This window comes from Actinoplanes hulinensis, from assembly GCF_019429605.1.
Classification (GTDB): Bacteria; Actinomycetota; Actinomycetes; order Mycobacteriales; family Micromonosporaceae; genus Actinoplanes; species Actinoplanes campanulatus.
In genome coordinates this window covers 1-113,629 of the sequence record NZ_JAHXZI010000017.1, presented here as the reverse complement: position 1 = coordinate 113,629, position 113,629 = coordinate 1, and the positions used below count along the sequence as shown (strand labels likewise).

General features: G+C 71.8%; 106 protein-coding genes, 3 tRNA genes and 2 pseudogenes (1 of these 111 cut by a window edge). 36 read left to right on the top strand and 75 right to left on the bottom strand.

Annotation, left to right across the window (positions count from 1 at the left end):
• The 5 genes and pseudogenes from KZ829_RS29755 to rpsB form a co-directional block, all read right to left on the bottom strand.
• Nucleotides 1–797, bottom strand: a pseudogene (locus tag KZ829_RS29755) (phosphatidate cytidylyltransferase) (its annotated part extends 136 nt beyond the left edge of the window); the annotation flags it as partial.
• Nucleotides 798–988: 191 nt separating this feature from the next.
• The gene (gene frr, locus KZ829_RS29750; protein ID WP_183216470.1) at nt 989–1,546 is read right to left on the bottom strand and encodes a ribosome recycling factor; all 558 of its coding nucleotides are present in this window, start codon (nt 1,544–1,546) and stop codon (nt 989–991) included.
• Nucleotides 1,547–1,604: 58 nt separating this feature from the next.
• The gene (gene pyrH / locus KZ829_RS29745) at nt 1,605–2,360 is read right to left on the bottom strand and encodes a UMP kinase (protein WP_220147290.1); all 756 of its coding nucleotides are present in this window, start codon (nt 2,358–2,360) and stop codon (nt 1,605–1,607) included.
• A gap of 107 nt (nt 2,361–2,467) precedes the next feature.
• Nucleotides 2,468–3,298 carry a translation elongation factor Ts gene (gene tsf / locus KZ829_RS29740; protein ID WP_220147204.1) on the bottom strand — a complete coding sequence of 277 codons (831 nt, stop codon included), beginning with the start codon at nt 3,296–3,298 and terminating at the stop codon, nt 2,468–2,470.
• A gap of 29 nt (nt 3,299–3,327) precedes the next feature.
• Nucleotides 3,328–4,245, bottom strand: a complete 918-nt coding sequence (gene rpsB / locus KZ829_RS29735) for a 30S ribosomal protein S2 (RefSeq protein ID WP_220147203.1) — start codon at nt 4,243–4,245, stop codon at nt 3,328–3,330.
• Between the two features lie 348 nt (nt 4,246–4,593).
• Here rpsB and KZ829_RS29730 point away from each other — a divergent pair, with 348 nt between their 5' ends.
• From KZ829_RS29730 to KZ829_RS29720, 3 genes are all read left to right on the top strand, one after another.
• Nucleotides 4,594–4,956, top strand: coding sequence for a YraN family protein (locus KZ829_RS29730; RefSeq protein ID WP_220147202.1), 363 nt, complete (start codon nt 4,594–4,596; stop codon nt 4,954–4,956).
• Nucleotides 4,957–5,029: 73 nt separating this feature from the next.
• Nucleotides 5,030–6,565, top strand: a complete 1,536-nt coding sequence (locus KZ829_RS29725; RefSeq protein WP_220147201.1) for a YifB family Mg chelatase-like AAA ATPase — start codon at nt 5,030–5,032, stop codon at nt 6,563–6,565.
• Between the two features lie 173 nt (nt 6,566–6,738).
• Nucleotides 6,739–7,944 (top strand): DNA-processing protein DprA, encoded by a 1,206-nt coding sequence (locus tag KZ829_RS29720; RefSeq protein WP_246636481.1) that lies wholly within the window; start codon nt 6,739–6,741, stop codon nt 7,942–7,944.
• Nucleotides 7,945–8,152: 208 nt separating this feature from the next.
• On the opposite strand, the gene KZ829_RS29715 is transcribed toward KZ829_RS29720, so the two are convergent.
• On the bottom strand, nt 8,153–8,338 hold the full coding sequence (locus KZ829_RS29715) for a regulator (RefSeq protein ID WP_067698744.1): 186 nt from the start codon (nt 8,336–8,338) through the stop codon (nt 8,153–8,155).
• 618 nt (nt 8,339–8,956) lie between these two features.
• Here KZ829_RS29715 and KZ829_RS29710 point away from each other — a divergent pair.
• The 3 genes from KZ829_RS29710 (at nt 8,957) to KZ829_RS29700 (ending at nt 11,540) form a co-directional block, all read left to right on the top strand.
• Nucleotides 8,957–9,205 carry a hypothetical protein gene (locus KZ829_RS29710; protein WP_220147199.1) on the top strand — a complete coding sequence of 83 codons (249 nt, stop codon included), beginning with the start codon at nt 8,957–8,959 and terminating at the stop codon, nt 9,203–9,205.
• A gap of 139 nt (nt 9,206–9,344) precedes the next feature.
• A complete protein-coding gene (locus KZ829_RS29705; protein WP_220147198.1) occupies nt 9,345–10,331 on the top strand; it encodes a tyrosine recombinase XerC in 987 nt (328 codons plus the stop codon).
• Nucleotides 10,332–10,349: 18 nt separating this feature from the next.
• Complete coding sequence (locus tag KZ829_RS29700) at nt 10,350–11,540, top strand: aminotransferase class V-fold PLP-dependent enzyme (protein WP_220147197.1); 1,191 nt, start codon at nt 10,350–10,352, stop codon at nt 11,538–11,540.
• Here the strand turns inward: KZ829_RS29700 and KZ829_RS29695 are convergent.
• The 13 genes from KZ829_RS29695 to proS form a co-directional block, all read right to left on the bottom strand.
• Nucleotides 11,521–11,988, bottom strand: a complete 468-nt coding sequence (locus KZ829_RS29695; RefSeq protein WP_220147196.1) for a murein hydrolase activator EnvC family protein — start codon at nt 11,986–11,988, stop codon at nt 11,521–11,523. The genes KZ829_RS29700 and KZ829_RS29695 overlap by 20 nt on opposite strands.
• A gap of 73 nt (nt 11,989–12,061) precedes the next feature.
• A complete protein-coding gene (locus tag KZ829_RS29690; RefSeq protein ID WP_014447123.1) occupies nt 12,062–12,385 on the bottom strand; it encodes a DUF2469 domain-containing protein in 324 nt (107 codons plus the stop codon).
• Nucleotides 12,382–13,221, bottom strand: a complete 840-nt coding sequence (locus KZ829_RS29685) for a ribonuclease HII (RefSeq protein WP_188119453.1) — start codon at nt 13,219–13,221, stop codon at nt 12,382–12,384. The genes KZ829_RS29690 and KZ829_RS29685 overlap by 4 nt, the downstream gene beginning before the upstream one ends.
• The gene (locus KZ829_RS29680; protein WP_239140170.1) at nt 13,222–13,698 is read right to left on the bottom strand and encodes an NUDIX hydrolase; all 477 of its coding nucleotides are present in this window, start codon (nt 13,696–13,698) and stop codon (nt 13,222–13,224) included.
• Nucleotides 13,699–13,722: 24 nt separating this feature from the next.
• On the bottom strand, nt 13,723–14,382 hold the full coding sequence (lepB, locus tag KZ829_RS29675) for a signal peptidase I (RefSeq protein ID WP_220147195.1): 660 nt from the start codon (nt 14,380–14,382) through the stop codon (nt 13,723–13,725).
• Nucleotides 14,379–15,272 carry a signal peptidase I gene (gene lepB, locus KZ829_RS29670; RefSeq protein WP_220147194.1) on the bottom strand — a complete coding sequence of 298 codons (894 nt, stop codon included), beginning with the start codon at nt 15,270–15,272 and terminating at the stop codon, nt 14,379–14,381. Before lepB (KZ829_RS29670) ends, lepB (KZ829_RS29675) begins: the two co-directional genes overlap by 4 nt.
• A 166-nt stretch (nt 15,273–15,438) precedes the next feature.
• On the bottom strand, nt 15,439–15,795 hold the full coding sequence (gene rplS / locus KZ829_RS29665; RefSeq protein ID WP_183217210.1) for a 50S ribosomal protein L19: 357 nt from the start codon (nt 15,793–15,795) through the stop codon (nt 15,439–15,441).
• Between the two features lie 126 nt (nt 15,796–15,921).
• The gene (trmD, locus tag KZ829_RS29660; RefSeq protein WP_220147193.1) at nt 15,922–16,686 is read right to left on the bottom strand and encodes a tRNA (guanosine(37)-N1)-methyltransferase TrmD; all 765 of its coding nucleotides are present in this window, start codon (nt 16,684–16,686) and stop codon (nt 15,922–15,924) included.
• A 40-nt stretch (nt 16,687–16,726) separates the two neighbouring features.
• Nucleotides 16,727–17,293, bottom strand: a complete 567-nt coding sequence (gene rimM, locus KZ829_RS29655; protein WP_220147289.1) for a ribosome maturation factor RimM — start codon at nt 17,291–17,293, stop codon at nt 16,727–16,729.
• Nucleotides 17,294–17,299: 6 nt separating this feature from the next.
• Complete coding sequence (locus KZ829_RS29650; protein WP_014447131.1) at nt 17,300–17,557, bottom strand: RNA-binding protein; 258 nt, start codon at nt 17,555–17,557, stop codon at nt 17,300–17,302.
• Entirely contained in the window at nt 17,535–17,999 is a 465-nt protein-coding gene (gene rpsP / locus KZ829_RS29645) for a 30S ribosomal protein S16 (RefSeq protein WP_183216495.1), read from the bottom strand. The genes KZ829_RS29650 and rpsP overlap by 23 nt, the downstream gene beginning before the upstream one ends.
• A gap of 177 nt (nt 18,000–18,176) precedes the next feature.
• Nucleotides 18,177–18,830 (bottom strand): ribonuclease FAU-1 family protein, encoded by a 654-nt coding sequence (locus KZ829_RS29640; protein WP_220147192.1) that lies wholly within the window; start codon nt 18,828–18,830, stop codon nt 18,177–18,179.
• 8 nt (nt 18,831–18,838) lie between these two features.
• On the bottom strand, nt 18,839–20,245 hold the full coding sequence (proS, locus tag KZ829_RS29635; RefSeq protein ID WP_220147191.1) for a proline--tRNA ligase: 1,407 nt from the start codon (nt 20,243–20,245) through the stop codon (nt 18,839–18,841).
• An 83-nt stretch (nt 20,246–20,328) separates the two neighbouring features.
• On the opposite strand from proS, the gene KZ829_RS29630 reads away from it, so the two are divergent.
• The gene (locus KZ829_RS29630) at nt 20,329–20,832 is read left to right on the top strand and encodes a SigE family RNA polymerase sigma factor (protein ID WP_220147190.1); all 504 of its coding nucleotides are present in this window, start codon (nt 20,329–20,331) and stop codon (nt 20,830–20,832) included.
• Nucleotides 20,822–22,309, top strand: a complete 1,488-nt coding sequence (locus KZ829_RS29625) for an outer membrane protein assembly factor BamB family protein (RefSeq protein ID WP_220147189.1) — start codon at nt 20,822–20,824, stop codon at nt 22,307–22,309. The genes KZ829_RS29630 and KZ829_RS29625 overlap by 11 nt, the downstream gene beginning before the upstream one ends.
• Here the strand turns inward: KZ829_RS29625 and KZ829_RS29620 are convergent, their stop codons facing one another.
• From KZ829_RS29620 to KZ829_RS29605, 4 genes are all read right to left on the bottom strand, one after another.
• Nucleotides 22,310–23,386 (bottom strand): amidohydrolase family protein, encoded by a 1,077-nt coding sequence (locus tag KZ829_RS29620; protein WP_220147188.1) that lies wholly within the window; start codon nt 23,384–23,386, stop codon nt 22,310–22,312.
• Between the two features lie 17 nt (nt 23,387–23,403).
• Nucleotides 23,404–23,997, bottom strand: a complete 594-nt coding sequence (locus KZ829_RS29615; RefSeq protein ID WP_220147187.1) for a Uma2 family endonuclease — start codon at nt 23,995–23,997, stop codon at nt 23,404–23,406.
• Nucleotides 23,998–24,062: 65 nt separating this feature from the next.
• Nucleotides 24,063–25,622, bottom strand: a complete 1,560-nt coding sequence (gene ffh / locus KZ829_RS29610) for a signal recognition particle protein (RefSeq protein ID WP_220147186.1) — start codon at nt 25,620–25,622, stop codon at nt 24,063–24,065.
• Nucleotides 25,623–25,684: 62 nt separating this feature from the next.
• The gene (locus KZ829_RS29605; protein WP_183216512.1) at nt 25,685–25,915 is read right to left on the bottom strand and encodes a hypothetical protein; all 231 of its coding nucleotides are present in this window, start codon (nt 25,913–25,915) and stop codon (nt 25,685–25,687) included.
• Between the two features lie 238 nt (nt 25,916–26,153).
• Between KZ829_RS29605 and KZ829_RS29600 the strand changes: the two genes are divergently transcribed.
• Both KZ829_RS29600 and KZ829_RS29595 read left to right on the top strand, forming a co-directional pair.
• A complete protein-coding gene (locus KZ829_RS29600) occupies nt 26,154–27,905 on the top strand; it encodes a stealth family protein (RefSeq protein ID WP_308285715.1) in 1,752 nt (583 codons plus the stop codon).
• Nucleotides 27,906–27,928: 23 nt separating this feature from the next.
• A complete protein-coding gene (locus tag KZ829_RS29595) occupies nt 27,929–29,191 on the top strand; it encodes a nucleotide sugar dehydrogenase (protein ID WP_220147184.1) in 1,263 nt (420 codons plus the stop codon).
• Nucleotides 29,192–29,523: 332 nt separating this feature from the next.
• Here KZ829_RS29595 and KZ829_RS29590 read toward each other — a convergent pair whose 3' ends face one another.
• The 5 genes from KZ829_RS29590 to KZ829_RS29570 are packed head-to-tail and all read right to left on the bottom strand — an operon-like array spanning nt 29,524 to nt 35,248.
• A complete protein-coding gene (locus KZ829_RS29590) occupies nt 29,524–29,895 on the bottom strand; it encodes a GtrA family protein (RefSeq protein WP_220147183.1) in 372 nt (123 codons plus the stop codon).
• Nucleotides 29,882–30,850 (bottom strand): glycosyltransferase family 2 protein, encoded by a 969-nt coding sequence (locus tag KZ829_RS29585; protein ID WP_220147182.1) that lies wholly within the window; start codon nt 30,848–30,850, stop codon nt 29,882–29,884. Before KZ829_RS29585 ends, KZ829_RS29590 begins: the two co-directional genes overlap by 14 nt.
• Nucleotides 30,847–32,415, bottom strand: coding sequence for a hypothetical protein (locus tag KZ829_RS29580; RefSeq protein ID WP_220147181.1), 1,569 nt, complete (start codon nt 32,413–32,415; stop codon nt 30,847–30,849). Before KZ829_RS29580 ends, KZ829_RS29585 begins: the two co-directional genes overlap by 4 nt.
• Complete coding sequence (locus tag KZ829_RS29575; RefSeq protein WP_308285714.1) at nt 32,412–33,068, bottom strand: hypothetical protein; 657 nt, start codon at nt 33,066–33,068, stop codon at nt 32,412–32,414. The genes KZ829_RS29580 and KZ829_RS29575 overlap by 4 nt, the downstream gene beginning before the upstream one ends.
• Complete coding sequence (locus KZ829_RS29570; RefSeq protein WP_220147179.1) at nt 33,065–35,248, bottom strand: glycosyltransferase; 2,184 nt, start codon at nt 35,246–35,248, stop codon at nt 33,065–33,067. The genes KZ829_RS29575 and KZ829_RS29570 overlap by 4 nt, the downstream gene beginning before the upstream one ends.
• An 83-nt stretch (nt 35,249–35,331) precedes the next feature.
• On the opposite strand from KZ829_RS29570, the gene KZ829_RS29565 reads away from it, so the two are divergent.
• Complete coding sequence (locus KZ829_RS29565) at nt 35,332–37,716, top strand: glycosyltransferase family A protein (RefSeq protein ID WP_220147178.1); 2,385 nt, start codon at nt 35,332–35,334, stop codon at nt 37,714–37,716.
• Nucleotides 37,717–37,893: 177 nt separating this feature from the next.
• Here KZ829_RS29565 and KZ829_RS29560 read toward each other — a convergent pair whose 3' ends face one another.
• The 8 genes from KZ829_RS29560 to ftsY form a co-directional block, all read right to left on the bottom strand.
• Nucleotides 37,894–39,876: an acyltransferase family protein gene (locus KZ829_RS29560; RefSeq protein WP_220147177.1), complete on the bottom strand. Its 1,983-nt coding sequence runs from the start codon at nt 39,874–39,876 to the stop codon at nt 37,894–37,896.
• A gap of 2 nt (nt 39,877–39,878) precedes the next feature.
• Nucleotides 39,879–40,913 (bottom strand): O-methyltransferase, encoded by a 1,035-nt coding sequence (locus tag KZ829_RS29555; RefSeq protein WP_220147176.1) that lies wholly within the window; start codon nt 40,911–40,913, stop codon nt 39,879–39,881.
• Nucleotides 40,910–43,372: a glycosyltransferase family A protein gene (locus KZ829_RS29550; protein WP_220147175.1), complete on the bottom strand. Its 2,463-nt coding sequence runs from the start codon at nt 43,370–43,372 to the stop codon at nt 40,910–40,912. Before KZ829_RS29550 ends, KZ829_RS29555 begins: the two co-directional genes overlap by 4 nt.
• 66 nt (nt 43,373–43,438) lie before the next feature.
• Entirely contained in the window at nt 43,439–45,706 is a 2,268-nt protein-coding gene (locus KZ829_RS29545) for a [protein-PII] uridylyltransferase (RefSeq protein WP_220147174.1), read from the bottom strand.
• Between the two features lie 4 nt (nt 45,707–45,710).
• Entirely contained in the window at nt 45,711–46,049 is a 339-nt protein-coding gene (locus KZ829_RS29540; protein WP_183216535.1) for a P-II family nitrogen regulator, read from the bottom strand.
• A gap of 36 nt (nt 46,050–46,085) precedes the next feature.
• On the bottom strand, nt 46,086–47,471 hold the full coding sequence (locus KZ829_RS29535) for an ammonium transporter (RefSeq protein ID WP_308285713.1): 1,386 nt from the start codon (nt 47,469–47,471) through the stop codon (nt 46,086–46,088).
• A gap of 238 nt (nt 47,472–47,709) precedes the next feature.
• Nucleotides 47,710–48,507: an aminoglycoside phosphotransferase family protein gene (locus KZ829_RS29530; RefSeq protein ID WP_183216539.1), complete on the bottom strand. Its 798-nt coding sequence runs from the start codon at nt 48,505–48,507 to the stop codon at nt 47,710–47,712.
• Between the two features lie 84 nt (nt 48,508–48,591).
• Nucleotides 48,592–49,785 (bottom strand): signal recognition particle-docking protein FtsY, encoded by a 1,194-nt coding sequence (ftsY, locus tag KZ829_RS29525; RefSeq protein ID WP_220147173.1) that lies wholly within the window; start codon nt 49,783–49,785, stop codon nt 48,592–48,594.
• Nucleotides 49,786–49,924: 139 nt separating this feature from the next.
• Here ftsY and KZ829_RS29520 point away from each other — a divergent pair, with 139 nt between their 5' ends.
• Nucleotides 49,925–51,604: an alkaline phosphatase D family protein gene (locus KZ829_RS29520; RefSeq protein ID WP_220147172.1), complete on the top strand. Its 1,680-nt coding sequence runs from the start codon at nt 49,925–49,927 to the stop codon at nt 51,602–51,604.
• Nucleotides 51,605–51,611: 7 nt separating this feature from the next.
• Here KZ829_RS29520 and KZ829_RS29515 read toward each other — a convergent pair whose 3' ends face one another.
• The 3 genes from KZ829_RS29515 to KZ829_RS29505 all read right to left on the bottom strand — a co-directional run bounded on the left by KZ829_RS29515 (nt 51,612) and on the right by KZ829_RS29505 (nt 56,215).
• Entirely contained in the window at nt 51,612–52,226 is a 615-nt protein-coding gene (locus KZ829_RS29515; protein WP_220147171.1) for an HAD family hydrolase, read from the bottom strand.
• An 8-nt stretch (nt 52,227–52,234) separates the two neighbouring features.
• Nucleotides 52,235–55,816 (bottom strand): chromosome segregation protein SMC, encoded by a 3,582-nt coding sequence (gene smc / locus KZ829_RS29510; RefSeq protein ID WP_220147170.1) that lies wholly within the window; start codon nt 55,814–55,816, stop codon nt 52,235–52,237.
• Nucleotides 55,817–56,020: 204 nt separating this feature from the next.
• The gene (locus KZ829_RS29505; protein WP_183216550.1) at nt 56,021–56,215 is read right to left on the bottom strand and encodes a hypothetical protein; all 195 of its coding nucleotides are present in this window, start codon (nt 56,213–56,215) and stop codon (nt 56,021–56,023) included.
• 652 nt (nt 56,216–56,867) lie between these two features.
• On the opposite strand from KZ829_RS29505, the gene KZ829_RS29500 reads away from it, so the two are divergent.
• The 3 genes from KZ829_RS29500 to KZ829_RS29490 are packed head-to-tail and all read left to right on the top strand — an operon-like array spanning nt 56,868 to nt 60,942.
• Nucleotides 56,868–58,403 (top strand): DUF3492 domain-containing protein, encoded by a 1,536-nt coding sequence (locus KZ829_RS29500; protein WP_220147169.1) that lies wholly within the window; start codon nt 56,868–56,870, stop codon nt 58,401–58,403.
• Nucleotides 58,400–60,394, top strand: coding sequence for a hypothetical protein (locus KZ829_RS43380; RefSeq protein ID WP_246636480.1), 1,995 nt, complete (start codon nt 58,400–58,402; stop codon nt 60,392–60,394). The genes KZ829_RS29500 and KZ829_RS43380 overlap by 4 nt, the downstream gene beginning before the upstream one ends.
• A complete protein-coding gene (locus tag KZ829_RS29490) occupies nt 60,391–60,942 on the top strand; it encodes a spherulation-specific family 4 protein (RefSeq protein WP_220147168.1) in 552 nt (183 codons plus the stop codon). Before KZ829_RS43380 ends, KZ829_RS29490 begins: the two co-directional genes overlap by 4 nt.
• A gap of 193 nt (nt 60,943–61,135) precedes the next feature.
• Here the strand turns inward: KZ829_RS29490 and mutM are convergent, their stop codons facing one another.
• The 9 genes from mutM to rsmD all read right to left on the bottom strand — a co-directional run bounded on the left by mutM (nt 61,136) and on the right by rsmD (nt 67,309).
• Nucleotides 61,136–61,987, bottom strand: coding sequence for a bifunctional DNA-formamidopyrimidine glycosylase/DNA-(apurinic or apyrimidinic site) lyase (gene mutM, locus KZ829_RS29485; RefSeq protein ID WP_183216555.1), 852 nt, complete (start codon nt 61,985–61,987; stop codon nt 61,136–61,138).
• Between the two features lie 12 nt (nt 61,988–61,999).
• Entirely contained in the window at nt 62,000–63,163 is a 1,164-nt protein-coding gene (locus KZ829_RS29480) for a mannosyltransferase family protein (protein ID WP_220147167.1), read from the bottom strand.
• Nucleotides 63,160–63,885, bottom strand: coding sequence for a ribonuclease III (gene rnc / locus KZ829_RS29475; RefSeq protein ID WP_183216560.1), 726 nt, complete (start codon nt 63,883–63,885; stop codon nt 63,160–63,162). Before rnc ends, KZ829_RS29480 begins: the two co-directional genes overlap by 4 nt.
• Entirely contained in the window at nt 63,878–64,843 is a 966-nt protein-coding gene (locus KZ829_RS29470) for a phosphate acyltransferase PlsX (protein ID WP_308285722.1), read from the bottom strand. Before KZ829_RS29470 ends, rnc begins: the two co-directional genes overlap by 8 nt.
• Before the next feature lie 35 nt (nt 64,844–64,878).
• Nucleotides 64,879–65,052: a 50S ribosomal protein L32 gene (gene rpmF, locus KZ829_RS29465; RefSeq protein WP_043527495.1), complete on the bottom strand. Its 174-nt coding sequence runs from the start codon at nt 65,050–65,052 to the stop codon at nt 64,879–64,881.
• 5 nt (nt 65,053–65,057) lie between these two features.
• Nucleotides 65,058–65,621, bottom strand: a complete 564-nt coding sequence (locus KZ829_RS29460; RefSeq protein ID WP_220147165.1) for a YceD family protein — start codon at nt 65,619–65,621, stop codon at nt 65,058–65,060.
• A gap of 86 nt (nt 65,622–65,707) precedes the next feature.
• Nucleotides 65,708–66,205, bottom strand: coding sequence for an ATP synthase subunit B family protein (locus tag KZ829_RS29455; protein ID WP_183216565.1), 498 nt, complete (start codon nt 66,203–66,205; stop codon nt 65,708–65,710).
• Between the two features lie 64 nt (nt 66,206–66,269).
• Nucleotides 66,270–66,749 carry a pantetheine-phosphate adenylyltransferase gene (gene coaD / locus KZ829_RS29450; protein ID WP_188119493.1) on the bottom strand — a complete coding sequence of 160 codons (480 nt, stop codon included), beginning with the start codon at nt 66,747–66,749 and terminating at the stop codon, nt 66,270–66,272.
• Nucleotides 66,746–67,309, bottom strand: a complete 564-nt coding sequence (rsmD, locus tag KZ829_RS29445; RefSeq protein WP_220147164.1) for a 16S rRNA (guanine(966)-N(2))-methyltransferase RsmD — start codon at nt 67,307–67,309, stop codon at nt 66,746–66,748. Before rsmD ends, coaD begins: the two co-directional genes overlap by 4 nt.
• Before the next feature lie 279 nt (nt 67,310–67,588).
• Between rsmD and KZ829_RS29440 the strand changes: the two genes are divergently transcribed.
• On the top strand, nt 67,589–68,527 hold the full coding sequence (locus KZ829_RS29440; RefSeq protein WP_220147163.1) for an LPXTG cell wall anchor domain-containing protein: 939 nt from the start codon (nt 67,589–67,591) through the stop codon (nt 68,525–68,527).
• An 82-nt stretch (nt 68,528–68,609) separates the two neighbouring features.
• Nucleotides 68,610–69,899, top strand: coding sequence for an LPXTG cell wall anchor domain-containing protein (locus KZ829_RS29435; protein WP_220147162.1), 1,290 nt, complete (start codon nt 68,610–68,612; stop codon nt 69,897–69,899).
• Here KZ829_RS29435 and KZ829_RS29430 read toward each other — a convergent pair.
• Genes KZ829_RS29430 through KZ829_RS43375 form a run of 3 tightly spaced genes read right to left on the bottom strand, consistent with a single transcriptional unit; the run spans nt 69,889 to nt 74,446 of the window.
• Nucleotides 69,889–70,224, bottom strand: coding sequence for a DUF952 domain-containing protein (locus tag KZ829_RS29430; protein WP_220147161.1), 336 nt, complete (start codon nt 70,222–70,224; stop codon nt 69,889–69,891). The two genes, KZ829_RS29435 and KZ829_RS29430, sit on opposite strands and share 11 nt — an antisense overlap.
• A complete protein-coding gene (gene recG / locus KZ829_RS29425; RefSeq protein WP_220147160.1) occupies nt 70,221–72,401 on the bottom strand; it encodes an ATP-dependent DNA helicase RecG in 2,181 nt (726 codons plus the stop codon). The genes KZ829_RS29430 and recG overlap by 4 nt, the downstream gene beginning before the upstream one ends.
• The gene (locus KZ829_RS43375; RefSeq protein WP_308285712.1) at nt 72,398–74,446 is read right to left on the bottom strand and encodes a DAK2 domain-containing protein; all 2,049 of its coding nucleotides are present in this window, start codon (nt 74,444–74,446) and stop codon (nt 72,398–72,400) included. Before KZ829_RS43375 ends, recG begins: the two co-directional genes overlap by 4 nt.
• Before the next feature lie 200 nt (nt 74,447–74,646).
• On the opposite strand from KZ829_RS43375, the gene rpmB reads away from it, so the two are divergent.
• Nucleotides 74,647–74,838, top strand: a complete 192-nt coding sequence (gene rpmB / locus KZ829_RS29410; RefSeq protein WP_026207002.1) for a 50S ribosomal protein L28 — start codon at nt 74,647–74,649, stop codon at nt 74,836–74,838.
• A gap of 447 nt (nt 74,839–75,285) precedes the next feature.
• Nucleotides 75,286–76,254: a type IV toxin-antitoxin system AbiEi family antitoxin domain-containing protein gene (locus tag KZ829_RS29405; protein WP_220147159.1), complete on the top strand. Its 969-nt coding sequence runs from the start codon at nt 75,286–75,288 to the stop codon at nt 76,252–76,254.
• 433 nt (nt 76,255–76,687) lie between these two features.
• Here the strand turns inward: KZ829_RS29405 and KZ829_RS29400 are convergent, their stop codons facing one another.
• Together KZ829_RS29400 and KZ829_RS29395 are read right to left on the bottom strand one after the other, a co-directional pair.
• A complete protein-coding gene (locus tag KZ829_RS29400; RefSeq protein WP_220147158.1) occupies nt 76,688–77,146 on the bottom strand; it encodes a GNAT family N-acetyltransferase in 459 nt (152 codons plus the stop codon).
• A gap of 20 nt (nt 77,147–77,166) precedes the next feature.
• A complete protein-coding gene (locus tag KZ829_RS29395) occupies nt 77,167–78,105 on the bottom strand; it encodes a thiamine-phosphate kinase (protein WP_220147157.1) in 939 nt (312 codons plus the stop codon).
• 98 nt (nt 78,106–78,203) lie between these two features.
• Between KZ829_RS29395 and KZ829_RS29390 the strand changes: the two genes are divergently transcribed.
• Together KZ829_RS29390 and KZ829_RS29385 are read left to right on the top strand one after the other, a co-directional pair.
• On the top strand, nt 78,204–78,437 hold the full coding sequence (locus KZ829_RS29390) for an Lrp/AsnC ligand binding domain-containing protein (RefSeq protein ID WP_014447186.1): 234 nt from the start codon (nt 78,204–78,206) through the stop codon (nt 78,435–78,437).
• A gap of 1 nt (nt 78,438) precedes the next feature.
• On the top strand, nt 78,439–79,065 hold the full coding sequence (locus KZ829_RS29385) for a DUF3515 domain-containing protein (RefSeq protein ID WP_220147156.1): 627 nt from the start codon (nt 78,439–78,441) through the stop codon (nt 79,063–79,065).
• Nucleotides 79,066–79,068: 3 nt separating this feature from the next.
• On the opposite strand, the gene KZ829_RS29380 is transcribed toward KZ829_RS29385, so the two are convergent.
• On the bottom strand, nt 79,069–80,163 hold the full coding sequence (locus KZ829_RS29380; protein ID WP_308285711.1) for a D-alanine--D-alanine ligase family protein: 1,095 nt from the start codon (nt 80,161–80,163) through the stop codon (nt 79,069–79,071).
• A 119-nt stretch (nt 80,164–80,282) separates the two neighbouring features.
• Between KZ829_RS29380 and KZ829_RS29375 the strand changes: the two genes are divergently transcribed.
• Nucleotides 80,283–80,723, top strand: coding sequence for a hypothetical protein (locus KZ829_RS29375; protein WP_183216590.1), 441 nt, complete (start codon nt 80,283–80,285; stop codon nt 80,721–80,723).
• 504 nt (nt 80,724–81,227) lie between these two features.
• Here the strand turns inward: KZ829_RS29375 and KZ829_RS29370 are convergent.
• The 4 genes from KZ829_RS29370 to KZ829_RS29355 form a co-directional block, all read right to left on the bottom strand.
• Nucleotides 81,228–81,590 carry a hypothetical protein gene (locus KZ829_RS29370; protein ID WP_220147154.1) on the bottom strand — a complete coding sequence of 121 codons (363 nt, stop codon included), beginning with the start codon at nt 81,588–81,590 and terminating at the stop codon, nt 81,228–81,230.
• 127 nt (nt 81,591–81,717) lie between these two features.
• Nucleotides 81,718–82,839, bottom strand: a complete 1,122-nt coding sequence (locus KZ829_RS29365) for a cystathionine gamma-lyase (RefSeq protein WP_220147153.1) — start codon at nt 82,837–82,839, stop codon at nt 81,718–81,720.
• A complete protein-coding gene (locus tag KZ829_RS29360; protein ID WP_183216596.1) occupies nt 82,836–83,828 on the bottom strand; it encodes an NAD(P)H-dependent glycerol-3-phosphate dehydrogenase in 993 nt (330 codons plus the stop codon). The genes KZ829_RS29365 and KZ829_RS29360 overlap by 4 nt, the downstream gene beginning before the upstream one ends.
• Nucleotides 83,825–84,550: a lysophospholipid acyltransferase family protein gene (locus KZ829_RS29355; protein WP_220147152.1), complete on the bottom strand. Its 726-nt coding sequence runs from the start codon at nt 84,548–84,550 to the stop codon at nt 83,825–83,827. Before KZ829_RS29355 ends, KZ829_RS29360 begins: the two co-directional genes overlap by 4 nt.
• A 181-nt stretch (nt 84,551–84,731) precedes the next feature.
• Here KZ829_RS29355 and cofC point away from each other — a divergent pair, with 181 nt between their 5' ends.
• From cofC to KZ829_RS29335, 4 genes are read left to right on the top strand one after another with little or no spacing between them, the layout of a single operon-like run.
• The gene (cofC, locus tag KZ829_RS29350; RefSeq protein WP_220147286.1) at nt 84,732–85,373 is read left to right on the top strand and encodes a 2-phospho-L-lactate guanylyltransferase; all 642 of its coding nucleotides are present in this window, start codon (nt 84,732–84,734) and stop codon (nt 85,371–85,373) included.
• A gap of 20 nt (nt 85,374–85,393) precedes the next feature.
• On the top strand, nt 85,394–85,591 hold the full coding sequence (locus KZ829_RS29345) for a cold-shock protein (protein ID WP_183216600.1): 198 nt from the start codon (nt 85,394–85,396) through the stop codon (nt 85,589–85,591).
• Nucleotides 85,592–85,646: 55 nt separating this feature from the next.
• Nucleotides 85,647–88,019 carry an RNA degradosome polyphosphate kinase gene (locus KZ829_RS29340; protein WP_220147151.1) on the top strand — a complete coding sequence of 791 codons (2,373 nt, stop codon included), beginning with the start codon at nt 85,647–85,649 and terminating at the stop codon, nt 88,017–88,019.
• Entirely contained in the window at nt 88,019–88,912 is an 894-nt protein-coding gene (locus tag KZ829_RS29335) for an NUDIX hydrolase (RefSeq protein ID WP_220147150.1), read from the top strand. The genes KZ829_RS29340 and KZ829_RS29335 overlap by 1 nt, the downstream gene beginning before the upstream one ends.
• Here the strand turns inward: KZ829_RS29335 and KZ829_RS29330 are convergent.
• The 4 genes from KZ829_RS29330 to leuC all read right to left on the bottom strand — a co-directional run bounded on the left by KZ829_RS29330 (nt 88,839) and on the right by leuC (nt 92,415).
• Nucleotides 88,839–89,294, bottom strand: a complete 456-nt coding sequence (locus tag KZ829_RS29330; protein WP_220147149.1) for a hypothetical protein — start codon at nt 89,292–89,294, stop codon at nt 88,839–88,841. The genes KZ829_RS29335 and KZ829_RS29330 overlap by 74 nt on opposite strands.
• 88 nt (nt 89,295–89,382) lie before the next feature.
• The gene (locus KZ829_RS29325; RefSeq protein ID WP_220147148.1) at nt 89,383–90,183 is read right to left on the bottom strand and encodes an HU family DNA-binding protein; all 801 of its coding nucleotides are present in this window, start codon (nt 90,181–90,183) and stop codon (nt 89,383–89,385) included.
• Between the two features lie 166 nt (nt 90,184–90,349).
• Nucleotides 90,350–90,940 (bottom strand): 3-isopropylmalate dehydratase small subunit, encoded by a 591-nt coding sequence (gene leuD / locus KZ829_RS29320; protein ID WP_188119514.1) that lies wholly within the window; start codon nt 90,938–90,940, stop codon nt 90,350–90,352.
• A 20-nt stretch (nt 90,941–90,960) separates the two neighbouring features.
• A complete protein-coding gene (gene leuC, locus KZ829_RS29315) occupies nt 90,961–92,415 on the bottom strand; it encodes a 3-isopropylmalate dehydratase large subunit (protein ID WP_220147147.1) in 1,455 nt (484 codons plus the stop codon).
• A gap of 49 nt (nt 92,416–92,464) precedes the next feature.
• On the opposite strand from leuC, the gene KZ829_RS29310 reads away from it, so the two are divergent.
• The 4 genes from KZ829_RS29310 to KZ829_RS29295 all read left to right on the top strand — a co-directional run bounded on the left by KZ829_RS29310 (nt 92,465) and on the right by KZ829_RS29295 (nt 97,604).
• Complete coding sequence (locus KZ829_RS29310) at nt 92,465–93,151, top strand: IclR family transcriptional regulator (RefSeq protein WP_014447202.1); 687 nt, start codon at nt 92,465–92,467, stop codon at nt 93,149–93,151.
• A gap of 98 nt (nt 93,152–93,249) precedes the next feature.
• Nucleotides 93,250–96,015: a helix-turn-helix transcriptional regulator gene (locus tag KZ829_RS44670; RefSeq protein WP_220147146.1), complete on the top strand. Its 2,766-nt coding sequence runs from the start codon at nt 93,250–93,252 to the stop codon at nt 96,013–96,015.
• 54 nt (nt 96,016–96,069) lie between these two features.
• A complete protein-coding gene (locus tag KZ829_RS29300; RefSeq protein WP_220147145.1) occupies nt 96,070–96,858 on the top strand; it encodes an alpha/beta hydrolase in 789 nt (262 codons plus the stop codon).
• Complete coding sequence (locus KZ829_RS29295) at nt 96,855–97,604, top strand: MBL fold metallo-hydrolase (RefSeq protein WP_220147144.1); 750 nt, start codon at nt 96,855–96,857, stop codon at nt 97,602–97,604. The genes KZ829_RS29300 and KZ829_RS29295 overlap by 4 nt, the downstream gene beginning before the upstream one ends.
• Before the next feature lie 44 nt (nt 97,605–97,648).
• Here KZ829_RS29295 and KZ829_RS29290 read toward each other — a convergent pair.
• The 4 genes from KZ829_RS29290 to KZ829_RS29275 all read right to left on the bottom strand — a co-directional run bounded on the left by KZ829_RS29290 (nt 97,649) and on the right by KZ829_RS29275 (nt 98,984).
• Nucleotides 97,649–97,721, bottom strand: a tRNA-Glu gene (locus KZ829_RS29290).
• Nucleotides 97,722–97,920: 199 nt separating this feature from the next.
• A tRNA-Glu gene (locus KZ829_RS29285) sits at nt 97,921–97,993 on the bottom strand.
• Nucleotides 97,994–98,045: 52 nt separating this feature from the next.
• Nucleotides 98,046–98,117: transfer RNA gene (locus KZ829_RS29280), tRNA-Gln, on the bottom strand.
• Nucleotides 98,118–98,180: 63 nt separating this feature from the next.
• Nucleotides 98,181–98,984 carry an NAD(P)H-binding protein gene (locus KZ829_RS29275; protein ID WP_220147143.1) on the bottom strand — a complete coding sequence of 268 codons (804 nt, stop codon included), beginning with the start codon at nt 98,982–98,984 and terminating at the stop codon, nt 98,181–98,183.
• A gap of 46 nt (nt 98,985–99,030) precedes the next feature.
• On the opposite strand from KZ829_RS29275, the gene KZ829_RS29270 reads away from it, so the two are divergent.
• Entirely contained in the window at nt 99,031–99,735 is a 705-nt protein-coding gene (locus tag KZ829_RS29270; protein WP_220147142.1) for a TetR/AcrR family transcriptional regulator, read from the top strand.
• Here the strand turns inward: KZ829_RS29270 and KZ829_RS29265 are convergent.
• The 4 genes from KZ829_RS29265 to KZ829_RS29250 all read right to left on the bottom strand — a co-directional run bounded on the left by KZ829_RS29265 (nt 99,724) and on the right by KZ829_RS29250 (nt 102,649).
• Nucleotides 99,724–100,518 (bottom strand): fumarylacetoacetate hydrolase family protein, encoded by a 795-nt coding sequence (locus tag KZ829_RS29265; protein WP_183216623.1) that lies wholly within the window; start codon nt 100,516–100,518, stop codon nt 99,724–99,726. The genes KZ829_RS29270 and KZ829_RS29265 overlap by 12 nt on opposite strands.
• Before the next feature lie 102 nt (nt 100,519–100,620).
• Complete coding sequence (locus KZ829_RS29260) at nt 100,621–100,863, bottom strand: helix-turn-helix transcriptional regulator (RefSeq protein ID WP_183216626.1); 243 nt, start codon at nt 100,861–100,863, stop codon at nt 100,621–100,623.
• A gap of 17 nt (nt 100,864–100,880) precedes the next feature.
• Nucleotides 100,881–101,723, bottom strand: coding sequence for an ABC transporter permease (locus tag KZ829_RS29255; RefSeq protein WP_220147141.1), 843 nt, complete (start codon nt 101,721–101,723; stop codon nt 100,881–100,883).
• Nucleotides 101,720–102,649: an ABC transporter ATP-binding protein gene (locus KZ829_RS29250; RefSeq protein WP_220147140.1), complete on the bottom strand. Its 930-nt coding sequence runs from the start codon at nt 102,647–102,649 to the stop codon at nt 101,720–101,722. The genes KZ829_RS29255 and KZ829_RS29250 overlap by 4 nt, the downstream gene beginning before the upstream one ends.
• A gap of 133 nt (nt 102,650–102,782) precedes the next feature.
• On the opposite strand from KZ829_RS29250, the gene KZ829_RS29245 reads away from it, so the two are divergent.
• A complete protein-coding gene (locus tag KZ829_RS29245; protein ID WP_220147139.1) occupies nt 102,783–103,724 on the top strand; it encodes a 3-methyladenine DNA glycosylase in 942 nt (313 codons plus the stop codon).
• A 224-nt stretch (nt 103,725–103,948) separates the two neighbouring features.
• On the opposite strand, the gene KZ829_RS29240 is transcribed toward KZ829_RS29245, so the two are convergent.
• Nucleotides 103,949–104,701 carry a tyrosine-protein phosphatase gene (locus tag KZ829_RS29240; protein ID WP_220147138.1) on the bottom strand — a complete coding sequence of 251 codons (753 nt, stop codon included), beginning with the start codon at nt 104,699–104,701 and terminating at the stop codon, nt 103,949–103,951.
• A 256-nt stretch (nt 104,702–104,957) separates the two neighbouring features.
• On the opposite strand from KZ829_RS29240, the gene cimA reads away from it, so the two are divergent.
• A complete protein-coding gene (gene cimA, locus KZ829_RS29235; protein ID WP_220147137.1) occupies nt 104,958–106,562 on the top strand; it encodes a citramalate synthase in 1,605 nt (534 codons plus the stop codon).
• 38 nt (nt 106,563–106,600) lie between these two features.
• Here the strand turns inward: cimA and thrS are convergent, their stop codons facing one another.
• From thrS to KZ829_RS29215, 4 genes are all read right to left on the bottom strand, one after another.
• Complete coding sequence (thrS, locus tag KZ829_RS29230; protein ID WP_220147136.1) at nt 106,601–107,806, bottom strand: threonine--tRNA ligase; 1,206 nt, start codon at nt 107,804–107,806, stop codon at nt 106,601–106,603.
• A 194-nt stretch (nt 107,807–108,000) separates the two neighbouring features.
• A complete protein-coding gene (locus KZ829_RS29225; protein ID WP_220147135.1) occupies nt 108,001–108,996 on the bottom strand; it encodes an endonuclease/exonuclease/phosphatase family protein in 996 nt (331 codons plus the stop codon).
• Nucleotides 108,997–109,138: 142 nt separating this feature from the next.
• Nucleotides 109,139–110,479 (bottom strand): M16 family metallopeptidase, encoded by a 1,341-nt coding sequence (locus KZ829_RS29220; protein WP_220147134.1) that lies wholly within the window; start codon nt 110,477–110,479, stop codon nt 109,139–109,141.
• Nucleotides 110,476–111,789, bottom strand: a complete 1,314-nt coding sequence (locus KZ829_RS29215; protein WP_220147133.1) for a M16 family metallopeptidase — start codon at nt 111,787–111,789, stop codon at nt 110,476–110,478. Before KZ829_RS29215 ends, KZ829_RS29220 begins: the two co-directional genes overlap by 4 nt.
• A 126-nt stretch (nt 111,790–111,915) precedes the next feature.
• Here KZ829_RS29215 and arfB point away from each other — a divergent pair, with 126 nt between their 5' ends.
• From arfB to KZ829_RS29200, 3 genes and pseudogenes are all read left to right on the top strand, one after another.
• Nucleotides 111,916–112,338, top strand: coding sequence for an alternative ribosome rescue aminoacyl-tRNA hydrolase ArfB (gene arfB, locus KZ829_RS29210; protein ID WP_220147132.1), 423 nt, complete (start codon nt 111,916–111,918; stop codon nt 112,336–112,338).
• 191 nt (nt 112,339–112,529) lie between these two features.
• Nucleotides 112,530–112,697 (top strand): annotated as a pseudogene (locus tag KZ829_RS29205) (cation acetate symporter); the annotation flags it as partial.
• 64 nt (nt 112,698–112,761) lie between these two features.
• Nucleotides 112,762–113,629, top strand: an 868-nt coding sequence (locus KZ829_RS29200; protein ID WP_220147131.1) for a hypothetical protein, incomplete at its 3' end; no start/stop codon positions are given.

Here is a 113,629-nt window from a genome sequence, read left to right as displayed (position 1 = left end):
ATGGACTCGGCCAGGTCGCCGAGCACCGCCACCACCGAGATGACCGCGCCGAACAGCAGGCCCCCGTAGACAGGCACGTCGAGCAGGAAGAAGAGCAGCGCGCCGCTGCCGATGGCGGCCGCCGTGACGGAACCGGCGAAGCCCTCCCACGATTTCTTCGGGCTGATCTTCGGAGCCATCGGGTGCTTACCGAGGAACACCCCGGCGGCGTACCCACCTGTGTCCGAGAGCACCACGGCGACCAGGGTGCAGATCACCCGCAGCGGGCCGTCGTCCATCTGCACCAGCACGGCCGCGAAGCTCAGCAGGAACGGGCCGTAGACGGCGATCAGGAGGCTGGGGGTGAAGTCCCGGCGGACCGCGGCCACCCCGTCGGCGAGCCGCCACAGGACCGCGGCGCCGACCGTGGCGACCAGGCCCAGGGTCAGCGCGTCGACGCCCTCGAACCAGGCCAGGCCGATCATCACGGTGCTGCCGGCGATCAGCGGGATCAGCGGCGGACGGGCGCCGGTGGTGGCCAGCGCGCGGGCCATCTCCCAGGCACCGACTCCGGAAGCCACCACGAGGACGGCTAGCAGGGCGATCGGCTCGATCAGCAGGGACGCCAGGACGATCAGGCCCAGGCTGAGGCCGACCGCGATGGCGGCGGGCAGGTTACGGCCGGCGCGGCTGCCACCCTGCGGTTTGCGGCCTTTCCCGGCACGGCGGCGGCCCTTGCCGCCGCTCCTGGCGGTCTCCGCCGGCTGCGGGTTACCGGGCTCGATCATCGATTCCGTTCCGGGGTACGCGGGCGGCGCTGCCGCTGGTTGCAAAGACAATGCCGACCCCTACCTCATGCTCACAGAAACCGTGCAGAGCGTACTGCAAAGGTGACGGTTGAACAGGGTTCGAGATGGCCGGGAATTTAACCATCCGTGAACCGGGACCGGCCGAACAGGCGGAAGCCCGGCACACCTGTCGGCGAGGCGGGCCGGGCTTCGTCCGATGCTCAGACCTCGAGCAACTCGGCTTCCTTGTGCTTGAGAAGCTCGTCGATCGCGGCGACGTAGCGGTGGGTGACGTCGTCGAGTTCCTTCTCGGCGCGACGGCCCTCGTCCTCACCGGTGTCGCCGTCCTTGACCAGCTTGTCGATCTGGTCCTTGGCCTTGCGGCGGACGTTACGGATCGCGACCCGGCCGTCCTCGGCCTTGCCGCGGGCCACCTTGATCATCTCTCGGCGGCGCTCCTCCGTCATCTGCGGGAGGTGGATGCGCAGCTGCGTACCCTCGTTGTTGGGGTTGACCCCGAGATCGGAGTCACGGATCGCCCGCTCGATCGGACCCAGCTGGGACGCGTCGTAGGGCTTCACGATGACCATGCGCGGCTCCGGGACACCGACGGACGCCATCTGCGTCACCGGCGTGGGCGCACCGTAGTAGTCGACCAGGATCTTGGAGAACATCGCGGGAGTAGCCCGGCCGGTACGGATGGCGGCGAACTCCTCCTTGGCGTGCTCGACCGCGCTCTCCATCTTCTCCTCGGCCTCGAAGAGGGTTTCCTCGATCACCGGCTCTTCTCGCCTCCTTGCTGTCTTCGGTGGTGCGGGATGTGGGGACGGAGCGCGATCAGTCGGCGGTGATCAGGGTCCCGATCCGCTCGCCGGCACACGCGCGCACGATGGTGTCGTCGCCCTCGGCGCCGAAGACCAGCATCGGGAGCTTGTTCTCCTCGCAGAGGCTGAACGCGGCCTGGTCGGCCACCCGCAACCCGCGCTGGAGGACGCCCTGGAAGGTGATGGTCTCCAGCTTCCGGGCGGTGGGGTCGATCCGGGGGTCGGCGGTGTAGACCCCGTCCACGCCGTTCTTGCTCATCAGCACCATGTCCGCGTGGATCTCCAGCGCACGCTGGGCGGTCACCGTGTCGGTGGAGAAGTACGGCATGCCGGCGCCCGCGCCGAAGATCACGACCCGGCCCTTCTCCAGGTGACGGATCGCACGGAGAGGGAGGTACGGCTCGGCGACCTGGGCCATCGTGATGGCGGTCTGCACGCGGGTCTCGATGCCCTCCTTCTCCAGGAAGTCCTGGAGGGCCAGGCAGTTCATCACCGTGCCGAGCATGCCCATGTAGTCCGCCCGGTTGCGGTCCATGCCGCGCTTCTGCAGCTCCGCGCCACGGAAGAAGTTGCCGCCGCCGACCACCACGGCGACCTGGATGCCGCGCCGCGTCACGGTCGCGATCTGCTTCGCCAGCGACTGGACCACGTCGGGCTCGACCCCGACCGCGCCGCCGCCGAAGACCTCGCCGGAGAGTTTGAGCACGACCCGCCGTGGCCGCATGGGCGGCGGGTCCTGGTCAACCGTGGCGGACTGCTCGGTCACCATCGTCATGAGACCCGCCTTTCCTTCGCTATCTGCAGGAGACCTTATGCGACCGGGAGGCCGGGCGCTGAATCGCGTACCCGACCTCCCGTGCCACAGCGTTACTCGCCTTACTCCTGGCCGACCTCGTACCGGACGAAGCGGGTGACCTCGATGCCGGACTCGCTGACGACCTGCTTGACCGTCTTCTTGTTGTCGACGACCGAAGACTGCTCGAGCAGGACGAAGTCCTTGAAGAAGGAGTTCACCCGGCCCTCGATGATCTTGGGCAGCGCCTGCTCCGGCTTGCCCTCCTCACGAGCGGTCTGCTCGGCCACGCGGCGCTCGGTCTCGACGACCTCGGCCGGGACCTCCTCGCGGGTCAGGAACTTCGGGCGCATCGCGGCGATCTGCATGCCGACCGCGCGGGCGTCGTTGTCGGCCGCCTCGTCGCTCTTGCCGGTGTACTGCACCAGGACGCCGACCTGCGGCGGCAGGTCCTGCGCCTTGCGGTGCAGGTAGACCGCGACGGTGCCGTCGACGATCGTGAAGCGGTTGACCACGATCTTCTCGCCGATCTTGGCGGCGTAGTCCTGGACCAGGTCGGCGACGGTCTTGCCGTCCTCGATCGTGGCGGCCAGCAGCGCGGCGGCGTCAGCGATCTTGTTGTCCTCACCGAACTTGACCAGCCGGTCACCCAGAGCCACGAAGTCGGGGGTCTTGGCGACGAAGTCGGTCTCGCAGTTCAGCTCGAGCAGCGCGCCGCCCGAGTGGCTGACGATGCCGTTCGCGGCGGTCCGGCCGGCCCGCTTGCCGACGTCCTTCGCACCCTTGATGCGGAGGAACTCGACGGCCTTGTCGAAGTCGCCCTCGGACTCCTCGAGCGCCTTCTTGCAGTCCATCATGCCGGCACCGGTGAGGTCGCGGAGCTTCTTGACGTCCGCGGCGGTGTAGTTAGCCATGACTCTTCTCTCGATGTCAGTCGGTCGAGTTACTCGGCGGGGACGGCAGCGGCCGGAGCAGCCTCGACCGGAGCGGCCTCAGCCGGGGCAGCCTCAGCCGGGGCAGCCTCGGCCGGAGCAGCCTCGGCAGCGGCGGCCGGCTCCTCGGCCTTCTTCTCGGCGCCCTCGTAGAGGTCCCGCTCCCACTCGGGCAGCGGCTCGCCGGCGGCGACGGTGCCCACCTCGGGCTTCTCGGCGTTGCCACCGCGGCCACGGCCGGAGCGGGCGATCAGGCCCTCGGCGACGGCGCTGGCGACGACCTTGGTCAGCAGCTCGGCGGAGCGGATCGCGTCGTCGTTGCCCGGGATCGGGAAGTCGACCTCGTCCGGGTCACAGTTGGTGTCCAGCACCGCGATGACCGGGATGTTGAGCTTCCGGGCCTCGTCGACCGCGATGTGCTCCTTCTTGGTGTCCACGACCCAGATCGCCGACGGCACCTTGGTCATGTCACGCAGACCACCGAGGGTCTTGGTGAGCTTCTCCTTCTCGCGGGAGAGCTGGAGGGTCTCCTTCTTGGTGTAACCGGCGGCGGTGCCGCTCAGGTCACCCAGGGCCTCGAGCTCCTTCATCCGCTGAAGACGCTTGTACACCGTCTGGAAGTTGGTCAGCATGCCACCCAGCCAGCGGTGGTTGACATACGGCTGGCCGACCCGGGTCGCCTGCTCGGCGATGGCCTCCTGCGCCTGCTTCTTGGTGCCGACGAAGAGGATGTGGCCACCCTCGGCGACGGTGTCCCGGATGAAGCTGTACGCCTTCTCGATGTAGTCGAGGGTCTGGCGCAGGTCGATGATGTAGATGCCGTTACGCTCGGTGAAGATGAAGCGCTTCATCTTCGGGTTCCAGCGTCGGGTCTGGTGCCCGAAGTGGACACCGCTCTCCAGCAGCTGACGCATGGTCACGACGGCCATGGTTGGCACTCCCTGATCTTCCCTGGTTGTCACGCCCACCGGCGGTGGGCGTCCTGGCGCCCGGTCAGCGGCCACGGTCGGACCCGAAGAAATCGGGACCAGGGAGAGCCGCCGCCGACGACCGTTACTCTGAGTGACTCAGATCACGGCACGTTCGGAGGGCACGCGAGGTCGACCGCGTGGGCGGTCGCCGCCGACAAGCATACGCCAAGCCCCGCGCCGGGCCGGTCCACCCTCTTGTCTTGGCTCGCTATCACGATCCGGCGGACGGCTGACGGTCATCCACAGCGCCGCGCGACCCACAGGGCACCGAGCGGGCCGCCGCGATCGGTGCCACGGTGCCGGGTCATGACGACTCAGCGACGAGCGGTCGGCGCGTACGGCGAACGACTGGCCGCCCGGCACCTCCAGGACAGCGGCCTGATCCTGCTGCAACGCAACTGGCGCTGCTCCGACGGCGAGGTCGACCTGATCCTGCGCGACGGCGACGACCTGGTCTTCTGCGAGGTGAAGACCCGCCGCACGGCGACCTTCGGTCCACCGGCGGCCGCGGTGGGTCACCGCAAGGTGCGCCGGTTGCGCCGGCTGGCGGCCCGCTGGCTGACCGAGACGGGGGTACGGGGAGGAAGCGTCCGTTTCGACGTGGTGGAGGTCATGCCGCAACCACGTGGCGCCACCCGCCTCGTGCACATCCGGGCCGCGTTCCGATGAGCGAGGCTGCGAGCGAATCATCCAGCTCGGTCATGAACTCATGGCGACGCCGGAGCGCAGCGGAGGTGGCGCGATGAGCTACGCACGCGTGCTCTGTGTCGGCTTGGCCGGGGTCGCCGGTCACCTCGTCGAGGTCGAGGCCGATCTCTCCACCGGTCTGCCCGCTCTGGCCCTCACCGGCCTGCCCGACACCGCGCTCAACGAGGCCCGCGACCGGGTCCGGGCCGCCGTGGTGAACTCCGGACGGGACTGGCCCAACCGGCGGATCACGGTGAACCTGCTACCCGCCGCCCTGCCCAAGCACGGCAGTTCCTTCGATCTGGCGATCGCCGCGGCGGTGCTGGCCGGGGCCGGTGAGCTGCCGTCGGCGCCGCTCGACCGGGTCGTGCTGCTCGGCGAGCTCGGTCTCGACGGCACGGTGCGACCGGTGCGCGGGGTGCTGCCGATGGTGGCCGCGGCCGCCCGGGCCGGGATCACCCGCGTCATCGTGCCGGCCGGCAACGCGCGGGAGGCGACCGTCGTACCGGGCGTCACCGTGCGGGCCGTCGACACCCTGCACCGGCTCGTCGAGTTCGCCCGCGGTGAGGCGGCGCTGCTCGATCCGCCGGCCGCACCGGAGACGGCCGAGCCGCCCGGCCCCGACCTGGCCGACGTGGCCGGCCAGGAGATCGGCCGGTACGCCCTGGAGATCGCCGCGGCCGGTGGCCACCACCTGGCACTCTTCGGCCCACCCGGATCCGGCAAGACGATGCTCGCCGAGCGGCTCCCGTCCATCCTCCCGGAGCTCGACGACGACGCCGCCCTCGAGGTCACCGCCCTCCAGTCGATCGCCGGGGTGCTGCCGCCGGACCGGGGCCTGATCCGCCGGCCGCCGTTCCAGGCGCCACACCACAGCTCGTCACTGGCGGCCCTGGTCGGCGGCGGCTCCGGGCTGATCCGGCCGGGCGCGCTCAGCCTCGCCCACCGGGGCGTGCTCTTCCTCGACGAGGTGCCCGAGATGAGCCGCGGCACGCTCCAGGCGCTCCGGCAGCCCCTGGAGAGCGGACGGGTGGTGCTGTCCCGGGCCCGCGGCACCACCGAGTACCCGGCCCGGGCTCAGCTGGTCGTCGCCGCGAACCCGTGCCCCTGCGCCAGCCCGGCCGGGGACCACGCCTGCCAGTGCACGCCCCTGGTCCGGCGCCGCTATCTGGGCAAGCTGTCCGGGCCGCTGCTGGACCGCATCGACATGAAGATCCACCTGCTGCCGGTGCGAGCCGCCCAGCTGACCGTCGCCACCGAGCCCGCCGAGCCGTCCACGGCCGTCGCGGCCCGGGTGGCCCGTGCCCGTGTGGCGGCCGCGGCCCGGTGGGCGACCGGCGGCTGGCGGGTCAACGCCGAGGTTCCCGGGCACCGGCTGCGGCGGCCGCCGTGGCGGTTGCCGCCCCGGGACACGGCCGTGCTGCACGACGCCCTGGAGATCGGGGTGCTGTCGGCGCGCGGCTTCGACCGGTGCCTGCGGCTGGCCTGGACCATCGCCGACCTGGACGGGCGGGACCGGCCCGCGGTGGGGGACGTCTGTGAGGCGTACCAGCTGCGCATGGGCGAGCCCACCACCCGCGCCGCGGCCTGAGGCCCGCTCCCGCCCGTCACCCTGATCCGCCCACCCCTCGCCCGAGTCGGGCCTCCTAGCCGTACATCCCTTTTGGAGCTTTTGATGAATCTCGCCACGGCTCGTGCCGTCACCCGTGCGGCGCTCGTCGCCGTGATCGCCGTTGTTCTCGTGATCGCCGCGGGATGTCCGGCATGAGCGGCTGCCCCGGCGCGGGTGAGCCGGCCGACCGGGCCGCCCGTGTCGCGCTGACCTGGCTCGCCGAGCCCGGCAACCGGACGGTGTGGACACTCGTCCAGCAGGCCGGCGCACCGGCCGCACTGGACCGGCTGCTCGACGGTGACATCCCGGACGCCCGACTGCGCTCGGCGGTCACCGCCCGGCTCAGGTCCGGTGATCCACGCCGGGTGGCGGAGATCGCTCTGCGCCGGGCGGACCGGCTCGGCGCCCGCCTCGTCGTACCCGCCGACGGCGAGTGGCCCACCCGGGTCGACGACCTGGCGACTCTGGAACTCGACGCCGGCGGGTACGTCAACCAGGACACCAGGCCACCTCTCTGTTTCTGGGTGCGCGGCGCGCCGGCCCTCGGCGAGACGCTGGAGAGATCGGTGGCGATCGTCGGCGCCCGGGCCTCCACCGCCTACGGCAGGCACGTCACGACCGACATGGCGTACTCGATCTCCGGAAAGGGATGGACCGTCGTCTCCGGCGGCGCGTTCGGGATCGACACGGCCGCCCATCGCGGCGCGCTGGCCGCCGACGGCCGGACCATGGCGATCCTCGCCTGCGGCGTGGACCGGCCCTACCCGGCGGGGAACTCCGCGATGTTCGACCGGATCGCCGAGCGGGGCCTGCTGGTGAGCGAGTGGCCGATCGGCGCGGCGCCGTTCCGGCACCGGTTCCTGATCCGGAACAGGGTGATCGCCGCGATCACCGCCGGCACCGTCGTGGTCGAGGCGGCGGCCCGCAGCGGCGCGACCCAGACGATGAGCCGGGTGCTGGCGCTCGGACGGCCCGCGATGGTGGTGCCGGGCCCGGTCACGTCGGCGACGTCGGTCGGCTGCCACGAGATCCTGCGCGGCCATCCGTACGCCCGGGTGGTGACCTCGGCCACGGACGTGCTCGAGGAGGTCGGCCGGATCGGCGAATACCTGGCGGATCCGCCGCGCGGCCCGGAGCACCGGCGCGACAGCCTCGACGAGGAGTCGGCCCTGATCATGGAGTCCCTGCCGTCGCGGGGAGCGCGCACCCCGGAGGAACTCGCCGTCGATGCGCGACTGAGCCTGCGGACCGTGCTGCGGCGGCTCTCCCTGCTGGAGATGGCCGAATTGGTGGTCCGCACCGGGGACGGATTCGCGCTGTCACCCGGCCAGCGGCCCATCCGTCACTCCGGCGAGTGATCGCATCCCACGTGAACGTTCGGACTATCCGGACTGATCGCCCACCTACCGAGAGGCCACGGGATACGGGACCGTCGATGACCAACATCGACGGCCGTCATCAGCCGGAGGGCACGGCCGCAACCGGCTCGTCGAGAGTGCCGGCCACCGCTGGAACGGCGGCCGGCACACGAGCCGGTCAACGGGTCACGACACGTGACCGGACGAGTCAGTCCTCAGATTCGTCCAGGTCACGGCGGTGAACCTTCATCCAGGCCTCGACGTCTTCGGTCAGCCAGACCTTGCCCTGCGCCAGGTCTGCGGCCGGCTTCGGAAAGTCCGCGCGGCTGGTGATCTGGTACGCCCGCTGGCGACTGACACCACCCAGACGGATACGGATTTCGTGCGCGCCCATGAGTCGGATCGGCTTCACTCCCACGCGATCGACCGTAGGCGCGGGTCAATTAGTCAACAATCAACTTGCTATGGGACAGGTTGTCACCAGGCAAGTAAGGTGAGCCGATGACTACTCGTCGCGATTCAGCCGAGCCGGTACCCCATCACCCTCGCCATCGACGCGATTGGCGGACCCTGTGGCGTCGCTGCATATGCGGCCTCCCCGCACCCTGCATCGACCGCATCCCACCCTCACCACCGCCGCCCTATCCGCCCCGGCCCCTGGACGTGGAACAGGAGGCGCCACGGGGCGGGCCGGGCCTCTACCGTTCGAGGGCCGCCGGTCCCGGCGCGGGCACCCCGGCCGGGCCCCAGCCTCCCACGGGAGCCGCGCCCGCACCGAGACCTCCCACTCGTCCGGGGGCCTTCGGTCCCAGGCCGCCCGCACACCCGGGTGCCTCCGGTCCCAGCCCACCCGCGCCTGCCCGCACCTCGGGAGAGTTCGACGTCGGGCGCGCCGGCCGCCTCACCCCGGCTCAGGAGCATCGGGCCCGGCAGAACGGCCGTCCCACACGCCGGCGTCGACGTCACGGCCACTGACCACCTCGGCTCGGATTCATGACTTTCGGGGGAAGGTTTGTCCACCGCACACGAGGCAGAACATCTGCACGACCGTCCGCATTGGCTCTGCCGCGTCTGCCGGGAGCCATGGCCCTGCGCCGAGGCGAAAAGGCGCCTCCTGGCCGAGTACACCGAATTCCCGTCGCTGTTGAAGATCTACCTGTCGGCGCAGATGTACGACGCGCTCGACGACTTCACAGCCCAGGGCGAGTCCGCGCCGCTGAACCTGTACGAACGCTTCATCTCCTGGACGCGCGGCCGATAGCGCGGCCGGACAGACTCCCGGAGGGGACGAGCCGGTCGCCACCGGGAGCATGGCGGTCGCGGACGGTGGCGCCCTCCCACCGCACACGCGGGCGCGTAAAGCTTGACGGCACGGTCCGGCGGTAGGACGGTCAGAGGTGATGCGGATCCGTGAGATGCACGAGCGACTGCCCCGGGAGCTGCGCGAGGCGGTGGACGAGTTCAGCCGGCACCTGGCGGTGGTGGAGGGCCGTTCGGAGCACACCGTGCGTGCCTACACCGGGGACGTCGTCTCGCTCCTCGACCACGCCGCCTATGAGGGCCGGTCCAGCGTCGCCGAACTGGACATCACGCTGCTGCGCGGGTGGCTCGCCGCCCGGATGGGGTCGGGCGCGGCTCGTAACTCGCAGGCCAGGCGTGCGGCGGCGGCCCGCGCCTTCACCGGCTGGGCCCATCGCACCGGCCGGACTCCCACCGACCCGGGCACGCAGCTCGCGACCCCGCGCGCACATCGCGGTCTGCCGACGGTCCTTCGCGCCGACCAGGCCGCGACTCTGGTGACCGCCTCACCCAGCCAGGGCCAGGCCGGCGAGCGGGACGATCCGAAAGAACACGTGGAAGGCCGTGGACGCGGCGCCGGGAGTGTGCTGGAGCTCCGGGACCGAGCCGTTCTGGAGTTGCTCTACGCGACGGGTGTCCGGGTGAGTGAGCTCTGCAATCTCGATCGCTCCGATGTGGATCACGCCCGGCAGGTGGTCCGGGTCTTCGGGAAGGGCGCCAAGGAACGCGCCGTGCCCTTCGGGCATCCGGCTCGCCGCGCGCTCGACGACTGGCTTCGCCGGGGGCGGCCCGGGCTGGTGGCGAGGGCTAGCCGGGACGCCCTCCTCCTGGGGGCGAAGGGCGGCCGCCTACAGCCGACCGTGGTTCGGCGGATCGTGGCGGGCGCGGCCCGGGCGGCGGGGCTGCCGCACACCCGGCCGCACGATCTGCGGCATTCGGCGGCCACCCATCTGCTGGACGGGGGCGCTGATCTGCGGGCGGTGCAGGAGCTGCTGGGGCACAGTTCGCTGGCGAGCACCCAGATCTACACCCATGTGTCGACCGAGCGCCTACGTACGGCGTTCAATCAGGCGCACCCGCGGGCCTGACATCGTACGATCCACAGCATGACCGCCCCGGAGATTCCGCGGCCCATTCCGGGCGCCCGTCTGCTCTTCTCGCTGGATCCGTCGGTGTCCCATTTGAATCACGGCTCGTTCGGCGCTGTGCCGATCAGCGTGCAGCGGGCCCAGCAGCGGCTCCGGGACGAGGTCGAGGCGAATCCGCTGCGCTTCTACGGCTCCTCCGGGCTGATGGACCGGATCGTCCACACCCGACGCCATCTGGCGGCCTTCCTCGGCGCCGACCCGGACGGCAGCGCCCTGGTGCCGAACACGACGGCCGCCGTCTCGCTGATCCTCCAGTCGGTGGGGCTGCGGGCGGCCGACGAGGTGCTGCTGACCGATCACGCCTACGGGGCCGTGACGACGGCGGTCCGCAGGCAGTGCAGGCGCTCGGGGGCGACGGCGCGGACGGTGGCGGTCCCGCTCGGCGCCTCCGCCGCGGACGTGACGGCCCGGATCCGGGCGGCGCTGCGGCCGGGCCGGACCAGGCTGCTGGTGGTCGACCAGGTGGCGTCGGCGACGGCGGCTCTCTTCCCGGTGCGCGAGATCGTCGCCGCCGCCCGGGAGCACGACATCCCGGTGCTGGTGGACGCCGCCCACGTGCCGGGGATGCTGCCGGTGGACGTGTCCGCGATCGGCGCCGATTTCTGGGTCGGCAACCTGCACAAGTGGGGCTGGGCGCCCCGCGGCACCGCCCTGCTGACCGTGGCGCCGGCCTGGCGCCGCCGGATCGACCCGCTCGTGGTGTCGTGGGAGCACGACGAGGGGTTCCCGCTGTCCGTGGAGTTTCAGGGGACGATCGACTACACGTCGTGGCTGGCGGCCCCGGCCGGGGTCTTCGCGCTGCGCACGCTCGGGCTGGAGGCGGTCCGGGAGCACAACGTCGCGCTCGCGGCCTACGGTCAGCGGGTCGTCGGTGAGGCCCTGGGCCTCGCGCCCGCCGATCTGCCCGGCCCTGGCGGACCGGGGGTGTCCATGCGGGTGGTGCCGCTGCCGGCCGGGCTGGCCAGCACCCCGCCGGAGGCTTTCGAGCTGCGGCTGCGGATCGCCGACAAGCTGGCCGCGGAGGTGGCGGTGAACGCCTGGGGCGGGCGCGGGCTGCTCCGGCTGAGCGCGCAGATCTACAACCGGCCGGAGGACTACCACCTGCTGGCGGAACGCCTGCCCGCCCTGATCAGGGAGATGCGGCGGTGAGCGGCAGGAGCCGGACTCGGCCGATCCCGAGCAGCGCGAGCGGGTCGAGGTAGGCCGGGCCACGGCGCAGGCCCCAGTGCAGGCAGGCGGCCTGCGGGCAGCCGGGATGCCCGGCCTGGAGGGTGCCGATGGGCTGGCCGGTCGTGACCGGCTCGCCGACCACGACCGTGGCGGTGACCGGCTCGTAGGTGGTCCGCAGACCACCGGCGTGGGCGACGCTGATCACGCCGCGGCCGGCGATGGTCCCCGCGTGGAGGACGACGCCGGCGCCCGCGGACCGCACCACCGCCCCGGCGGCGGCGCCCAGGTCGACCCCGCGGTGCCCGGCCAGCCAGGGTTGCGGTGGCGGATCGAAACGCCGCAGCACCGTCGGCGCCGTCACCGGCCAGGTGTAACCGGACGGCGCGACGAGCAGCAGCAGGGACAGGAGAGCGGCGAGTCCGGGCATGCCGGAGAGCCTGCCCGGTCAGCCGCCGGCACACGGCCGGCCCTGTGGACAGCCGCGAACTGTGGATGAGGCGTCAGCCGCCGAAGCCGGCGTCGTCGGGCAGCGAGATGTCCGGCTTCTCCAGCTCCTCGACGTTGACGTCCTTGAACGTCATCACTCGCACGTTCTTCACGAAGCGGGCCGGACGGTACATGTCCCACACCCAGGCGTCGTGCATCTCGACCTCGAAATACACCTCACCGTCGGAGTTGCGCACGTGCAGGTCCACCTGGTTGGCCAGGTAGAACCGGCGCTCGGTCTCCACCACGTAGGAGAACTGGCGGACGATGTCGCGGTACTCCCGGTAGAGCTGCAGCTCCATCTCGGTCTCGTACTTCTCGAGATCCTCTGCGCTCATCGTTCTTCGCCCTCCATGGCCTCATCTTCCCCCACTGACGGCGACGGCCGAGGCTGCTCGCCTGACGCCACGCCGACGGTACCCGCCGCCGCCTCCGGAAGCAGCAGCGGCTCGGTAACGGATACATCGTCGAACAAAGAAGGCGCCGAAGACGAAACGGGACGCCGTGCCCGCGGCGGCCGGTTGCCGCGCCCCGAGGCGGCAGCCACGTTGACGTACGAGAATCGATGCTCGGGGCACGGTCCGTGCCTGGTCAGCGCGGTGCTGTGTTCCTCGGTGATGTAGCCCTTGTGAACGGCGAAACCGTAGTCCGGATATCTCTCGTCCAGCTCGACCATGAGCCGGTCCCGGGTGACCTTCGCCAGGACGCTGGCGGCCGCGACGCAGGCGGCGACCCGGTCGCCCTTCCACACCGCGAGACCGGGCACGCCGAGGCCGTCGACCGGGAAGCCGTCGGTCAGCACGTACTCCGGGCGGACGGTGAGCGACGCCAGCGCGCGGCGCATCGCCGCGAGGTTGCAGACGTGCAGGCCGCGCGCGTCGACCTCGGTCGGCTGGATGATCATCACGGACCAGGCCAGGGCCTTGGCGACGACCTGGTCGTAGACGCGCTCCCGGGCCGCCGCCGTCAGCAGCTTGGAGTCGGCCAGGCCGGGGATCTCCCCGCGCCGGCCCTCGGGCAGGATCGCGGCGGCCGCGACCAGCGGCCCGGCGCAGGCGCCGCGGCCCGCCTCGTCGGCGCCGGCCACGTGCCGGAAGCCACGGCGCTGAAGCGCCTGCTCCAGCGCGTAGAGCCCGGCCTCGCGGCGGACCACGGTGCGTGGTGGGGCCAGCATTTAACAACGTCCATCCGGTACGGCGTCGGCGGTGTGCCGGCGCAGCAGGGCGGCCAGGTCGACCGGGAAGATCTGCTCGGCGCTCGCCTCGATCTCGGCGGCCGACCACCATCGATGCTCGGTGATGGTGAGCCGCTCGGCCTCCTCCATCCCCGCCGTGTCGACCTGCCAGTCGGCCACCCGGACCAGGAAGAAGTCCTGCTCCTGACGGTACTGCCGACGGTCGTACGAGAACTCGGTCACCTCGTGGTGGACCGGCTCCCCCAGATCGGACAGGCCGATCCGCAGGCCGGTCTCCTCGAACAGCTCGCGGCGGGCCGCGTCGGCGACCGTCTCGCCCGGTGTCAGGCCACCGCCGGGCGTGAACCACCAGCGCTGCTCCGGGCGCGCCGGGTCGCCGCCGTGCAGCAGCAGGACCCGGCCGGCCAGATCGACCAGTAGAACCCGGCCGGCACGGCGGTCAATCACCTCGGTCACGCGACCAAGCCTATGCTCGGATGGCTACTTACCCGCGTCGGGGATGGAATCGAACTCCTCCGGAACGGTCAACCAGGTCGCCCGGCTCACCGGCCAGAAGATCGTGAAGGCCCGGCCGACGACCGAGTCGGCCGGGATCGTCGCGTCCTGGATCTTGCCGGCCTCGTCGGCCGCGCCGCTCTGCTCGTAGTGCTCCAGCGAGTCACCGGACGCCTCGCGGTGATCACCCATCACCCAGAGGCGGCCCTCCGGGACGGTGATGTCGAAATTCTGGTCGGCGACCTGGTTGCGGGTGCCGTCGGCCTCGACGTACACATACGGCTCGTCGAGGGACTTGCCGTTGATGACGAGCCGCTGCTGCTGGTCGCAGCAGACCACGTTGTCGCCGGGCTGCCCGATGACGCGCTTGATGAAGTCCTCACCGTCGGCGCCGGACTGCCACGCGGTCGGCGCCTTGAAGACGATGATCTCGCCGCGGCGCGGCTCCCGGAAGTCGTAGACCAGCTTGTTGACGAGCACCCGGTCCCACAGCTCCAGCGTGTGCTGCATGGAGGGGGACGGGATGTAGAACGTCTGCAGCACGAACGCCCGAACCAGGAAGGCGACGAGGATCGCCACGCCAAGCAGGATGGGGAGCTCGCGCCAGAAAGAGCCCTTGCGTTTTTCGGTCTGCTCGTCAATCACGCTCGGAGCCTACGTCGTCGAGTCACCAACGACATGCCGGAACGCGCGGATAGCGCCAGTGCGAGCAGAACCGGGAACCCGTCCGTGGCCACCGCGGGGCGTTCCTCACGGGCCTTGACCGGGTGTGCGGCGGCCGCCGACGGGTACTGCTCGGCATACCGCTTCCACACGTCGGGGACGTTGAGGCTGGTGAACCGGTCGCTGGGCCACACCACGACGAAGGCCCGGCCGATGATGTTCTCGATCGGCACGGTCCCCTGGCAGCGGGCGTCCTGGGAGACCGAACGGTGATCGCCCATCACGAACATCTCGCCGGCCGGGACGGTCACCTCGGCGAACCGCCGGCTGGTGCACTGCCCTGCGATCGGCGGCTGGCTCAGATCGGAGTTGAAACCCTCGGCGATGTACGCCTCGTCGATGCCGACGCCGTTGACGGTGATCCGGCCCTGCTCGTCGCAGCAGGCCACCTTGTCACCCGGAAGGCCGATCACCCGTTTGATGAAGTCGCGCTCGCCGGGACGGCTGACCCCGACCAGGTCACCGATGGTGCGGCCGAGCTTGGCCATGAACGCGTTGCTGACCGGCTCGGTGACCTCGGGCGCCCAGTCGTCGGTGCCGCGGAACACGACGATCTCGCCGCGCAGCGGGTCACGCATGTCGTAGACGACCTTGTTGACCAGGACCCGGTCCTGGATCGCCAGGGTGTTCTCCATCGACCCCGACGGGATGTAGAAGGCCTGGACCAAGAAGGTCCGGATGAGAACGGCCAAGCAGAATGCCACGATCAGCAGGAGCGGCAACTCCTGCCACAGTGGCATCTCCTTGCGCCGCATCGCGGCCCGCCGTCGTTCGGACGGCCGATAGCCTTCCATCGGATCCACGCTTCGCATCTCCCGCCGCCTACCGGCCGAACCGCCCCCGGATACAGCACTACCGCCCGAGTTTCCCGGCTTAGGGAAATTTACGAGCGGTAGGACTGAAAAGGTTCACCTACAGCGCGCCAGGCACAGCCGCAAGCGTAGTTCGCCCGCACCCGTTCCCGTCGCACCGCGTGAATCAGACGGTCTGCTTCTCCCGAAGCTCCTTGATCTTGGCCTTCTTGCCGCGGAGCTCACGCAGGTAGTAGAGCTTGGCGCGGCGGACGTCACCACGGGTGATGACCTCGATCCGGTCGATCGCCGGGCTGTTGAGCGGGTAGGTCCGCTCGACGCCGACACCAAAGCTGATCTTGCGGACCTTGAAGGTCTCACGCAGACCGGCGCCCTGGCGGGCGATCACGACGCCCTGGAAGACCTGGACACGGGAACGGTTACCTTCGACGACCCGGGCGTGCACCTTGAGCGTGTCACCGGCCCGGAAGTCGGGAAGGTCGGTACGCCGCGACTGGGCGTCAAGAGCGTCCAGCGTGTTCATCGCTGCATCCTCGTCGTACTCGTTGCGCACCGGGAGTTCGGTACGCGGATGGGTGATTCTGACCCTCCATACCTTCAGAGAGTCCTCGTCCGCACCCCGCGGCGCGGGGCGTAGACGGCAACCTCACTACTCTGCCACACGCGGAGGCGGGATCTGAAATCCGGCCTCGGTGAGCGCCACCCGGTCCTTCTTGTTCAGATTCTCCGGGGGGTAGGCGGCATACATGTCGGGCCGGCGGGACGCGGTGCGCAGCAGGCTCTGGTCCCGCCGCCAGCGGGCGATCCGGCCGTGGTCGCCGGAGCGGAGCACCTCCGGCACCTCGCGATCGCGCCACGACTGCGGCTTGGTGTAGACCGGGGCCTCCAGGAGGCCGGCGGCGTGCGACTCCTCGGTGAGCGAGTCGGCGTTGCCGAGCACCCCGGGCAGCAGCCGGGTGACCGCCTCCATGATCACGATGACCGCGACCTCGCCACCGAAGAGCACGTAGTCACCGAGCGACACCTCACGCACCGGCATCCGGTCCGCGGCGTCGTCGATCACCCGCTGGTCGATGCCCTCGTAGCGACCGCACGCGAAGACCAGGTGGGGAAGCGTGGCCAGCTCGTGGGCGTCGGCCTGGGTGAACGGCCTGCCGACCGGGGACGGCACGATCAGCGTGGCGCCCGGCGAGGCGACCGCGTCCAGGGCCTGGCCCCACGGCTCCGGCCGCATCACCATGCCCGGGCCACCGCCGTACGGGGTGTCGTCCACGGTCCGGTGCACGTCGGACGTCCAGGTGCGCAGATCGTGTACGGCGAGCTTCAGCGTCCCGGCGGTCCGCGCCTTGCCGATCAGCGAGAGTTCGAGCGGCGCGAAATAGTCCGGGAAGATCGAGACGATGTCGACCTTCACAGGAGAGCCCGCACAGGGAGAGCCGCCACGGGGAGAGCCTTCACAGGTCGAGCAGGCCTTCCGGGAGGTCGACGACGACCCTGCCACCGGGCAGGTCCACGGTCGGGACGATCGCGGTGACGAACGGGATGAGAGCCGTCCCGCCGCCCTTCTTCGCGAGCACGATCAGGTCCGAGGCCGGAGCGTGCTCGATCCGCTGCACGGTGCCGTGCTCGGTGCCGTCCAGGGACTCCACCCGCAGCCCGACGAGCTGGTGGTCGTGGAACTCCTCCGGGTCCTCCGGGGGCGCCAGACCGGCGCTGTCCACCTGGAGGAAGACACCCTTGAGCGCCTCGGCGACGTTGCGGTCGTGAATGCCCTCGAAGACGGCGATCCCACGGCCCTGATGCCAGCGGATCGACTCGAGAGTGAGTTGCTTCGGGACTTCGAAACGAGCACCGGGAGCGGGAGCGGCCGCCGGGCCGGCGCCCACCCGGCGGTCCCGGGGGACCTCCGTGATGAACACCGACCCGGCGGTGAAGCGTTCCTCGGGCTCGTCGGTCCGCACGACCACCGAGACCTCGCCCCGGATGCCGTGCGGTTTACCGATCTGGCCTACGACGAGCAGCATCGATCAGTACGCGTCGACGATGTCGACCCGGATGCCACGACCGCCGATCGACCCGATCACCTGACGCAGGGCCTTGGCCGTCCGCCCGCCGCGCCCGATGACCGTTCCCAGGTCCTCGGGGTGCACGCGAACCTCGAGCCGCTTGCCGCGGCGCGAGTCGACCAGCCGGACCCGGACGTCGTCCGGGTTGTCGACGATGCCCTTGACGAGGTGCTCCAGCGCGGGCCGGAGCGCCCCGTCAGCTCGCGTCGGCGCCGGCACCGGCCGGGTCCTCAGCGGTCTCGGCGACAGCCTCGCGGTTCGGCTCGGCGGCCTCGACGGGCTTCGACGCCTTCTTCGCGGTGGCGGGCTTGTCGGCGACGCCGGCGGCGGCCTTCGACTCGGCGTCGAACACCTCGGCCTTGCTCTGCTTGCTCGGCGCGACCAGCAGCGGGGCCGGAGCGGGCAGGCCCTTGAACTTCTGCCAGTCGCCGGTCTTCTCCAGGATGCGCTGCACCGGCTCGGACGGCTGCGCGCCGACGGAGAGCCAGTACTGCACGCGGTCGGACTTGACCTCGATGACCGAGGGGTGTTCCTTCGGCTGGTAGATGCCGATGTACTCGATGGCGCGGCCGTCACGCTTGGTGCGCGAGTCGGCGACGACGATGCGGTACTGCGGGTTGCGGATCTTGCCCATCCGCAGGAGCCGGATCTTAACGGCCACGGTGTTTTCGCTCCTGATGACTGCGTGGGTGAGCCGACCGGAACCCACGTGGGGATGTGGGACCGATGCCTCGTGGACTGGCTTGCGCTGTCAGGGGTTAGAGGGCGCCTGAAGCGTGCCGGATACCAACGAGCCATTCTGCCAGACGACCAGGGCCGGATCCCAATCGGGATACGTTCACGACCGGGCCACGACCGGGCGGTCCCACCCGTCCGGTAGTTCCTCAGGGGCCGGCCAGGACGGGTCGGGGCGGAAATCGGTCCAGGTGCCGTCGAAGGGGAACTCCCCCGACTCGATCTTCTTGATCACCCGACGGCCCTCGGCCCACACCGCGGCCTCGTCGGGGACCCAGTAGAGATCCGGGTGGGCCAGGCGCTCGGCGAAGTCGTCCTCGTCCTTCCAGCGCCAGGTGCCGCCCGGCTGGGCCACGATGTCGAGATCCTGGTCGATCACGTCGATCCCGGCGGCCACGCCGTCGTCCCAGCGGACGGCGGACTCCTCCAGGTTGACGTAGTACTCGGTGAAGTGGCCCTCGTCGTCGCGGAAGAACCAGACCGAGTGGTTCTCCCCGGGCGGGAAGAACCGCAGCACGCCCGGGCCGCGCCAGCGGGCGGTCCGGGGCGACCGCTCGGCGGCCATCCAGTCGGCGAACGCGAGATCGCGCGGGAAACGGCCGTCCAGCGTCGTCTCGACCGCGATCACCGAACCGCGGGCCACCCAGATGAGCAGCCCACGGTCGTCGTCCGAGACCACCCGGCCGGGATGCACGAAGGCGATCCGGCCGTGGTGGGTGTCCCGGTGCAGGATCAGCCGGCCCGGCTCGAAACCCATCCGAGCGCTCAGTAGGAGCGGGCCAGGTAGGCGATCAGGTCCGGCTCCTCGTCCGACTCCGGCATCGAGCCGTCCTCGCGGGTGAGGCAGCGGACCGTGACGGCCTTGCCGTTCGCCTCCTTCTCGCCGGCCTCGCCGACCGCCGACCACGGCACCCTGGCGAACCCGGTCTGCGCCGCCTCGATCGCCTCGGCGAGCGTCTTCACCTCGACGGTGCGCTCCACCCGGAACGCCAGCGCGTCGTCGAAGAGCCGCTGCTGGTCGGCCTCGAGTGCGGCGACGACCTCGTTCACCACCTCGGCCAGGGCGACCGGCGACTTGGTGCCGTCGATCCGGCGGGCCACCACGGCGTTGCCGTTGGCCAGGTCACGCGGGCCGACCTCGATCCGGATCGGGATGCCCTGGAGTTCGGCGTCCACGGCACGCCGGCCGAACGGGACGTCCGCGCGGTCGTCGAGCTTCACCCGTACGCCCGCGGTCTTGAGGTCTGCCGTGACCTGAGCCGCCGCTTCCGCGACGCCCTCGCCCGCCTTGACCACCATGATCTGGACCTGGATCGGCGCGAGCCGCGGCGGAAGCCGCAGGCCGTTGTCGTCGCCGTGCACCATGATCAGGCCGCCGACCATCCGGGTGGACGTGCCCCACGAGGTGGTCCAGGCGTGCTCGACGGTCCGCTCGGCCGACGAGTAGGTGATGTCGAACGCCTTCGCGAAGTTCTGCCCGAGCTCGTGCGAGGTGCCCATCTGGAGCGCCTTGCCGTCACCCATCATGGCCTCGACGGTCATCGTGTTGGTGGCGCCGGCGAAGCGCTCGCCACGGGTCTTGCGGCCCGGGATGACCGGGATGGCCAGGAACTCCTCCATGAACGCCTGGTAGACGTTGCGGTGGATGTCCCGGGCGTGCTCCCGCGCGTCGGCCTCGGTGGCGTGCGCGGTGTGGCCCTCCTGCCAGAGGAACTCGGTGGTCCGCAGGAAGGTCCGCGGGCGCAGCTCCCACCGGACCACGTTGGCCCACTGGTTGAGCAGGAGAGGCAGATCACGGTACGAGTCGACCCACTTGGCCATGAACTCGCCGATCACCGTTTCGCTGGTGGGGCGCACGACCAGCGGCTCGGCCAGCTCCTTGCCGCCGGCGTGGGTGACCACGGCCAGCTCCGGTGAGAAGCCCTCCACGTGGTCGGCCTCGCGGCGCAGGTAGTTCTCCGGGATGAAGAGCGGGAAGTACGCGTTCTGAACGCCCTGCTCCTTGATCCGGGCGTCCATGTCGGCCTGCATCCGCTCCCAGATCGCGTAGCCGACCGGACGGATCACCATCGTCCCGCGCACCGGGCCGTTGTCGGCGAGCTGCGCCTTGGCGATGAGGTCCTGGTACCAGCGGGGGAAGTCCTCCGCACGGGGAGTGAGCACGCGAGCCATGAGGAAGCATCGTAGTCCCGCCTGAACCGCAACCGGCCGGGTGGGCATCCCGTGTCCCTCATCGGAGAAAGACGGGGTGACGGATGGACTTCGATGGCTTCTACCGGGACACGTCCCGGCGGCTGTTGCGATACGCGTACGGGCTCACCGGCGATCCGGGCGAGGCACAGGATCTCGTGCAGGAGGCGTACTCGCGGGCGTGGCAGCGCTGGCGCAGGGTGTCCGGGTACGACGACCCCGAGGCCTGGCTGCGGCTCGTGGTGAACCGGCTGTCCGCGGACCGGTGGCGCCGGCTCGGGGTCCGCCGCGCGCGGGCCGCCGCCGAACCACCGCTGCCGCCGGTCAACCCGCCGTCGGAGGACGTGGTCCTGCTCGTCCGGGCGATGCGCGAACTGCCGGACAAGCAGCGGCGCGCCCTGGCCCTGCACTACCTGCTGGACCGATCGATCGCCGAGATCGCCGCCGAATCGGGCGCCACGCAGAACACCGTCAAGTCCTGGCTGTCCCGGGGCCGTGCCGCGCTGGCGGCCGCCCTGGACGACACCCGCGCCACCGTCACCCCGGAAGGAGCCCGCCGTGCCCGCTGACCTGGACGACCTGTTCACCGCCCTGGGCCGGCAGGCCGACACGTTTCCCCTGGCCGGCGCCGACGGGGCCCGGCAGCGTGGCCGGCAGCGCCGCGCCCGCCACCGCGCCGTGCTGGCCGGCATCGCGGTGCTGCTGGTGCTCACCGGGGTCGGCGTGGCCGTCACCCGGGACCGGCACGCCGAGCCGATCCTCCCGGCCACCACCCCGTCCCGGGTCCGCGGTCTGTCGCCGGTCGGCGAGCCGCTGCGGCTCGGCGACGGCCGGATGTGGAACAACGCCCGCATCTCCGGGAACCGGGTGATCGGCTTCTCCACGGTCGGCGACGGTGGCCACGAGACGGTCGCCGTGGACACGTCGACCGGCGCGACCCTGTGGCGGATCTCCAGCCGGGCCACGTACTACCGCGGGGTGGCGGCCACCACCGCGGCGGTCATCCTGCTGCGCGAGTCGAACGACTTCTCCAAGGAGATCGACGATCCGCAGAACCGGGTTCTGGAGTTCCACGACCCGGCCACCGGCACGAAGCGCTGGGAACTGGCCCACACCGACCACGACCGGCTGGTGCTGCACGAGAAGGTGCTGGTCCGGATGATCGCCACGACCGGGGTGACCGAGGCATACGACCTGGTCACCGGGCGGCGGCTGTGGTCGGTCCAGGGCGGCGCGGACCGGCCGGTGCTGATGGACGGGATGGTGACCGAATCGGACGCCCACGAATACGGCAGCGGTAACAACGGGCTGTTCGATCCGTCGACGGAGAAGGCTTTCCCGTACACCGACGACCGCCTGGTCCAGGTGACCGGGACGGGCAGGGTGGTGATCCGGGACATCGGCACCGGCAAGGTCCGGTCGACCGCCCAGGCCTGGACGACCGCCCTGGACGTCTGGGAGCGGGGCAACGATTCGACCGGCATCGATTCGGTGACGGCTTACGAGGGGACCGTCTACCTCACCGCGTACGACGACAAGGGAACACAGATCGGCACCCCGGACCGGATCCTGTACCGCCCTCAGGAGCCTTGGCGGTGGGAGAAATTCTTCCCCTGCGGGCGCGGCCGGCTCTGCGTCCTCGAATTCCAGGGGGACCGGGAGGCCCGCCTCGTCATGATCGACGCCGCCACCGGGGAGGTGCTCCGGACCACCGGGGCGGTGCCGGGCAGCGGCATCGCCTCGATGCGGGACGACCGCCTCATGATGAGCCTCGGCGGCGGGGGCGGCACGGCCCTCTACGACCCGAACGGCCAGGCGATGTACTCCGACAACGGCTTCGGCGGCTTCCTCGACGACGGCAACGTGCTCACCCTCACCCAGGACGCGGGCGATCGGCAGTACACCGCCCGCGGCGTCTCCACCGTCGACTACAAGAAGAGCAAGATCGGCATCCTGCCGGAGGTCTCCGGGCGGTGCGACTGGGACGAGACGGTGCTGACCTGCCCGGCCGGGCGGGAGCTGCGGATCTGGCGCTTCACCCGCTGATCACCTGATGACGGCCCCGCGCAGCACGATCCGGCGCGGGGCCCGCACCACGCGCAGGTCGGCGCGCGGGTCGGCGTCGTAGACCACCAGGTCGGCGAGACCGCCCTCGACCAGGCCGGGGAAGCCCAGCCACTCGCGCGCCCGCCAGGAGGCGGCGGCCAGCACGTCGACCGCCGGGATGCCGGCCTCGTGCAGGTAGAGCATCTCCTCGGCGGCCAGCCCGTGCCGGATGCCGCCGCCCGCGTCGGTGCCCACGTAGATCGGGACGCCGGCCTCGTGCGCGGCCAGCACCACCGACGGGAACCGGTCGCGCAGCGCGATCATGTGGTCGGCGTAACCGTCGAACTTGCCGCGCGCGTTGTCGGCGATGCCCCCGAAGGTCCGAATGTTGATCATCGTGGGCACCAGCGCGGTCCCCCGCCGGGCCATCTCGTCGATCAGGTCCAGCGTGAGCCCGGTGCCGTGCTCCACCGAGTCGACCCCGGCCCTGACCATGATCTCCACCCCCTCCTCGGAGAAGGTGTGGACGGCGGCGCGGGCGCCCGCGGCGTGCGCGGCCTCGACGGCGGCGGTCATGGTCGCGGCGTCCCAGCTCGGGGCGAGATCCCCCACCGAACGGTCGATCCAGTCGCCGACCAGCTTCACCCAGCCGGTCCCGGCCTTCGCCTGCTCGGCGACGGCGACGGCGACCTGCTCACCGGCCACCTCGACGCCGATGTCGCGCAGATAACGGCGGGGCGCGGCCACGTGCCGCCCGGCGCGGGCGAGGCGGGGCACGCCCGGTTCGTCGTCCAATTCGGGGTACGGGTACGGCGAGCCCGCGTCCCGGATCGCCAGCACTCCCGCGTCCCGGTCCTGATGGGCCAGCTCACGGGCCTGGCCGACACTCTCGATCGGCTTGGCCCCGTATGCGATCCCGAGATGGCAGTGCGCGTCGACGAGCCCCGGCACGATGAACCCGCCGTCACTGATCGTCTCGGCATCGGCCACCGGCTCGAAGGTGACCTTGTCCCCCACCAGCCACAGGTCCCGGACCTCACCGTCCGGCAGAACCGTCCCACGCACATGCAACGCCATGGGTAAGTACTACCGGATCAAGCGTCGTCCTGTGCAGCGAGGTATTTATCACGCAGCGCCGTCAGCGCCGGCAGGTCGATGGTGATCTCATACGGCACGTCGGTGCTGAACACCTTGGTGGTACTGATGACACGCTCATACTTGCCGTCGTCCCCGGGCCGGAACACGGTCAACACCACGGAACCGTCGAAGGTGGGGTCAACCACCCAATAGCTGCCGACGCCCGCGGCTGCGTAGATCTCCGTCTTCGCGTGCATGTCCCGGAAGTGCGACGTCGGTGAGATGACCTCCACAACCAGCAACGCCCCGTCCACCGGCACGGGCGAACGCAACATGTATCGGTCATCAACCACCACGACGTCGGGCCGTGGCTCGTTACGGCGATCAACATCAAGTGACAGATCAGGGACCGGAACGTAGCCCAGCGGACAGTTCGGCCGCAGCATCAGGACCAGCTCGACACCGAGAAGCTGATGGAAACTAGTAGGGGACGGCAAGATCAGCCTTCCGTCGATCAACTCGTAACGGAGTCCCTCGGGAAGGCTGGCCAGGTCGTCAGTGGTCCAGTCCTGCTTGTCGAGCAGATCCGGATTACGCAGGGCCGCAGTCATGGGCACCTCCTTGTCGGGGGGTGTCATCAGACTACCTGGACCATGACTAGCCCTGCCGTCCCAAATCAGCGATTGTCATCCTTCGGAGGCTTGCTGAGCTTGTTGAAGTCGAGCTTCGGCAGCTTGAAACCGGGCGGCATCCCCTGCCCACCGCCCAGCGCACCCGGGTCGAGGCCCGGCGGCAGCTGCGGCATCCCACCCGGGAACCCGGCGGGCATCCCGCCCGGCCGCCCGCCGACGCGGGGCCGGTTGCCGCCCTTGGTGCCCTTGCGCTTGTTCTTCGAGCTCTTCGTGGCGCTGCGCCGGGCGCCGGGCAGGCCCATCATCCCGGTCATCTGCTTCATCATCTTCTGCGCCTCGGTGAAGCGGTTCAGAAGCTGGTTGACGTCCATCACGGTGACGCCGGAGCCGTTCGCGATACGCAGCCGGCGGGAGCCGTTGATGATCTTCGGGTTGCTGCGCTCGCCGGGCGTCATCGAGCGGATGATCGCGGTGACCCGGTCGAAATGGCTGTCGTCGAGCTCGTCGAGCTGGCCCTTGAGCTGGCCCATCCCGGGCATCATGCCGAGGATGTTGGCGATCGGGCCCATCTTGCGGACCGCGATCAGCTGGTCCAGGAAGTCCTCCAGCGTGAACTGCTCGCCACCGAGCAGCTTGCTGGCCATCTTCTCCTTCTGATCCTCATCGAAGGCCTGCTCGGCCTGCTCGATGAGGGTCAGCAGGTCGCCCATGTCGAGGATCCGCCCGGCCATCCGGTCGGGGTGGAAGACGTCGAAGTCCTCCAGCTTCTCGCCGGTGGAGGCGAACAGGATGGGCTGGCCGGTGACGTGCCGGACGGAGAGCGCGGCGCCACCGCGGGCGTCACCGTCGAGCTTGGAGAGGACCACACCGGTGATGCCGACGCCGTCGCGGAACGCCTCGGCGGTGCGGACGGCGTCCTGGCCGACCATCGCGTCGATGACGAAGATGACCTCGTCCGGGTCGACCGCGGCGCGGATGTCGGCGGCCTGCTGCATCATCTCGGCGTCGATGCCGAGGCGGCCGGCGGTGTCGACGATGACGATGTCCTTGGCGGTGCGCTTCGCGTGCTCGATCGAGTCACGCGCGACCTGCACCGGGTCGCCGACGCCGTTGCCCGGCTGCGGGGCGTAGACGTCCACCCCGGCCCGCTGGGCGAGCACCTGGAGCTGGTTGACCGCGTTGGGGCGCTGGAGGTCACAGGCGACCAGCAGCGGCTGGTGGCCCTGCCCCTTCAGCCAGCGGGACAGCTTGCCGGCCAGCGTGGTCTTACCGGAGCCCTGGAGACCGGCCAGCATGATCACGGTCGGCGGCTGCTTGGCGAACTGCAACCGCCGGCTCTCGCCGCCGAGGATCTGGATCAGCTCGTCGTTGACGATCTTGATGATCTGCTGGGCCGGGTTGAGGGCCTGGGAGACCTCGGCGCCGCGCGCCCGCTCCTTCAGGTTGGCGATGAACGCCTTGACCACAGGGAGCGCGACATCCGCCTCCAGCAGCGCGAGACGGATCTCGCGGGCGGTGGCATCGATGTCGGCATCGGTGAGCCGGCCCTTGCCGCGGAGCTTGCCGAAGATCCCGGAGAGGCGGTCACTCAAGGTGTCAAACACGATGCGACTTCCCGTTGGTCGTAACTGCTGGAGACCGCAAGCCTAGCCGGACCGTCGCGGGGTCACCGGTTCCGCATCCGGTACGTCCGCGCGGCCGCCTCGATCCGCCGCTGCGTCCGGGTGCCGGGGGCCAGGCCCTTCTTCACCTTCGCGTAGAGGAGAGCGCCGCCGCCGAGCACGAGAGCGCCCACGATCAGGTAGAAGAGCACCGGGCCGAGGATCGCGCTGGCCACCCAGCCCACCACGACCACTCCGGCGATCAGTGCCACCAGATATCCGATTGCCTTGCCCATCGCGGCCTCCCGCTGTCGTCGCGTCGTCGCCGCTTTCCACCATGGCCTGTCCGCGCAACCGCCCGCATCGGCCGAGACCCCGATCCGTTCCCCTAGGGGTGGGGCTTCCGCGTTTCCCCCTGATACCAGGATTAACCGGCGTATACCCCAGATAACCGGTGCAACTCCTGATATAGACCGCAACTTCCGTCTCGGCCCCGGCGTTATGTCGTCGAACGTGCGGCGAAAGGACTACGGCGTGGCCCTGCGACAGATCCTGCGGCTGACCCCCTGGTCGGTTCGACGGCGGATCTTCGAAACGGTCGAGACACGTGTCCTGCCCCGCGTCGCCCCCGAACGGCGCCTCCGGATCGCCCGGACCCTGATGCCGCTGGGACCCGGCCGGCGCCCCGCCGACGTCACCGCGCTGCGGGTCCGTACCCCGGCCGGCTGGCTGACCGCCCGCGTCGACCCGGCCGCCGCGCCGGCCGACGTCCGCCGCCGCAACCTGGACCGGGTCGTCCAGGCGCTGGACCGGGCCGGGATCGACTGGTTCCGGGTGCCGGTCCGGGCCGCGGTCCGGACCTCGGTGGCGGTCCGCCGTACCGACCGGGACCGGACCCTGCGCCTGCTCGCCGAGCTCGTCACCGGGGATCACGGCACCCTGCGGACGGTCTTCCCGGCCGGCCGGCGCGGACGGCGTGAGGCCGAGGTGGTGTCGGTGTCCTGGCCGGTCACCGACCCCGGCGGCAGTCTGGTGCTCGGCCCCGAACTGGGCTGCGAGGTCGAGTTCTGGCGGGTGACGAAGGACCGGCTGATCTCGCCGCGGCGCAATCCGGTGGCCGACGACATCCCGGCGGACGAACCGGAGACGACCGCCGCCGAACCGGTCTTCGGGTCGTTCGCGGCGCGGGACGACACCACGGAGTACCGGACCCGGCGGGTGTTCACCACGGTCGACCCGGACCGCATCGACTTCCCGATCGACGTGGTCTACACCTGGGTGGACGGTGGCGACCCGGAGTGGCAACAGCGCAAGGCCCGGGCCCTGGAGCGGAACCCGTGGATCGGCGACGTCAGCGCGCAGGCCGCCAACGACTCCCGGTACGTCAGCCGCGACGAGCTGCGCTACTCCCTGCGCGCCCTGCACTGCTTCGCCCCCTGGGTACGCCGGGTCTTCCTGGTCACCGACGATCAGGCGCCGTCCTGGCTGGACCGGGCGCACCCACGGCTCACCCTGGTGAGCCACCGGGAGATCTTCGGCGACACCGGGACCCTGCCGACCTTCAACTCGCAGGCCATCGAGTCGCGACTGCACCGGATCCCGGAACTGGCCGAGCACTTCCTCTACCTCAACGACGACGTGATCCTGGGCCGTCCGGTCGGCCCGGAGCTGTTCTTCACCCCGGGCGGGCTGGCCAAGTTCTTCGCGTCGGCGGCCCGGGTGGACACCGCGCCGCGCGGTCCCGCCGACCGGCCCGCCGACTCGGCCGCCAAGAACAACCGGCGGCTCATCCAGGAGACCTTCGGCCGGATGCTGACCCGCAAGATGATGCACACCCCGCACCCGTCGCGGCGCAGCGTCATCGAGGAGATCGAGGACCGGTTCGCCGAGCACGTACGGGCCACGGCCGGACACCAGTTCCGGCATCCGGACGACATCTCGCTGCTCTCCTCGCTCCAGCAGTACTACGCGTACTTGACCGGCCGGGCCGCGCCGGGCCGGATCCGCTACCTCTACACCGATCTGGCCCAGCCGGCCACGCCGCTGCGGCTCGCCCGGCTGCTGCGCTCCCGGGACGTCGACGCGTTCTGCCTCAACGACGTGGACGTGCACAGCGCCGCGGTCGCCGACCAGGAGGCGCTGGTCGCCGAGTTCCTTCCCGCCTACCTGCCGTTCGTCTCGCCGTTCGAGTCGCAGCACCGGGTCCTCCGGGCGATCGCGGCGCCGCGGCGGCCGAACACCGACCGGCCGGTCCCGCCCGATGTGGCGCTGCCGCCCGTCGCCTGACCAAACGTTTGAAGGAGACATCCTTGAGTTACGACGTCGTCATCCTCGGACTCGGGTACGTCGGGCTGCCGCTGGCGCAGCAGGCGATCCGGGCCGGCATGTCGGTGCTCGGCTTCGACGTCGACGAGACCGTCGTCCGGAGCCTGGCCGAGGGCCGCTCCCACGTGGACGACCTGAGCGGCACGGACGTGGAGAAGATGCTGGCCGGCGGCTTCCAGCCGACCACCGACGAGACCCTGATCGGACAGGCCCGGACCGCGGTGATCTGCGTGCCCACGCCGCTCGCCGAGGGCGACGGGCCGGACCTGCGGGCGGTCCTCGGGGCCACCTCGGCGATCGGCCGCAACCTGCGGCCCGGCATGCTCGTGGTGCTCGAGTCCACCACCTATCCCGGGACCACCGACGACGAGGTGCGCCCCCGGCTGGAGCAGATGTCCGGGCTGACCGCGGGCATCGACTTCCACCTGGCGTTCTCGCCGGAGCGGATCGACCCGGGCAACGCGGTCTACGGGGCGCACAACACGCCGAAGGTGGTCGGCGGTTACACGCCGAAGTGCACCGACCGGGCCGAGGCGTTCTACGGCCGGTTCGTGGAGACCGTGGTGCGGACCCGGTCGACCCGGGAGGCGGAGACCGCCAAGCTGCTGGAGAACACCTACCGGCACGTCAACATCGCGCTGGTCAACGAGATGGCGCGGTTCTGCCACGAACTGGACATCGACCTGTGGGACGTGATCCGCGCGGCGGCCACGAAGCCGTTCGGGTTCCAGGCGTTCTATCCGGGGCCGGGCGTGGGCGGGCACTGCATCCCGATCGACCCGAACTACCTCTCGCACAACGTGCGCAGCAAGCTCGGCTACCCGTTCCGGTTCGTGGAGCTGGCCCAGGAGATCAACACGACCATGCCGGCCTATGTGGCCCGGCGTGCCCAGAACCTGCTCAACGCCGACGGCCAGGCGGTCCGCGGGGCCACCGTGCTGCTGCTCGGCATCACCTACAAGGCCGACATCGCCGATCAGCGGGAGTCACCGGCCGCCCCGCTGGCCCGCCAGCTGGCCGCGCTCGGCGCGACGGTCGCCTACCACGATCCGCACGTGACGACCTGGGACCTGGACGGGGTTCCGGTCTCCCGCACCGAAGACCTGGCCGGCGCGACCGCCTCGGCCGACCTGGTGATCCTGGTCCAGAACCACCGCGAATACGACCCGGACGAACTGGCCCGCACCGCGAAACGCTTCTTCGACACCCGAGGGGTGACGACGATCCGCGAGGCCCATCGGTTGTAATCCGGCCCCTTCTGCTCCGGCGCCGGGCCGCTCTCTCTGTTCCGGCGCCGGGCCGTCCATTTTTCAAGATCTTTTCCGGTACGGGGTGGACGGTCCCAACCGCAGCCACCCGTCCCCTGACGCACCGCGAGCCGCGCGGGTGGTCCCGCCCGCGAGGCACCGCCGGGCTGAGATCGGTGGCCGGGCATCCACCCGGCCGTGACCGAAAGGGACCACTCACTCACGCCCGGCGGGCGCGGCATGGTCTGGACCACGCACGGATCTCGCGGTGCGCTACGGGACGTGCGGAAATGCGTTTGAGGGCGCTCCCGAGCCGTACCGGGAAAGGATCTTCAGGCGAAGGTCCAGCGCGAGTTGAGCAGGTAGTTGACCACCGGGATGAGGACCAGGGCGACGGCCTGGATCATCGGGTAGGGGGCGCCCAGCAGTTCGGCGCCGATCCACAGGACCGTTGTGTTCAGGGCGAGGGCGGCTGCCGTGACCGCGAGGAACCGCGGCGCGGTGCTCGTGTGTGCGGTGCCGGACCGGAAGACCCAGGTCCGTTGCAGCAGGTAGGACACGGCGACGCTGGCCGCGAACCCGGCTGTCGAGGCGGGCACCGGGGGCATCCCGAGACCGATTCCGGCCAGGCCCACCGTGAAGTGGGTGAACGCGCTCAGCCCGCCGCTCACGCCGTAGCGGAACAGCCGGTCAACGTTCGGCACGCTGCTCGACCACCCGGCGATCGGCGGTCTCCGGCGCCCCGGCGCGCTCCTGGACCAGGTAGCGGGGCCGGGCGCGGACCTCGTCGTGGATGCGGGCCAGGTACTCACCGATCACGCCGAGGCCGATCAGCACGAACGTCCCGGTCACCAGCAGCAGCAGGATGACCGTGGTGAAACCGGCGACCGAGCCGCCGCTGATCCACCGGACCAGCGTCTGCACGCCGAGGACCACGGCGAACACCGCGAACGCCAGCCCGGCCAGGGTGACCATGTGCAGCGGGGCCGAGGTGAACGAGGTGAGCCCGTTGACGGCGAGCCGGAACAGGCCGCGCAGGGTCCACCGGGACGCCCCGCCCTCCCGGTGGTCGATGTCCACCTCGACGGTGGCCCGGGTGAAGCCGATCCAGCTGCTGGTGCCGCGGAAGAACGTGGAGTGCTCGGGCATCCGCCGCAGCGCCTCCACGGCCGGGCGGCCGAGCAGCCGGAAGTCGGTGGCGTCGACCAGGTCGACCTTGGTGAGCCGGGTGAAGGCGCGGTTGAAGAGCCGCGACCCGAGCCGGTTGCCGAGGCCCTGTCCGGCCCGGTTGCGTTTCACCGCCTCGACCACGTGCGCGCCGTCCTGCCAGCGGCGGACCATGGCCGGGATGGCCGACGGCGGATGCTGGAGGTCGGAGTCGATCACCACGACCGCGTCGCCGGCGGCGTGTTCGAGGCCGGCCAGCAGCGCCGCCTCCTTGCCGAAGTTGCGGGACAGCCGCAGCCCGCGGACCCGCGGATCGACCAGCGCGCAGTGGGCGATCCGGGACCACGAGTCGTCGGACGAGCCGTCGTCGACCAGGACCAGTTCGTAGTCGAGGGCGGCGTCGCCGAGCACCTCGCCGAGCCGGGTCACGAACCGGTCGACGCCCGCGCCCTCGTTGAAGATCGGCGCGATCACCGAGACCAGGGGGCTCATCCGGCCCGCTCGCAGAAGGGGACGCCGGCCAGGGTGCGGGCCGCCACGTCGAGCGAGTCCCGGTAACGCCGTTGCAGGAACGGTTTGCCCCGGTTGGCGGCGATCGCCTCGTCGAGCAGCGCGCAGCGCCGGGCGTCACCGGCCCGGCTCCGGTCGAACGAGCCCACCACCGCGGCGATCCGGTTGTCGAGCTGCGCGGCACGCTGGACCGCGACGGTGCCGGCGTACGCCCGGTTGGCGGTGGCCGAGACCACGCCCAGCAGCACCAGGGCGGCCAGCGCGCTCATGGTCGCCCGGCGCCCGGCGAGCAGCACCAGCGCCACCACCAGCAGCATCCCGCCGGGGACGGTCAGCGCCGAGTCCCGCCAGCCCTGCTCCCACAGCTCCCGGCCGCTCATCGCGCTGCGCACCGCGACGCTCAGCGTGGCCAGCAGCGCGCCGCAGGCCAGGACCACCACGCCGAGCGCGGCGAGACCCAGGAGCGGGCGCGTGGCCGGGACGCCTGATTTCGGCAGGAGCATGAGGGTACGCGCGGCGAGCGCCCCGAGCAGCAGCAGCGCCACCACCGGCGCCACCCCGCGCAGCCAGTCCCCGGGCGTCGCGGCGGTGGCCGCCCGCCATTGCAGCGGCGGCAGCCAGGCCACCATCCGGACCGGCAGCAGCAGCACCGACCGCCCGTCCACGATCAGGTCCGACCCCTGGTAGCAGCCGCCCTGGGCGCAGAACCCGCGGATGATCCAGCGGACCGTCGCGAAGGCCGGCAGGAACCCGGCCCACAGCAGGCCGGCGAACCGCACCCCGGCCGAGGTGAGCAGTTCCCGCCCGGTCAGCCCGAGCACGAACCGGCCGCGGATCAGCACGGCGGCCGTGGCCAGCGGCACGGCGAAGTAGGCGGGCTCGTTGAACACCGCGAGAGCGGCCCCGGCGGTCACCGCGAGCACCCCGTTCCACCAGCGCAGCCGGTCCAGCCGGCAGGCCGTCGCGGCGACCGTGAGGACGAGCGCCGCGGTGGTCAGGTAGAGGCCGCCGAAGAGGATCGTGGTGCTGTCCTGGCCGGCCGCCACGAATCCGGCGGCGACGGCGTACGGCAGCAGCAGCGCCACCCGCGAGGGGGCGCCGCCGAACAGCCGCCCCCGGGTCAGCACGCTCTCCGCGAACAGCACCACGGCCAGGGTCAGCAGAACGGCCGCACCGATCGAGACGGCCCGCAGCGTCACGTTGACCGGCAGGCCGAGCTGCTGCGTGCCGGTGAAGGCGAGCAGGTCGAGCGACTTCTCCAGCATCCGCCCGAGCGGCCGGAAGTTGCCGAGCCGCAGGTAGGCGTCCCCGCTCGCGATGGTGTGCGACACGATCGCGCCCGGGTCGTCACGGAACATGCCGCCGTGCCAGTAGACGTTGAACCGGTGGTCCCGGGACGGCGCGACCGCCAGCAGCGGGGTCAGCACCACGATCGGCGCCAGCACGCAGCGCCGGGCCACGTGTCCCCAGAGGCGGGGTGGCGATGGCGGAGGGGCCGGCGGTGCCGCGGCGGCCAGCGCCGGAATCACGGTGGTTTGGGCCGTCATGTCTGCTGCAACGAGCCCAACGCCGACGGGGTTGTGTCGTCCAGCAGGTCGGTCAGCGCCGGAGGCCGTTCCGGGTCGACGAAGACCACGTGGGTGGCGGCGTGCTCGGCGTACAGGCGGGACAGGCGGCCGGCGAGCACCTCGTCCCAGGCCCGGTCCGGCCGGTGCCGCTCCCAGGTCGACCGGTCCGGCAGGTACTCCAGGATCAGGCCGGCCTTGCGCAGCAGCGAGAACTCCGGGTTGTCGGTGAGCACCACGGCACGGTGGTCGGGTTCGACGGTCAGCCGCCGCCGCAGGGTCTGGACGAGCTCCCGCAGCGCCGGCAGGTCCAGGCCCATCGCCACGTACAGGCGGGCCGGCAGGGGGCGTTTGGCCGTACGGGTGCGGCGTGCCGGCGCGTCCGGGCGGCGGCGGATCCGGCCGACCAGCCGCCGGATCAGCCGCGGCGGGCCCTGCAACGGTTCCCTGGCGAAGGAGACCAGGGTGCGGCCCAGCCGGTAGGAGCCGCTGCCGCGCAGCCGCCGGGCCTGCTCGCGTTCGGAGTCGCGCTCCCCCGCCAGGCCGGCGCAGCGGGTCCGCCAGGCGTCCCGCTCCTGCTCGACGGTGCGCAGCCGGACCACGAGCGCCTGCATCTCCTCGCCGCTGTCGGTCACCGTGCATCCTCCGGTCGGTCGATGAAGGCCGCCAGCCATCCGGCGGCGTCGGCGGCGCCGTTGAGCGGGGCCACCTCGGCGCAGCGGCGGCTCAGCGCCTCCCGGACGTCGGCGCGTACCGCCCGGGCCAGCACCCGGTCCAGGTCCGGGCCGTCCGGGTCCTCGATGATCAGCGCGGCGCCCGCGGCCGCCGCGAACCGGGCCCGGCTCACCTGGTCGTCCAGGGCGGTCTCCCGGTTGGGCAGGAAGACGGCCGGGATGCCGAAGGCGATCAGCTCATGGAACGAGTTGTAACCCGAGGCGCTCACCACCAGGTCGAATCCGCGCAGATACCGGCTCATCGGGTAGAGCTTCACGAGGTGTGCCCCCTCCACCGGAGGCATCGGCTCGGTGGCGATCGCCGACTCGGCCAGCACCAGCTGGAAACCGGCGTCGCGCAGGTGCCGGGCGATCCGGGCGACCGGCGACGCGATGTCGTTGATGTTGCCGGCGCCGAGCTGGAGCAGGGCGGCCGGCCGGCCCGGTTCGATGCCGAGGGCCTGCCGGGCATCCTCCGGCTCGGCCAGCTCGTCCGGGTCGAGGTAGGTGATCGGGCCGACCAGCCGTACTCCGGCCCGGTCCTCGACGGTCGGGCCCTCGTCGGCGGCGGCCGCGAACTCGCCCGGCTCCAGGACGTGGTCGAAGGCGTCCCGCCGCTCGATCCACTCGGCGCCGGTGTCGCGCCGCCACATCGGGCGGCGCACCCACACCCAGGTGATCCCGCGATGGGCCCGGGCCGCCGCGACGATGCCGTCGTGCGGCACGCTGTCCACCGCCACGACGGCCGGGCGGTGCAGCTCGATCAGGTACTCGAGGCGGCTGCGCAGCAGTTCGGCCCAACCGGAACGGGCCAGGCCGAGCACCGAACGGGACGGGATGTACTCGGTGAGGAAACCCTCCTGGTGGGCCACCAGGGCGCCGTGCGACTGGGTGGCGACCACCACCGGGGTGTCGCCGGGCAGCCGCCGGCCGATCGCCATCAGCCGGGACAGGTGGCCGAGGCCGACCCCGTTGTCACTGACCAGCAGCACCGCGCCGGGTGGCGGGGGCGGCGGCGGGGCCAGCGCCGGGGGTGGCGGGGCGCCCGGGCGTACGCCGCGGTCGGCCAGCCGGGCCACGTGTGACGGGTAGCCGAACCGGGCCTCGACGAACTCGCGGGCCCGCAGCGCCACGGCACGGTAGCGGCCGGGGTCGGCGTACAGGGCCCGGACCAGCGGGACCACGCCCTCGGGGGTGGTGTAGAGCGCCGCGTCGCCGAACAGTGGCCGGAAGTGCTCACCGATGACCACCGGTACGCCGGCCGCCATCGCCTCCATGATGGTCCGCCCGAACGCCTCGATCAGGTCGGGGTCGTGGAAGTAGACGAAGAAGTCGATCCCGCGCAGGAACTCGGCCGGCTCTCTCGTGCCGAACTCGATGATCTCCCAGTTCGCCGGGGTGCGGCCGAGCTTCTCCACGGCCAGCTCGCCGCCGCCGAGGATGCGGACCCGCATGCCGGGTGTGTCCGGGTAGGCCTGGAGCAGCTCCGGCACGGTCCGCGGCCACTTCACCGGATCGGGCCGTCCGTGCCGGCCGATCACCGGGACCGCGCTGACCGGGCCGGGCCGATCGGTCCACCACTCGGACCCGTCGATGATCTCGTGCCAGTCGGCGCCGGTGAGGGTCGCGCCCGGGTCGGCCCGGAGCACCTCGGCGCGCACCTGCGGGCTGATCGGCGCCCACTCGATGCCGGCCCCGAAGTATCCCTGGACCCGTTGCCGGACGGCCGCGAAGTCGTAGTAGCGGGCCGGGTCGCCGGCGTCGCCGGGCGCCTGGTTGAGCACCATCACGGCGCGCCCTGCCCGGATCGGCGGCACGGTCCTCAGGTCCTCGGTGAAGATCCGGGGTTGCCGGACCACCAGCAGCCGTGCGGTGACCTCCTCACCCTCGGCCGCCAGGTACGCCGACCCATCCTTGATCAGCTCGGTGAGCAGCGGATGGAACGGCCGGTTCTGTTTGAGGTGCGGCGACCTCACGTGCACCAGCACCGTGGTGAGCCCGGCCCGGGCCTGGGCGCGGATCTCGGCGGCGATGCTGGCCGAGGTGCCACCCGGGTACCGGAAATCCGAGAGGATCGCCACGTCGTGGACGGTCGCGGTCATGGTCGGATCAACGAACCGTCCACGCCCGGCGTCACGCTCCCCCGCCCCGGTGCGTTGATCCTGCCGACAGTTGAGGGGGGTCCTTGCGCAGGCAGCACACGACACCGGACGCGTACGGCAGGGAACTGCTGGAACGCTCTTGGCGGCAACTGACCGCCGTGGCGGCCACCGGGCCCGCCACGGCCGCCCTGCACACGCGGTCGGCGGCGGCCCGGACACTACTGGCGTACGCCACCGCCCGCCGCTCCGCCGACGAGCTGGTCGCCGCCGCGCGGGAGGGACGGCTGTTCCAGGACGCCGACCCGTGGACGCTCGGCGAGCTGGCCCGGGTGGTGGCGTGCCAGGATCTGTATCCCGGCGACCGGTCCGACGGGCTGGCCCTGTTCGACTCGCTGCTGCGTACCTTCGGGCCGGCCGGGGTGGCGCCCCTCCATCAGGGGCTGCACGCCCAGATCGCGTTCGCGGCCGGCGACCCGGTCCGCGTCGCCAAGCTGCTCGCCGACTATCCGGACGTGCCCGCGCCGGTCCGTGAGGCGCTGGTCGTCGACCTGGCCACCAAGGACGAGTGGCCGGGCCGGTTCGCCGGCCTGCTGCCCGCCCCGGGGCTGTCGCTGGACGGCGTGGCGGCGACCTCCTTCGACCGGATCCGGTCCGGGACGGTGACCCGCACCGGGTCGGCGCACCGGATCACCACGATCGTCACGACGTACCGGCCGGGACCGGAACTGATCACGGCGGTCCGGTCCCTGGTGGCGCAGAGCTGGACCAACCACGAGATCCTGGTCGTCGACGACGGGTCCGGGGACGCGTACGGGGCGGTGCTGGCCCGGGCGGCGCAACTGGACCCACGGGTGCGGATCATCCGGATGCCCGTCAACGGCGGCACCTACCGGGCCCGCAACACCGGCCTCGACCACGCGAGCGGCGAGTTCGTCACCTTCCAGGACTCCGACGACTGGTCCCACCCGCTGCGGCTGGAACGCCAGGTCACCCCGCTGCTCGCCGCGGACGGGCCGGTGGCGACCACCTCGGCGGCCATCCGGGTGACCGAGGACCTGGTGGTGACCCGGCCGGGGTTCGCCGAGTTCCGGTCGTACAACCTGTCGTCGCTGATGATCCGCCGGGAGGCCGCCCTGGACCGGCTCGGCTACCTCGACCCGGTACGCAAGGGCGCCGACGCCGAGTACGTGGAACGCGCCCGTGCCGTCTTCGGCCGCCCCGCCGTACGGCATCTGGACGCCGAGCCGCTGGCCCTGATCCGGCTCGGCGCCGGGTCGCTGTCCGGCGCCGACATCGGGCCGGGCTGGATGATCCCGGCGCGGCACGCCTACCTCTCCGCCTTCCAGGCCTGGCACACCCGGGTCGCCGCCGGGCAGGAACCGGCGGTCCGGCCGAGCGCGCCGGAGCACCGGCCGTTCGCCGTGCCCCGCGGTCTGGCCGGGGACGCGGCGGACCGGCGGTCCACCTTCGACGTGATCCTGGCCGGTGACTGGCGGATCCGCGGCGACCTGGCCTGGCCGGTCGCCGAGCGGGTACGGGCGGCGCTCCGGCCCGGCCGCGCGGTCGCCGTGCTGCAACTCGACGAGCTGACCGGCGTCGCGGGCCGCCCGGCCCGGATCGATCCCGGCCTGCAACAGATGATCAACGCCGGGGAGGTGGACCAGGTGGTGCTCTCCGACGAGGTGCACGCCCGGTTGATCCTGGTGCACGGCCCGGCCGGGCTCGGGTTCGCGCCCGGCACCCCGTCCGGGGTCCGCGGCGACCTGGTGGTCATCGAGTCCGACCCGGCGTGGGCTCCGGCCGCCGCCCACTGCGCCGCCGAGGCCCGCCGGCTGTTCGGCGTCGAGCCGCTGTGGGCGCCCACCGGACCGTCGTCCCGCGGCGGCCTGACCGCCGGCCCGTTCGGCGCCCGGCTCACTGCCGCCGACGTGCCCGGCACCGTCGACCTGCGCCGCTGGCAGCTGCACCGGCCCGGCCCGCGCGCCGACCGCCCGGTGATCGGCCGGATCTGCGCGGGCGGCCCGGCGGAATGGCAGCGGCTGCGCAGCATCCTGCCCCGGTCCCCGCAGGTCGACGTCCGGATGCTGGACCTCAACCGCCCGGCCCAGAAGCCGACCCGCGGCTGGCTGGTCTACCGCCCGGCCGACCTGGACACCCGCGGATTCCTCCACCAGCTGGACTTCTACCTGCATGTGCCGCCGGACGACGACCCGGCCGACCCGGGCTGCCCCGAGGTGCTGATCGCCATGGCAGCCGGCTGCGTACCGGTCCTGCCGCACCGGTTCAGCCCCGACTTCGGCCCGGCGGCGGTCTACGCCGACGCCGAGGACGTCCCGGCCGTGATCACCCGCCTGCACGGCGACCGGGCCGCCCTGCTCGCCCAGAGCGAGCGGGGCCTGGCCTTCGCCGAGTCCCGTCACGCCCACGCCCGCTACGGGGACGCGGTCACCGCCCTCCTCAAAGGGTGACGGGTCGTTCACCGCAACCGTGTGGTGACGGGAAGGCACCCGACGTAAGGATCGAGCCCGCGCGGCGGCCGCCGATGAGAAGGGGGCAGGGCCGGAACCCCCTCCCGGCCCGCGCGGTGCCCCCGCACCGCGCGCGTGCCCCCGTCCGTCACCCCACGGGCGGGGGCACGCCCCGTCTCACACCCGCGGCAGATGCGGCTCCATCAACGGGGCGACGACCTTGGCGTACGCCTCCGTCAGGTGGTTGCTGTCCCGGTAGACCAGGGTGTCCCCGACCACGAGCGGGCACTTCGCGGCACACAGCCACGGCACCGGGTCGACCACCGGGATACGGGCGGCCACCGCCGTGGCGCGCTGGATCTCCCGCCACCGCGGCTCGGGCAGCACGTCCCGGCGCGGGGCGGCGCAACTGGCAATCGACGTCGACCGGGTGCTCAGGCAGTCGGCCGGCACCACCGTGAGGAACGGCGTGTCGACCAGCATCGTCACGTTCCGGGAGGCGCGTTTCAGGGCGGCCAGGGTGCGCACCCAGCCGGTCTGCCAGACGGCGTCCGGTGCGGCCGACGGGTCGGCCAGCACCTGCCGGTAGTTGACGCTGGACGAGACCACCACGAGCCCGGGCCGTAGTCGCGCGATCCGGGTCAGCACCTCCCGCCGCCAGTCGTCGCACTCCAGGTAGCGAGCCCGGGCCCGGCGCTCGTTGACGGCGATCTCGGCCGGGCTGCACGAGCTGCGGGTGAAGTTGTAGAGCCGCCAGCCGTGCCGCTCGGCGAGCGCCTCCATGGTGGGGAACCACTGGAGGGCGTGCGAGTCGCCGAACAGCACCACCACCCGGTTCGAGGCGCGGTCGCCGTAGGCACAGTCGCTCTTCGGCCGGAACGGTCCGGACAGCCCGACGTGGCAGCCGTCGAGTTGCGGAGCGAGCCGCTGCCGGGCCGCCCCCGCCAGCGTGGGGTTCAGGTTGCGCGGCAGGTCGGTGGCGGTCTGCCCGGCGAGGAGCAGCCGGTTCAGGGTGATCGCCGGGTTCCCGGCCGCGGCGACGGCCCGCCGCGCGTCGGCGGCGGCGCCCTTGGCGGGGACGGCCGGCGGGTGGACCATGCCGGCGCCGGCGATCGCGGCGGCCGCGGCGGACAGGCCGAGGCCGAGGAACAGGCCGCGACGGGGGCGTACGGTCCACAGGCGGTGGTGGCGCACCGGGTTCTCCAGCAGGTGGTGGCTCGCGACGGCGAGTCCCAGTGCCACGGTGGCGGCGGCGGTCCGGGTGGCGAGGCCGGCGGGCGCGATCAGCAGCAGCGGCCAGTGCCAGAGGTACCAGCCGTAGGACATCCGGCCGAGCCAGCGCATCGGCGCCGTCTCCAGCAGCCGGTTGCCGTTCGCGGCGATGACGGCGACGGTGCCGGCGACCGCGAGCCCGGGGAAGGTGTGGCCCTCGTCGGCGGTGACCGCCCCGACCAGGACGGCCGCGAGCCCGGTCCAGCCCAGCCACGGCCGTTCCCGCCGGATCGCCAGGTAGCTGAGGATCGCGCCGGCGCCGAGTTCCCAGGCTCTCCCCTCCGTACCGAAATATCCGGTTTTTTCAATGCTCCAGACGAACGAGGCGACCGTGCCTGCGGTGAGCACACCCAGCGCCCACCGGCCCCGGGCCAGCAGGAGGATCAGCGGCCAGGCCAGGTAGAACTGCTCCTCCACGGCCAGTGACCAGAAGTGCTGGAACGGCGACGGCGCCGGGTCCCCGAAGTAGTCGGTCTCGGCGCCGGCGAGACGCAGGTTCATCGTGTAGGTGGCGGCGGCCAGCGCGTCGTGCGCGAACGAGGCGAACCGGATGGGCGGCGCCCAGAGCCAGGCGCCGGCCAGGCTCACCAGGATCACCAGGGTGGCCACCGGCAACAGCCGGACGGCCCGGCGCGCGTAGAACCGCACCAGATCGACCCGCCCGGTCGACGCGATCTCCCGGCGCAGCAGCGTGGTGATCAGGAACCCGGAGACGACGAAGAAGACGTCGACGCCGAGGAACCCGCCGGCCACCCCGGGCACGCCCACGTGGGCCAGGACGACGAGCAGCACCGCGACGGCGCGCAGCCCCTCGATGTCGCCCCGGTACGCCGGGTGCGCCGCGGCGGGCGCCGGACGGTTCCGGCGCCCGGGCAGCGTGACGGTCATGCTCAGCCGCGGGTGGCGGCCATCGCCGGCGGCCGGGCGAACGCCAGCACCGCGTGCCGGCCGAGCAGCTCACCCTCCCGGGTCAGCCCGTCGTACCGCTGTGTCCAGGCGGCCAGCGCGGCCTGCTCGTCGGGCCGCCCGGCGTCGTCGAAGACCACGGTGGCCCGGTCGGCGAGCCGCTTCTCGATCATGTGCAGGGCCGGGTAGCGGGCATCCGCGCCGACCGCCGCGGGCGGGCCGTCGATCAGCACGAAGTCGATGTCGTGCAGGTCGGCCAGCGCCTCCGGGTCGTACCAGGGATAGTCGCGGCCCTCGATGTTGACCGGGGCGAGCGGTGCGTCGCGCACCGTGGCGACCTTGGTCAGCCCGTGGGCGACCAGCGCCTGCCGGGTCCGGTTGGCGTACCCCTGCTCGTGGTCCAGCGAGACGAGCTTGCCACCGGACTTCTCCAGCACGTAGGCGATCCACACCGACGAGGTGCCGCTGCCCAGCTCCAGGACCAGGCGCGGTTTGCGGGTCCGGATCAGGTGGAGCAGCTCCAGCAGGCCGGTGGGGTTCAGCGCGAAGTCACCGGACGACGGCATCGGCGCCCGCGGGGTGAAGCCCTGGAACAGCTGGACGGTCGCCTCGAACTCGCGGGGCAGCGAGAGCACCTGGGCGGAGCCGGCCTTGCGCTCGGTGAGCTGCCGAACCCGGGCGACCGCCTCGGCCAGCTCCAGGTGCCGGTCACCGGCGGTGAGCCGTTCCCGCTCCACGGCGGCGATCAGGCGGCGCTGCATCTCCTCGACCGTGGTCCGCAGGTCCCGCTGGGCGGTGACGCCGGCCTTCTGCACCTTGGCGAGACGCCGGTACACCAGCAGCAGCCCGGCCACGATCACGCCGCCGAGCAGGGCGAGCAGGGCGACGGCGATCCGGTCGTACCCGGTGACCGCGGTGGCCACGGCCCCGGCGCAGAGGACACCGGCGGACACCGGCACCGCGATCTGTGGGCTGGTCAAACGTGGCAGCCGGCGACGTGTTCGGCTCAGGGTGCTCATGCTGACAACTCCTCCTGGGTGCACTTCCCCCGGGGTAACGGGGCGGGTCGTGGCCCCGTTACGCCCTCGGCCGGCGCACTCGGGAGCAGAGCGCCGAGCCGTTCGGCCAGAAGCCCGGGGCGATGGTCGCGTTCGACGGCCGTCCGGGCCCGCCGGCTCAGCGCGGTGTAACCGTCCGGATCGGACTGGTAGCGGCGCACGAGGGCCGGCACGTCGGCCGGGGCACAGGGCGTCGCGGCGTCGCCGAACGCGTACGCGAGACGCGGCGGCACCAGCACCACGCAGCCGGTGGCGGCCGCCTCCAGGGCCGGCCGGGACACCAGCTCGACCGCCTCGTCCGGAGGGAAGTGCAGGTAGAAGTCGAGCTGCGCGGCGAAGGTCTGGGGGTCCAGGTCGGCCGCCTCGTAGACCAGCCACGACGCGGGCACGGCGGACGGTCGCAGCGGGCTCTCCGGCAGCCTGAGCCGGACGTCGGCACCGGCGCACCGGCGCGGCACGTCCAGCGCCACGGCCAGGTCGGCGGGCCACTCGGCGGCGTCGCACAGGTCGGTGCCGATCACGGCCGGGCCGAGCGGGTCGGGCAGTGGACGGGCCACGTCGTGCGGCTCGACCACGACCGGCAGGTCGAAGGCGGTCAGCTCCACGCCGTCCAGCAACGCGCGTACGCCCCGGTCCTGCGGGCACCAGAGGGGGTCGGCGCCGAAGAGCCGGGCGGCCGCCGCGCCGGTCGCGTCCACGGTGTACCGGCGGTCGGCGCCGTCCCGGCGGGCCGGAGCCCGGTCGGCCACCACGAGCACCCGGCCGGGCCGGATCCGGCAGCCGTCCTCCGGCGCGAACTGGAGCACCTCCGGCTGCCGGACCAGCACCATCCCGGCCTCGACCGGATCGGTCTCCAGCACCTGGTCCAGCCGGCCGGCGTTGATCAGGCGCTGCACCCCCGGGCTGAGGCCGCGACGCTGCCGGTGCACCGAGCGCAGCGCCTCCAGGTGCAGGATCGCGACCGTTCGGCCGGCCTCGCGCAGGGCGGCGATCTCGGCGAGCGCGGACCGCTGGACCCCGGCCAGGAACCGCCAGTCGGCGGCGACCACGACGTCGTACCGGCGGGCCGCCGTGCCGCCGCTGAGATGGGCCGGCGCCACGAACGGGCGGTCGGCGCCGGACCGGGCCCGGTGCAGCGGACCGGCCGAGGCGTGCCAGCACCGGTACGCCGACATGTACGCGGTCCGCGCCGGGTGCATCCAGTAGGCCCGGATCTCGGCCCGCGACAGGGAACCCTCGGAGAGCCGGATCAGGGCCAGCGTACGGCTGACCCGCCGGACCGCCCGCTTGCCGAAGACCGTCTGGATCCGCTCCAGGAACTCCGAGTCGGCGGCCTTGCGCACCTCGTCGAACCAGCCGATCCGCCCGATCACCGGCTCCCGGCGGAACAGCAGCGACGACACGTTGACCCGGCCGCGCCGGATCCCCGGGCGGGTCATCACCAGCTGGTCGGTGACGCTGAGCCCCTCCGAGGTGGAGGCCACCACGGCCGGGTCGTCGAGCAGCGGCCGCAGTTGCAACTCGATCCGGCGCGGATGCGACCAGTCGTCGGAGTCCTGGAAGGTGACGAAGTCGCCGCGGGCCACCTCCAGCCCGGCGTTGCGGGCCGCGTAGGTGCCCCCGTTCTCCGGCAGCCGGACCAGTCGCACCCGGGGATCCAGGTCCTCGGCGGCGGCCAGGACGGCGTCGTGCTCCGGCGGCGACGCGTCGTCCACCACGATGATCTCCAGGTCCGGCCAGGACTGGGCGGCGATCGACCGGACCGCGGTGAGCAGGCCCGGCCCGGGCCGGTAGGAGGTCACCACGACCGTGACCCGCTCGCCACCCGTCTCCGCGGGCTGCCCGGCCGATCCGGCGAGCCGGTCGAACGGGGTCCGCTCGGGGGCGGCCGTCAGCACCGGCGGCGGGTCCGGGAAGAGCCGGCCGAACCGGGCCAGCCAGACCTCCTCCGGGACCGATCCACCGGCGTACGGGTTGGCCAGGTCGATCTCCAGCGCCTCCCGGGCCGGGGCCGGCATCCGCCGGTACGCCCCGAGCAGCTCCCGTGCCTTCTCCGGCCCCTGCCAGGCGTAGGCCAACTGGGCGTGCAGGGCCTGGTGCTCGGGCGGGAGGGCGGACCGCAGCAGCCCGTACAGGGCCAGCGCGTCGTCCCGGTCGCCGGGCAGCTCCTCCTGGAGGGCGATGGTCTGTGCCAGCCCGGCGAGACGTGCCGGGTCGGCCCGGCGCCGCAGCCGGCGCGCGTCGCCCGCCCGGGCCGCCTCCAGCGCCTCCTCCAGGGTGACGCCGGCCGCGCGGGCCAGGACCCGGCGGGCCGCCACCGAACGGGTGCGCATCGCCGAGTTCGGCAGCGAAACCTCCGCCCCGGCGCCCGCCAGGGCCACGTGATCGTCCAGCAATGCGACCGGCTGCGCGTCAGCCATCGGCTCTCCGTCCGTACCCGGTGATGATCCGCTCGGATCAACGCCGGGGTGACGGCCCGGGTGACGCTAGACCGCCGCCAGGACGGCCGCCGCCACCCGGTCCCGGTCCGCCGGGGACCATGTGCCGACCAGGTAGAACGCGTCCACCACGTCGGTGCCGAGCGTGGAGATGCGGGCGGCCCGGATCTCCGCGCCGGCCTCGTCGAGGGCGTGCGTCACCCGGTACAGCAGGCCGGGCGAGTCGGCCGCGCGCAGCTCCAGCACGACCGCGTCGGTGGCCACGTCACGCTGCCAGACCACCCGGGGCGAGGCGGTGCCGCCGCGCGCGCTCATCGCGCGGGCGCGGACCCGCTGGGTCACCGAGACGTCGCCGGCGCCGACTCGGCGCAGATCGGCCGCGAGAGCAACCGGATCGTACGGCGACCCGTACCGCGGTTGGGTGTAGAACTCGACGATGGCCCGCCCGTCCACCGTGACGGTGTTGGCGCCCACCACGTCGAGCCGGTGCATGGCCAGGCAGGCGGCCACCCCGGCGAGCAGCCCGCGCCGGTCGGCGGCGGCCACCGCGACCCGGTCGCCGTCCAGGTGCACCACCGGCAGCGTCCCGTCGAGCAGTTCCGGGTCGGGTTCCGGCGGTTCCGGGAGGGCGCCGGTGTCGAGGGCGGTCTGCACCTTGCCGACCAGTTCGGCCATCAGCCGGCCCTTCCAGTCCGACCAGGCGGCCGGTCCGGTGGCCCGCGAGTCGGCCCGGGCCAGCGCGTGCAGCAGGTCGACGGTGGCCGGGTCGCCGATCGCCTCGGCGACCGGGGAGATGGTCTTCGGGTCGCTCAGGTCGCGGCGGGTGGCCACGTCGGGCAGCAGCAGGTGCAGCCGGACCATCTTCTCGACGGTGGCCACGTCGGCGGGCGGCAGGCCGATCCGGGTGGCGATCTCGGCGGCGATCGGGGCGCCCACGATGCTGTGGTCGCCGGGCAGTCCCTTGCCGACGTCGTGCAGCAGCGCGCCGATCAGCAGCAGGTCGGGCCGGTCCACCTCGCGGGTGTAGGCGGTCGCCTCGTAGGCGGTCTGCACCAGGTGCCGGTCGAGGGTGTACCGGTGGATCGGGTGGTGCTGCGGGAGGCTGCGCATCCGGGCCCACTCGGGCAGCCAGGCGTCGATCAGGCCGTACCGGTCGCAGGTCTCCCAGGTGGGCAGCAGGCCCGGGCCGGAGCCGAGCAGCGAGACCAGCGCGGCGCGGGCGGCGGGCGGCCACGGGGTGGGCAGCGGCGGGCAGAACGAGGCGAGCCACTCGCTGGTGGCCCGGGCGATGGGCAGCCGGACGATGGCGGCCGCGGCGGCCACCCGCAGCGACAGGCTGGGGTCGGGCACCGGCCCGATGGCGGTCCGGGCGAGGACCAGCTCACCGTCCTGTTCGACGACGTCCCGCGCGACCGGGCGGCGGGACGGCGGACCGGACGGGCCACCCCGGCGGCGGCCGCCGCGCAGCCGGTCGATGGCGCGCCAGGCGTCGTCGACGGCGTGCGCGACGGTCCGGGCGTCACCGGACACCCGGCGCAGCAGCGTGTCCGGGTCCTCGATGTCGAGCAGGTCGGCGACGGCCTTGCGCTCCTGGGCGACGAGCCGGTCCACCCGGCGGCCGACGGTCAGGTGCAGGGCGTCGCGGGTGTCGAGCAGGCGCAGCGTGGCGGCGCGCACGGCGGGCCGCATGGTGTCGGCGATCCCGGCCCGGCCGACGCCGCGCAGCAGGGTGACGTCGCGTAGCCCGCCGGACGCCTCCTTGAGGTCGCCCTCGAGCAGGAAGGCCAGCTCGCCGTGGCTGGTCCATCGGGCGGTGGTGAGTTCCTTGAGCTGTGGCACGAGGCGTACCGCGGTCCGCCGCCACTGGTCCGAGGCGGCCGTGATCAGCTCCTCGGAGAGCGCCGCGTCGCCCGCCACGTGCCGGGCGTCGAGCAGGCCGAGGGCCACCTTCACGTCGTCGTGGGCGACGGCGAGCGCCTCGGGGAGGGTTCGCACCGAGTGGTCCAGGCCGAGGCGGGCGTCCCAGATCGGGTACCAGAGGGCGGAGGCGATCCGGTCGACACCGGCCGCGCCGCGGTGCAGCAGCACCAGGTCGAGGTCGCTGTACGGCGCGCAGTCGCGCCGGCCGAGCCCGCCGACGGCGAGCAGGCTGACCCCGGGCAGGTGGGACGGAAAAAGCTGCCTGAGCCAGACGTCGAGCGCCGCCGCCCGCTCGTCGCGGGCGGCGGCGCCGATGTGTTCCTTGAGCTTGTCGAGTGAACCGCCTGCGGCCGGGCGCGCCGGAGGGGCCGGCGGCTCACTCAACGGGTTCGTCATGGGCTCAGAGGGCGTCGAGGCCGCGCTCGCCGGTACGAACCCGGACCACCTCGTCGACCGAGGTGACCCAGACCTTGCCGTCGCCGATCTTGCCGGTCCGCGAGGCGGTGACGATGGCGTCGACGATCTTCTCGACGTCGATCTCGTCGGTCAGCACCTCAACCTTGATCTTGGGCAGGAACTCGACGGTGTACTCGGCGCCCCGGTACACCTCGGTGTGGCCCTTCTGCCGGCCATATCCCTGTACCTCGCTCACGGTGAGCCCGGCGACGCCCAGGGCGTGCAGAGCCTCCTTCACCGCGTCGAGCTGGTACGGCTTGATGACCGCGGTCACCAGCTTCATGCTCAGTCCTTCCATCGCTGCAGCCATCGGGGGAATTTAGCCGGAAACCTTCTGGCTGACGGAAGCCTTGCCGTCAGCGTCCACGGTCTCCTTGTGGCCGATGCCGGCGAGGGCGAACGCGCCGCCGTTGCCGGAGCCCGCGGCCGGGGTGAACTCGTAGCCGGTCTCACCGTGTGCGGCGATGTCGATGCCGCCGACCTCGGACTCCTCGCTGACGCGCAGGAGCTTGACGGCCTTGAGGATGAAGGCGAGGACCAGTGCGACCGCGAAGGAGTAGACCGTGACCAGGGCGCTCGCCTCGAACTGGCGGAGCAGCTGGGTGGCGCCGCCGCCGTAGAAGAGACCGTTGCTGGCGTTCAGGATCTTCTCGTCGGTGATGCCGGAGTTGACGGCGTCGGTGGCGAAGAAGCCGATCGCCAGCGAGCCGATCCAGCCGCCGACGAAGTGGACGCCGACCACGTCGAGCGAGTCGTCGTAGCCGAACCGGTACTTGAGGCCGACCGCGAGGGCGCAGACCGCACCGGCGACCAGACCGATGAGCACGGCCGGCAGCGGGGCGACGAAGCCACAGGCCGGGGTGATGGCGACCAGACCGGCGACCGCGCCGGAGGAGGCGCCGACCAGGGTCGGCTTGCGGTCCCGGATCCACTCGACGGCGACCCAGCCGAGGAGCGCGGCGGCGGTGGCGACCTGGGTGTTGATGAAGGCGATGACGGTGGTGCCGTCGACGGTCAGCTCGGAGCCGGCGTTGAAGCCGAACCAGCCGAACCACAGCAGGCCGGCGCCGAGGGCCACGAACGGCACGTTGTGCGGCCGCATGTTCTCCTTCGGCCACCCGATGCGCTTGCCGAGCACCAGCACCAGGGCCAGGGCCGCGGCGCCGGCGTTGATGTGCACCGCGGTGCCACCGGCGAAGTCGAGAGCGCGGATCGTGGTGCCGATGAAGCCGCCACCCCAGACCATGTGGGCGACCGGGATGTAGACCAGGGTGAACCAGCCGAGCGCGAAGAGGACCCAGCCGCCGAACTTCATGCGGTCCGAGACCGCGCCGCTGATCAGCGCGACGGTGATGACGGCGAACATCATCTGGAAGACCAGGAAGGCGTACGTCGGGATGCCGGTGTTGGCCCCGAAGAACAGCCACTCCTCGCTGATCTTGGCAACATCGGTACCGAGGTAGTCGAAGTTGCCGATGATGTTCTGGAGCCCCTCGCTCTCGTTGACACCGAAGGCGAGGGTGAAGCCGTAGACGACCCACAGAACGCTGACGAGCCCGATGGCGGAGAAGCTCATCATCATCATGTTCAGGACGCCCTTGGACCGGTTGAGGCCACCGTAGAACAGCGCCAGACCCGGTGTCATGAGCAATACGAGCGCAGACGACAGGAGCAACCAGGCGGTATTGCCGGTGTTGATCTCCACGCTGCCTCCTCTCGGAATTGAGGTGTCCTCTCACACCGGACCTGGGGCAACGTCGCCTGTCGGCCGGTTCGGCGGGAAGCCTTCCGGTCGGCTGTTTCGAGCACGGTCTACGCGCGATTTCCAGAACGTCACGCGTTGTTTCCGACGTGTGAAGAAAAGCTCACAGTCGATGTGATCAAGCCCTCTGAGCTGCGACGATATCGTCGTTTTCGCCCGGCTCGGGACACTTCGGCGGGGCTCAGCGCAGCGCGTACTCGAGGATGTGGCGCTCGTAGTCGAGCAGGCGGAGATCGCGCATCGGGCGGCGCAGGTGGCCCTTGTGCACGATCCGGACGAACGCCGGATCACCGGCCGCGGCCATCCGCCGGATCCCCTCGACGTGGTCGACGATCCGTTTCCGGATGGTCCGCACCAGCCGGTGCCGGTCCCGCGGGATCAGCCCGTACGCGTCCGCGAACAACCGCAGCCGCCGCGGCCGGTTGGGCCGTTTCCACCCCAGCGTGTACGAGTCCCGGTCGCTGAACAGGGGCACCCAGGTCCACGCCGCGTAGGCCACGTCGTAGAGCCGGGACCCGGGCGAGGACAGATCGAAGTCGATCAGCGCGAGTGTCCCGTCCGGCCGCCACACCACGTTGTGCGGGGCGGCGTCGTGGTGGCAGATCACCTCGGTGTCCGGCGGGGGCGGCCCGAACGAGCGCCAGACCGCGCCGGGCGGTGGGACGAAACCGTACTGCGCGTCGTGGAACATCCGGAGCATGGTGGCGACGGTGACCAGCGCCTCCTCGGTCACCCAGTGGGGCGCCAGAGGGTATTCCCCGCACTCGCCGTCCAGGTAGGAGAGGACCTCCCGGCCCTTCTCGTCCATCCCGAGGGCACGCGGCGAGCCGGTGAACCCGACCCGCTCCAGGTGATGCAGCAGGGCGTGCACGGCCGGCGTCCACGGCCCCGCGTTGCGCCGGACGGTGTCACCGATCCGGGAGACCGTGCTGACGTTGCCACCGTGCAGCGGTATCTCGCGCACCGGCTCATGCGTCACTCACGGCCTCCCACAGTCAGACCCATCCGACCGCCCCACCCACCGCCCGTAAAACGGAAGGAAAGGCCTGTTCCTCTGGGGAGCCTACGCGTCCCCACCAAGGAGGGCCTCGACGAACGCGGCGGGCTCGAACGGCGCGAGATCGTCCGGACCTTCACCCAGTCCCACCAGCTTGACCGGGATCCCGAGTTTCCGCTGCACGGCGATGACGATGCCACCCTTGGCGGTGCCGTCGAGTTTCGTGAGCACCACTCCCGTGACGTCCACCACCTCGGTGAAGACCCGGGCCTGCTCGAGACCGTTCTGCCCGGTGGTGGCGTCCAGCACGAGCAGCGTCTCGTCGACCGGGCCGTGCTTCTCCACCACCCGCTTGACCTTGCCCAGCTCGTCCATCAGGCCGACCTTGTTCTGCAGGCGGCCCGCGGTGTCGATCAGCACGGTGTCCACGCTCGTGTCGATGCCCCGCTTCACGGCGTCGAACGCCACGCTGGCCGGATCTCCCCCCTCCGGGCCACGGACGGTCTCGGCGCCGACCCGCTCACCCCAGGTCTGGATCTGGTCGGCGGCGGCCGCCCGGAACGTGTCGGCCGCGCCGAACAGCACGGTACGGCCGTCGGCGATCAGCACCCGCCCGATCTTGCCGCAGGTGGTGGTCTTGCCGGCCCCGTTCACGCCGACGACCAGGACCACGGCGGGCCGGCCGTCGTGCGGGGCGGTCCGCAGGCTGCGGTCCATCTCCGGCTCGAGGGCGGCGACGAGTTCCTCGGCGAGCTGGTCGCGCACCTCGGAGACGCTCCGGGTGCCGAGGATCCGGACCCGCTCCCTGAGCCGTTCGACGATCACCTGGGTGGCCTCGACCCCCACGTCCGCGGTGATCAGGCTCTCCTCGATCTCGTCCCAGTCGTCGTCCTCCAGGTGGTCCCGGGAGAGCACGCTGAGCAGGCCCCGGCCGAGCACGGTCTGCGATCGGGCCAGCCGGGCGCGCAGCCGGACCAGTCGGCCGACCGAGGGCTCCGGCTTCTCGAGGACCGGTTCCTCGACGACCACCGGCGCCGGCGGCTCCTCGGCCACGACCGGCGCGGGCGGCTCGATGAGCGGCGGGATCTCCTCCTCGACCGGCGGCACCGTCGGCGCGGCGGGCGGGCGCTCCAGGGTGGTGGTCGAGCCCGGTGCGGGCGGCGGCGGGAGCTCGCGGCGGCGCATCCTCGGCACCACCAGCCCGACCGCGCCCACGACCAGGACGACGAGCAGGATCACTGCGGCGACCACGTATTCCATGCCCGAATCCTGACAGATGAGCCGTCCGGCCGTGGGAGAGGTCACGCACTGGCGATTCCGGGCCGTCGTGCCGGAGGATGGGGCGCCCCCTTCGACAGCGTGGAGGACCCCCCATGCGGCACATCCCCGGACCGGTCCGGTGACCGCTCAGCTACTCATCGGCCCGGTGCTCCGCCGGGTCGTCGACGACCGCGCCACCCTCTGGCTGGAGACCAGCGAGCCCGCTTGGGTGCGGGTCGAGGTGGAGACCGCGGGCGCAGGCTCGGCACAGACCTTTTCGGCGTACGGGCATCATTACGCTCTCGTGGTGGTGGACGGCCTGTCCCCGGATTCCGCGAATCCGTACCGGTTGTTCCTCGACGACCGGCAGGTCTGGCCGGAGGCCGGCGCGGAGCACCCGCCGCCGGTGATCCGCACCCGGGCCGCCGACGACCGTGAGCAGCCGGTGAGCCTGGTCTTCGGCTCGTGCCGGGAGGCCACCCCGTCGGCGAGCAGGCGCCGGCTGCCCCCGGACGCGCTGGACGCCTACGCCCGCCGTCTGACGACCGACCCCACGCAGCGCCCCGACCTGCTGGTCCTGCTCGGCGACCAGGTGTACGCCGACGAGACCTCGGCCAAGGTGCGCCGCTTCCTGCGCCGGCGTCGCCGCGACGGGCACGCCGGCCCGGAGAACCAGGTGGTCTCCTTCGAGGAGTACACGAAGCTGTACCTGGAGTCCTGGCGTGACCCGGAGGTGCGCTGGCTGTTCAGCACCGTGCCGAGCGTCATGATCTTCGACGACCACGAGCTGATCGACGACTGGAACACCTCGGCCTCCTGGCGTGCCGACATGGCCCGGGAGCCGTGGTGGCGGGAGCGGATCTCCGGTGGCCTCGCCTCGTACTGGATCTACCAGCACCTGGGCAATCTGAGCCCGGACGAGCTGGCCGCCGACCCGCTGTTCCAGAAGGTCTCCGCCGCCGGGGACGCCACCGAGTTGCTGCGTGAGTTCGGTCACCGGGTGGACGAGCCGGAGTCGGCGGAGAACACCGACGTGCCGTACCAGTGGAGTTTCGCCCTCGATCTGGGCCGGACCCGGCTCGTGGTGCTGGACAACCGCTGCAACCGGGTGCTCACCCCGGGCGCCCGGGCGATGCTGCCGCCCGCCGAGTGGGACTGGTTCCTGGACCGTGCCCACGGCGACTACGACCACCTGGTGGTCGGCTCGTCGCTGCCGTGGCTCATGCCGCCGGCCATCCACTACCTGGAGGCGTGGAACGAACGGCTCGCCGAGTCGCACCGGCCCCGGGCGGCCGCGCTCGGCGAGAGGATCCGGCGGGCCTTCGACCTGGAGCACTGGGCCGCGTTCGGCAAATCGTTCGCGGCGCTGGGCGAGCTGTTCCGGCGGCTCGGTGAGGGCGATCCGGCCGCCGAGGGACACCGGGTCGGCGCCGGCGGGGTGTACGCGGCGCCCGCCTCGATCAGCGTCCTCTCCGGTGACGTCCACCACTCCTACGTGGCCCGCGCCGACTTCGGTCACGCCATGACGACGCCGGTGTACCAGCTGACCTGCTCGCCGATCCACAACGAGGTGCCGCTGCCGATGCGCCCGCTGATGCGGATCGCCTGGTCGCGCGCGGTCGCGCAGGTGGCTCGTGGCCTGGCCCGCACCCTGTCGGTGCACAAGCCGGCGCTGCGCTGGAAGCGGCTGTCCGGCCCGTACTTCGGCAACGCGGTCGGCACCCTCCGCCTGGAGGGCACGACCGCGTCCGCCCGCATCGAGGGCACCACGAAGGACGGTGCGCTGGTCGAGGTGGCGGCCGCCGACTACCACCCCTGACCGCGCCTCACTCCGGCAGGTCGAGGACCTTGCGCAGATAGGGGACGTGCTCGGGCCCGGCCCAGCGGTAACCGGACAGCCCGGCCGAGCGCGCCCCCCGGATCACCCGGTCGTCGTCGTCGACGAAGAGCACGTGCTTGGGCAGTTCGCCGATCGCCTGACAGGCCTGCTCGAAGTACTCCGGGGCCGGCTTGTGGACCTTCAGCTCCCATGAGCTGAGCACCAGGTCCACCTCGGCGGTGAGCCCGAGGGCGTCCAGGTCGCCGCGGAGCCGGTCGGTGGCGTTGGTGGCGATCGCCACCTTCCGGCCGCCGGCCCGCACCTCCCGCACGAAGGCGAGCACCTCCGGGTCCACCTCGCCCCGGTACGCCTGCCAGGCCGCGACCGCCGCGATGGACTCGTCCGCGGACAGCGGCAGCCGGTCGGCGACCAGCCCCATCCACTCGGCGTCGGTGATCTCCCCGGCCATCGCGGGCCGGTAGATGTCCCACGACATCGCCGTCTCCAGCAGCGAGGCGGGTTTGAGCCCGTACTCGACCTCGACGGCGATCATCGGGGCCGGATCCCAGCGGCGCAGCACGCCGTCCAGGTCGATCAACAGGGCCTGGGCGCGGTCGCGCATGCTTTTCCCTACTCCTCCGGGTCGCGGACAAGGCGCTGGCTGATCACCTGGGTGACGCCGGCGCGCATCGTGACGCCGTACAGGGCGTCCGCGACCTCCATCGTCCGTTTCTGGTGCGTGATGATGAGCAGCTGGCTCTTCTCACGGAGCTGCTGGAAGAGGGTAATCAACCGGCCCAGGTTGACGTCGTCGAGGGCCGCCTCCACCTCGTCCATGATGTAGAAGGGCGAGGGCCGGGCCCGGAAGATCGCGCAGAGCATGGCCACCGCGGTCAGCGAGCGCTCGCCACCGGAGAGCAGCGACAGCCGCTTGATCTTCTTGCCCGGCGGCCGGGCCTCCACCTCGACGCCGGTGGTGAGCATGTCCTCCGGGTCGGTGAGGATGAGCCGGCCCTCACCACCGGGGAAGAGCACCTGGAAGACGGCCTGGAACTCACGTGCGGTGTCCTCGAAGGCCGACGTGAAGACCTCCAGGATCCGGTCGTCCACGTCCTTCACGACGGTGAGCAGGTCCCGGCGGGTGGCCTTGAGGTCCTCCAGCTGGTCGGAGAGGAACTTGTACCGCTCCTCCAGGGCCGCGAACTCCTCCAGCGCCAGCGGATTGACCTTGCCGAGCAGGGTGAGGTCCCGTTCCGCCTTGTTGGCCCGTTTCTCCTGGGTGGGCCGGTGGAACGGCACCGGCTCGGGCGCCGGCTTGCCGTCCTTCTCGGCCTGCGCCACGTCGGCCTGGGTCGGCGGCACCAGCTGGTCCGGGCCGTACTCGCTGATCAGCGTCTCGACGTCGAGCGAGAAGTCCTCGGCGGCCTTGGCCTCCAGCTGGTCGATGCGCATCCGCTGCTCGGCGCGGGCCATCTCGTCCCGGTGCACCTCGCTGGTCAGCCGCTCCAGCTCGGCGACCAGGCGCTTGGCCGTCGCCCGTACCTCCTGGAGCTCCGCCTCCCGGCTGGTCCGCGCCTGCGCGAGCTGGTCGCGGTGCTCGGCCGCCGCGACCACGGAGACCGCGACCCGTTCCAGCGCGGCGGCCGCACCGAGCGCGACCGCGCGGGCGATCTCGGCGCCTCTCGCGCGCGCGGCCCGCCTCGCGGCGGCCCGTTCCCGGGCCTGCCGCTCCGCGTTGGCCTGGCGCATCAGCGAGTCGGCCCGGCCCGCGATGGAGGAGACCCTCTCCTCAGCGGTACGGACGGCGAGCCGCACCTCCATCTCGTTCTGCCGGGACTGCGGCACCAGGGCGGCCAGCCGGTCGCGTTCCTCGGTGGACGGCTCCTCGTCGAGCGGGGTGTCCTCGGCCAGCCGCAGCCGCTCCTCCAGCTCGGCCACCCGCATCAGGTCGGTCTCCCGGGCGGCCTGCGCCTTCTGGAGGGAGGCCCCGAGCCGCTCGGTCTCCGCCCTGGCGGACCGGGCGGCGGCGCCCAGCTCGGCGAGCCGGCGGGCGGCCGCGTTGCGCTCGCCCTCGGCGGCCCGCTTCTCCTGGGCGGCCACGCCGACCGCCTGCTTGAGCTCGGCCACCTCGGCCCGGGCCTCGCCCAGCCGCTCCTTGATCTCGGCGATGCTCTGCTCGGCGGTGGCCCGCCGGGCCTTGGCCTCGTCGACCGCGGCCTGCACCTCGATGTAGCTGGTGGCCTTCGCCGAACCGCCGGCCGCCGCGTGGGCGCCCAGCACGTCGCCCTCCGGCGTCACGGCACGCAGCTCGGCGTTCGCCGCGATCAGGCGCGCGGCGGCGGCCAGGTCGGGGACCAGCACCACGTCGCGCAGCGCCCGGTTGAGCGCGGGCCGGATCTGCTCCGGGCAGTCGATCACCTCGGGCGCCCAGACGGCGCCCTCCGGCAGGTTCGGCCGCAGGCTCGCGAGCGAGCCCCGCATGCCCGGCCCGGCGGATCCGGCGACGACCAGGTCGGCCCGGCCCGCGTCGGCGATCTTGAGGGTACGCATGGCCTCGATCGCCTCGTCCACGCCGGCCAGGGCGACCGCGTCGGCCAGCCCGCCCAGCGCGGCGGCGAGCGCCACCTCGTGACCGGGCCGGACCGTCAGCATCGAGGCGAGGCTGCCCAGCAGCCCCGGCACCTGACCGGCCCGGGCCAGCAGCGCCCCGGCGCCGTCCTTGCGCTTGAGGCCCATGGCCAGGGCTTCCTCGCGCGCCTTCCAGCTCGCCGCGTCCTTCTCGGCGGCCCGCTCGGCGTCGTTCAGCTCGCGGACCACGGCCGCGGCCCGGTCGTGTGCGGCAACCGCCTCGTCGTGCCGCGCGTCCAGGTCGGCGTTGTCCCGGTCGGCCTCCGTCGACTCGGCGGAGACCAGGTCGACCTCGGCCTGGGCGGCCTCGGCCCGCATCATCGCGTCGTCGTGCGCGGCGGCGAGCCGCTCGATCTCCTCGGCCGCGCTGCTGGTACGGGCACGGGCCGCGTTCACGTTGCCGGCGAGCTTGGCCAGGCCCTCGCGCCGGTCGGCGATCGCCTTGGCGGCGGTCCGCAGCTCGCTCTCCGCGGCGGCCAGCTGGCGCTCCAGATCCTGCCGGTGCTCCACCGCCTCGGCCAGGCGCATCTGGTCGTCGGTGAGCGCCTCGCGGAGCTCCTCCTCCTGCTCGCGGACCTGCTCGGCCTCGGCCTCCAGCATCTCCGGGTCACGGCCGGGACGCTCGTCGTCGGGGGTGGCCGCCAGGTGCCGCAGCCGCTCGGTGGCCAGCTGCTCGGTGGACCGGAACCGCTCCTGGAGGGCGGACAGCTTGTACCAGGTGTCCTGCGCCGCCTGGAGCAGCGGAGCGTCCTCGGCGTGCGCCAGCTCCAGGTCGGCCAGCCAGCGCTGGACCTCGCGGTTCTCCTCCTCGACCTGGCCGCGCCGCTCCCGCATCGCCGACTCGTCGGCGATCTCCCGGTCCAGGGTGGTGCGCAGGGTGTGCAGGTCGTCGGCCAGCAGGCGCAGCCGGGCGTCGCGCAGGTCGGCCTGGATGCCGGCCGCCCGCCGGGCCACCTCGGCCTGCTTGCCGAGGGGCTTCAGCTGCCGCCGCAGCTCGGTGGTCAGGTCACCCAGGCGGTTCAGGTTGACCCCCATGGCGTCCAGCTTGCGGATCGCCTTTTCCTTGCGCTTGCGATGCTTCAGTACGCCGGCCGCCTCCTCGATGAAGGCGCGGCGGTCCTCGGGCTTGGCGTGCAGCATGGCGTCGAGCCGGCCCTGCCCGACGATGATGTGCATCTCCCGGCCGATGCCGGAGTCACTGAGCAGTTCCTGAATGTCGAGCAGCCGGCAGGAGTTGCCGTTGATCTCGTACTCGCTCGCGCCGTCCCGGAACATCCGGCGGGTGATCGACACCTCGGTGTACTCGATCGGCAGAGCGCCGTCGTTGTTGTCGATCGTGAGGGTCACCTCGGCCCGGCCCAGCGGCGCCCGCCCGGCCGTGCCGGCGAAGATGACGTCCTCCATCTTGCCGCCGCGCAGCGCCTTGGCGCCCTGCTCGCCGAGAACCCAGGCGATGGCGTCGACGACGTTGGACTTGCCGGAGCCGTTCGGCCCCACCACACAGGTGATGCCGGGCTCCAGCCGCAACGTGGTGGCGGAGGCGAAGGACTTGAAGCCCTTGACCGTCAGGCTCTTGAGGTGCACGGATCTCCGAGAAGGGTCGGCCGGGTACGTCTGCTGGGAGGCAGGCTACCCGCCGGTGCTGTCCAGCAGCGGAATCACGTGGGTAAAAAGCTGCGCGCCGCCACGGGAGTGGAGGCGCGCTTTTTCTTCGGTGCGTCTGGTGTGCGAGGGGATGGTGACGCCGGCCGGACTACCCCGCAGTACCCACCGGCATCAGGATGGAGCTCAGGTCAGGGCGGGCTCGGTCAGCCGCGCGAAATCGTCTGCCTCCACCGCTGCCGCGGCGAGACGATCATTCTCCGCCCTGAGGCGGGTGACCTCGAACTCCAGGGCCTGCACCCTGGAACGCAGTCGGGTGACCTCGTCGAGGAGGCGCCGGTCGGGCGCCGCACCTACGTGGCCAAAGAGGGCCTTCGCCATCGTGACTCCTTGTGACGCGCTGCGTCTCGATTTGTGATGCGTTGCCGGAAAGGCCGGCCAACGTGGCGCCCAGCGAGCTGACTCAGTACGCAGTAACCAACTCAGTGCGAACTGAACGCACCACATGTTCACGGGCACGCGTGAACACAGAATCCCGCCAAGAACACAGCGAGGCTCTAGATGGTGCAACGACCCAAGCCACGAATGATCCGGGGCATGAGTGGGCGCGACTGGCGACAACTCCATAGTCCGCCGATACCCACTCTCCGTCAAGCCGGGGCCGAGCCGGGGGCGTGCCGGAGTCGGGTGAGTCACGCCACCACAGCGCTTCAGCAGGGATTATGCCCCGCCGACGGGGATCTCGATCCCATCGGGCACCGCCATTTTCCGCAAGATCCGACGGTTCGGAACACGGGTCGGGGCGGAGCGCCCGAAGGGGTTCACGAGCCGGCGGCACGGCCACACCGCGGGCACGGACGGGTGGAGATCGACGGACGGTACGGGCACGAGCGCGGGAAGTAGGCGCGCACGTCATGGCCTTTCGGGTAAAACCGGGCAAAGCTGGCCGACAAACCGGTACAAATAGTACGTAATTGTGTCGCCTAGCCGACATGCTCCGGTGACTTCGGCGGTTTGTGTCGTTGCCTCCAGCGTGAATCCGACCCCGTCACGCGAGCGCATCTGTCTGCTCACCGGCGGCGGGTACCCGTACCGGCGGGACGCCCTCGGCGGATGGTGCCGGACCCTCGTCGAAGGGCTGCGCCGGTTCCGCTTCGAGTTGCTGACCGTCACGGACCGTGAACCACCGTCCGCGCCGGCGTACCCGCTTCCGTTCAATGTCGGCTCGGCGCGTGCCATCGCGCTCGGCCGCGACCCGGCACGTGCCGACCGGCGGCGCGGAGCCGCCGCCGACGACGCCGCCGACGCCGCCACCCTGCTCTGCCGGGGCCTGCTCGGCGACGCCGCCCCGATCGCCGCACTGTTCGGTGAGGGCCTGCGCCGCATCACCGGGCTCTGCCCGCCCACCGAGGACTCCGGCCGCGCCGGCGCCCTGTCGTCGCTGCCGCTCACCGAGGCGCTGCTCGAGGCGTGGCGGCAGCGCCAGGCCGACGCCTCGGACGGGCAGCCGCTGATGCCCCGGCTCAGCGTGCGCGACGCCCGGACCGCGGCCACCCTGATCCGGCACGCCATGCGGGCGCTGGCCGTACCGCTGCCCGAGGTGGAGCTGGTGCACTGTGTGGGCGGGACCACCCCGCTGCTCACCGCGCTGGCCGGGCGCTGGCGTACCGGAGTTCCGCTGCTGCTCACCGAGGCGCGCACCGCGGTGGTCCGGCAACGGCCCGCCGAAGAACGGCTCTCCCCCGGGGTGCGCACCCTGCTGCGCCGGTTCCGCACGTCGGTCGCCCGCACCGGGTACGCCGAGGCGGCACTGATCGCGCCGCTCTCCACCTATCACCACGGCTGGGCGCTGGAGCACGGCGCGCAGCCGGGCCGGCTCGTCCAGGTACCGGCCGGGGTCGACCCGCGGGAGTATCCGGGGGCCGCCGAACCCGCCGGGACACCGACCGTGGTGTGGGCCGGCAGCGGTGGGCCGGACAGTGGGCTGTCCTGTGTGCTGGAGGCGTTCACCGAGGTGGCCGCGGCCGTGCCGGGGGCGGTTCTGCACCTGGTCGGGATCACCGCGGCCCACGAGGAGCAGTGCGCTGAACAGATCGAGCGCACCGGGCTCGGCCGGGCCGTACGACTGCACCACCTGCCCGCCGATCCGCGCGACCGGTACACCGTCGGGCAGGTGGTGGCGCACGTTCCGGGGCCGGCGGATCCGCCGTACCGGCTGGTCGAGGCCATGATGTCCGGCCGCGCGGTGGTCGGCGTCGACCTCGGGCCGGCCGGCGAGACGCTCGGCGACACCGGTCTGCTGGTGCCGCCCGGCGATCCGTCCGAGCTGGCCATCGCCATCGTCGGGCTGCTCCGCTCCCCCGGTCGCCGCCGAGCGCTCGGGGAGGCGGCCCGGCAGCGTGCCCTCACCCATTTCACCGTCGACCGGGTGGTGCGGGTGTACGGCGCCCTCTACTCCGACCTGGCCGCGCCACCCCCGGCGCCGGCCTTCGAACTGGCACTCACCGTTCCCGCGCCCCGGATCACCACGCCGGCGACCGTGCGCTGGCTAACCCGGGAGAAGGTATGAGGATCACTCCGCCGCGCGGCACGGGCGGGACGACGACGACGCGTTCCGTACGGGTCCGCAACCGCCGTCGGCAGAACGCCGCCACCGACGCCCGGTATGTCGCCGGGAACCAGCCGGAACTGGCGCCGCCACGACGTCGCGCCGGCCGCCACGCCGCCGAACCGGAGGTGGAGACCCCCACCGGACCGGCGCTCCCGGATGTGGAGTCCCGGGCTCCGGAGTCCTGGGACCCCTGGGCCGCGGCCGAGAAGAAGCTCCCGGCCGCGAGCATCACCGACCCGTTGGAGGGTTCGGGGGTCGTGGACGGGCGGGCCTTCTGGTCCGGGGCGTCCCCGGCCGCCGGTTCCACCCAAGGATGGACCCGCACGAGCGGGACCACCTCCCAGGAGTGGGCCGGCGCCAGCGGGCACACCACGCCGGAATGGACCGACACCAGCACGGACGCCGCCCCGGGATGGGACGGCAGCAGCGGGAACGCCGCCGAGAGCTGGGCCGGGGCGCCGGAGAGCGGCTTCACCGGTGGGTGGGAGACGGCGGACGGAGCCGGCGACAACCTGACCGGCTCCTGGGTCTGGCCCGCGGGCGCACTCACCGGAACCACCGCCGCGCCCGACGCCTGGGCCACGGGCACCGGTGCGGTCGAGGGCCTGCCGGTACGGGGGTGGGAGAGCGACGGGACGCCCGCGGCTTCGGGACTCCGGGACGAGCCGGCCGGGAGTGTCTCCCTCCGTGGTGAAGCGGGCGCGCGGGACGCGTACCCGGAAAGGAGTGAGCGGGAGCTCCGGTCGGCCGGACGGCGGCGCTCGGCGCGAGTGACGCGTGCCCGGCGCGCTCCCGGCGGGTATCTGGTCGCCGCGCTCGTCCGGTGCGGCCTGTATCTCGGGCCGCTCAGCCTGGCCGTCGCCGGGGCGGAGTCGCTGGGACGGGTCGCCTGGCAGGTTCCGGCGGTGACGCTCCTGCTCGGGTGGACCGCCGCCCAGGGGCTGGCGGCCGTGGGGGTCAGCGTGGCCCGCCGGGGTGGTCCGGCCGCCGCGGCACGCATGGTGGCCTCCGGGTTCGCCGCGGTCATCGGACTCTGGTTCGCGCTCGTGTGGGTCGCGCCGGGCGTGCTGCTCGGACCGGACCGGGCACTGGCCGCCACGGTGGGACTGGGTGGGCTGATCAGCCTCGGCTGCGTCACCGCGGCGCTCGTCACCCGGGCCGAGGCCTCGGTGGCCGCCTGGTTCACGCCGTGCTGGCTGCTCGCCGCCGCGACCCTGGCCGATTCCGCCGGGCTGGACCGGATCGCCGCCGTGCCGGTGGAGACCCTGCTTCCGGCCGCGATCGTGGCGGTGACGGTGCGCGCCTTCCGCCCCGCCGTGCTCGGCCGGACCGCGCGGCCCGCCCGGCTCAGCCCGGCCGAACGGCGGCGCGGTGTCGCCTACCTGGTGATCGGGGCCGCTCAGGCGGTCAGTGTGGTGCTGCTCTGGCGGGGCGGGCCGGCCGCCATGCCGGTGCCGGCGGTGCTGCCGTTGCTGGTGGCGGTACCCGTGTTGGAGGGGCTGATCGGCTGGCACACCGCCCGGCTCGACGCGGGGCTGGACTCGGCCGAGACGCCGGAGGAGTTCGACCGCCACGTCCGCAACGTCACCGCGATCACCCTGGCCGGGCTGGTGCCGCCGCTGGCCGCCGGATGTGGGCTGCTGCTGGCCGCGTACCGGCTGCCGTACGGGCTCGCCGGAGTGCCGGGAGCCAGTGACGCGGTGCTGGCGCTGGCCGCCGGCACACTGCTCGGCGGAGTGTTCGCGGTCACCTTCCTGCTGGCGGCCCGGTCCCGGCACGGGATCGCCGCCGTCCTGGCCGCCTTCCCGCCGATCGCCGCCGCGGTGCTGGCCATGTCCGCCCCGCCGGAGGGGATGCTGCCCGCCGCCGTCGCCGTACTCGCCGCGACGCACCTCGCCGGCCTGCTCATCGTCGCCCTGACCGCTGCCGACCTTCGGAGAACGCCGTGAAGACCCTTTTTCCCCCGTACGCCCACCCGTCGCCCTACCTGGAGCTCGACGCCGACACCTGGATCGTCCGGGAACAGCCCGGCGACCGGCGGACCCTGCACCAGTCCCTGGGCCGGATCGACCTGGACTGGGGCAGCCGTTCCCTGGCCGACGTGCTCTCCGACGTGGACGCCTGGCGGGCCGATGGGGTGGAGGGGCTGTTCCTGGACCGGGCGCCGGCGGGCTCGGGCGGCGTCGGGCCGGTCGCGCTGACCGTCCGGCTGGCCGCCCGGCGCGGGCTGCACCGGGTGGTGCTGAATCCGGGGGTGCCGACCCATCCGCTCTACCGGGACCTCGGGGCGCGGATCTGCACGTTCGAGGGGCCGTGGTCGGCCTACCAGAGCTGGGACGGCGACGGGGTGCGCCCCGGCGACGGGCACATCGTCCACGGCGTGCCGGCCCCCCTGCTCACCGCCGCCCGCCGCCTGATGGGCCGCCGGGGCGCCGGTTTCGGCCTGGCCACCGACGCCGCCCCCCGCATCAGCGCCGCAACCGCCTCCCGCGGCTAGGCCCCTTTCCGCGCGCGATCTTGGACGATCGGCCACCGAATCGGGTGGGAGGACGTCCAAGATCGCGAGAGGGCGGGGTGAGGGTGAGTGGGCAGGTCAGCCCGGCGCGGGCGGCAGACGGGTGCGGGGGCAGGTGGTCGCCGGCAGGGCGGGACGGCGAAGGTGCGGTTGAGGGCGGCTTCGCGCGTACCGATCAAGGGGTTTTGCGGGGTTTCGGCTGGCAGCGCGGGCAGCTGAACGAGGACCTGTTCATGAACTGCTCACGGCGGATGATCGCGCCGCAGCGGTGACAGGGTTCGTTCTCGCGGCCGTAGGCGTTGAGGGAGCGGTCGAAGTAGCCGCTTTCGCCGTTCACGTTGACGTAGAGCTCGTCGAAGCTGGTGCCGCCGGCCACGATGGCCTCGGACAGGACGTCGCGGACGTGGCCGAGCAGGCGCTCGACCGCGGGGCGGGTGAGCTGGTCGGTGGGGCGGGCGCCGTGCAGCCTGGCGCGCCACAGGGCCTCGTCGGCGTAGATGTTGCCGATGCCGGAGATCAGGGTCTGGTCGAGGAGGGCCCGTTTCACCTCGGTGTGGCGGCCCCGGATGCGGGCCGTGAAGGCCACGTCGTCGAAGAGCGGGTCCATCGGGTCGCGGGCGATGTGGGAGATCTCGTCGGGCAGCTCGGCGCCGCCCTCGGAGACCGCCAGGCCGCCGAACGTGCGCTGATCGACGAAGCGCAGCTGGGGGCCGCCGTCGGTGAAGGTGAAGCGGATCCGCAGGTGCTTCTCGTCGGCGGCCTCGGCCGGCTGCATCAGCAGCTGGCCGCTCATGCCGAGGTGGCCGACGATCGCGTCGCCGGAGTCCAGGGGCAGCCACAGGTACTTGCCGCGGCGGGAGATGTCCAGCACGGTCCGGTCGGCGAGCACCGCCGAGAAGTGGGCGTCGCCGGGCAGATGGCGGCGGATGGCCCGGGGGTGCAGCACCTCGGCGGTGGCGATGGTGCGGCCGGTCACCCACTTGGCCAGCCCCATGCGGACGGTCTCGACCTCGGGAAGCTCGGGCACTGGCGGTGTCCTTTACAACGTGTACGGCCAGACGGTCACCAGGTAGGCGCCGTAGTAGAGACCGAACAGCGCCCAGGCGGTGATCGCCAGGACCGCGACCCGGGGGCGGGCGCGGGCGGCGGCCACGACGGCCGGCAGCAGCGTCAACAGTACGGGCAGCAGCAGACGTGGCTTGGAGTGGTAGAAACCGGCCTGCCCGTAGACGAGGATCATCGCCACCACGCCGTAGACGACCAGCGGCGGCCACGGTTTCCGCGCGAGCGCCACCCCGGCCGCGGCGAGGGCCGCCAGCAGGATGAACGCGACACTGAGCGGGATCCAGCCGTCGCCCTCCCGCAGGGTCGTCCAGAGGAATTTGCCGGTGCTCTCGCCGTAGTCGAACGAGGTGCCCCAGCCGGCCGTCTGGATCTTGAACCAGGCGTTCAGCTCGCCCACCCGGTAGGCGACCCAGCCCAGGTAGAGCGGCACCCCGGCGAGCGCGGCGCCCGCGGCGGCCAGCGGCTTCCATTTCGGCTGGTCACCGTCGCGGATCGCGAGCAGGGCGGCCACGGCGAGGCCGAGCGCGGCGGCGGCGCCGGTCGGGCGGGTCAGCGCGGTGGCCAGGCCGAGCAGGCCGGCGGCCCACCACACCCGGCGGTGCGCGGCCACGAACATGCCGGCGACCAGGGCGATGAAGAGACTCTCCGAGTACGCCATGGACAGCACCACGGACGCCGGCGCCGCGCAGCAGATCGCCACCAGCGCCCAGCCCGCCCGCTTGCTGTAGAGGCTGGTGCCGAGCAGGTACAGCCCGATGGCGGCGGCGATCGAGGCGAGCCAGGCCACGCCGAGGGCGGCCGCGCTGGGTTCGATGCCGATCGCCGCGCCGGCCCGGATGAGGATCGGGTAGACCGGGAAGAAGGCGAGCTCGTTGCCTTCCAGCTGGCCGGTGTTGCTGTAGGTGTAGCCCTCGGGGTAGCCGTCGACGGCGACCCGGAGGAACCAGCCGGCGTCCCAGACGAGGAGCCGCTCCCGGACTGATCGTGGCTGTTCGGTGGCGCCGCCCAGCCAGGCGATCATGATGAGCTGACCGACGCGGGTGAGGGCGAGGATGCCGACGGCGGCTCCTACCCCCGGCCATCCGCCCGCTTTGTCCCACAATCTTTCTGTCGTGGGTTTCTCCAGCACCGCGGTCACGGCTCGGTCTTCTCGGCCTGCTCGGTCAGGGTCCGCCAAGCGGCGGCGGCGGCCCGCTGCTCGGCCTGCTTCTTGCTGCGGCCCTCGGAGCCGCCGTACCGCTCGCCGGCCACCACCACCCAGGCCGTGAAGGTCTTGGCGTGATCCGGGCCGGAGTCCTCGATCTCGTAGTCCGGCACGCCCAGGCCGAGCGCCGCGGTCAGCTCCTGGAGGCTGGTCTTCCAGTCCAGGGCCGCGCCCCGGCCGGCCGACTCGGCCATCAGCGGGTCGAACAGGCGGTGGATCACCTCGCTGGCGATCTCCAGGCCGTGCTCCAGGTAGATCGCGCCGAGCAGGGCCTCCAGGGTATCGGCCAGGATGCTCGCCTTGTCCCGCCCGCCGGTGGTCTCCTCGCCCTTGCCGAGCAGCAGGTGCGGGCCGAGCCCGGCCGGGCCCAGGCCGCGGGCCACGTCGGCGAGCGCGTGCATGTTGACCACGCTGGCCCGCAGCTTGGCGAGCTGCCCCTCGGGCAGATCCGGGTGGTTGTGGAAGAGCGCCGACGTGATCACCACGCCGAGCACCGAGTCGCCCAGGAACTCCAGGCGCTCGTTGGTCGGGAGACCCCCGTTCTCGTACGCGTACGACCGGTGGGTCAGCGCCCGTTCCAGCAGCTCCGGTTTGAACGGGACACCGAACGCCTCCTCGAGTGGCTCGGTGGACGGACGACGGCGCTTGTCAATCATGCGATACCTCGCTGTACCTCAGCAGATCGGCGATCGCCGCGACCGAGGCGCGGCGGTGCAGGTCGGCCGCGAGCGCGATGCCCGCGGCGAGATCCGGGCCGGCGGCGGCGCCGTGGCAGACCACGACCGTGCCGGACACCCCGAGCAGCAGCGCGGCGCGGGGTGGTGGAGTCTTGTCCGGGGAGGGTGGCCGGGTCAGGGCGTACGCCGTCTCCAGGCCTTTGAGAAGCACGTTCCCGGTGAAACCGTCGGTCACCACCACGTCGGCGGCGCGGCCCAGGACGATGTCGCCGCCCTCGACCAGTCCGGCGTAGCGGGCGCCGCCGGGCAGCGGCAGATCGACGAGCAGGTTGGGCAGGGCGCGGCGCAGGCGGTCGCCCTTGCCGGGCTCGGTGCCGATGGTGAGCAGACCGACGCGGGGAGCGGGGACCTGGTGGACGACCGCGGCGTACGCGGCCCCGAGCCGGGCGTGCCAGGCGAGGGTCTCCTCGTCCGGGTCGACGCTGGAGCCGACGTCGAGCAGGACCACCCGGCCGGCCACGGTGGGCAGCACAGCGGTCAGGGCGGGGCGCCGGATGCCGGGCCAGCGGCCCAGCTCGCGGGCGGCGGCGAGAACCGTGGCCCGGGTGTCGCCGGCGGAGACCAGCGCGTCGGCGCGGCCCTGGGCGACGGCGGCCACCGCACCGCTGACGGTGTCGGTGGGTGTGATCGCGGTGGTGATCCGGCGCCGGTCGCCCGGTTTCAGGGCGGCGAGCACCGCGTCGGCGGCATCAGCCGGACCGACGAGAGTCAGGTGGAGGGACGGATCGGCCCGGCAAGCGCGCAGAGCGCCGTCAACCACGACGGCGGGAGCTTGGTCCCCGCCGAGGAGGTCGACGGCGATCCGCGCGGTGCCCGGCTCCCCGACAGTGCGCTGTCCGGGAGCCGTGGCACCGGTGGTTCGCCACCGCTCGGGCACGACCCGCCCGATGATCGGGCGAGTCACGCGCGACGTCAGACCTCGAGGACCTGACGGCCGTTGTAGGTGCCGCAGACGCCACAGGCGGCGTGCGGCAGCTTCGGCGACTTGCACTGGGAGCAGGCCGCGGTAACCACCGCGGTCGCCTTCCAGTTCGCCCGGCGCGAGCGGGTGTTGCTGCGCGACATCTTGCGCTTGGGGACGGCCACGGTTCCTACTCCTCGTTTTTTGACAGATTGCGCAAAGCGGCCCAGCGGGAGTCGACTTCCTCATGGCTGTGATCAGCCGGGAGTTCGTCGAAATGCACCCCACACTCGGGGCACAACCCTGGGCAGTCCGGCCGGCAGAGCGGATTGGCCGGCAGGGTCAGGACGATCGCGTCCCGCACCACCGGCTCCAGGTCGAGCAGATCGCCCGACATCCGGCCGACCTCGTCCTCGTCGGTGGTCTCCTCCGTGGTGCTGTCCTCGTAGGCGAACAGCTCCGCGATCGAGACCTCGAACGACTTGTCGATCTCGTTGAGGCAACGCCCGCACTCGCCGGTGAGCGAGCCGCTGACGGTGCCACTGACGTAGACCCCCTCGGAGACCGATGTCAGGGTCCCGTCGACCGTGAGATCGGAGCCCTCAGGGACCGAGATCAGCTCCAGACCGAGGTCCGCCGGGGCCGGCACCACCCGATTCAGGGCACGCGTCGCACCAGGCTGCCGGGGGAGCTTCGTCGTGTCGACGACCAGCGGCTGCCTGGGGTCCAGGTGACTCTGCGGTGACTTGGGCATCGTGATTCCTCAGCCATGGTAGGCCGACCGAAAACATTACCTGAGCTTGTAGGACGTCGTCGAATCGGGCTGCTTGCCAAACGTGGTCAGAACGGGAGCGGGCGCTCGGCGTCCTCCCCCTGGAAGTTGCCGATCTCGCGGAGCGCGTGCATCTTGTCACGGCCCCGCTCGATCGATGCCAGCGCCCGGGTCAGGAACTGCTCGAAGTTGGCCAGCGCGGTGTCGACGTAGTCGTCGACCTCCTCACGCAGACGCTGCGCCTCGGTCCGCGCCTCGGCGATGATCCGGGCGCCCTCGTGCTCGGACGAGACGGTGATCTCGTTCACCGACACGAGCCGGGCGTGTTCCGTCTCACCCTCGCTGACGATCCGGTCGGCCTCGCGGCGGCCGGCGTCGACGATCCGGTCCCGCTCGTCCAGGACAGCGGCCGCGCGGCGCAGCGCCTCGGGCAGCTCGGAACGGAGGATCTCGAGCCGGTCGATCATCTCGGCGCGGTCGAACATGAAGTTCGTCCGGGACATCGGCACGGAGCGTGCGTCCTGCACAAGGTCGATGATCTCGTCGATGCGGTCGAGCGGATCCACCGTGCCTCACTCCCGTCGTCGAACCGCCACCCAGCGTGGTGCGATCACGTTACTTCGCGCCCGCCTAATTCTGCTTCAACCGACCCACCAGGCGAGCCAGCACATTGTCCGGGAGGTACGACGAGGCGTCCCCACCCCACTTGACCACGTCTTTGACCAGGCTCGACGACAGGAACGAGTAGAGCGGGTTGGTCGGCATGAACAGGGTCTCCACACCGGAGAGCCCGATGTTCATCTGCGCCATCTGCAACTCGTAGTCGAAGTCGCTGACCGCGCGGAGGCCCTTGACGACCACGGCCGCGCCCTGGTCCCGGCAGAAGTCGACCAGCAGGCCGTGGAAGGACGCCACCCGGACGTTGCTGTACTGCGCCGTCGCCTCGCCGAGCATCTCGAGGCGCTCGTCGATGGTGAACAGGCCGGTCTTCGACTGGTTGATGAGGACTCCGATGATGACCTCGTCGAAGAGCCGGCTGGCCCGTCCGATGATGTCGAGGTGCCCGTTGGTGACCGGGTCGAAGGAGCCGGGACACACCGCTCGTCTCATGATCGGCGACCGTACCAAAGCGTGGTCTCGCCATAACGCCGGGTACGGTCGCCCGCCAGACCGTCCACCCAGCTCAACGGTCCACCCCGGGTGGACCTCTCGAAGATCACCACGGCGCCGGGCGCCAGCCAGCCGTTGGCCACCAGTTCCTCCTGGACGGTGTCGATCTCGTCGTCGCCGAGCGCGTAAGGAGGGTCGGCGAACACCACGTCGTACGGCCCCCCGGCCGGCGGGTCCCCGAGGACCTGCACGACCTTGCCGGTGATCAGCCTGGCGGCCGAACCGACCCGCAGCGCCACGATGTTGTCACGCACGACCCGGGCGGCCTTGGCGTCCGACTCGACGAGCAGCGCGTGGTCGGCGCCGCGGGACAGCGCCTCCAGGCCGACGGCGCCGGATCCGGCGTACAGGTCGGCGAACCGCGAGCCGGACAGATCGGTCATCGTCTCCAGTGCGCTGAAGAACGCCTCCCGGACCCGGTCCGATGTGGGCCTCGTGTGCGCGCCGGACGGAGCGGACAGCCGACGGCCGCCGTGCGCACCCGCGATAATCCTGGTCATCAGTGCCGACGCTACTTCACCACCTCGCGTGAGCCACCTTCGCGTGAACAATTCCCTCGTCACGGGCACGACGCGCGACGATACGGTTCCGTTCGGTAAAGCGAAGATCACAGATCCGCAACAAGCTCCTTAGCGGGCGCTGAGACGTTTCTTTGATCTCCGGGAATGGCTAGGGTCGGGCAGCCGCGGGGTTAGGCGTCGTCTCTGGACCCGGTTCCATCCACCAGCGACAGTCGGCCGCCTCCCACGCGCTCCCGAACCCCTTTCACAGGAGAAGGCGTGAACCTGTCTAAATCCCCGCTCCGCCGCGTGGCCGGTCTGGCTGCCGGCGCCGTTCTCGGCCTGGCCGGTGTCGCGGTGGCCGCCTCCCCGGCGTACGCCACCGACAGCGTCATCGGTTACTCGGCGGACTGCGACACCAAGACCGGCGACTGGGTCGTCACCTGGACCGTCACCGGCAACGCCCCCGACGGCGTCGAGAAGTTCCGCTTCAACGCCGTGAAGGCCGAAGAGGGCACCCCGGTCAAGGAGGTGGAGCTCCCCGAGTACAAGGTCGGCAACGAGTACACCTACGACACCAACAAGGCCATCACGGCGGTCCAGCGCGTCGAGGGCACCAAGACCTTCGCCCGCCTGGGCGTCGAGGTCGAGTTCGACAACGAGCACAAGGACCTCCCGCGGGAGAACACCGCGAACTTCGACGGCACCTGCGACAAGGAGAAGGAGCAGCCGCCGGTCTCGCCGTCGCCGTCCTCCCCGTCGCCGTCCCCGAGCCTGCCCGCCGAGGAGCCGGAGCTTCCGGACGACCTGCCGGGCGAGCCCGAGCCGATCTTCGAGCTCACCTGCGACACGATGACCATCGGGTTCGACAACCCGAAGGACAGCCTGCCGATCAAGCTGGGCTACGAGACCAGCAAGGGCGAGAAGCGCGAGCGCACCGTCGCCCCCGGCACCAAGGGCTCCGAGACGTTCTCCGCCAAGGAGGGCTTCTTCGTCAACCTGACGATCACGGTCACCTACGAGGGCGAGACCTACTCGGAGACCGTGAAGGTCGACTACGTCGAGCCCGCGGGCTGCGAGGACGGCAGTGAAGAGCCGGAGCTGCCGCTGACCGGCGCCGCCGCGGGTGGCATCGCCGGCGGTGCCGCCGCGCTGCTGGCCATCGGTGGTCTGCTCTTCGTCATGGCGCGTCGCCGCAAGGTGAAGTTCACCGCCTGATCAACCTGAACCACCTGCAACACCGGGGGCGCGTCGACTGTGGTCGGCGCGCCCCTTCCGTTCCCCACCCCAGGAGCAGCACTTGCGCACAACCCCTCGGGCCGTCGCTCTGGCGGCCGGACTCCTCCTCGGCCTCACCGGCCTCGTCGCCCTCGGCTCGCCCGCCACCGCGAACCCGGCCACCCCCTGTACGCCCGTCGCCGAGGCGAAGTACCAGCACACCTTCGACGGCCCGGGCGGCACCGCCACGATCGAGCTGCTCAACGGTCCGCTCTGCGGCGAGCAGTCCCTCGCCCTCGTGTCGTACACCGCCCCGTCGGCGAAGTTCGCCACCCCGCAGTACGTCCTGGACAGCTCGGTCAAGAAGTTCGGCCCCGCCGCCAAGGGTGAACTGACCGTCAGCAAACTCGACTTCAAGGTCGAGGTGCCGGAGTGCTTCACCCAGGTCGACTTCGTCTTCGGCGACAGGATCATCGACCCGCTGACCGACGACAGTGACCGTTACAACGACCGCAAGGTCGGCAGCGACCGGGGTGAGGGCTCCCGGTCCGTCCCGGTCAAGGGCACCCCCAAGCAGGCCTGGTACAACGGCGGCGCCGGCACCTGCGCCGCCGAGCCGGTCGTCGAGGCGCTGCCGGACTGCGCGGGCAACGTCCAGCTGACGCTGATCAACCGGAGCACGTTCAGCCAGCCGTTCGTGATCACCGCGGACGGTGGCTTCACCAAGAGCGAGACGGTCAAGGTCCGCCAGGAGCCGGTCGTCGTCACCGTGCCGGCCGCCAACGCGAAGAACATCGTGGTCAAGTCCCGCGGCAACGAGCTGTACCGGGGCGACTGGAGCAAGCCCGGGGACTGCCAGGTGCCCGAGGTCGGCGCGCCCGAGGCGAGCGTGGCCAGCACCTGCGACGCCCTGACCTTCACGGTGAAGAACCCGGAGAACGGCGCAGCCCTGGAGGCCGTCTTCACCCCCAGCACGGGTACGCCGCAGACCCTCGCCCTCCAGCCCGGTCAGACCAAATCGGTCGCCTTCCGCGCCTCCGCGGGCCTGAAGGTCACCGTGAGCGGCGACCTGGACGTGCTGAAGGGTGAGGTCGCCTGGGAGAAGCCGGGCGACTGCGACACCCCGCAGCCGCCGGCCGAGACCACCGCTCCGCCGGCCGAGGAGGAGACCACGCCGCCGGCCGAGCAGTCGCCGAGCGCCCCGGTCACCACCGCCTACACCTCGGTGGCCGACGGAGGCGACGACGACGGCTCGCTGCCGCTGACCGGCTCCGCCGCGGCCAGCATCGCGGGCGGCGCGTTCCTGCTGCTCGTCGTGGGTGGCGTGCTCTTCTTCCTGGCCCGCCGCCGCAAGGTCGACTTCACGGCCTGACCCATTCCGGGAAAGAACCGTCCGGGCGTGGTGGATAGTCGTGAACGGCTACCACCGCGCCCACGTTCATCCCGCCGTAGATGTGCGGGAACTGCCGTCCGTCCGGCTCCGGTGGGACACCGTCCTCCCAGACGACCGGCACGTCGAGCCGCTCCTCGTCGATCTCCAGCAGCAACAGATCCGTACGCCCGCGGAAGCGCAGCGTGGCCGGCATGTGCACCCAGTCCGCCGGGGAGCAGTGGATGAAACCCTCCGGCCCGACCGGAACGAAACCGTCGGCGGCCGCTGTGGCCCACGCGTCGCGGGGGCAGATATGAAAGATCAACCCTTCTCCAGGTACTCGGCGCGATCCTCGTCGACCAGCGCGGCGACCGAGGCCGCCAGCGCCGGGTAACGGGACAGGTCGGGGTCGTCGCCGATCAGCGCGGACGCCTCCGCCCGCGCCTCCTTGATCAGCTTCTCGTCCCGCAGCAGCGACAACAGCCGCAGGTGCGAATGCTTGCCGGACTGCGACGCGCCCAGCACGTCACCCTCCCGGCGCTGCTCCAGGTCGATCTCGGAGAGCTTGAAACCGTCCGTCGTGGAGGCCACCGCGTCCAGCCGCTCCCGGGCCGCCGAACCCTCCGCGGCCTCGCTGTGCAGCAGGCAGATGCCGGGCGCCGAACCCCGCCCCACCCGGCCGCGCAGCTGGTGCAACTGGGAGACGCCGAAGCGGTCGGCGTCCAGGATCAGCATCACGGTCGAGTTCGGCACGTCCACGCCCACCTCGATCACCGTGGTCGCCACCAGCACGTCCAGGTCACCGGCCGCGAACCGGCGCATCACCGCGTCCTTCTCGTCCGGCGGCATCTTCCCGTGCAGCATGTCGATCCGCAGACCGTGCAGGTACTGCTCGCGCAGCAGCGGCAGCACCTCGGTCACGGCCAGCGGCGGGCGGCGGGCCGGCTCCGCGTCCTTCGGCGGGGACTCCTCGTCCTCCGGGCCCTCGCCGATCCGGGGACACACCACATACGCCTGGTGGCCGGCCCGGACCTCCTCCTTGATCCGCTGCCAGGTGCGGTTCACATACGCCTGGTTGTCGCCGGGGACGACGTGCGAGGCGATCGGCGAACGGCCGCGCGGAAGCTGCGACAGGATCGAGGTCTCCAGGTCGCCGTAGACCGTCATGGCCACCGTGCGCGGGATCGGGGTGGCCGTCATCACCAGCACGTGTGGGGGCCGGGCCGCCTTGGCGCGCAGCGCGTCCCGCTGCTCCACCCCGAACCGGTGCTGCTCGTCCACCACGACCAGGCCGAGATCCTTGAAGTCGACACCCTCGTACAGCAGAGCGTGCGTGCCCACGACGATGCCGGCGCGCCCGTCCGCCACCTCGGCCAGCGCGGCACGCCGGGCCGCCGCCCCCAGCGACCCGGTGACCAGCGTCAACCGGGTGCCCTCCGGATCACCGTCCAGCTCGCCCGCCCGGCCCAGCGCGCCGAGCTGGGCGCTGATCCCACGGAAATGCTGGGTGGCCAGGACCTCGGTCGGCGCGAGCAGGGCGGCCTGCCCGCCCGCGTCCACCACCTGGAGCATCGCGCGCACCGACACCAGCGTCTTGCCCGACCCGACCTCACCCTGCAACAGGCGGTGCATCGGATGCGGCCGGGACAGGTCGGCCGCGATCTCCTCACCCACCTCACGCTGACCTTCGGTCAGCTCATAGGGCAGACCCGCGTCGAACCTCTCCAGCAACCCGGCCTCCGCGCGAGGCCGGGCGGTGCCGGGAGCCGCGGCCGCACGTGCCCGGCGTTGCACAAGCGTCAGCTGTACGGCGAAAGCCTCGTCCCACTTGAGACGGTGCTTCGCCCTGTACAGCGCCTCCTCGGAGCTCGGCCGGTGGATCTCCCGCAACGCCGTACCGATGCCGGTGAGGTTCCGTTTCACCCGCACCTCGGCCGGCATCGGGTCGGGCGGCGGCTCGAACGTGTCCAGCAGGGTCCGCACACACTTGGCGATCACCCAGGTCGGCACCGCCTGGGCCGCCGGATAGACCGGGATCAGCGCACCCGCGAACTCCTCGATCTCGGCGGCCGCGTCGTCCTGCGTGGCGTCGGCGCTGAGCAGCTGGTACGCCGGACCGTTCAGCTGGCGCTTGCCGCGGAACTCGGTCACCTTCCCGGCGAACAGCCCCCACACGCCCTTGCGCAGCTCCCGCTCCCGCCACGCCTGGTTGAAGAACGTGCAGGTCAACGTCGCACCGGAACCGTCACCGATGGTCACCTCGAGCATGTTGCCGCGGCGCTGGCGCATCGGCTTCACGTTGATCCCCTGCACCTGGGCCAACAGGGTGACCTGCTCGTCCACCTTCAAGCTGCGCAGGTCGGTGTGCTCGCCACGCTCGTCGTACCGCCGTGGGAAGTGGTAGATCAGATCACCGGCGGTGTACAGCTCCAGATGCTGCTCCAGGGCCTTGGCGGTCTTCGCACCCAGAACCTTGGTCAGCGGGGTGTCCGTGGTGGTCATTCGACTCCTGCCAGCAGGTGGTACCGGGGCTGGCCGCCGGCGTAGCACTGCAACTCGATGAACGGCCAGGTGCGGTGCACATGGCCGCGCAGATCCGCCTCCAGACCGGGCGGGGCGGCCGCCCCCAGGACCAGGGTGACCAGCTCGCCGCCCCCGCCCAGCATCCGGTCCAGCAGGCGGTGACTCACGTCGGTCAGGTCGCCGCCGATCACGTGCACCTCGCCGTCGACCAGGCCCAGCAGGTCACCCGCCCGGCACGGGCCGGCCACCGTGAGAGCGTCCCGCTGGGCGGTGCAGACCTCGCCGTACCGGCAGGCGCCGGCCGCCTCGGCCATCGCGATCACATCATCGGCGAACAGGCGCTGCTCGTCCCGCACGGCCAGCGCGGCCAGCGCCTGCACCGGCGAACGGGTGGGCACCACGCTGACCCGGATGCCGGCGGCCTCCGCCTCCCGCGCGGCCGAGACGGCGACCGCCTGCGTGTTGGCGTCGTTGGGCAACAGCACCACCGAACCGGCGCCGGTCTTGTGCACGGCCGCCAGCAACTCGGCGGTCGACGGATTACGGTCCACGACGGTGGCGCCCTCCCCCACGAAGAGAGCGGTCAGCCCGTCCCCCGCGGCGACCACCACGGCGGCCCGCCGCTCCGGGCCGGGGCGGTGGCCCACCAGCGGCGTCACCCGGATCCGGAACGGGCGGCCCGCCTCGATACCCGCCTCGATCGCCGGGCCGACGTCGGTCACGTGAACGTGCACGTTCCACGTCGGGGGGTCGCCGTCGCCGGTGCCCACTACGACGAGGGAGTCACCCAGGCCGTCCAGGGTGCCCCGCAGCCGGGTGACGGCCTCCTCGGTCGCCTCCAGCAGGTACTGCACCTCGAACCCGTAACCGGCGCACTCGTCCTCGTGCCCCGCCGGATGGCTGAGGTCCGCCCGGTCCTCACCCCTCCAGACCGCCTGCCCCTCGCCGACCCGGCCCGGGGTTGCCCGGTCCGCCGGCTGGCCGGAAATCGGCAGCACAGTGGTTGCCGCCGGGCCGCCGATCGGGGTGATCGGCGTGGTGCCGGCGGCCGGATCGGCGTCCGCCGGGCCGCCGCTTCCGGAGCCGGGCACCGCTGGGCCGCCGGCGGCCATCGGCTGCGTGCCGCTGCGCGCGGACGCCAGAGGCATCTCGCCGTCAGGCACCACCGCGGGCCTGTCACCGTCAGGCACCACCGCGGGCCTGCCACCGTCAGGCACCACCGCGGGCCTGCCACCGTCAGGCACCACCGTGGGCCTGCCACCGTCAGGCACCACCGGGGGCCTGCCACCGTCAGGCACCGCCGGGGGCCTGTCACCGTCAGGCACCGCCGGGGGCCTGCCACCGTCAGGCACCACCGTGGGCCTGCCACCGTCGGGCGCCGCCGGGGGCGTTTCGCCGGCGACCACCTCGACCAGGGCATCGAGCAGCAGGCAGAGGCCGCGCCCGCCGGCGTCGACCACGCCCGCCCGGGCGAGCACCGGTAGCTGCTGCGGGGTGCGATCGAGCGCCTCGGCGGCGGCCCGCGCGGCCGCCTTCGCCACCGTGGCCAGGTCGTCGGACCTGGTCCGCCCGGCGCCCTCGGCCGCGGCGGCCACCACCGACAGCACGGTGCCCTCGACCGGACGGGCCACCGCCGCGTAGGCGGCATCCGTCGCAGTCCGCAAGGCGCGGGCCAGCTCACCGCCGCGCACCGCGACGGCGGCCGCGAAGGCGTCGGCCATGCCGCGGAGGATCTGCGAGACGATGACGCCGGAGTTTCCCCGGGCGCCGAGCAGGGCGCCACGCGCCATCCGGCGCATCAGCCGGGCCACCGCGGTCATGCCCTCCGGCCCCGGCTCCGGCTCCAGCGGACCGGCCACCGCCTCGTGCGCGGCCGTCAGGGTGAGGACGAGGTTGGTGCCGGTGTCGCCGTCGGGCACCGGGTAGACGTTCAGATCGTCGATCTCACGCTGATGCGCCCGAAGTGCCTCCAGCCCACCATTGCACCAGCGGCGTACCGCGGCGGCATCGAGGGTCTCCAGCACGCGAAAATCGTACTTGCGACCTCCGACAAACGCCGGGCACGCACGCTGACCGGGGGCGATTGGCTCCCCCGGCCGGGGATCGGGTAACCTTGCCGGGTTGCCTGGGCGATGCTTGCTTCCCTGGGCGCCTCCAGTTTCTGGATCAGATCAGTTCCGGTTGCTGGATCAGGTCAGTTTCGTATCAAACCCAGGAGTATCCCGTGGCTAGCGTGTGCGACGTCTGTGGCAAGGGACCGGGCTTCGGCCACAACGTGTCCCACTCGCACCGGCGGACCAACCGCCGCTGGAACCCGAACATCCAGTCGGTGCGCACCCCGGCCGGTGGCGGGACCACCAAGAAGCTCAAGGTCTGCACCTCGTGCATCAAGGCCGGCAAGGTCGTCCGCGCCTGACCGAGCCTTCTGGCTGATCGGATAGCCGCTGAACCTCCGGGTTCAGCGGCTATCCGCTGTTCTGCCGCCATTCACCGCACGATGTACCACTGATCCACCGGCACCGCCCTCTGATCGCGTGGCCCGCCTCCACCAGGCCCGCCCAGCCCTCCGGCAACGCCACCCCCATCAGCAGGCCGCCTCGCGCGGCCGCCGAACCGCGAGTCGAGCGCGCGCCCAGGCAACACACCCCGGCCTACCCAACCGGCACACCCCGGGCCCGCCCAACCAGCACACCCCGGGCTGTCCAGGCGGCGCACCCGGGTCCGGCCTTCAAGGTGACCTCACGACGCCGACCAGTCCTCACTTGACTCGGTTATCCACAGGAAGACCCCGTCGGGGACCGGCGTCCACAGGGACAGTGGAATCCGTTGGTCCGGTACGGCCGGGAACGGCAACATCTCGGCCATGTCCGCCGAGACCGATCCCCTACTGCTGGAACTGCTGGCACGACAGGCCGGCGTACTCAGCCGCTCACAAGCGTTGCGGCATCTCTCCGCCCGAATGGTGGAGCGGCGCCTCGGTTCGCAACGATGGCAACGCGCGCATCGCGGCGTCTACGTCGCGCACACCGGCCCGGTCGGCCGCGAGGCCCGGCGCTGGATCGCGGTCCTGAGCACGGGCGATGACACCCTGCTCGGCGGCCTGTCCGCACTCGAGACCGTCGGGTTCCGTGGTTTCATCACCGACCGGATCGATGTGCTGGTTCCAGCCGATAAGACACCCAGCGGTCCCCCGCCCGGGGTCGTGGTTCACCGAACCGGCATCCTGCCCCGAGCGGACATCCACCCGATGGGCCGACCGCCCGGAACCATGCCGGCCCGGTCACTCGTCGACGCGGCCCAATGGGCGATCTCCGATCAGCGGGCCTGGGCCATCATCGCGGCCGGATTCCAGCAACGCCTGGTCTACGCCGATGACGTCCGAACAGTTCTCGCCCGAATGCCCCGGGCCAAACGCCGATCGCTGATCTCCGAGGCGGTCACCTGGTCCTCGGGTGGAGTGCATTCGGCGGCCGAAGCCGACTTCCTCCGCCTATGCCGCCAGGCCGGACTTCCCGAGCCGCTCCTCCAGCATTCCCGCCGAGACGCACACGGGCGGCGGAACTACCTGGACGCGTATTTCGAGGAATGCAGGCTGCACGTCGAGATCGACGGTGGCCATCACATGGACGTCGAGCATTGGTGGGCCGACATGCGCCGCCAGAACGACCTGTGGATTCCCGGCGATCGCGTCCTCCGCTTCCCGGCCTGGGCGATCCGCCACCGCCCAGCCGAGATAACGGCCCAACTCCGCGCCGCCCTCCGACCCATCCCGTTCTTGAACGCTTCACCACCCCTCCCGGCGACAAAAGGTCCAAGATCCAAAAGCGAGTAGTAGGCAGGACGTACCCCTAAACACCCCTCATCAGATCTTGGACGCCACCACTGCAAGAGGTATCAAAACACCCAAAATTGCCAACGGCGCACCGGCACATCGGCGAGCCGGGCGGCGGGCGGCGGGCGGCGGGCGGCAGGCGGCAGGCGGCAAGACGGCGGGCGGCGGGCGAGGCACCACACGGTGCAGGGCGCCGTTCTTGAACGCCTCCCCACCTCGAGAGGTGGCAAAACACACAAGATCGCCAAACGGCGCATCAGCGAGCCGCGCGAGGTTCGGGATGCCGCAGGCGGCGCGGGGTGCGAGGCGCCGTTCTTGGACGTTTTGCCACCTCTCGCGGTGGCAAAACGTCCAAGATCGCCGCAGCGCGCGCGGGCGTGCAGCGCGGGCGTGCAGCGCGGGCGTGCAGCGCGGGCCGCGCGGGGTGGTGGGGTTAGAGGGGTTTGGCGTAGGAGAGGACGCCCGGGTGGCCGGCGTAGTGGCCGAAGTCGGGGATGCGGACGTAGCCGGCGGACTCGTACAGGGCGATGGCCTCCGGCTGACGGTCGCCGGTCTCCAGGATCATGCGCTTGCAGCCGGCCGCCGTGGCGGAGGCCTCGACGGCGGCGAGCATGCGGCGGGCCAGGCCGCGGCCGCGGGCGGCGCCCGTGGTGAACATGCGCTTGAGTTCGGCGTCGTCGCCGTGCCGCCGCCAGCCGGCGCTGGCGATCAGCCGATCGTCCTCGACGGCGACCAGGAAGTCGCCGTTCGGCGGGGTGAAGTCGGCTGCCGTGATGGGGGTGTCGTCGCCGCTGCCGCCGTACCGTTCGGAGAGGTCTCGCAGGTTTTCGGCGACGAGTGACTGGACCGCCGGGTCACCGAAACCCGCGGATTTGATCTTGATGTCCTGCACGCGGGCAAGACTAATCGAGGTCAGCGGAAGTGGTCCCAGCCCGTGCCGCCGGTCCAGGGCTTGCGGTCGACGGTGACTCCGGCGCCGTCGAGCACCGAGCCGATCACCCGCCAGTGTTCGGGGAGGGTCACCCCGGGCGGGAAGGTCGCGGCGAGCGGATGGTCGTCGCCTCCGGCGAGGAGCCAGACGTACGGGTCGACGCCGAGTGCCTTGGCCGCGTCCAGCATCTGGGCGGGCGGCTCGAAGGTGTCCCGCCGCACGTCGATCCCGACCACGCTGGCCTCCGCGATGTGCCCGAGGTCCTGGAGCAGCCCGTCGGACACGTCGATCATGGAGGTGGCGCCGAGCCGGGCCGCCTCGGGTCCGGCCGGGTACCGGACGTCCGGCCGCCGGTACGCGTCGACCAGCAGTTTCGGCGTCCGGAAGCCACGGGACAGCACGGTGAGGCCGGCCGCCGCGTACCCGATCCGCCCGCACAGGGCGACCACGTCCCCGGGCCGGGCCCCGTCCCGCCGGACCGGCGCCACCCCGCCCAGGTCACCCAGTGCGGTGACGGCGATGGTGAGCGTGGGGCTGGCCGAGGTGTCCCCGCCGACCACGGCCGCACCGACCAGCCCGGCCTCGGCGGAGAGGCCGTCGGCGAGTCCTTCGGCCCAGGTGACGTCGAGCCCGGTGGGTACGCAGAGCGCCACCAGCAGGGCGGTCGGGGTGGCGCCCATGGCGGCGATGTCGGCCAGGTTGGCGGCGGCGGCGCGGTGGCCGATGTCCTCGGGCCCGCACCAGTCCCGGCGGAAGTGGCGTCCTTCGACCAGTACGTCGGTGGAGGCGACCACCCGTCCGTCGGCGGCGCGGACCACCGCGGCGTCGTCGCCGGGACCGAGCAGGGTGGCGGATCCGGAGCCGAGCCGGGAGACGATTCGGCCGATCAGCCCGAATTCACCGGCCTCTGCGATGCTCACGTCTAAGTCCTTCGATGGTGGCGACCCGCTGCCGGGCCGCTTCGTACGGTAGTTTCACGACCGGGGATCACCGACGAACTGGCGGATAGGAGTCGATCGTGGTCCAGGCATACATCCTGATTCAAACGGAGGTCGGGAAGGCGCGTGACGTGGCCGCCGCGATCGAGAAGATACCGGGGGTGGTTCGGGTCGACGCCGTGACCGGTCCGTACGACGTGGTCGTGCTGACCGAGGCGCACACCGTGGACGAGTTGGGTGGCCTCATTGTGAGCAAGGTCCAGTACGTGCCGGGCATCACGAGGACGCTCACCTGCTCCGTGGTAAACCTCTGACATGGTGGACCTCGAGACCTCGAAGATCGACGAAGCTCCGGACCGGACCCGCCGGGCCGCCGCGCTGTGGGCGACCGTTGTGGCCGTACCGGTGACTTTGATCGTAGGTCTCGTCGCCTTTTTCTCCTTGATTCCGGAGAAAACGGATGAACCGGCCAAAGTTCCACAGGCGGTTCCGAGCACCCCGGTTCAGGTCGACGCCCCTCAGCTGGACGAGAAGGCCGCTCAGGTCTGCCTCGCGGTGACCTCCCAGCTGCCCGCGAAGATCCGGGATCTGGAGGCGCGCAAGGTCTCGGCCGGCCCGGAACAGAACGCGGCCTACGGCGAGCCCCCGGTGGTCGTCTCCTGTGGCGTCCCGCAGCCGGCCATGTGCACGAGGCTCGACGACCGGACCCCGGGCTGCGTCCCGATGGACACCGAGCTGCTGCTCATGGACGGGGTCTGCTGGTTCGGGAAGAACGACGGCGGCACGGCCGTCCTCACCACGATGGACCGTGAGGTCCCGGTGCGGGTGACCGTGCCGTCGGCGTACGAGAATCCGGCGCAGTGGACCAACGAGTTCTCCGAGACGGTTGTGAAGACCGTGAAGTCGAAGCCCGAGGAGGCCATGCCCAGCGGCTGCGCCTGAGCCCTAGTGCAGCCCGGTCCCCCGGCGCAGCGCGGTCCGGATGAGACGGTCCACCACCTTGGGGTATTCCAGGCCGGTGGCCGCCCACATCTGCGGGAACATCGAGGTCGGCGTCATGCCCGGCATGGTGTTGATCTCGTTGAGGAAGATCTCGCCGTCCGCCGTGACGAAGAAGTCGACACGCGCCAGCCCGGCACAGTCCAGCGCGGTGAAGGTCCGCAGCGCGAACTCCCGCACCCGCCTGGTCAGCTCCTCCGGCAGCGGCGCCGGGATCGTGTAGCGGCTGCCGACCAGGTACTTCGTCTCGAAGTCGTACCAGTCGGCGTCGTCGACGTGGATCTCGGCGAGCAGCGACGCCTCGGGCGCGCCACCGGCCTCGCCCTCCAGCACCCCGCACTCGATCTCGCGGCCCACGATCGCGGCCTCCACCAGCACCTTCGGGTCGATCTCGCGGGCCGTGGCGATGGCGGCGTCCAGGTCGGCCCAGTCGCTGACCTTGGTGATTCCGGTCGACGACCCGGCCCGGGACGGCTTCACGAAAACCGGCAGGCCGAGCCGCTCCTTGTCCGCCTCGGACAGCGACGTCCCGGCGCGCAGCACCGCGTACGGCCCGACCGGGATGCCCTCGGCGGCCGCCAGCTTCTTCGTGAACTCCTTGTCCATGGCCGCCGCCGAGGCGAACACGTTCGCGCCCACGTACGGGATGCCGGCCATCTCCAGCATGCCCTGGATGGTGCCGTCCTCGCCGTACGCCCCGTGCAGCACCGGGAACACCACGTCCACACCGGCCAGCTCGGAGACGCCCTCGGCCGGGTCGCGCACGATCAGCTCGGTCGCCGTCGGGTCGGCCGCGAACACCACGGCGCTACCGGACTCTGCCGTGATCTCCGGCAGCCGCCGGTCGCTGATCGAGAGCTGGGAGGCGTCACCCGAGGCGAGGACCCAGCGACCCTCACGGGTGATTCCGACCGGCAGCACCTCGTACTGATCCGGGTCCAGGGCACCCAGGATCGCACCGGCGCTGACACAGGAAATAGCGTGCTCAGTGCTGCGACCACCGAACACGATCGCGACGCGGGTCTTGCGGGGGGACGTCACTCTTCTCTGCGCCTTCCAGCTAGCGGGCATGCCGGGGGTGACCCTACTCTGCGTAAGCCAGAATCGGGATTCGTGGCGGTACCCGTGAAGACGTGCAAGGCAGGGAGGACGAAGCGTTCATGGCTCCAGCACTCCACGTGATCGCCGGACCAGGTCCGGGGCAGCTGGCGACGATGGCTCACCCGGCCGACGAGCCCTGGTCACCGCAGGAGCTGAGCGCGCTCGCCCGGGCCGGGGTGCAGATTCTGGTGTCGTCCGCCGAGCCCGGCCCGGACACCGCGGGCATCGAGGTGGTGCCCTTCCCGATCTCCGACGGAACCGCCACCCGCGACGAGGCCAACCGGGTGGTCGCGCTGGCCGTCCGTCTCGCCCGCGAGGTCCGCGCGGGCCGTTTCGTGGTCACCCAGGCGGCGGCCGACAACGGCCGGTCGACGCTGCTGGCCACCATGACGCTCGCCCTGCTCGGCATCCGCCCCGGCGAGGCGCTGCGCCGCACCGGCCCGTCCGGCACCCCCATCGCCCCCGACTGGCTGCACGACTTCGTCGCCACCCACGGCTGATCATCCGGCCGCCGGCTCCCGGTCAAACCCTTCAAACCCGTTTCCGGTACGCGGTGGAAACCCCCCGAAGAATCCACCCCGTCCCGCCCGTCCAAGGCGACCTCAGCGCGGCGCGCGCCTTTGCCGCCCGCGCCGGGCTCAGATCAGTGCTCGGGCAGGCCCGGCCGGTCGCCGCCACCGGTGTCTGCCGCCGGTCACGGCCGTCCCTGGTTTCGGTCGACTCGCCGCCCTGCTTTCGGTTCCGCTGGGCGGGTAGTCGCGGTCTTGCTGGCCAGGCGCGGGGGTTGCCCGCTCTCGGCCGTCACGCCGGTCGCCCGGGGGCGCGTGGTCGCGGTTCCACCAGGGGTGGGCGCACACGATGGCGGCGTCGTGGTCGTCCACATGGCATATAGCCGTGGTGATCGCGCACGCGACGGCTTCCGTGAGCGGCCACCACGGCTTCGACCGCCCGACCGTGTGCGCCCGCCCGCCGAATAGGCCGAGCGTGTGCGCCCGCCGGCCCGGCTAGGCCCTGCTGAAGGTCTGAGGGAGGGCTCCGGCGTCCCAGAGGGAGTCGAGGTGGGCGAGGAAGCCGGTCAGGCTGCGTTCCAGGGTGCGCCGCTCGTCGGCGGGGAGCGTGGCCAGCGGATCGGAGAAGATCAGGCCCTCCGGGTGCTTGGCGCGGGTGCCCACGAACTTGTCGCAGGCGCCGCACCACACGTAGCTGATCAGGGTGGGCCGCTTCGCGTTGAGCGGCGTCGTGAAGTAGGCGCGCAGCCGCCGCCGGCCGCAGGCCGGGCAGTCCCGCTCGCCCGGGTCGGCGAAGAAGCTCGGCCCCTGGGTGAGCGCCGCCACCTCGTCACCGCTGAAACCGCTCCAGGCCGTCACGGCAGGACCAGCGCCCGGCCGGCGAATCGGCTACCGCAGAGGACAGCCGGGCGGCCGGGAGCGGTAGCACTGAAGAGGGCCGGACCGCCGGGAGGGGCAGCGGGGAAGAGGGCCGCGGGAGGGACGGTCACGACGACGCGTCCAGTGCGGCGGTGATGTCGGCGAGCAGGTCGACGGTGTCCTCGATGCCGCAGGAGAACCTCAGGAAGCCGGGCGACGTGTCGTCACCCCACTGGGCCCGCCGGTCCGCCGTGGTGTGCACCCCGCCGAACGACGTGGCCGCGAACACCAGCTTCGCCGCCGACAGGAACCGCCCGGCCCGCTCGGCCGAGCCCAGGTCGAACGACACGATGCCGGGCACCCGCCGCATCTGCGCCGAGGCCACCGGGTACGACGGGTCGCCTGGCAGGCCCGGCCACCGTACGCCGGTCACGTCGGATCGCGAGAGCAGCAGCTCGGCGACCGCGGCCGCGTTGGCGCTCTGCCGGGCCAGCCGCAGGTCGAGCGTCGCGATGGACCGGTGCGCCAGCCAGGAGTCGAACGCCCCGGGCACCGCGCCGGTCTGCTTGCGCCACGTCTCGACCTTGGCCAGCAGCTCCGGGTCACCGGCGGACACGTAACCGAGCAGCACGTCGGAGTGCCCGGTCAGCGCCTTGGTCCCGGACGCGACCACCAGGTCGGCGCCGAGCGCGAGCGGCGTCTGCCCGAGCGGTGTGGCGGTGGTGTTGTCGACCGCCACGAGCGCACCGGCCTCGTGGGCGGCGGCGGACACCGCGGCCACGTCGCACACGTCGAGTCCCGGGTTGGCCGGTGTCTCCAGCAGCACGAGACGCACCCCGGTGAAGTTTGGGTACGGTCCGGCGGTCGGCACCAGGATCGTCTTCACACCCAGGTCACGAAGGGTGCCCTCGGCGAATGCCCGTACCGTGAAATAGCCGTCCGCCGGAAGGGCGACCGTGTCGCCGGCGCGCAGCACCGCGAGCAGCAGCGCCGTGATCGCCGCCTGGCCGCTGGCGAAGACCAGCGTGGGCGCGCCCTCCAGGGAGGCGATCGCCGCCTCCAGGGCCCGCCTGGTCGGGTGCTCGGTGCGGGCGTACCCGTTCTCTCCCGGCCCTGTCACCGGGTCCAGGTGGTAGGGCGCCGCGAACACCGGCCCCGGGAGGAACGGCTCGCCGACCACCGGAGCGGGCAGCCCGGCGTGCACCGACCGTGTGCCGTCGGAGAGGGAGTCCGAAAACGAGGAGCTCACTCGGGTTTCATCTCCCGTGTCATCAGCAGTTTCACCGCGACCCGCGGGTCCACGCCCTCGTGGCACACCCGCTCGACCTGTTCGACGATCGGCATCTCCACGCCGTTCGCCCGGGCCAGGTCGCGGATGGACAGGCAGCTCTTGACGCCCTCGGCGGTCTGCCGGGTGGCGATCTGCGCCTGTTCCAGGGAGTCGCCGCGGCCCAGGTGTTCGCCGAAGGTGCGGTTCCGGGCGAGCGGCGACGAGCAGGAGGCGACCAGGTCGCCGAGGCCGGCCAGGCCGGCGAAGGTGAGCGGGTCGGCGCCGAGCGCCACGCCGAGCCGGGCGGTCTCGGCCAGGCCGCGGGTGATCAGCGAGGCCCGGGTGTTGTCGCCGAGGCCGATGGCCACGGCCATCCCGTACGCCAGGGCGATCACGTTCTTGCAGGCGCCCCCGAGTTCGCAGCCGATCACGTCATCGCTGGTGTAGGGGCGGAAGTGGGGCGTGGCGAGGGCGTGCTGGACCTGCCGGGCACGGCTCTCGTCGGAGCACGCCACCACGGTCGCGGTGGGCTGCCCGGCGGCGATCTCGGGGGCCAGGTTGGGCCCGGAGACGACCACGACGCGGTCCGGGGCGACACCGGCCGTCTCCACGATGACCTCGCTCATCCGCTTGAGCGTGCCGAGTTCGATGCCTTTCATGAGGGAGACCACGGTGGCGTCGCCGGGGAACGAGCCGGCCCAGTCGGCCAGGTTGCCGCGCAGGGTCTGGGCGGGCACCGCGATGGCGATCAGCTCGGCGCCGGTGACGGCCTCCGCCAGGTCGGTGGTCCCGGTGACGGTCGGCCCGAGGCGGATGCCGGGGAGCGAGCCCTCGTTGGAGCCCTTCTCCCGGATCTCCGTGGCGACCGCCTCCCGCCGCGCCCACATGCGCACCTCCGACCCGGCCTCGCCGAGCACCTTGGCGAACGCGGTGCCCCAGGATCCGGATCCGATGACGGCCGCCTTCATGGCGCATCCTCCGAGGTAGTGGCCCGACGCGCGGGCCGGTCGTAGAGCGCCGGCGGTTCGCCGTCGCGGATCTCAGCGAGCAGGTCCCGGATGCCCAGCATGATCACCTCGGTCATCTCCTCGAGCACCGCCCGGGTGGGTTCGACGCCGGCCCAGCGACTGAGGTCGATCGGCGCGCCGGTGGTCACCGTGACGTGCGAGCGGCGCAGCTTGAGCTTGTTGGTACGCGGGTCGAAGATCGTCTGGGCGCCCCAGTTCGCGATCGGCACCACCGGGGCGCCGGTCAGCAGCGCGAGCCGGGCCGCGCCGGTCTTGCCCCGCATCGGCCACAGCTCGGGGTGCCGGGTCGTCGTCCCCTCCGGGTAGATCACCACGGCACCGCCCTCGCGTAGCGCCTCGACCAGCGTGTCCAGCGACTTCACCGCTTCCACACTGCCCCGTTCGACCGGGATCTGCCGGGTCTTGCGCAGCAGGAACCCGATCACCGGCACCTTCCAGACGCTGGCCTTGCCGAGGAACCGCGGCCACCGGCCGGACCGCCAGACGTAGTGCGCGACGACCAGGGGGTCGAAGTGCGACACGTGGTTCGGGACGAGGATCACCGGCCCGGTGGCCGGGACGTCGTCCATCCGGTGCCAGGTCTTGCGGGTCAGCACGGTCATCACCGGGAGGACCAGCATCACCGCGAGACGCTGCCAGAAACCGAGCCTGAGCTGTGCCACGGCATCCCCCGTCCCTCGATCGGCGACGCCCCTGCGTTCACCTGCGACGAAATCATGCCCGCTCCCGCCCGGTGGAACCAGGCAGGGGTCGAACAGCCGCGTCGCAGGTGACGGACACACCAGGCGGAACGGCCCGCTCGCGGCGGGGCGGGCCCGCCGGGTACGGCAGACTGGCCGGGTGGTGGTGCGGAGTTGGACGGTGGTCATCCCGGTGAAGCGGCTGGGCCTGGCGAAGACGCGGCTGCGCGGCGCGGTTCCGCCGGACCGGCACCCGGATCTGGCGCTCGCCATGGTTCGCGACACGGCCGCCGCGGTGCTCTCCGCCACCACGGTCGCCGGGCTGATCGTGGTGACCGACGATCCGGCGGTCGGCGGCGCGGTCCGGGAGCTGGGCGCCCGGGTGGTGCCCGATCCGGGTGGCGGGCTGAACGCGGCGATGCGGTACGGCGCCGACCAGGCGGCCGGGCTCGGCGCGTACCGGGCGGTGCTGGCCGGTGATCTGCCCGCGCTGCGCCCGGAGCAACTGGACGAGGCGCTCGGCCGGGTGTCGGCCCGCAGCTTCGTGCCGGACGCCGCGGGCATCGGGACGGTGCTGCTCGCCGCGCCGCCCGGGCGGCCGCTCGACCCGCGGTTCGGCGGTCCGTCGGCGGCCGCGCACGCGGCCAGCGGGGCGGTCCGGCTGGTCCGGGAGTGGCCCGGTCTGCGGCAGGACGTGGACACCGCCGCCGACCTCGACGCGGTCCTCACTCTGGGTGCGGGCCCCCGGACGTGTGGCCTGTTGCGTGATCTCGGACTCACCACGGAGTGCGCGCCGGCCGCCTGAAACGGGTAGCGTGCGATGTCATGCAGGGCACGATCGCGACCTTCGACCCGCAGACCCGCAGCGGCTCGCTGCTGCTCGACGACGGAACGCCGCTGGTCTTCGGCCCGGAGGCGTTCGACCGCTCCGGGCTGCGGCTCCTCCGCCTCGGTCAGCGGGTCACCATCGAGCCGGATGAGGCGGGAGCGGTCCGCCGTGTGTTGATTCCCGGAGTCGCCTGAATTGATCATCCGCTAGTTCGTTTCACGTTCCGCCGAAAGCGGCGATGATGGACGCATGCAGACCCCGCCCCGGACCCCCGAGACCCGCCGGCGTGGCCCCAACGGCCGCTTTCTGCCCAGGCCGGAGCAGACAGAGGCGCAGCCGATCGAGGCCCCCGATCCCGTGACCGCCCCTGAGCCGGCCGCCACCGAGCTGGTGGTGACCGAGCGGGTCGCCGCGGCGGAACCGGTGAGCCCGGCGGCTGTGGCCCAGGTGGTGATCACGGAGCGCGAGGTGTCTGAGCTCACCGGGAGTGAGATGGTCGCCGACCTGAACGACGACGAGGACGACGAGGACCTCGACGAGACGCCCGGCTATCTGCTGCCGGAGGACCGGTTCCACAACCGGGAGCTGTCCTGGCTCGACTTCAACGCCCGGGTGCTGGCCCTGGCCGAGGACCCGGGGACGCCCCTGCTGGAGCGGGCGAAGTTCCTGGCCATCTTCGCCAGCAACCTCGACGAGTTCTACATGGTCCGGGTGGCCGGCCTGAAGCGCCGGCTGAGCGCCGGCCTGCCGGTCCGCGGCGGTGACCGGTCCCCGCTGCGGCACCAGATCGAGATGATCACCGAGCGGACCGCCGACCTGGTCACCCGGCACGCCGCCTGCTTCGCCGACGAGGTCCGGCCGAAACTCGCGGCGGAGAGCATCGAGCTGGTCTCCTGGAAGGAGCTGGACGCTGCCGAGCAGGGGCGGCTGCGGACCTTCTTCCGGGAGCAGGTCTTCCCGGTCCTGACGCCGCTCGCCGTCGACCCGGCGCACCCGTTCCCGTACATCTCGAGTCGTTCGCTCAACCTGGCGGTGGCGCTGCGCTACCCGGAGGGCGACTCGCCCGAGCTGTTCGCCCGGGTCAAGGTGCCGAACAACGTGCCCCGCTTCGTGACCGTGCAGAACGACAGCCGCGGCGTGCGCTTCCTCCCGGTCGAGGAGCTCATCGCCGTACATCTGAATCAGCTCTTCCCGGGGATGCAGATCCTGGAGTGGCACCTGTTCCGGGTGACCCGCAACGCCGAGCTGGAGGTCGACGAGGACCGCGACGAGGACCTGCTCCAGGCCCTGGAGCGGGAGCTGGCGCAGCGCCGGTTCGGTCCGCCGGTGCGGCTCGAGGTGGCCGCGTCGATCAGCGATCACGTGCTGGACCTGCTGGTCCGCGAGCTCGACATGGACAGCCAGGACGTGCTGCGGGTGCCCGGCCTGCTGGACCTGTCGGCGCTGTGGCAGGTGTTCGGCGAGTGCGACCGCGACGATCTGAAGGATCGCCCGTTCGTGCCGGCGACCCACCCGCACCTGGCCGACGGCGAGGTGCCGCGCAGCGTGTTCAACCGGCTGCGCGAGTCGGACATCCTGGTGCACCACCCGTACCACTCGTTCTCCACCAGCGTGCAGCGGTTCGTCGAGCAGGCGGCGGCCGATCCCAACGTGCTGGCCATCAAGCAGACGCTGTACCGGACGTCCGGCGACTCCCCGATCGTGGACGCCCTGGTCGACGCGGCGGCCGCCGGCAAGCAGGTGGTGGTGCTGGTCGAGGTGAAGGCCCGGTTCGACGAGGTGGCCAACATCGCCTGGGCGCGGACCCTGGAGCGGGCCGGCTGCCACGTGGTCTACGGCCTGGTCGGCCTGAAGACGCACTGCAAGACCGCTCTGGTGGTGCGGCAGGAGGGCAACCAGATCCGGCGCTACTGCCACATCGGCACCGGCAACTACCACCCCAAGACCGCCCGGCTGTACGAGGACTTCGGCATGCTGACCGCCGACCCGGAGGTGGGCGCCGACGTCACCGACCTGTTCAACGTGCTGACCGGATACAGCCGGCAGACCACGTACCGGCGTCTCCTGGTGGCGCCGCACGGTGTCCGCAAGGGCCTGCTGGAGCGGGTCGACGAGCAGGCCCGGATCGCCCGGGAGGGCGGCGAGGCGCTGGTCCAGTTCAAGGTGAACTCCCTGGTCGACGAGAAGACCATCGACGCGCTGTACCGGGCCTCGCAGGACGGGGTCAAGGTGGATCTGATCATCCGGGGCATGTGCTCGCTGCGGCCCGGCATCCCCGGCCTGTCGGAGAACATCCGGGTCCGCTCGATCGTCGGCCGGTTCCTGGAGCACTCGCGGGTGTTCCGGTTCGGTCCCGGGCCGGACGCCGAGTACTGGATGGGCTCCGCCGACCTGATGCACCGCAACCTGGACCGCCGGGTGGAGGCACTGGTCAAGGTGACCCTGCCGTCGGCCCGCGAGGAGCTGCGGCACGTGCTGGAGTTCTCGATGGCCGAGCAGACCGAGGGCTGGGACCTGGACGCCGACGGTCTCTGGCACCGCAGCGCCGGCACCCCCGGCCGTCCTCAGGTGCACCTCCAGGCGGCCATGCTGCGCCGGATCATCGGCAAGAAGCAGCACTGATGCCGGTTGGTTCCACCGGGGCCGTGGAGCGGGCGGCCGGCGGGGTGCTCTACCGCCCGGCCGCTGCCGGTCTCGAGATCTGTGTGGTGCACCGGCCGCGGTACGACGACTGGAGCCTGCCCAAGGGCAAACTGTCCGACGGCGAGCCGCCGCTGGTCGCCGCGGTCCGGGAGGTCGAGGAGGAGACCGGCACCGCCGGGATACCGCAGCTGCGGCTGCCCGACGTCGACTATCCGCTGCCCGGCGGGCGGCCGAAGAACGTGGCGTTCTGGCTGATGCGGGCCGGTTCGGACGGTCCGGTGCGGGACACCGACGAGGTCGACGAGCTGGCCTGGCTGCCGTTGGACGAGGCGGCCGCGCGGCTGACGTACGCCGATGAACGCGGCATCGTGGCGCATGTCGCCGCTCTGCCGCCGGTGACCGCGGTGATCGCGCTGGTCCGGCACGCCCGGGCCGGGGAGCGGAAGAAGTGGGCCGGCCGTGACGAGCTGCGGCCGATCGATCCGGTCGGCGCGCAGCAGGCGGACCGGATCGCCGCACTGCTCACCCCGTTGCGACCGCGGCGCCTGGTGGCGGCGCCGCCGCTGCGCTGCGCCCAGACGCTGGAACCGCTGGCCGCGGCGCTCGGCGGTCTGCCGATCGTGCGGGACAGCGCGGTCGCCGAGCCGCCCGGCCCGGACCGGTTGCCGGCCCGGCTGGCCGCGGCCCGGTCCCGGCTGGCCGAGCTACGGGCGCACGAGCGCGTGGTGGTGTGCAGCCAGGGCAAACTGATGCCGCAGCTGCTCGCGTCGCTGCACGACGACGACGCCACCGAGCGGTTCAGAACGCCGAAGGGCGACGGCTGGCTGCTGACCTGGTCCGGCGACCGGTTGCTGGGCGCGTCCCGGCTGTGACGGCACGGCCCGGTGGGTCCGCCCGCCAGAGGCCGATCTGGTCGCCGGTCAGCCAGCGGGCCCGCCACAGCTCGTCCCGGCGGGGTTCCCAATCCCGGTGGGGCAGCAGGGCGAGGCGCCAGCTCAGCACCCCGGCCAGGTACCACCCGTAGAGCGGGACGGCGCCCAGCCATCCGTCCAGCCTCCGGTACGAGCACCGCGGCGCCGCCCAGCAGACCGCGATCCCGGACCATCCGCAGGTGACCAGCCAGTCCAGCACCGGCCACCCGGTACGGTCCTCGGCCAGGTCGCCGAGAGTCCACCCGGGTACGACCGCGACGGCGAACAGCGCCGCCGCGACGGTTGCCCGGGCGGTCAGGCCACGCGGTCTCGATCGGTCCATGCCCGGACCGTAGGCCGCCGGAACCGAACCGCGTGGCCACACGGAAAAGGCGTCCACCCAACGGTGGACGCCTTTTCGTCGCCTCGGCTCAGCGGGCCTTGCGTGCCGAGGCGGTACGAGCCCGGGCCGGTGCCACGGCCGGGGTGGTGGTCTTACGGGCGGTCCGCTTGGCCGGGGTGGCCTTCGCGGTGGTCGCCGTCTTCTTCGCGGGCGCCGTGGTGGCCTTTCTGGTGGCCGTCTTCGTGGCCGGCGCCGTCTTGGTGGCGGTCGTCTTGGTGGCGGTCGTCTTCTTGGCGGCCGCGGTCTTCGCGGTGGTCGCCTTTGTGGCCTTTGTGGCCTTTGTGGCGGCCGTCTTCGTGGCCGCCTTCGTAGCGGTCGTCTTGGCAGGCGCCGTCTTGGCAGGCGCCGTCTTGGTGGCGGTCGTCTTCTTGGCGGCCGCGGTCTTCGCGGTGGTCGCCTTTGCGGCCTTGGTTGCCTTGGCGGCGTTGGTGGCGGCCGTCTTCGTGGCCGCCTTCGTAGCGGTCGTCTTGGCAGGCGCCGTCTTGGTGGCGGTCGTCTTCTTGGCGGCCGCGGTGGTCGCCGTCTTCTTGGCGGCGCCGGCCGCCTTCGCCGGCTTTCCGCTCGCCACCAGTTCGCGGAATGCGCTGCCCGCCTTGAAGACCGCGACCGACGTCTTCTTCACCTTGACCGGCTCACCAGTCCGCGGATTTCGCGCGGTGCGCGCATTGCGTGCCCGCTTCTCGAACGAACCGAATCCGGTGAGCGCGACCTTGTCACCCTTGGCAACGGCGTTCTGCACCTCACTGATGAACGCGTCCAAAGCCAGGGTCGCCGTCTTCCTGTCTCCCAGCCTGCCGGCGAGCGCCTCGATGAGCTCGGCCTTGTTCACGATTTCCTCCTGGACGTGACGTGAGAACTGGCCCGTCGAAGGCCATTCTGCGCGCACGGTATGCCCTGTGACCCGGTTACAGAAACATTCAGGGGAAAAATGCGTTGTGTCCCAACGAATTCGCCCCTGCCGGGTGACCCGGCAGGGGCGAATTGGCGAAGAGGAACTAAAGAACGACGGCCGGCTTGAAAGCGGGGCGGCCCTTCTCGTACGCGGTAATCGCGCCTTCGTGCCGCAGCGTCAGTCCGATGTCGTCGAGGCCCTCCATGAGGCGCCAGCGACTGAAATCGTCGATCGGGAAGCCGTAGGCGGCGTCGTCCACCCGGACCACGCGGCCTTCCAGGTCGACGGTGATCTCCTTCTCCGGCTCGCTCTCGGCCAGGTCCCAGAGGCTCTCCACGATCTTCTGGTCCAGCTGGATCGGGAGCAGGCCCTCCTTGAGGGAGTTGCCGCGGAAGATGTCACCGAAGCGGGAGGCGATGACCGCCTTGAAGCCCCAGTCGCGCAGCGCCCAGACGGCGTGCTGCCGGGACGAGCCGGTGCCGAAGTTCGGTCCGGCGACCAGGATGGTGGCGCCCGCGTGCCGCGGCCGGTTCAGCACGAAGTCCGGGTCCTCACGCCAGGCGTTGAAGAGCCCGTCCTCGAAGCCGGTCCGGGTGACCCGCTTCAGGTAGACCGCCGGGATGATCTGGTCGGTGTCCACGTCGGAGCGGCGCAGGGGCATGACCTTGCCGCTGTGGGTGACGAACTTGTCCATGGCTGATGTCTCCCGGCTGGTCAGAGGTCGGCGGGGGCGGCCAGCCGGCCGACCACGGCGGTGGCGGCGGCGACCTGTGGCGAGACCAGGTGGGTGCGCCCGCCCTTGCCCTGCCGGCCCTCGAAGTTGCGGTTGGAGGTGGACGCGGCGCGCTGGCCGGGGCTGAGCGTGTCCGGGTTCATGCCCAGGCACATGGAGCAGCCGGCGAACCGCCACTCGGCGCCCGCCTCGGTGAAGACCTTGTCCAGGCCCTCGGCCTCGGCCTGCTCACGCACCTGGTAGGAGCCCGGCACGATCATCATGCGGACGCCGTCGGCCACCTTGCGGCCACGGATCACGTCGGCGGCGGCGCGCAGGTCCTCGAGCCGGCCGTTGGTGCACGAGCCGACGAAGACCACGTCGACCGGGACCTCACGGAACGGGGTGCCGGGGGTGAGGTCCATGTACGCCAGCGCGCGCTCGGCGGCGCCGCGCTCGACCTCGTCCAGGAAGTCCTCCGGGTTCGGCACCACGCTGTTCAGCGCCGCGCCCTGGCCCGGGTTGGTGCCCCAGGTGATGAACGGGCTGATCTGCGAGGCGTCCAGGACGATCTCGGTGTCGTACTCGGCGTCCTCATCGGTGGCGAGGGTCTTCCAGTACTCGACCGCGGCGTCCCACTGCTCGCCCTTCGGGGCGTGCTGACGGCCCTCGAGGTACGCGAACGTGGTCTCGTCCGGCGCGATCATGCCGGCCTTGGCACCCCACTCGATCGACATGTTGCAGATCGTCATCCGGCCCTCCATGGAGAGCTTGCGGATGGCCTCGCCGCGGTACTCCACGATGTGGCCGTTGCCGCCGCCGGTGCCGGTCTGCGTGATCAGGGCGAGGATCAGGTCCTTCGCGGAGACGCCCGGGCCCAGTTCGCCGACCACGGTGACGGCCATCGTCCGCGGCTTGGCCTGCGGCAGCGTCTGGGTGGCGAGCACGTGCTCGACCTCGCTGGTGCCGATGCCGAAGGCCAGCGCGCCGAACGCGCCGTGGGTCGCGGTGTGCGAGTCGCCGCAGACGATCGTCATGCCGGGCTGGGTGAGACCCAGCTGCGGGCCGATCACGTGCACGATGCCCTGGTTCACATCGCCCAGCGGGCGGATCTCGACACCGAACTCGGCGCAGTTCTTCCGCAGCGTCTCGATCTGCGTGCGCGAGGTCGTGTCGGCGATCGTGAACAGCTCACCGCGCTTGGTGTTGAACGCGGGGTCCGCATACCCGGTCGGGGTGTTGTGGTCCTCCGTCGCGAGCGTGAGGTCGGTCCGGCGAACCGGCCGGCCGGCCATCCTCAGTCCGTCGAAGGCTTGCGGGCTGGTGACCTCGTGCAGCAGGTGCAGGTCGATGAAGAGCAGGTCGGGCTCACCCTCGGCCGTGCGCACCACGTGGTCATCCCAGACCTTCTCGGCCAGGGTCCTGGGTTTCCCGCTCTGGGGAGTGACTCCCACCATCTGGACATCCTAAATTCTGGAATGTATGTTTCGGCTTGTGGGACACAGTATGAGCGGTGTAGGCGTTCTCGACAAGGCGGTAGTCATCCTCGCCGCGTGTGTCGATGGCGCCAGCCTGGCCGAACTCGTCGAGCGCACCAAGCTGCCGCGGGCGACCGCACATCGCCTGGCCCAGGCTCTGGAGATTCATCGGATGCTGGTGCGGGACACTCAAGGAAGATGGCGTCCAGGACCGAGATTGGGCGAGTTGGCCAATGCCGCCCCGGACGTTCTGCTGACCGCCGCCGAGCCGTTGCTGTCCGCACTGCGGGACGCGACCGGCGAGAGCGCTCAGCTCTACCTGCGCCGTGCCGATGAGCGCATCTGCGTCGCCGCCGCCGAGCGCGCCAGTGGCCTGCGCGACACCGTGCCGGTCGGGTCGGTGCTGCCGATGGTCGCCGGTTCGGCCGCCCAGATCCTGCTCGCGTGGGAGCCGCCCGAGGCGGTGATGCCGCTCCTGCCGCGCTGCAAGTTCACCGGCCGCACGCTGGCCGAGGTGCGGCGCCGCGGCTGGGCACAGAGCGTCGCCGAACGCGAGCCGGGTGTGGCGAGCGTCTCCGCGCCGATCCGCGACCGGACCGGCCGGGTGATCGCGTCCATCTCGATAAGCGGTCCGATCGAGCGACTGGGCCGCCGCCCCGGTGAGCGCCACGCCATGGCCGTCGTCCGCGCCGGCCAGCGCCTGTCCGGCCTCTGACCCGCCCTCCCCTTCTCCTTCCCCTCCGCCCGCCCCGCCACCGCGCGGGGCGGCTTCGTTTCCGGCGAGAGATCTCGATGAGTGGATAGGCTGCCGCCGTGAGGCTCTTCGGACAGGGCGATCGGCTCTTCGGGCGCGAAACCGAGTGCGCCGTCCTGGACGGCCTCCTCTCCGGGGCGCGATCCGGGCACAGCGCGGCCCTGGTGCTGCGCGGCGAGCCCGGCGCGGGCAAGACCGCACTGCTCCGGTACGCGCTGAGCACGGCAACCGGCGCACCGGCCGGAAGCGGCGCCGGGACGCTCGTCATCAGCGGTGTCGAGGCGGAGGCCGGGCTGCCGTACGCCGGACTGCACCGCCTGCTCATCCCGCTCCTGCCGGAACGCGGCCACCTCCCGCCCGCCCAGCGCGCCGCCCTGGAGGTGGCCTGCGGTCTCACCGACGGCCACACCCCCGACCTCTACCTGGTCAGCCTCGCGGCGCTCACCCTGCTGGCGGCCGCACCCCGGCTCTGCGTCGTCGACGACGTGCACTGGCTCGACCCGGACTCGGCCCGCGCCCTCGCCTTCGTGGCCCGCCGCCTGCACGCCGAGGGTGTCGTCCTGCTCTTCGGCCAGCGGGTGGTCGCCGAGGATCCGGGGCTGCTCGCCGGTGTGGACGTGCTGGAGATCACCGGCCTGGCCCGCGACGCCGCCATGGCGCTGCTCTCCGACGTGGTCACCGGCGACCTGGACCTGGGTCTGGCCGAGCACGTCGCGGAGAGCACCGGCGGCAACCCGCTGGCCCTCACCGACCTGGGCCGGGAACTCACCGCCGAGCAGCTGCGCGGCGCCTCCCCGCTGCCCGATCCGGTGCCGATCGGCAGCCGCCTGGAGGCGCACTACTCGGCGCGGGTCAGCGGTTACCCGGAGGCCACCCGGACCTGGCTGGTGCTCGCGGCGGCCGGTGCGGGCGCCCGTCACGACCATCTGCTGGCCGCCGCCGGGCTCCTGGCCGTACGACCGGAGGACGCCGCGCCCGCCGAGTCGGACCGGCTGGTGTCCGGCATCCCGCCGGTGGTGTTCCGGCATCCCCTGGTCCGCTCGGCGGTCTACGGCGACGCCCCGCCCCCGCGCCGCCGGGCCGTGCACGCCGCCCTGGCGGCCGCCATCACCGGTGACGCCGACGCCGACCGTCGCGCCTGGCACCTGGCCGCCGCCACCGCCGCGCCGGACGAGACGGTCGCCGCCGAGCTGGAGCGCCGTGCCGACCGGGCCGGCGCCCGCGGCGGGCAGGCCGCCCGGTCCACCTTCCTGAGCCGGGCGGCCGAGCTGACCCCGGACGAGACGGTCCGCACCGGACGCCGGGTGGAGGCGGCCGCCGCCGCGATGGCGGCCGGCGCGCCCGTCCGGGCCCTGCTGCTGCTGGAGACCGCCGGCGACGATCACCTGTCCGGGCCGGCCCGCGGGTCGGCGCTGCTCACCCGGGCCCTCGCCACGGTCAACACCGGCGCGCCCACCGCGCTGCGGGACGCCACCGCCCTCTGCCTGGAGGCGGCCGGCGCGTTCGGCGCCGACCACGGCCGGGCCCGGCGGGCCGCCGTGCAGGCCGTCGACCACGCCATCGGCGCGGAGCACCTGTCGTCGGTGAGCGAGACCACGGTCGCGGCCGAGGCCGCCCGGCTCGCCGCCACCGATCCGGACGGGCTGGACGGGCTCCTGCTGGCCGGTTACGCGTCGTTCGTCCGGGACGGGTACGCCGCCTGCGTACCCCTGCTGCGCCGGGCGATCGCCGCGATCGCCGACCCGGCCCTCCCGGACGAGACGCTGCGCCGCCGGTTCGTCGTCGGGATCAACTACTGCAACCTGCTCTGGGACGACGACACCAAACTGCTGCTGCTGGACCGGGCCGAGGCCGCCGCCCGGCGCACCGGCGCCCTGCACACACTGGACCTGGTCCACTTCGTCGGCGCGATGACCGACGCGACGCTGGGCCGGCTGCGGCACGCCGACCGGCACGACGCCGCCGGGCAGCGGCTGCGCCGGTCGATCGGCATCACCGCCGAGCAGGAGCAGGTGTGGCGGCATCCCGAACTGGTGGCCTGGCGCGCCCCGGACGGCTTCCGGGAGACCGTTCCGCAGGCCCTGGGGGTCTTCGAGATGCTGCACATGGGCGGCATGCACGCGGTCACCCGTCTCGCCGTGGCCGGGCTGGAGATCGCGAGCGGCGCCTATCCGGCCGCCCGTGGGCTGCTGCTGGACATCGTCGACCTGGGCCGGCCCCGCCGGTACGCCTGGGCCCTGCCCGATCTCGTCGAGGCCGCCCTCCGGTCCGGCGACCGCGCGACGGCCGAACTCGCCTGTGCCGACCTGACCTCGGCCGCCGGCAACAGCGGCACACCCCGGGCCCTGGGCCTGCTCGACCGGTCCCGGGCCCTGCTGGCCGCGCCCGAGGAGGCCGAGGAGCACTACCGCGCCGCCGTCGAGCGGCTCGCCGCCACACCGGCGTGGGGCGACCTGGCCCGGGCCCGGCTGCTCTACGGCGAGTGGCTGCGCCGCCGCCGGCGCCGGCGTGACGCCCGGGACCAGCTCGCCACGGCGCTGGAGATGTTCGAGGAGGCCGGGGCCACGGTGTTCGCCGGGCGCGCCCGTGCCGAGCTGGGGGCGACCGGGGAAAGCGTGCGCTCACCCGTACCGAAGGAGAGCGAAACGGCCTTGACCCCGCAGGAGGCCGCCGTGGCCCGCCTGGCTGGCGCCGGGGCGACGAACGCGGAGATCGCCGCGCACCTCTACCTGAGCCCCAGCACGGTCGACTACCACCTGCGGAAGGTGTTCCGGAAGCTCGGCGTCACCTCGCGGCGGCGGTTGCGCGGCGTGCTGCACGACTGACTACGAGTTCCACGGGATTCGCTGGTGGGCACGTTCCCACCAGGATCGTAGGACATGAAGCCGATCGTTCTTGTGCACGGATTCTGGGTCACGCCGCGGAGCTGGGAGAACTGGGTCGCCCACTACGAGGCCAAGGGCCACCGGGTGATCGCCCCCGCCTACCCCGGCTTCGAGGTCGAGGTGGAATCCCTCAACGCCGACCCCACCCCGGTCCTGAACGTCACCGTGCCGCGGATCATCGCGCACCTGGAGGAGCAGATCCGGGAACTGCCCGAGGCGCCGATCATCATCGGTCACTCGGCCGGCGGCGCGTTCACCCAGATCCTGCTGGACCACGGGTACGGCGCGGCCGGCGTGGCGATGAACTCGGCGCCCACCGAGGGCGTGCGGGTGGTGCCGCTGTCTCAGGTGAAGTCCACCTTCCCGGTGCTGAAGAGCCCGGCGAACCGGCACCGGGCGGTGCCGCTGACGCTGGAGCAGTGGACCTACGCGTTCACCAACACGTTCACCCCGGAGGAGTCGAGGACCCTCTACGAGCGGTACGCCGTCCCGGCCAACGGGGGCATCCTGTGGGGCAGCGTGCTCGCCAACTTCCAGCCCGGCCACCAGGACACCTGGGTCGACTACCACAACGACGAGCGGGCGCCGCTGCTGTTCGTCTCCGGCTCCGAGGACCACATCATGCCGCCCGAGGTGCAGCGGTCGAACCACAAGCACTACCGGTCGAACACGGTGACCGAGATCCGCGAGTACGAGGGCTACGCCCATCTGCTGCCCGCCCAGAAGGGCTGGGAGCAGATCGCCGACGAGGTCCTGGACTGGGCCCTGCGGCACGCCCGGTGAACGACCTGCGGATCACCCACATCGGCGGCCCCACCACCCTGATCGAACTGGCCGGGGTACGGCTGCTCACCGACCCGACCTTCGACGAACCGGGCCGGCGGTACTCGTTCGGCCTCGGCACGTCCTCGGTCAAGACGGCCGGCCCCGCGGTGGCCGCCGGCGAGCTCGGGCCGATCGACGCGGTGCTGCTCACCCACGATCACCACGGGGACAATCTGGACGGCGCGGGCCGGGCGCTGCTGCCGTCCGTACCGGTGGTGCTGACCACGGTGAGCGGGGCCCGCCGGCTCGGCGGCAACGCCACCGGGCTGGCGCCGTGGCGGTCCGCCGGAGTCGGTGAGATCGAGGTCACCGCCACCCCGGCCCGGCACGGCCCGCCGCTGAGCCGGCCGATCGTCGGCGAGGCGATCGGGTTCGCCCTGCGGCCGCCGGGCAGCACCTCGGTGATCTGGATCTCCGGGGACACCGTGCTGTTCGGCGGGGTCCGGCAGGTGGCGTCCCGGTTCACCGTCGACACCGCGATCCTGCACCTCGGCGAGGTCCGGTTCGGGCTCACCGGCCCGATCAGCTACACCATGAACGGCCGGGACGCGGCCCGCCTCGTCGAGTCGCTGCGGCCGCGGAAGGTGGTGCCGGTCCACTACGAGGGCTGGTCCCACTTCCATGAGGGCCGTGCCGGTGTGGAGGACGCCTTCCCGCCCGGCACCCTGACCTGGCTCACACCCGGCGTCCCCACCACGCTTTAAAGCAGAGCGGCCCGCACCTTGATCGGTGCGGGCCGCTCTCGCTGTAGTCCCGAAGGGATTCGAACCCTCGCTACCGCCTTGAGAGGGCGGCGTCCTAGGCCGCTAGACGACGGGACCAGGTCTTGCCAAATCTCAATTCGCCTCCGGCTTTCCCCGGTGGCGCGCTGAACTCTATCAGCCCGCGGTCCGCAGCCGAAATCGGATATCCACCCACCTCAGAGCGCCGGCCCGGCCTCCCGGGTGTGCTCACGTCGTACCGGGAATGGGTGGGGAAAGCGAAACGGCCCGCATCCGAGGATGCGGGCCGTTTCTGATGTAGTCCCGAAGGGATTCGAACCCTCGCTACCGCCTTGAGAGGGCGGCGTCCTAGGCCGCTAGACGACGGGACCAGAACGTGCTGTTTCACTGCTTCCAGCACTGCCCTCCCGGAGGAGGGCCGCGCTGGGGTACCAGGACTCGAACCTAGACTAGCTGAACCAGAATCAGCCGGGCTGCCAATTACCCCATACCCCATTTGGCCCGGCTTGCCGCGCCGGAGAGAACTTTACCTGAGGCCAACCGGCCCGCCAAATCGGGTTACCCGAATAGATCAGCGTGATGCCGCGCCCACTCCACGTAGGCGGTCGCGGGACGGCCGAGGAGATCGGCGACCGTCGACACCGCCCGCTGGGGATGTGCCGTGAGCTGGGCGAGCCCGTCCAGGTACCAGCGCCCGTACTCCCCCATGGCCAGCTCGAACTGGGCGACCGCCGCATCGCCGGTCAACTCGACGTAGGCGAGGTCCCGGCCGAGACCCTCGGCCAGGGCGGCGACCTTCTCCGGACGGCTGAGCGCCTGCGGGCCGGTCAGCTCATAGGAGCGCCCCTCATGACCGTCGCCGAGCAGCACCTCGGCGGCGACCGCGGCGATGTCCTCCTGGGCGATGGGTGCGTTGATCGCGCCGGGGAACGCGTCCCGCACCTCGTCGCCGGCCCGGATCTGCGCGGCCCAGATGGTGGCGTTGGCCATGAACTCGCCCGGCTCCAGATGGGTGAACGGCACTCCGCTGGCCTCCACGCCGTCCTCGACCGCCTGCCAGTGGTCGCCCTTCGCGCCGGCCATGTCGACGATCCGGCGCACCCCGGCCTCGGCGGCCATCCGGCAGACCTCGAAGACGGTGGCCGGGTCGGGCGCGAGGTACACCACATCGGCGCCGGCCAGGGCCGTGGCGACCGTCGCCGGCCGGCGGAAGGAGCCGCGCACCACCTCGACGCCGGGCGGCAGCGCGGCCCGCTCCGGATCGACGGTGAGCGCCCGGACGTCGTCCGCGCCCCTGGCCAGCAACTCGTCGACGACCATCCGGCCCACGTTCCCGGTGGCGCCGGTGACAAGGATCCTCATTCTCGTACTCCCTACGGAAACTATTTCCCGTAGGGTATACGGAATCATGGAGAACTACCCCCTGCTCTGGCGCGGAAATCTGCCCGCGAAGAAGGCCGCCGGGCGCCCGCCCCGGCTCAGCGTCGACGCGGTGGTGGCCTCGGCCGTCCGGATCGCGGACGCGGACGGCCTGGAGGCGGCCTCGATGGCGCGGGTGGCGGCCGATCTCCGGGTGGCGACCATGACGCTGTACACGTATGTGCCCTCCCGCGCGGTCCTGGTCGATCTGATGGTCGACCAGGTGCTGCTGACCCGGCGGCTCGGCGCGGACGCGGCGGGCTGGCGCGAGCGGGTGGCGGTCTTCGCGGCGCGGACCCGGGAGATGTTCGTGGCGCACCCCTGGCTGACCGAGGTGTCGCTGGTGCGGCCGCCGCTGGGGCCGGGCACGATGGCCGAGCGGGAGTACATGATCGCCACGCTGAGCGGCCTGGGCCTGCCGGTCGGGGAGATCAACCGGGCGGCGATCACGGTGACGGCCTACGTCTACGCGTTCGCCCGGGAGGCCGGTGAGGACGCGCGGCTCAGCCGGGTCAGCGGGCAGTCCACCGAGTCGTGGTGGTCGGAGCGCGGCGAGTTCTGGGAGAAGTGGTTCGACGTGGAGGCGTACCCGGCGATGACCGCGCTGTGGAACGCGGGCGGCTTCGAGGACCAGGCCGCGTTCGATTACGGCCTGGCCCTGCTGCTGGACGGGATCGAGCGCTCAGTCGAGTGACACGACCGGGTTCCGCAGCTCGCCGATGCCCTGGACACTGACCGAGACGGTGTCCCCCGGGACGATCTTGCTGACCCCGGCCGGCGTGCCGGTGAGGATGATGTCGCCGGGCAGCAGCGTCATGACGTGCGACACGTAGGAGATCAGCGTCGGGATGTCGAAGACCATGTCCTTCGTACGCCCGATCTGGCGGACCTCCAGGTTCTGCGGGTCCTGGCCGACCTCGCAGCGCACCTCGACGTCGCTGACGTCCAGCCCGGTGACGATCCACGGGCCGATCGGGCAGAACGAGTCGAAGCCCTTGGCCCGGGTCCACTGCGGGTCGCTGCGCTGGAGGTCACGGGCGGTCACGTCGTTGCCGCAGGTGTAGCCGAAGATCGCCTTCTCGGCGCCGGCCCGGTCGACCCGGCGGGCGCCGGCGGCCCCGATCACCACGGCCAGCTCGGCCTCCTCCTCGACCTGGCTGGTCACCGAGGGGATGCGGATGGCGTCGCCGGGGCCGATCACCGAGGTGGACGGCTTGATGAAGATCAGCGGCTCCTTGGGCACCTCGTTGCCCATCTCCTTGGCGTGGTCGGCGTAGTTGCGGCCGATTCCGATCACCTTGCTGGAGAAGATCGGGGCGAGCAGCCGGACGTCGGCCAGGGCCCACCGCTGCCCGGTGAAGCGCACCTCGTTGAAGGGCAGGCTGTCGATCTCGGCGACCGTCAGGCCCGAGGAGCCGTCGCCCTCGACGACGCCGAACGACACTCCACCGGCATGAACAAAGCGGGCGAAACGCACGGGTAATCCCATCTGTAGCGGTGCGGGCGCCCGGCTGGTTGCCGGGGCTGTCCCGGCACCGCTGAGACAGCCCCGGCAACCAGCCGGGCATTCCCCTACAACCTATGCCGATCGGGTTTCCGCACCGAGCCGCGGGAATGGTTCCAGGGCGAACACCACCTCGACCGGCACCTCGAAGTAGGTGCAGATCCGCAACGCCAGGTGCAGGCTCGGGCTGAACTCGCCGCGCTCCAGGTAGCCGACCGTCTGGTAGTGCACCCCCAGAGCGTCGGCGAGCTGCCGCCGGGTGATGCCGCGCTCGGCGCGCAGCATCGCGATCCGGTTGTAGGTGACCTCACTGGCCATGCCTCTTCCGCGCTCCCTCAGACGGTCATCCGGGTCATCGCCCGCTCGCGCCGCGCCGCCACCGCCGAACCGGACTCCCGGCGGGCCATCCGGCGCAGAATGCCCGGCGCCAGCACCAGCCCGGCCACCGACCACGCCACCAGCACCCCGGCCGTCTGTGGATGGCGCCAGGAGCCGCCGATCTCCGCGGCCGCAAGGGCATCCGGCAGGAAGGCCGATCGCAGGCCCAACCCTAGCCAGTAGACCGGGAACACCTGCGCGACGCCCTGCACCCAACCGGCCAGCGCCGTGACCGGGTAGAAGATGCCGGAGACCACGGTGAGACCGATGATCGGCAGCATCATCAGCGATGCCTGGCGCGGATTCTCGAAGAGCGCGCCGAGCACCGCACCGAGCGGCATGGTCGCCACGAACGCCAACGGCAGCAGCCAGAGCAGGACCAGCACACCGTCGATGCCCAGGGTCAGGCCGTCCACCAGGAAGAGCCCGGGCACCAGAACGAACAGGCAGCTGACCACGGCCACCCCGGCGACCAGAACGATCTTGCCGATCAGGTAGCCGGTCATCCCGTTCGGCGTGGCCTTGGCCCGCAGCAGTGTGCCGTCCTCCCGGTCCATCGTGAGGTACTGCATCATCGTCATGAATCCGCTGATCACGATGAGCATGGCGAGCGAGCCGACCAGGCTGTGCGCGCCCAGCCCGAACGCGGTGCCGGGAATGGTGCTGTCGCGCATCCAGATGAGCGCGATCACCAGGAAGAAGGCGGGCAGGAAATACCCGAAGAGGTCGGTCCCGCTGCTCATGCTCTGCCGCAACTCGATCAGGCCGCGCCGTAGACCAAGCCCCACCACCCGCATCATCGCGCGCCTCCCTCGGCCTCCTGGACCAACTTCATATACGTCTCCTCGAGGCTGCTCGGCCGCACCTCCAGGTCACCGATCGCGTCGCCGTGCTGGTGGAACAGCTCCCGCACGAAACCGGTCGCGTCCGCCGCCGAGTGCACGAACCGCTGCCCCTCCCGCGTCCAGCGGATCTCCGTCTCGCCGGCCACCTGCCGGGACAGCTCGTCGGCCGAGCCGTCCGCGACGATCCGGCCCTTGGCCAGGATCAGGATGCGGTCGGCCAGCTTCTCCGCCTCGTCGAGGTCGTGCGTGGTCAACATGATCGTGGTCTCGTCCACATCGGTCAGCCGGTGCACCAGATCGTGGAACTCGCGCCGCGCCTCCGGGTCGAAGCCGACCGTCGGCTCGTCGAGGAAGAGCAGCTCGGGGCGCCCGACGATGCCGATCGCGACGTCGAGGCGGCGCCGCTGGCCGCCGGACAGCCGGGCGATCCGGGTGCCCGCCGACCCGGTCAGCCCCACCACCTCGAGCAACTCGTCGACCGGCCAGGGCCGCGGGCGGTCGGCCGTCGAGAACTCCGCGTAGTAGCCGCCGAGATGGTGCAGCAGCTCCCGGACCTTCCATTTGCTGTGGTCGCGCCACGATTGGAGCACCACGCCGAGCCGGGCCCGCCACTGCTCGGCCCCCTGCTCCGGGTCGACACCGAGCACGCGCACCTCGCCACCGGATCGCCGGCGGAAGCCCTCCAGAATCTCGATCGTGGTCGTCTTGCCCGCGCCGTTGGGCCCGAGCAGGACGAGCACCTCGCCGGCGGCCGCCGTGAAGTCGACGCCGGCCAGCACTTCCTTGTCGCCGTAGGACATGCGGAGATCGCGGACCTCGATGACCGGCTCCGCTCCCGGCGTGTCGGCCACGGCGCCCGCGGCCAATACCGATCCCGTCATGTCGAGCACACTATCAAAGTCGTAGTACATGTACTACACATCAGCGCATGTCTTTAGTGCCACTTCTGGTGGCGGAACTCATTCGCGCCAAACGGTGATCGTGTTGATCGCCTTGGCTAGATACATTGGTGCGATGGGGATCAAGCAGGTGAGGGCACTCACCACCACGCTGCCCTCGGTCACCTGGATTCCCCTCGCCCGGGCGCACACCGAGCGCGCCGACCAGATGACCGCGGGCCACCGTGCCCGTCGCGCGACGGGCGACAAGCACGCCATCGAGGACTTTCTGTACGACTACTACGGGACCCGCCCGTCGCTGCTGCGCCGCTGGCATCCCGGAGTCGGCACCGGCCTCTCCCCGGCCCCCGACGGCCTGGCCGAGCACGCCGGCTGGAAGTTCTACATGACGTACGAGGGCGGCGTCGTCACCCTCGACCAGGACGCGTTCATGCACGCCCGCGCCGAGAGCGTCCGCTACATCCACGGTCTGCTCACCGCGACCGCGTCCCGCCCGGTCTTCTCCGGCTGCTTCGGCCTGCACGAGTGGGCCATGGTCTACCGCGACGCGGAGCACCGCCACGAGCTGCCGCTGCGCCTCGGCCAGGAGGGCACCGACCAGGTGGTCGAGCAGCACAGCATCCGCTGCACCCACTTCGACGCGTTCCGGTTCTTCACACCCGAGGCGGTCGGGCTCAACCGGTTGCAACCCACCCGCGCCACGCAGGTCGACCTGGACCAGCCCGGCTGCCTGCACGCCGCGATGGACGTGCACAAGTGGGCGCAGAAGCTCGGGCCAGCCGTCCCGGGCGCGCTGGCCCTGGACTGTTTCGCCCTGGCCGGCGAGATCCGGCTGCTGGACATGCAGGCGAGTCCGTACGATCTGACGTCCTACGGCCACCCCCCGGTCAAGATAGAGACCGCGGAGGGCAAGGCGGAGTATGTGGCTCGTCAGCGTGAGCTGGCCCGCCGGGCGGCCGGTCTGCGCAGCCGGCTGATCCGCGTCTGCGAGGCTCTGCTCGGGCCGGAGGCCGCCGCGCAGAACCGCGAGGCCGTCGCCCCCTTCAATCAGCGCTGATCAGGGAGGACCCGGCTCGGGCGGCTCCGCGCTGAACCACCCGAGCCGAGCCGGCGGCCGTGTCGGAGACCGCCTCCAGCCGGCCCGTCACCTGGGGACGCACTCCACGTGGGCCGCAACTGGGGCCCGGCCTGGCTGCCACATATCGGGTAGTTGCCACCAGGCCGGGCATGACGCTGAGCATACCGCCAGTTGCGTGACGACAGGTAGTCCAGTGACAGGTGCTAAGTACCCGAACGGGTGAGCAGGTGGGATCGCAGAGCCGCCAGCTCGTCGTCGGTGAGACCGATCTCCTTGACGTAGGACTCGACCGATCCGTGCAGCTCACGGAGGTCATCGAGGAACAGGTGCATGGCCTCGGCCGGTGAGTCGAACATGTGGTCCTTGCCCTGGATCGACTCCGGGCTCGTCAGGCGAATGGACTCGGTCAGCGGGCGCATCGCCTCGGTGGTCAGCGCGTAGTCGGCGGCGATGTCCTCGTCGGACACCCCCAGCAGCGACAGGGTCAGCGCGCACACCGTGCCGGTCCGGTCCTTGCCGGCCATGCAGTGCACCACCACCGGCGCGGCCTCCCGGTCGGCGATCAGGCGCAGCGACTCGGCGATGCCCTCCCGGCCGTCCTCGGCGAAGTTGAGGTAGCGGTCGGCCAGCCAGCGGGCGCGCACGGCGTCCTCCGGGTGCTCGAGCCCGTCCCAGTCCACGTGCCGGAGCACCAGGTTGTGGTAGTCGACGCCGTGCGACTCGGCGACCCGGCCGAACTTCTCCACCTCGAGCGGACGCCGCAGGTCGATCACCGTCCGGACCCCGAGAGCCGCGAAGATCCTGGCGTCCTTCTCGTCCAGGCTGTGCAGCGCGTCGGCCCGGAACAGCCGTCGCCAGCGCACCCGGCGCCCGTCGAGACCGGCGTAACCGCCCACGTCCCGGAAGTTGTAGGCCTTGGAGAACGGCAGGTTTCGTGAATACGCTTCGGCCACCACGCCTCCAACCTATCCGCCGGCGCCGATCGCCTCACCGGTCGATCTCGTCACTCTTGCCGGTACGTTGCGTCTCAGCTATTGGATTTCCGGCGTCTACTGCGGTAGCCCGTGGCATGCTTCCACCCGTGACCCACTCCGTGCTGATTATTCGCACCTAGCGCGCCGGCTGACTCTCTCGCCGACGCGCAGACCTCCCGCATCCGCGGGGGGTCTTTTTGTTGTTGCTGTGGGTGACCGACCGAAAGGACATCCCCTGATGGAGTACCAGGTGTTCGACACGACGCTGCGCGACGGTGGGCAGCGCGAGGGAATCAGCTACACGGTCGCCGACAAGCTCGCCGTCGCGCGCCTGCTGGACGAGTTCGGAGTGGGCTTCATCGAGGGCGGCTGGCCCGGCGCCATGCCCAAGGACACCGAGTTCTTCGAACGGGCGAAGACCGAGCTGGAGCTACGGAACGCGGTGCTGGTCGCGTTCGGGGCGACCCGCAAGGCCGGCGTCGACGTGGCCGGCGATCCCCAGGTCAAGGCGCTGCTGGACGCCGGGACCCCGGTGGTCTGCGTGGTCGCGAAGTCCGACATCCGGCACGTCGAACGGGCCCTGCGCACCACCGGCGACGAGAACCTGGACATGGTCCGGGACACCGTCCGGCACCTGGTCGCCAACGGCCGGCGCGCCTTCGTGGACTGCGAGCACTTCTTCGACGGCTTCCGGTACGACCCGGAGTACACCGCAAGCGTGGTGAAGGCGGCCATCGAGGCGGGCGCCGAGCGGGTCGTCATGTGCGACACCAACGGCGGCATGCTCCCTTCGATGATCACCAAGGCGATCAACGAGGTGGTCGAGCGGACCGGGGTGACCCCGGACCGGCTCGGTATCCACTGCCAGAACGACACCGCCTGCGCGGTCGCCAACACGGTCGCCGCGGTCGAGGCCGGGGTCAGGCACTTCCAGTGCACGGCCAACGGGTACGGCGAGCGCCCCGGCAACGCCGACCTGTTCGCCACGGTCAGCAACCTGCAACTCAAGCTCGGGCTGAAGGTCCTACCGGACGGATGCCTGGAGAAGGCGACGCGGGTCTCCACCGCGCTCGCCGAGATCGCCAACATCGCCCCTGACACCCACCAGGCCTATGTCGGGGCCGCGGCGTTCGCCCACAAGGCGGGCCTGCACGCGAGCGCCATCAAGGTGGATCCGCTGCTCTACAACCACATCGACCCGTCGGTTGTCGGCAATGACATGCGGATCCTGGTAACCGAGATGGCCGGCCGGGCCAGCATCGAGCTCAAGAGCCGTGAGCTCGGACTGGACCTGGCCGGCCACCCCGACACCCTGTCGAAGGTCACGCAGCGGGTCAAGGACCTGGAGGCCGAGGGCTGGTCCTTCGAGGCCGCCGACGCCTCCTTCGAGCTGCTGGTCCGCAACGAGCTGCCCGGCGCGGACGTGGCCAGGCCGTTCACCCTGGAGTCGTACCGGGTGCTGGTCGAGCACCGCGAGGACGGCACGGTCATCTCCGAGGCCACCGTCAAGATCCGGGTCCGCGGCGAACGGGTGATCGCCACGGCCGAGGGCAACGGCCCGGTCAACGCCCTGGACGAGGCGCTGCGCACCGCCCTCGGCAACCACTACCCGCAGCTGAAGACGTTCGAGCTCTCCGACTTCAAGGTGCGGATCCTGGAGGGCAGCCACGGCACCAACGCGATCACCCGGGTGCTGCTGGAGACCAGCGACCACAACCGCGAGTGGACCACGGTCGGCGTCCACGAGAACATCGTCGAGGCCAGCTGGACGGCCCTCGTGGACTCCCTGACCTACGGTTTGGCCCGAACCGAGCCGGCCGGCTCCGCTTCGGGCCGCGGGTAATCGCCCTGTAACCGCTGAGTTGGCAGACGGCTGCCAACTCAGCGGCGGCGATCACCGATTGCGGCAGCGACCCTGTCCATGATCAGTTCGATCGCGGCCGCCCCGGGCATCGGGGCCAGTTGACGGCCGTCGCGCAGCCGTAGCGCCACGCTGCCGTCGGCGGCCTCCCGGGCGCCGATCACCGCGAGGTACGGGACCTTCCGGCACTCCCGGATCCGGGCGCCGACCGAACCGTCGTGCAGCACCTCCACCCGCAGGTCGGCGGCCCGCGCGGCGAACTCCCGGGCCGCCTCGTCCTGGTCGGCGCCGACCGGCAGGATCGCCAGCTGGACCGGGGCGTACCAGACCGGGAACGCGCCGCCGTGCACCTCGATCAGGTGCCCGAAGAGCCGCTCCATCGACCCGGCCAGGCTGCGGTGCACCATCACCGGACGGGACCGGCCGCCGCTCGCGTCCACGTACTCCAGCTCGAACCGCTCCGGCTGGTGGTAGTCGACCTGGACGGTGGCGAGGGTCCACTCCCGGCCGGACGGATCGGCCACCTGAACGTCGATCTTCGGGCCGTAGAACGCCGCTTCGCCCGGCGCCTCGGCGTACGAGATCCGCTCCTGCGAAAGCGCGGCGCGCAGCAGCCCCTCGGCCCGCGCCCACATCGCGTCGTCGCCGCCGTACTTCTTCCCGGGCCCGCGCAGCGACAGCCGGTAGGAAACCGGGCCCATGCCGAGGGCGGCGTGCGCCTCGCGCATCAGCCGCAGGACCCCGGCCACCTCGGCGCCCGCCTGCTCCTCGGCGCAGAACACGTGCGCGTCGTTGAGCAGCATCGACCGGACCCGGGACAGGCCGCCGAGAACCCCCGAGCGTTCCGCCCGGTACATCGGTCCCAGCTCGGCGATCCGCAACGGCAATTCCCGGTACGAACGACCGCGCGACCGGAAGATCAGGGCGTGATGCGGGCAGAGGCTGGGACGCAGCACCAGCTCGTCCGCACCGACCCGCATCGGCGGGAACATCTCGTCGGCGAAGTTGTGCCAGTGCCCGGACAGCTCGTACATCCGGCGTCTGCCCAGCGCCGGGGAGTGGACGTGCCGGTAGCCGGCGCGGCGCTCCAGGTCGTACAGATAGGACTCGACCTCGTGGCGGGCGGCCGCGCCGGCCGGCAGCCAGAACGGCAGGCCCGCGCCGATCAGCGGGTCGGAGTCGAACAGGTCCAGCTCGCGGCCGAGCCGGCGGTGATCTACGGACATCGTGGGTCTCCCTCGAGAAACGGGGACCCCGGAACGACACAGCCCCGGGCAGGTCGCCCGGGGCCGTGGTCGTCGCTGTCAGCTCAGCGCGATCGGACGCCGGGACATCCCGGCGTGGTCGTGATCGAGCTCGGCATCATGCCCACGAGGTTAGGCGGCGCCGCCGCGCGCGGCGAGCCAGTTTCGGCGAGTGATCATGCGGCCGGCACCGTCACCCAGGCGATCACCGCTCGGTGGTCCGACTCGGCCACCGGATGGACCTTCACGTCCTTCACCCCGATCCGCTCGTCGACCAGCACATGGTCGATGGTGACCGGTGGGATCGGATCCCCGTCGTACGGCCCCCAGCTACCCACCAGGCCCTCGCCGACGGCGTCGGCGGCGTCCCGGTAGCCGGTGCCGATCAGATCGCGCAGCTGACGGTGATCGAGAGTCGCGTTGAAGTCGCCCATCAGGATCTTCGGCAGCCCGCCCTCGGCCGGCACCTGCTCCCCCAGGTCGGTCGACCAGCCGGGGATCCGGTCCCGCTCCGACGGGGCGAGCGGGTGCACCGACTCGACGTAGATCGTTCCGGCGCCCGGCACCTGGACGGCGGCGTGGGCCTGCTGGAAGCCGCCGGTGTTGCGCTTGGCGGCCTGCTCGGCGAACGGGTAGCGGGAGTAGAGGCCGGAGCCGCTCGCACCCCACTCCGGGGCGAACTGGCGATGGGGCAGGATCTCCTCGATCCCGGCCACCTGCAACGCGTTCTGCCCGCGCTCGGTGAACTCCTGCACGGCCAGCACGTCCACCCGCTGCTCCCGGACCAGCTTCACGACCGCCTCCGGGTCGGCGCCGCTGAACAGCAGGTTCGCCGTCATCACCCGCAACTCGACGCCGCTTTCCGGGCCCTTGTCCGAGTCCGGCACGGCGCGCGGCACCACGGCCACCGCGAAACCGAACGCGATCAGCGCCGCCACTGCGGCGGCCGCCCACCGGCGGGCGATCAGCGACGCGGCGAGCGGGATCAGGGTCCACACCGCGACGTACGGCGTGAACGCCAGGAACATGACCCAGTGGCCGGCCTCCCACCCGAAGGTGCGCCCCAGCAGCCAGACGGCGGCCGGGATCAGCGACAACCAGAGCAGGACGGTGAGAACGATGCGGCGGCGCCGGGCCGGGCGGACCGCCGGCGGCGCGTCGGTGATCGTCATGGCCGCGACGTTATCCGCCCGCCGCCACCGGCCGACGGTCAACGCGGTCCACGTCACATCATCGACGACGGCGGTCGCCGCCCGGGGCGCTGGGACAGTCCCGACAACCAGCCGGACTCCCCCGGCCCCGGGCGGCGGGACGTCAGACCTCGGCGTCGGCCAGGTCGCCGAACTCGGCCAGCTCGTCGCGGATCACCGCGCCGTCACCCTCGACGACCAGGGTCAGCCGGTCGGTCGACAGATGGTCGACGGCCGCCCGGGACACCTGCTCGACGGTCGCCTCCAGATACTCCCGGCGCAGCGTCTCGTAGTAGTCGTCGGGCAGGCCGTGCACCACCAGGCTGGCCAGCGCGCCGGCGATCGCGCCCGGCGTCTGCATCTCCACCGACAGCTGGCCGGCCCGCCAGGAACGCGCCACCTCCAGCTCCGCCTCGGTCACCCCCTCGGCCTCGGTACGCGCGATCTCGCCGAGGGTGTCCCGGATCGCCGGGGCGGTCACCGCGGTCTGCACCCCGGCGGCCACCTCGAAACGGCCGGACCGGCGGGTCATCGCGTACGAGCCGCGGATGCCGTACGTGTACCCCTTCACCTCGCGGATCAGGTGGTTCAGCCGGGACGTGAAGGCGCCGCCCAGCACGGTCGCGGCCAGCGTCATCGGCACGTAGTCGGGGGTCGCCCGCTCCGGTGCCCGGTGCCCCAGCCGCAGCGTCGACTGCACCGAGCCGGGCCGGTCCACCAGGATCGTGCGCCGCCGGTCGGGCAGCACCACGCCGAGCGGGCCGGCCGGCTCCAGCGGCTCCCCCGAGGTGCCCTCGAAGGCGGCCTCGGCGAGCGCGTCCAGATCCAGACCGTCCAGGTCACCGGCGACCAGCAGCACGCCCGGCCGCAGCAGCCACGCCTCGTGGAAGGCGAGCACGTCCTCCACCGTCACCGCGGCCACCGAGGTGGGGTCGCCGTGCAGCGGGCGACTGTACCTCCCGTCGGCGCCGAACAGGTCGCCGCGCAGGGCCGCGTCGGCCCGCGGACCGGGCTGCGCCCAGTCCATCCGCAGCGCGGTCACCTCGTCGTCGCGGACCCGGGCCACGTCCGCCGGGTCCAGCTTCGGGGTCCGGGCGGCCTCGGCCGCCAGACGGACCGCGCCGGCCAGCAGCGGGCCGGGCGCCGACACGCCGACCCGGAAGGCGTCCCAGTCCACCGACGGGGCGAGCTCCGCGCCCAGGCCCTCCAGCGCCAGGGCGTACGCCGCCGAGTCACGCTTGCGGGTGCCCTCCTCCATCGACTTGGCGAGCACCGTGGCGGTGCCCTCCCGGCCGTCGGTCTCCCGGGCGGCGCCGGCGTCCAGCAGCAGGACGGCGCTGGCCAGGATCTGGCCCGGCAGGTGAGCGGCGATCACGGTGCCGCCGTGCGCGGAGATCCGGCGGACGGCCGGGAACGCGTACGGCCGGGCGGCGCCCGGGGCCGGGCGGGACGTGACGAGGGTCATGACTGCTCCCCGGGAACGTAGGTGAGGGTGACGCGGGACTCGGGGCGCAGCACTTCCTTCGCCGCCGCGGTGAGGTCCTCGGCGGTGACGGCCAGCCACTGCGACAGGCGCTCGGCGGCCGCGGCCGGGTCACCGAACTGGGTGGCGTACCGGCCGAGGGTGTCGGCCCGGCCGCCGGCCGTGGACACCTGCCGCCACCAGGCGGTGGTGAGCAGCGCCTTGGCCCGGTTCAGCTCGTCGTCGGTGACCGGCTCGTCGATCAGGCTGCGCATCACGTCGGACAGGCCCGCCTCCAGGGTCTCCAGGGAGACGCCGTCCTTGGCGGTGGCGGTGACGATCAGCGGGGCGGGGGCGTGTGCCAGGTCCACGCCGTACGCGCCGACGTAGTCCGGCTGGGCGATCCGGGCGCCGTCGGCGAGGCGCTGGTAGAGGCGACTGCCCCGCCCGTTGCCGAGCACCGTGGCGAGGACGGTCATCGTGTCGTACCCCTTGGTCCCGAACGGATAGGTCCGGTGCGAGAGGTAGATCCGCGGGGCCGGCACCGCGGCCGTCACCTCCTCCCGGGCCGGCTCGGGGGCCGGGGCGGGCAGCGTGCCGTCCGGCGCCGGCGGGATGTCCGGCACCGTGGCGATCGCTCCGAAGTACTTCTCCGCCAGTGCGAACACCTCGGCCGCGGTGGTGTCGCCGACGACCGTGAGGACCGCGTTGTTCGGCGCGTAGTACTGCTGGTGGAACGCCTTGAAGGTGTCCAGGTCCGCCGCGTTCAGGTCCTCCATCGACCCGATCGTGGCGTGATGGTACGGATGGCCCTGCGGGTAGAGCAGCGGCAGCAGGCGCAGCCAGGCGTCGCCGTAGGGCACGTTCTCGTACCGTTGACGCCGCTCGTTCTTCACCACCTCGCGCTGGTTGTCCAGCGTCTCCTGGGTGAGCGCCGGAACCAGCCCGCCCATCCGGTCCGCCTCGAGCCACAGCGCCAGCTCCAGGTGCTCGGAGGGCATGGTCTCGAAGTAGTTCGTCCGGTCCGGGTTGGTCGTCGCGTTCAGCGAGCCGCCGTTGCCCTGCACCAGCTTCATGTGCTCGGTCTTCTTCACGTGCTGCGAACCCTCGAACATCAGGTGCTCGAAGAGGTGCGCGAACCCGGTCTGGCCCGGCGGTTCGTGGCGGGAGCCGACGTCGTACCAGAGGTTGACGCAGACGACGGGCGCCGTCCGGTCCTCGCTGACGACGACGCGCAGGCCGTTCGCGAGCCGCGTGGTTTCGATGGGCCACGGATAACCGGTCGTGGCGACCGGTGCGATTGGTGACGTCACCCGACCAATCTTGCCCTGTCCTGGACGATTCCGGCGCGACCGGATGTCAATCTCGATGGCGCGTGATCACGGCGGGTGCGATGCTGGGCGCCGTGTCCGAGGACGTGCCCCAGGGAGAATGACCAGATGGCTGACGTATCGATCCGGCCCGGCCTGGCCATCCCCGAGGCCGAGCTGAGCTGGCGGTTCTCCCGCTCCAGCGGCCCGGGTGGGCAGGGCGTGAATACGACGGACTCGCGTGTTGAGCTGTCCTGGGACCTAGCGGGGTCCGACCTACTCTCGCCCGGGTTGAAGGCCAGAGCCGTCGAGCGGTTGGCCAGCCGCCTGATCACCGGGGTACTGACGATCACAGCGTCGGAGCACCGCTCCCAGCTTCGCAACCGAGAGGCTGCCGAAGCGCGGCTCGCGTCCGTCGTCGCGGCGGCCGTCGCGCCGCCGCCGCGCGCCCGGCGTGCGACGAAGCCGACGCGTGGATCGGTCGAGCGGCGCATCGCCGAGAAGAAGCGGCGTGGCCAGGTAAAACGGGGACGACGTGGAGACGTCGACTGAACATGCTCGACTGCGTAGAAGCCCCGTCCCGCGATTTCCTTGGACGGGGCTTCTACGCAGTCGAAGAGGGCCCTGATCGCGGCTACTGCCGCAACCGCGGCGAGGACTGTGCTTGAGACGGTGAGCGCGTAGGTCCGGCGCGAGGCGATCGGTTACCTGCCGTGTCTCGTGGATCTCCTCGAGCAAGCGCGCCGCTGCACGGGTGGCCGGCGGTGCTCGTCGGTCAGCCTGCCGCCTGGACCGTTCCGTTGGCGTTCGTCGTCATGGTGGGCGTCTCCCTGTGCACCGCGGGTCGCGTGCCCGCCGACGTGGGCGCCACGATGTTGCGCCTGCACGCACCCGAGTCCCTGCGGGGTTGAAGCATTTAAGGATCTTTAAGGTACGAACCCCGTCCGCTGGCGAACGAGGCACGTAAACACGGGCATGAGGAGATCACGCAGCAGTGCATACCGGCGGCCGGGCAGTGGACTCACCGGGCGCAACCGCAAGATCGCCATAGGACTTGCCGCTGCGGCTCTGGCCGGCACCGCGTTCGCCGTCAGCACCGGCATGAGCAACGCCGCCACGAACGCCGGAGCCAGCTCCGGTAGCATTGACGCTTTGGTGCCGGCGCTGGGTTTCAGCCCGGGCAATCCGAACGCGACGGCCGACCGCGTGGGCCCTACCGGGGTAAACGTTCCCGGTCGCTGCCCACCCACTCAAGCCCAAGTGAACGCGCAGGTAGCGCTCAAGAATGCGAACTTTCCGAGTGGAACGGACCTCGAAAGCCGCATCCAACGTTTTGAAAAAACCTTGTCGGCGATTCAAGACTTGAAATGCCCCGCATCTTCCACGACTTTGCTGGGCCGCTTGAACTCCTTGACCGCGCTGCGCGGAAACGCGAACCGCGATAACATCCTGCGTGGTTTGGGTTTGAACGAAACGCCAGCGGACAAAGCCGCCGCCACAGGATCCGGTGACGCGGCCGCGAGTGGAGCGACGGGGAACGCCGGAGCCAGCTCCGGTAACATTGACGCTTTGGTGCCGGCGCTGGGTTTCAGCCCGGGCAATCCGAACGCGACGGCCGACCGCGTGGGCCCTACCGGGGTAAACGTTCCCGGTCGCTGCCCACCCACTCAAGCCCAAGTGAACGCGCAGGTAGCGCTCAAGAATGCGAACTTTCCGAGTGGAACGGACCTCGAAAGCCGCATCCAACGTTTTGAAAAAACCTTGTCGGCGATTCAAGACTTGAAATGCCCCGCATCTTCCACGACTTTGCTGGGCCGCTTGAACTCCTTGACCGCGCTGCGCG

What these genes read in the sequence shown, in the direction of transcription:
- pyrH (WP_220147290.1), bottom strand. Translation starts at nt 2,360, where the DNA reads ATGGTGACCGAGCAGTCCGCCACGGTTGACCAGGACCCGCCGCCCATG.
- tsf (WP_220147204.1), bottom strand. Translation starts at nt 3,298, where the DNA reads ATGGCTAACTACACCGCCGCGGACGTCAAGAAGCTCCGCGACCTCACC.
- rpsB (WP_220147203.1), bottom strand. Translation starts at nt 4,245, where the DNA reads ATGGCCGTCGTGACCATGCGTCAGCTGCTGGAGAGCGGTGTCCACTTC.
- KZ829_RS29730 (WP_220147202.1), top strand. Translation starts at nt 4,594, where the DNA reads ATGACGACTCAGCGACGAGCGGTCGGCGCGTACGGCGAACGACTGGCC.
- KZ829_RS29725 (WP_220147201.1), top strand. Translation starts at nt 5,030, where the DNA reads ATGAGCTACGCACGCGTGCTCTGTGTCGGCTTGGCCGGGGTCGCCGGT.
- KZ829_RS29720 (WP_246636481.1), top strand. Translation starts at nt 6,739, where the DNA reads ATGAGCGGCTGCCCCGGCGCGGGTGAGCCGGCCGACCGGGCCGCCCGT.
- KZ829_RS29715 (WP_067698744.1), bottom strand. Translation starts at nt 8,338, where the DNA reads ATGGGCGCGCACGAAATCCGTATCCGTCTGGGTGGTGTCAGTCGCCAG.
- KZ829_RS29705 (WP_220147198.1), top strand. Translation starts at nt 9,345, where the DNA reads ATGCGGATCCGTGAGATGCACGAGCGACTGCCCCGGGAGCTGCGCGAG.
- KZ829_RS29700 (WP_220147197.1), top strand. Translation starts at nt 10,350, where the DNA reads ATGACCGCCCCGGAGATTCCGCGGCCCATTCCGGGCGCCCGTCTGCTC.
- KZ829_RS29695 (WP_220147196.1), bottom strand. Translation starts at nt 11,988, where the DNA reads ATGCCCGGACTCGCCGCTCTCCTGTCCCTGCTGCTGCTCGTCGCGCCG.
- KZ829_RS29690 (WP_014447123.1), bottom strand. Translation starts at nt 12,385, where the DNA reads ATGAGCGCAGAGGATCTCGAGAAGTACGAGACCGAGATGGAGCTGCAG.
- KZ829_RS29685 (WP_188119453.1), bottom strand. Translation starts at nt 13,221, where the DNA reads ATGCTGGCCCCACCACGCACCGTGGTCCGCCGCGAGGCCGGGCTCTAC.
- lepB (WP_220147194.1), bottom strand. Translation starts at nt 15,272, where the DNA reads ATGCGAAGCGTGGATCCGATGGAAGGCTATCGGCCGTCCGAACGACGG.
- rplS (WP_183217210.1), bottom strand. Translation starts at nt 15,795, where the DNA reads ATGAACACGCTGGACGCTCTTGACGCCCAGTCGCGGCGTACCGACCTT.
- KZ829_RS29640 (WP_220147192.1), bottom strand. Translation starts at nt 18,830, where the DNA reads ATGGGTTTCGAGCCGGGCCGGCTGATCCTGCACCGGGACACCCACCAC.
- proS (WP_220147191.1), bottom strand. Translation starts at nt 20,245, where the DNA reads ATGGCTCGCGTGCTCACTCCCCGTGCGGAGGACTTCCCCCGCTGGTAC.
- KZ829_RS29630 (WP_220147190.1), top strand. Translation starts at nt 20,329, where the DNA reads ATGGACTTCGATGGCTTCTACCGGGACACGTCCCGGCGGCTGTTGCGA.
- KZ829_RS29620 (WP_220147188.1), bottom strand. Translation starts at nt 23,386, where the DNA reads ATGGCGTTGCATGTGCGTGGGACGGTTCTGCCGGACGGTGAGGTCCGG.
- KZ829_RS29615 (WP_220147187.1), bottom strand. Translation starts at nt 23,997, where the DNA reads ATGACTGCGGCCCTGCGTAATCCGGATCTGCTCGACAAGCAGGACTGG.
- KZ829_RS29605 (WP_183216512.1), bottom strand. Translation starts at nt 25,915, where the DNA reads ATGGGCAAGGCAATCGGATATCTGGTGGCACTGATCGCCGGAGTGGTC.
- KZ829_RS29585 (WP_220147182.1), bottom strand. Translation starts at nt 30,850, where the DNA reads ATGAGCCCCCTGGTCTCGGTGATCGCGCCGATCTTCAACGAGGGCGCG.
- KZ829_RS29580 (WP_220147181.1), bottom strand. Translation starts at nt 32,415, where the DNA reads ATGACGGCCCAAACCACCGTGATTCCGGCGCTGGCCGCCGCGGCACCG.
- KZ829_RS29570 (WP_220147179.1), bottom strand. Translation starts at nt 35,248, where the DNA reads ATGACCGCGACCGTCCACGACGTGGCGATCCTCTCGGATTTCCGGTAC.
- KZ829_RS29560 (WP_220147177.1), bottom strand. Translation starts at nt 39,876, where the DNA reads ATGACCGTCACGCTGCCCGGGCGCCGGAACCGTCCGGCGCCCGCCGCG.
- KZ829_RS29555 (WP_220147176.1), bottom strand. Translation starts at nt 40,913, where the DNA reads ATGAGCACCCTGAGCCGAACACGTCGCCGGCTGCCACGTTTGACCAGC.
- KZ829_RS29550 (WP_220147175.1), bottom strand. Translation starts at nt 43,372, where the DNA reads ATGGCTGACGCGCAGCCGGTCGCATTGCTGGACGATCACGTGGCCCTG.
- KZ829_RS29545 (WP_220147174.1), bottom strand. Translation starts at nt 45,706, where the DNA reads ATGACGAACCCGTTGAGTGAGCCGCCGGCCCCTCCGGCGCGCCCGGCC.
- KZ829_RS29540 (WP_183216535.1), bottom strand. Translation starts at nt 46,049, where the DNA reads ATGAAGCTGGTGACCGCGGTCATCAAGCCGTACCAGCTCGACGCGGTG.
- ftsY (WP_220147173.1), bottom strand. Translation starts at nt 49,785, where the DNA reads ATGGAATACGTGGTCGCCGCAGTGATCCTGCTCGTCGTCCTGGTCGTG.
- KZ829_RS29515 (WP_220147171.1), bottom strand. Translation starts at nt 52,226, where the DNA reads ATGCGCGACCGCGCCCAGGCCCTGTTGATCGACCTGGACGGCGTGCTG.
- KZ829_RS29505 (WP_183216550.1), bottom strand. Translation starts at nt 56,215, where the DNA reads ATGGCGAAGGCCCTCTTTGGCCACGTAGGTGCGGCGCCCGACCGGCGC.
- KZ829_RS43380 (WP_246636480.1), top strand. Translation starts at nt 58,400, where the DNA reads ATGAGGATCACTCCGCCGCGCGGCACGGGCGGGACGACGACGACGCGT.
- rnc (WP_183216560.1), bottom strand. Translation starts at nt 63,885, where the DNA reads ATGATTGACAAGCGCCGTCGTCCGTCCACCGAGCCACTCGAGGAGGCG.
- KZ829_RS29460 (WP_220147165.1), bottom strand. Translation starts at nt 65,621, where the DNA reads ATGCCCAAGTCACCGCAGAGTCACCTGGACCCCAGGCAGCCGCTGGTC.
- coaD (WP_188119493.1), bottom strand. Translation starts at nt 66,749, where the DNA reads ATGAGACGAGCGGTGTGTCCCGGCTCCTTCGACCCGGTCACCAACGGG.
- rsmD (WP_220147164.1), bottom strand. Translation starts at nt 67,309, where the DNA reads ATGACCAGGATTATCGCGGGTGCGCACGGCGGCCGTCGGCTGTCCGCT.
- recG (WP_220147160.1), bottom strand. Translation starts at nt 72,401, where the DNA reads ATGACCACCACGGACACCCCGCTGACCAAGGTTCTGGGTGCGAAGACC.
- KZ829_RS29405 (WP_220147159.1), top strand. Translation starts at nt 75,286, where the DNA reads ATGTCCGCCGAGACCGATCCCCTACTGCTGGAACTGCTGGCACGACAG.
- KZ829_RS29385 (WP_220147156.1), top strand. Translation starts at nt 78,439, where the DNA reads ATGGTGGACCTCGAGACCTCGAAGATCGACGAAGCTCCGGACCGGACC.
- KZ829_RS29375 (WP_183216590.1), top strand. Translation starts at nt 80,283, where the DNA reads ATGGCTCCAGCACTCCACGTGATCGCCGGACCAGGTCCGGGGCAGCTG.
- KZ829_RS29360 (WP_183216596.1), bottom strand. Translation starts at nt 83,828, where the DNA reads ATGAAGGCGGCCGTCATCGGATCCGGATCCTGGGGCACCGCGTTCGCC.
- KZ829_RS29345 (WP_183216600.1), top strand. Translation starts at nt 85,394, where the DNA reads ATGCAGGGCACGATCGCGACCTTCGACCCGCAGACCCGCAGCGGCTCG.
- KZ829_RS29340 (WP_220147151.1), top strand. Translation starts at nt 85,647, where the DNA reads ATGCAGACCCCGCCCCGGACCCCCGAGACCCGCCGGCGTGGCCCCAAC.
- KZ829_RS29335 (WP_220147150.1), top strand. Translation starts at nt 88,019, where the DNA reads ATGCCGGTTGGTTCCACCGGGGCCGTGGAGCGGGCGGCCGGCGGGGTG.
- KZ829_RS29330 (WP_220147149.1), bottom strand. Translation starts at nt 89,294, where the DNA reads ATGGACCGATCGAGACCGCGTGGCCTGACCGCCCGGGCAACCGTCGCG.
- leuD (WP_188119514.1), bottom strand. Translation starts at nt 90,940, where the DNA reads ATGGACAAGTTCGTCACCCACAGCGGCAAGGTCATGCCCCTGCGCCGC.
- leuC (WP_220147147.1), bottom strand. Translation starts at nt 92,415, where the DNA reads ATGGTGGGAGTCACTCCCCAGAGCGGGAAACCCAGGACCCTGGCCGAG.
- KZ829_RS29310 (WP_014447202.1), top strand. Translation starts at nt 92,465, where the DNA reads ATGAGCGGTGTAGGCGTTCTCGACAAGGCGGTAGTCATCCTCGCCGCG.
- KZ829_RS29300 (WP_220147145.1), top strand. Translation starts at nt 96,070, where the DNA reads ATGAAGCCGATCGTTCTTGTGCACGGATTCTGGGTCACGCCGCGGAGC.
- KZ829_RS29275 (WP_220147143.1), bottom strand. Translation starts at nt 98,984, where the DNA reads ATGAGGATCCTTGTCACCGGCGCCACCGGGAACGTGGGCCGGATGGTC.
- KZ829_RS29270 (WP_220147142.1), top strand. Translation starts at nt 99,031, where the DNA reads ATGGAGAACTACCCCCTGCTCTGGCGCGGAAATCTGCCCGCGAAGAAG.
- KZ829_RS29260 (WP_183216626.1), bottom strand. Translation starts at nt 100,863, where the DNA reads ATGGCCAGTGAGGTCACCTACAACCGGATCGCGATGCTGCGCGCCGAG.
- KZ829_RS29255 (WP_220147141.1), bottom strand. Translation starts at nt 101,723, where the DNA reads ATGATGCGGGTGGTGGGGCTTGGTCTACGGCGCGGCCTGATCGAGTTG.
- KZ829_RS29250 (WP_220147140.1), bottom strand. Translation starts at nt 102,649, where the DNA reads ATGACGGGATCGGTATTGGCCGCGGGCGCCGTGGCCGACACGCCGGGA.
- KZ829_RS29245 (WP_220147139.1), top strand. Translation starts at nt 102,783, where the DNA reads ATGGGGATCAAGCAGGTGAGGGCACTCACCACCACGCTGCCCTCGGTC.
- cimA (WP_220147137.1), top strand. Translation starts at nt 104,958, where the DNA reads ATGGAGTACCAGGTGTTCGACACGACGCTGCGCGACGGTGGGCAGCGC.
- thrS (WP_220147136.1), bottom strand. Translation starts at nt 107,806, where the DNA reads ATGTCCGTAGATCACCGCCGGCTCGGCCGCGAGCTGGACCTGTTCGAC.
- KZ829_RS29225 (WP_220147135.1), bottom strand. Translation starts at nt 108,996, where the DNA reads ATGACGATCACCGACGCGCCGCCGGCGGTCCGCCCGGCCCGGCGCCGC.
- KZ829_RS29220 (WP_220147134.1), bottom strand. Translation starts at nt 110,479, where the DNA reads ATGACCCTCGTCACGTCCCGCCCGGCCCCGGGCGCCGCCCGGCCGTAC.
- arfB (WP_220147132.1), top strand. Translation starts at nt 111,916, where the DNA reads ATGGCTGACGTATCGATCCGGCCCGGCCTGGCCATCCCCGAGGCCGAG.